The 85,459-nt window shown below is 69.2% G+C and carries 75 protein-coding genes and 1 pseudogene (2 of these 76 running past the window's edge); 43 read left to right on the top strand and 33 right to left on the bottom strand.

From position 1 onward, the window contains the following. The 5 genes from hemB to AC3WSN_RS22210 all read right to left on the bottom strand — a co-directional run. A protein-coding gene (hemB, locus tag AC3WSN_RS22230) for a porphobilinogen synthase (protein ID WP_492540910.1) crosses the window boundary here: on the bottom strand, window positions 1-205 show its 5' portion. It extends 782 nt beyond the left edge of the window; only the first 205 of its 987 coding nucleotides appear in the window; its start codon is at window positions 203-205; the stop codon falls past the left edge of the window. Further along, window positions 202-1,143: a DMT family transporter gene (locus tag AC3WSN_RS22225; protein WP_492540908.1), complete on the bottom strand. Its 942-nt coding sequence runs from the start codon at window positions 1,141-1,143 to the stop codon at window positions 202-204. Before AC3WSN_RS22225 ends, hemB begins: the two co-directional genes overlap by 4 nt. A gap of 53 nt (window positions 1,144-1,196) precedes the next feature. Continuing rightward, window positions 1,197-2,024: an AraC family transcriptional regulator gene (locus AC3WSN_RS22220; protein WP_492540906.1), complete on the bottom strand. Its 828-nt coding sequence runs from the start codon at window positions 2,022-2,024 to the stop codon at window positions 1,197-1,199. 73 nt (window positions 2,025-2,097) lie between these two features. After that, on the bottom strand, window positions 2,098-2,916 hold the full coding sequence (locus AC3WSN_RS22215; protein ID WP_492540904.1) for a beta-keto acid cleavage family enzyme: 819 nt from the start codon (window positions 2,914-2,916) through the stop codon (window positions 2,098-2,100). A 401-nt stretch (window positions 2,917-3,317) separates the two neighbouring features. Continuing rightward, window positions 3,318-5,135, bottom strand: coding sequence for a helicase-related protein (locus tag AC3WSN_RS22210; RefSeq protein ID WP_492540902.1), 1,818 nt, complete (start codon window positions 5,133-5,135; stop codon window positions 3,318-3,320). A gap of 62 nt (window positions 5,136-5,197) precedes the next feature. Here AC3WSN_RS22210 and AC3WSN_RS22205 point away from each other — a divergent pair. Further along, window positions 5,198-6,381 (top strand): IS3 family transposase gene (locus AC3WSN_RS22205; protein WP_492539415.1). Its coding sequence is split into 2 segments (ribosomal slippage): window positions 5,198-5,495 and window positions 5,495-6,381, totalling 1,185 coding nucleotides; the frame shifts between segments, so codons are not numbered across the junction. A gap of 19 nt (window positions 6,382-6,400) precedes the next feature. Here AC3WSN_RS22205 and AC3WSN_RS22200 read toward each other — a convergent pair. Further along, window positions 6,401-6,745 (bottom strand): hypothetical protein, encoded by a 345-nt coding sequence (locus AC3WSN_RS22200; protein ID WP_492540900.1) that lies wholly within the window; start codon window positions 6,743-6,745, stop codon window positions 6,401-6,403. Between the two features lie 198 nt (window positions 6,746-6,943). Continuing rightward, a complete protein-coding gene (gcvA, locus tag AC3WSN_RS22195) occupies window positions 6,944-7,831 on the bottom strand; it encodes a transcriptional regulator GcvA (RefSeq protein ID WP_492540898.1) in 888 nt (295 codons plus the stop codon). Between the two features lie 93 nt (window positions 7,832-7,924). Here gcvA and AC3WSN_RS22190 point away from each other — a divergent pair, with 93 nt between their 5' ends. After that, window positions 7,925-9,151 carry an MFS transporter gene (locus AC3WSN_RS22190; protein WP_492540896.1) on the top strand — a complete coding sequence of 409 codons (1,227 nt, stop codon included), beginning with the start codon at window positions 7,925-7,927 and terminating at the stop codon, window positions 9,149-9,151. A 109-nt stretch (window positions 9,152-9,260) separates the two neighbouring features. On the opposite strand, the gene AC3WSN_RS22185 is transcribed toward AC3WSN_RS22190, so the two are convergent. The 3 genes from AC3WSN_RS22185 to AC3WSN_RS22175 all read right to left on the bottom strand — a co-directional run bounded on the left by AC3WSN_RS22185 (window position 9,261) and on the right by AC3WSN_RS22175 (window position 13,507). Beyond that, complete coding sequence (locus AC3WSN_RS22185) at window positions 9,261-10,988, bottom strand: adenylate/guanylate cyclase domain-containing protein (RefSeq protein ID WP_492540894.1); 1,728 nt, start codon at window positions 10,986-10,988, stop codon at window positions 9,261-9,263. Window positions 10,989-11,070: 82 nt separating this feature from the next. Continuing rightward, complete coding sequence (locus tag AC3WSN_RS22180) at window positions 11,071-12,108, bottom strand: ribonuclease Z (RefSeq protein ID WP_492540892.1); 1,038 nt, start codon at window positions 12,106-12,108, stop codon at window positions 11,071-11,073. Between the two features lie 91 nt (window positions 12,109-12,199). Beyond that, window positions 12,200-13,507, bottom strand: coding sequence for a flavin monoamine oxidase family protein (locus tag AC3WSN_RS22175; RefSeq protein ID WP_492540890.1), 1,308 nt, complete (start codon window positions 13,505-13,507; stop codon window positions 12,200-12,202). 253 nt (window positions 13,508-13,760) lie between these two features. Between AC3WSN_RS22175 and AC3WSN_RS22170 the strand changes: the two genes are divergently transcribed. From AC3WSN_RS22170 to AC3WSN_RS22160, 3 genes are all read left to right on the top strand, one after another. Further along, on the top strand, window positions 13,761-14,336 hold the full coding sequence (locus tag AC3WSN_RS22170; RefSeq protein ID WP_492540888.1) for a DNA-3-methyladenine glycosylase: 576 nt from the start codon (window positions 13,761-13,763) through the stop codon (window positions 14,334-14,336). A 176-nt stretch (window positions 14,337-14,512) separates the two neighbouring features. Next, the gene (locus tag AC3WSN_RS22165; RefSeq protein ID WP_192711102.1) at window positions 14,513-15,667 is read left to right on the top strand and encodes a zinc-dependent alcohol dehydrogenase; all 1,155 of its coding nucleotides are present in this window, start codon (window positions 14,513-14,515) and stop codon (window positions 15,665-15,667) included. 10 nt (window positions 15,668-15,677) lie between these two features. Further along, the gene (locus AC3WSN_RS22160) at window positions 15,678-16,169 is read left to right on the top strand and encodes a hypothetical protein (RefSeq protein ID WP_192711101.1); all 492 of its coding nucleotides are present in this window, start codon (window positions 15,678-15,680) and stop codon (window positions 16,167-16,169) included. Here AC3WSN_RS22160 and AC3WSN_RS22155 read toward each other — a convergent pair. Then, entirely contained in the window at window positions 16,166-17,002 is an 837-nt protein-coding gene (locus tag AC3WSN_RS22155; protein WP_492540885.1) for a helix-turn-helix transcriptional regulator, read from the bottom strand. The genes AC3WSN_RS22160 and AC3WSN_RS22155 overlap by 4 nt on opposite strands. A gap of 99 nt (window positions 17,003-17,101) precedes the next feature. On the opposite strand from AC3WSN_RS22155, the gene AC3WSN_RS22150 reads away from it, so the two are divergent. The 11 genes and pseudogenes from AC3WSN_RS22150 (at window position 17,102) to AC3WSN_RS22100 (ending at window position 26,188) form a co-directional block, all read left to right on the top strand. After that, on the top strand, window positions 17,102-18,001 hold the full coding sequence (locus AC3WSN_RS22150) for an SDR family oxidoreductase (RefSeq protein WP_492540883.1): 900 nt from the start codon (window positions 17,102-17,104) through the stop codon (window positions 17,999-18,001). A 137-nt stretch (window positions 18,002-18,138) separates the two neighbouring features. Beyond that, window positions 18,139-18,260, top strand: a pseudogene (locus AC3WSN_RS22145) (IS5/IS1182 family transposase); the annotation flags it as partial. A gap of 205 nt (window positions 18,261-18,465) precedes the next feature. Next, window positions 18,466-18,735: a DUF6894 family protein gene (locus AC3WSN_RS22140; protein ID WP_492540881.1), complete on the top strand. Its 270-nt coding sequence runs from the start codon at window positions 18,466-18,468 to the stop codon at window positions 18,733-18,735. Window positions 18,736-18,853: 118 nt separating this feature from the next. After that, the gene (locus AC3WSN_RS22135) at window positions 18,854-19,105 is read left to right on the top strand and encodes a hypothetical protein (RefSeq protein WP_192711097.1); all 252 of its coding nucleotides are present in this window, start codon (window positions 18,854-18,856) and stop codon (window positions 19,103-19,105) included. A gap of 141 nt (window positions 19,106-19,246) precedes the next feature. Further along, complete coding sequence (locus AC3WSN_RS22130) at window positions 19,247-19,477, top strand: hypothetical protein (RefSeq protein WP_492540879.1); 231 nt, start codon at window positions 19,247-19,249, stop codon at window positions 19,475-19,477. Window positions 19,478-20,859: 1,382 nt separating this feature from the next. Continuing rightward, window positions 20,860-22,857 (top strand): beta strand repeat-containing protein, encoded by a 1,998-nt coding sequence (locus AC3WSN_RS22125; protein WP_492540877.1) that lies wholly within the window; start codon window positions 20,860-20,862, stop codon window positions 22,855-22,857. Between the two features lie 97 nt (window positions 22,858-22,954). Beyond that, window positions 22,955-23,278: a curli-like amyloid fiber formation chaperone CsgH gene (gene csgH, locus AC3WSN_RS22120; RefSeq protein ID WP_492540875.1), complete on the top strand. Its 324-nt coding sequence runs from the start codon at window positions 22,955-22,957 to the stop codon at window positions 23,276-23,278. Continuing rightward, window positions 23,265-23,804: a hypothetical protein gene (locus tag AC3WSN_RS22115; protein ID WP_492540873.1), complete on the top strand. Its 540-nt coding sequence runs from the start codon at window positions 23,265-23,267 to the stop codon at window positions 23,802-23,804. Before csgH ends, AC3WSN_RS22115 begins: the two co-directional genes overlap by 14 nt. Window positions 23,805-23,828: 24 nt before the next feature. Further along, a complete protein-coding gene (locus AC3WSN_RS22110) occupies window positions 23,829-24,269 on the top strand; it encodes a curli assembly protein CsgF (protein ID WP_492540871.1) in 441 nt (146 codons plus the stop codon). A gap of 135 nt (window positions 24,270-24,404) precedes the next feature. Further along, entirely contained in the window at window positions 24,405-25,253 is an 849-nt protein-coding gene (locus AC3WSN_RS22105; RefSeq protein WP_492543208.1) for a CsgG/HfaB family protein, read from the top strand. A 53-nt stretch (window positions 25,254-25,306) separates the two neighbouring features. Further along, window positions 25,307-26,188, top strand: a complete 882-nt coding sequence (locus AC3WSN_RS22100; protein WP_492540869.1) for a lytic transglycosylase domain-containing protein — start codon at window positions 25,307-25,309, stop codon at window positions 26,186-26,188. Here the strand turns inward: AC3WSN_RS22100 and AC3WSN_RS22095 are convergent. Continuing rightward, complete coding sequence (locus AC3WSN_RS22095) at window positions 26,182-26,553, bottom strand: hypothetical protein (protein WP_192711121.1); 372 nt, start codon at window positions 26,551-26,553, stop codon at window positions 26,182-26,184. The genes AC3WSN_RS22100 and AC3WSN_RS22095 overlap by 7 nt on opposite strands. Window positions 26,554-26,731: 178 nt before the next feature. Here AC3WSN_RS22095 and AC3WSN_RS22090 point away from each other — a divergent pair, with 178 nt between their 5' ends. After that, window positions 26,732-27,406 carry a hypothetical protein gene (locus AC3WSN_RS22090; RefSeq protein WP_492540867.1) on the top strand — a complete coding sequence of 225 codons (675 nt, stop codon included), beginning with the start codon at window positions 26,732-26,734 and terminating at the stop codon, window positions 27,404-27,406. Between the two features lie 463 nt (window positions 27,407-27,869). Here the strand turns inward: AC3WSN_RS22090 and AC3WSN_RS22085 are convergent, their stop codons facing one another. The 3 genes from AC3WSN_RS22085 to AC3WSN_RS22075 form a co-directional block, all read right to left on the bottom strand. After that, the gene (locus AC3WSN_RS22085) at window positions 27,870-28,409 is read right to left on the bottom strand and encodes a hypothetical protein (RefSeq protein ID WP_492540865.1); all 540 of its coding nucleotides are present in this window, start codon (window positions 28,407-28,409) and stop codon (window positions 27,870-27,872) included. A 611-nt stretch (window positions 28,410-29,020) separates the two neighbouring features. After that, window positions 29,021-30,235: an extracellular catalytic domain type 2 short-chain-length polyhydroxyalkanoate depolymerase gene (locus tag AC3WSN_RS22080; protein ID WP_492540863.1), complete on the bottom strand. Its 1,215-nt coding sequence runs from the start codon at window positions 30,233-30,235 to the stop codon at window positions 29,021-29,023. A gap of 302 nt (window positions 30,236-30,537) precedes the next feature. Continuing rightward, a complete protein-coding gene (locus tag AC3WSN_RS22075) occupies window positions 30,538-32,241 on the bottom strand; it encodes an AMP-binding protein (protein WP_492540861.1) in 1,704 nt (567 codons plus the stop codon). Window positions 32,242-32,369: 128 nt separating this feature from the next. On the opposite strand from AC3WSN_RS22075, the gene AC3WSN_RS22070 reads away from it, so the two are divergent. The 5 genes from AC3WSN_RS22070 to AC3WSN_RS22050 are packed head-to-tail and all read left to right on the top strand — an operon-like array spanning window position 32,370 to window position 38,539. Beyond that, window positions 32,370-33,545, top strand: a complete 1,176-nt coding sequence (locus AC3WSN_RS22070; protein WP_492540859.1) for an isovaleryl-CoA dehydrogenase — start codon at window positions 32,370-32,372, stop codon at window positions 33,543-33,545. 14 nt (window positions 33,546-33,559) lie between these two features. Further along, window positions 33,560-35,161 (top strand): carboxyl transferase domain-containing protein, encoded by a 1,602-nt coding sequence (locus tag AC3WSN_RS22065; RefSeq protein ID WP_492543206.1) that lies wholly within the window; start codon window positions 33,560-33,562, stop codon window positions 35,159-35,161. An 11-nt stretch (window positions 35,162-35,172) separates the two neighbouring features. Beyond that, a complete protein-coding gene (locus AC3WSN_RS22060; RefSeq protein ID WP_492540857.1) occupies window positions 35,173-37,149 on the top strand; it encodes an acetyl/propionyl/methylcrotonyl-CoA carboxylase subunit alpha in 1,977 nt (658 codons plus the stop codon). After that, complete coding sequence (locus AC3WSN_RS22055) at window positions 37,146-37,643, top strand: MaoC family dehydratase (protein WP_192711084.1); 498 nt, start codon at window positions 37,146-37,148, stop codon at window positions 37,641-37,643. The genes AC3WSN_RS22060 and AC3WSN_RS22055 overlap by 4 nt, the downstream gene beginning before the upstream one ends. Window positions 37,644-37,648: 5 nt before the next feature. After that, window positions 37,649-38,539 (top strand): HpcH/HpaI aldolase/citrate lyase family protein, encoded by an 891-nt coding sequence (locus AC3WSN_RS22050; RefSeq protein ID WP_492543204.1) that lies wholly within the window; start codon window positions 37,649-37,651, stop codon window positions 38,537-38,539. Between the two features lie 63 nt (window positions 38,540-38,602). On the opposite strand, the gene AC3WSN_RS22045 is transcribed toward AC3WSN_RS22050, so the two are convergent. The 3 genes from AC3WSN_RS22045 to AC3WSN_RS22035 are packed head-to-tail and all read right to left on the bottom strand — an operon-like array spanning window position 38,603 to window position 42,068. Then, complete coding sequence (locus tag AC3WSN_RS22045; protein WP_492540855.1) at window positions 38,603-39,817, bottom strand: dihydrolipoamide acetyltransferase family protein; 1,215 nt, start codon at window positions 39,815-39,817, stop codon at window positions 38,603-38,605. A gap of 1 nt (window position 39,818) precedes the next feature. Continuing rightward, window positions 39,819-40,832 (bottom strand): alpha-ketoacid dehydrogenase subunit beta, encoded by a 1,014-nt coding sequence (locus AC3WSN_RS22040; RefSeq protein WP_492540853.1) that lies wholly within the window; start codon window positions 40,830-40,832, stop codon window positions 39,819-39,821. A 3-nt stretch (window positions 40,833-40,835) separates the two neighbouring features. Then, window positions 40,836-42,068 carry a 3-methyl-2-oxobutanoate dehydrogenase (2-methylpropanoyl-transferring) subunit alpha gene (locus tag AC3WSN_RS22035; protein ID WP_192711081.1) on the bottom strand — a complete coding sequence of 411 codons (1,233 nt, stop codon included), beginning with the start codon at window positions 42,066-42,068 and terminating at the stop codon, window positions 40,836-40,838. 710 nt (window positions 42,069-42,778) lie between these two features. On the opposite strand from AC3WSN_RS22035, the gene AC3WSN_RS22030 reads away from it, so the two are divergent. Next, a complete protein-coding gene (locus AC3WSN_RS22030; protein ID WP_492540851.1) occupies window positions 42,779-43,561 on the top strand; it encodes a histidine kinase in 783 nt (260 codons plus the stop codon). Window positions 43,562-43,606: 45 nt separating this feature from the next. On the opposite strand, the gene AC3WSN_RS22025 is transcribed toward AC3WSN_RS22030, so the two are convergent. Continuing rightward, window positions 43,607-44,926, bottom strand: coding sequence for a polyhydroxyalkanoate depolymerase (locus tag AC3WSN_RS22025; protein ID WP_192711079.1), 1,320 nt, complete (start codon window positions 44,924-44,926; stop codon window positions 43,607-43,609). A gap of 358 nt (window positions 44,927-45,284) precedes the next feature. Between AC3WSN_RS22025 and AC3WSN_RS22020 the strand changes: the two genes are divergently transcribed. Together AC3WSN_RS22020 and AC3WSN_RS22015 are read left to right on the top strand one after the other, a co-directional pair. Next, on the top strand, window positions 45,285-45,728 hold the full coding sequence (locus tag AC3WSN_RS22020) for a phasin (protein WP_492540849.1): 444 nt from the start codon (window positions 45,285-45,287) through the stop codon (window positions 45,726-45,728). Between the two features lie 328 nt (window positions 45,729-46,056). Continuing rightward, entirely contained in the window at window positions 46,057-46,689 is a 633-nt protein-coding gene (locus AC3WSN_RS22015; protein WP_492540847.1) for a GDSL-type esterase/lipase family protein, read from the top strand. 636 nt (window positions 46,690-47,325) lie between these two features. On the opposite strand, the gene AC3WSN_RS22010 is transcribed toward AC3WSN_RS22015, so the two are convergent. Then, window positions 47,326-48,150: an SDR family oxidoreductase gene (locus tag AC3WSN_RS22010; protein ID WP_492540845.1), complete on the bottom strand. Its 825-nt coding sequence runs from the start codon at window positions 48,148-48,150 to the stop codon at window positions 47,326-47,328. Window positions 48,151-48,887: 737 nt separating this feature from the next. Then, on the bottom strand, window positions 48,888-49,682 hold the full coding sequence (locus AC3WSN_RS22005; RefSeq protein WP_492543202.1) for a DUF72 domain-containing protein: 795 nt from the start codon (window positions 49,680-49,682) through the stop codon (window positions 48,888-48,890). A 67-nt stretch (window positions 49,683-49,749) separates the two neighbouring features. Here AC3WSN_RS22005 and AC3WSN_RS22000 point away from each other — a divergent pair, with 67 nt between their 5' ends. Next, entirely contained in the window at window positions 49,750-50,112 is a 363-nt protein-coding gene (locus AC3WSN_RS22000; RefSeq protein WP_492540843.1) for a DUF4186 domain-containing protein, read from the top strand. 114 nt (window positions 50,113-50,226) lie between these two features. Here AC3WSN_RS22000 and AC3WSN_RS21995 read toward each other — a convergent pair whose 3' ends face one another. After that, a complete protein-coding gene (locus AC3WSN_RS21995) occupies window positions 50,227-52,611 on the bottom strand; it encodes a type IA DNA topoisomerase (protein ID WP_492540841.1) in 2,385 nt (794 codons plus the stop codon). A gap of 432 nt (window positions 52,612-53,043) precedes the next feature. Between AC3WSN_RS21995 and AC3WSN_RS21990 the strand changes: the two genes are divergently transcribed. Next, entirely contained in the window at window positions 53,044-53,958 is a 915-nt protein-coding gene (locus AC3WSN_RS21990) for a hypothetical protein (RefSeq protein ID WP_492540839.1), read from the top strand. 66 nt (window positions 53,959-54,024) lie between these two features. Here AC3WSN_RS21990 and recD2 read toward each other — a convergent pair whose 3' ends face one another. Further along, window positions 54,025-56,220, bottom strand: coding sequence for an SF1B family DNA helicase RecD2 (gene recD2 / locus AC3WSN_RS21985; protein WP_492540837.1), 2,196 nt, complete (start codon window positions 56,218-56,220; stop codon window positions 54,025-54,027). Window positions 56,221-56,650: 430 nt separating this feature from the next. Between recD2 and AC3WSN_RS21980 the strand changes: the two genes are divergently transcribed. Both AC3WSN_RS21980 and AC3WSN_RS21975 read left to right on the top strand, forming a co-directional pair. Then, the gene (locus AC3WSN_RS21980; protein ID WP_492540835.1) at window positions 56,651-56,881 is read left to right on the top strand and encodes a hypothetical protein; all 231 of its coding nucleotides are present in this window, start codon (window positions 56,651-56,653) and stop codon (window positions 56,879-56,881) included. A 44-nt stretch (window positions 56,882-56,925) separates the two neighbouring features. Beyond that, the gene (locus AC3WSN_RS21975; protein WP_192711070.1) at window positions 56,926-57,342 is read left to right on the top strand and encodes a DUF1236 domain-containing protein; all 417 of its coding nucleotides are present in this window, start codon (window positions 56,926-56,928) and stop codon (window positions 57,340-57,342) included. A gap of 199 nt (window positions 57,343-57,541) precedes the next feature. On the opposite strand, the gene AC3WSN_RS21970 is transcribed toward AC3WSN_RS21975, so the two are convergent. From AC3WSN_RS21970 to AC3WSN_RS21950, 5 genes are all read right to left on the bottom strand, one after another. Continuing rightward, window positions 57,542-61,012: a chemotaxis protein CheB gene (locus tag AC3WSN_RS21970; protein WP_492540833.1), complete on the bottom strand. Its 3,471-nt coding sequence runs from the start codon at window positions 61,010-61,012 to the stop codon at window positions 57,542-57,544. Then, window positions 60,993-61,553, bottom strand: a complete 561-nt coding sequence (locus tag AC3WSN_RS21965) for a PAS domain-containing protein (RefSeq protein ID WP_192711113.1) — start codon at window positions 61,551-61,553, stop codon at window positions 60,993-60,995. The genes AC3WSN_RS21970 and AC3WSN_RS21965 overlap by 20 nt, the downstream gene beginning before the upstream one ends. Window positions 61,554-61,740: 187 nt before the next feature. Continuing rightward, a complete protein-coding gene (locus tag AC3WSN_RS21960) occupies window positions 61,741-64,665 on the bottom strand; it encodes a PAS domain-containing hybrid sensor histidine kinase/response regulator (RefSeq protein WP_492540830.1) in 2,925 nt (974 codons plus the stop codon). Between the two features lie 467 nt (window positions 64,666-65,132). Then, window positions 65,133-65,492 (bottom strand): hypothetical protein, encoded by a 360-nt coding sequence (locus AC3WSN_RS21955; protein ID WP_492540828.1) that lies wholly within the window; start codon window positions 65,490-65,492, stop codon window positions 65,133-65,135. A 110-nt stretch (window positions 65,493-65,602) separates the two neighbouring features. Beyond that, complete coding sequence (locus AC3WSN_RS21950) at window positions 65,603-66,703, bottom strand: SMP-30/gluconolactonase/LRE family protein (RefSeq protein ID WP_492540826.1); 1,101 nt, start codon at window positions 66,701-66,703, stop codon at window positions 65,603-65,605. A 206-nt stretch (window positions 66,704-66,909) separates the two neighbouring features. Between AC3WSN_RS21950 and AC3WSN_RS21945 the strand changes: the two genes are divergently transcribed. From AC3WSN_RS21945 to AC3WSN_RS21900, 10 genes are all read left to right on the top strand, one after another. Continuing rightward, on the top strand, window positions 66,910-67,155 hold the full coding sequence (locus AC3WSN_RS21945) for a DUF6894 family protein (protein ID WP_192711066.1): 246 nt from the start codon (window positions 66,910-66,912) through the stop codon (window positions 67,153-67,155). 1 nt (window position 67,156) lies between these two features. Further along, window positions 67,157-68,203 (top strand): Holliday junction branch migration DNA helicase RuvB, encoded by a 1,047-nt coding sequence (gene ruvB / locus AC3WSN_RS21940; RefSeq protein WP_492540824.1) that lies wholly within the window; start codon window positions 67,157-67,159, stop codon window positions 68,201-68,203. Between the two features lie 280 nt (window positions 68,204-68,483). After that, window positions 68,484-68,747, top strand: a complete 264-nt coding sequence (locus tag AC3WSN_RS21935) for a hypothetical protein (RefSeq protein WP_492540822.1) — start codon at window positions 68,484-68,486, stop codon at window positions 68,745-68,747. A 373-nt stretch (window positions 68,748-69,120) separates the two neighbouring features. Beyond that, the gene (locus AC3WSN_RS21930) at window positions 69,121-70,143 is read left to right on the top strand and encodes a chemotaxis protein CheB (RefSeq protein WP_492540820.1); all 1,023 of its coding nucleotides are present in this window, start codon (window positions 69,121-69,123) and stop codon (window positions 70,141-70,143) included. Between the two features lie 105 nt (window positions 70,144-70,248). Further along, window positions 70,249-74,124, top strand: coding sequence for a CheR family methyltransferase (locus tag AC3WSN_RS21925; RefSeq protein WP_492540818.1), 3,876 nt, complete (start codon window positions 70,249-70,251; stop codon window positions 74,122-74,124). A 68-nt stretch (window positions 74,125-74,192) separates the two neighbouring features. Further along, window positions 74,193-74,579, top strand: coding sequence for a response regulator (locus AC3WSN_RS21920; protein WP_492543348.1), 387 nt, complete (start codon window positions 74,193-74,195; stop codon window positions 74,577-74,579). 128 nt (window positions 74,580-74,707) lie between these two features. Continuing rightward, window positions 74,708-75,157 (top strand): peptide-methionine (R)-S-oxide reductase MsrB, encoded by a 450-nt coding sequence (msrB, locus tag AC3WSN_RS21915; RefSeq protein WP_192711060.1) that lies wholly within the window; start codon window positions 74,708-74,710, stop codon window positions 75,155-75,157. Next, complete coding sequence (gene msrA, locus AC3WSN_RS21910) at window positions 75,154-75,663, top strand: peptide-methionine (S)-S-oxide reductase MsrA (RefSeq protein ID WP_238200026.1); 510 nt, start codon at window positions 75,154-75,156, stop codon at window positions 75,661-75,663. Before msrB ends, msrA begins: the two co-directional genes overlap by 4 nt. Window positions 75,664-75,846: 183 nt before the next feature. Then, entirely contained in the window at window positions 75,847-76,254 is a 408-nt protein-coding gene (locus tag AC3WSN_RS21905) for a thiol-disulfide oxidoreductase DCC family protein (RefSeq protein ID WP_192711058.1), read from the top strand. A 4-nt stretch (window positions 76,255-76,258) separates the two neighbouring features. Beyond that, window positions 76,259-76,474, top strand: a complete 216-nt coding sequence (locus tag AC3WSN_RS21900) for a hypothetical protein (protein WP_492540815.1) — start codon at window positions 76,259-76,261, stop codon at window positions 76,472-76,474. Between the two features lie 239 nt (window positions 76,475-76,713). Here AC3WSN_RS21900 and AC3WSN_RS21895 read toward each other — a convergent pair whose 3' ends face one another. From AC3WSN_RS21895 to AC3WSN_RS21885, 3 genes are read right to left on the bottom strand one after another with little or no spacing between them, the layout of a single operon-like run. Then, entirely contained in the window at window positions 76,714-77,520 is an 807-nt protein-coding gene (locus tag AC3WSN_RS21895) for a helix-turn-helix domain-containing protein (protein ID WP_492540813.1), read from the bottom strand. A 36-nt stretch (window positions 77,521-77,556) separates the two neighbouring features. Then, the gene (locus tag AC3WSN_RS21890) at window positions 77,557-78,135 is read right to left on the bottom strand and encodes a class GN sortase (protein WP_492540811.1); all 579 of its coding nucleotides are present in this window, start codon (window positions 78,133-78,135) and stop codon (window positions 77,557-77,559) included. Continuing rightward, window positions 78,132-80,327 (bottom strand): marine proteobacterial sortase target protein, encoded by a 2,196-nt coding sequence (locus tag AC3WSN_RS21885; protein ID WP_492540809.1) that lies wholly within the window; start codon window positions 80,325-80,327, stop codon window positions 78,132-78,134. The genes AC3WSN_RS21890 and AC3WSN_RS21885 overlap by 4 nt, the downstream gene beginning before the upstream one ends. A 472-nt stretch (window positions 80,328-80,799) precedes the next feature. Here AC3WSN_RS21885 and AC3WSN_RS21880 point away from each other — a divergent pair, with 472 nt between their 5' ends. Genes AC3WSN_RS21880 through AC3WSN_RS21870 form a run of 3 tightly spaced genes read left to right on the top strand, consistent with a single transcriptional unit; the run spans window position 80,800 to window position 83,429 of the window. Next, window positions 80,800-81,528 (top strand): NUDIX hydrolase, encoded by a 729-nt coding sequence (locus AC3WSN_RS21880; RefSeq protein ID WP_492540807.1) that lies wholly within the window; start codon window positions 80,800-80,802, stop codon window positions 81,526-81,528. Window positions 81,529-81,538: 10 nt separating this feature from the next. Then, window positions 81,539-82,525 carry an SPFH domain-containing protein gene (locus tag AC3WSN_RS21875; RefSeq protein ID WP_492540805.1) on the top strand — a complete coding sequence of 329 codons (987 nt, stop codon included), beginning with the start codon at window positions 81,539-81,541 and terminating at the stop codon, window positions 82,523-82,525. Between the two features lie 10 nt (window positions 82,526-82,535). Continuing rightward, complete coding sequence (locus tag AC3WSN_RS21870; RefSeq protein ID WP_492540802.1) at window positions 82,536-83,429, top strand: NAD(+)/NADH kinase; 894 nt, start codon at window positions 82,536-82,538, stop codon at window positions 83,427-83,429. 15 nt (window positions 83,430-83,444) lie between these two features. Here the strand turns inward: AC3WSN_RS21870 and AC3WSN_RS21865 are convergent, their stop codons facing one another. Together AC3WSN_RS21865 and AC3WSN_RS21860 are read right to left on the bottom strand one after the other, a co-directional pair. After that, window positions 83,445-83,846: a nuclear transport factor 2 family protein gene (locus AC3WSN_RS21865; protein WP_492540800.1), complete on the bottom strand. Its 402-nt coding sequence runs from the start codon at window positions 83,844-83,846 to the stop codon at window positions 83,445-83,447. Between the two features lie 50 nt (window positions 83,847-83,896). After that, window positions 83,897-84,619 (bottom strand): SDR family oxidoreductase, encoded by a 723-nt coding sequence (locus tag AC3WSN_RS21860; RefSeq protein WP_192711049.1) that lies wholly within the window; start codon window positions 84,617-84,619, stop codon window positions 83,897-83,899. 103 nt (window positions 84,620-84,722) lie between these two features. On the opposite strand from AC3WSN_RS21860, the gene AC3WSN_RS21855 reads away from it, so the two are divergent. Then, window positions 84,723-85,459 carry the 5' portion of a LysR family transcriptional regulator gene (locus AC3WSN_RS21855; protein ID WP_492540798.1) on the top strand. 199 nt of this gene lie beyond the right edge of the window, so 737 of the gene's 936 nt are visible here — the first part of the coding sequence; its start codon is at window positions 84,723-84,725; the stop codon falls past the right edge of the window.

Here is an 85,459-nt window from a genome sequence, read left to right as displayed (position 1 = left end):
CCGTGATCTCGCGGGCGAGGGCGTGCTCCGGTATGCGGGAGATACCGGGCATCGATGGGATCGGTGTGACATCGTCCAGCGCCTCTTCGACGAAGATCGGGGCGATGAGATCGTCGGCTGAGAGGTGGGTCTCGCGGACGAGGCGGCGCGTGATCGGCGATCGGCGGAGCCGGCGCTGTCGCCGCTGCGGGAAGCCGGCTTTCATCGCTCGGCTCCGAGAGAAACCGCCGAAGTCCCGCTGGCGGGAGCCGCCGCTGCGCGCGCGGTCGTGACGAGACCGATGCCGGCCGCGATCAGCAGGCCGCCGAGACTCTGATGCCACGACACCCGCTCGCCCTGCAGGACGAACGCGATCACGGCCGCGAAGAGGGGGCACAGGAACAGAAAACCGCTGGTGCGAACCGCTCCACCTCGCCGCAGGGCCGCGAACCACAGGCCCATCGCGCCCGTCGAGGCGGGAATCGCGAGCCACAGGAAGCAGAGCCACGCCGTCGGGCTGGCCGGCAGGGAGAACGGGTCTCCGCGGATCAGGGCGACGAGCGCGAGACCCGCCGTCCCGAACACCATCTGCCAGAAGGCCAGAACCCAGGCATCGATGGACAGGTTGAAGCGCTGCGAGGCGATGGTCGCCAGAGCCCAGCACGTCGACCCGAGCATCACCAGGACTTCACCCCGGCCGATGGCGCCGGTGAGCACCGTCTCCACGCCGATGCAGAGCACGACCCCCACGAAGGACAATGCGAGACCTGCCCAGCCCTGCCGGCGCACGGGCTCGTCGAGCAGGACGCCCGCCAGGAGCGCGACCAGCAACGGATTGCTGGCCATCAGGATGGCCGCAATCGGCGCCGTGCTAGAGGTGAGCCCGATATTGAGAAACGCCATGACGCCCGTCGTCTGCAGCAGGCCGATCAGGGCAAGGTGCAGCCACGGCATGCGCGAACTCGACCGACGGTTCGGGTGCAGGAGGCGGGGGAGCAGAACCGGCACCAGCGAGAGTGCAGCGACGAAGAAGCGGAGCGTCGCCAGCCACAGCGGCTGGACGTCACGAAGAACGGCCTTCGTGGCCACGAAGGACGATCCCTGGAGAAAGGTCGACAGCAGCACCAGGCACAGGAAGGTATTGGGCGGCTTGTCGCGCGGCATGAACGCAGACTAGGCGGAGCCACACCGGCCTGCGTCGCGGTTCCGGCCACTTGCTAGGCCGGATCGGACAAGGTCAGGCCCGCCTCGCCGGTCGGTCGGGAACGGTCTCGGTCACCGTAGCGGCTCGGCCGCGCGCCCATCATCTGCCGGAACATCGCCGCGAAGGCGCCGGGAGTCTCGTAGCCCAGATCGGCCGAGACGACGCCGACCGGCTCGCCGGCCGCCAGACGGGGCACGGCCGACAGGGCGCGCACCTGCTTCCGCCAGATCAGGAAGGTGCTCCCGAATTCGCGCCTGAACAGGCGCGCGAGCGTCCGCGACGAGGCGCCGACTTCCGCCGCCCATGCTTCCAGGTCGCGCCCGTCCCCGGGATCATCGATCAGGCTGCGGCAGATCCGGGCCAGGCGCCTGTCCTTCGGGATCGGGAGATGGAAGAGCCCGCCGGGCTCCCAGGCGATCTCGTAGGCAAGAAGGGCGACGATGCGCCTCTCGTGCTCGCTCGGCTCCCGGTCCAGCGGCATCCGGGCGACCCGGAGGATGAGTTCGCGCAGCAGGGCCGAGACCCGGACCAGGCGCGGTGCGTCCGGAAATGCGGCAGGACACGCGTCCGGGGCGACGTAGAGCGTCCGCAGGGAGACGTGGCAACGGGCAACCATCGCGTGGGCGATCCCGGCCGGCATCCAGAGGGCCCGCTGCGGTGGGAGCAGCCATAGTCCGTCCGCCGTCGTGACCTCCATGACGCCGGAGGTCGCGTAGATCAGCTGCGCGCGTCCATGGACATGCGGAGGGACGCGGGAGCTGGCTGGAAACTCCTTCGGCATCGCCGCGATACCATGCGGCGATGCTTCATAGTCCCGCGGGTCGGTGCTCTTGAGGTCCATGGTCCGGTTCTCTCCGCGCCAGGAGCCGCTGGACGAGGACCCTCCATTCCGAAGATCCCCGCGCGTCGATCATTTACAGACGGAGAATCGCGCGGGCCTCGGCCGGGCTCGCAATGTCGCGCCCGACGATCCTGGCGATGGTTACGACACGCGCGACAAGTTGTTCGTTGCTCGCCGCCAGCTCCCCGCGTGCAAAGTAGACGTTGTCCTCCAGGCCCGTCCTGACATGGCCGCCGAGAAGCAGGGTGTGCAGGTTGATCGGGAGTTGGGACCCTCCGATTGCCAAAGCGGACGACGCGCTGTCCCGCGGAATGCTCTCGGCGAAATGAAGCAGGGTCTTGCAGCTTGCCGACGCATCGCCGCGAATGCCGAGGGCGAACGCGAAAAGCGGCCGGCCTTGGATAAGACCTTCTGTAATCAGAAGATGAGCCTCCTGAATAACACCTTCGTGGTAGACTTCGATTTCGGGCTTAACGCCGAAGGCTTGCATCTCGGCTGCGAGAGCGCGAAAGGTCTCCGGAGGGTTGATGAACGGCCTTCCTCCGTGATTGACAGAGCCGCAGTTGAACGAGGCGATCTCCGGCCTGAACGGGAGGTGATTCCAGGCCTGGGCGGGGCTTGTGTCTCTCGGGAGGTTCAGGCCGGATGTGCTGAGATTGATGATGATGTCGCACCGATCGCGGATCCGTTCGACGATCTCGCCGTATGTGCTGGCCTCGTAGCACGGCGTGCCGTCCGGATTTCGGGCGTAAATATGTGCGACGGCTGCTCCCGCATTCCAGCATGCGAAGACTGAGTCGGCGATTTCCTCCGGCGTATAGGGAAGGTTGGGGTTCTTTGAGCGATCCGTTACGCCGCCATTGACGGCAGCTGTAATGATGAGCTTGTCCACGCGACCTCCAGAAGCCGATGGCGACATCATCCGTGGCGGTGAGAGCCCTGACGACGATGAGCCGCGATCACAGAAGCCGCCCTAGGATAACGGTCCTGCCTCTGTCCGACGTCACGGTGTCGGACATCTTCGGCTTCAGAACGGACAAGCCAGGGTGAAAGCTTTGCTGCGGCACAGGGGCCTTGCGCACTTGCACTCCGCATCGGACGTCTGAGCCGGATGCTCGATGAGACCACTTCGCCGCAACCGCTGCCGCGTCTCGGGACATGCGACGCGAATTCAGCTCTGCGGCTGCGCAGACTATTGGACCACCGCGCATTCGTGCGGCCGAAGACCTTGGCACTAGCCGGTCTACCGTGTGTGAACCGGGTTTCTCAGGTTCAGCGGCCGGGCTTCCGGCCTCACCGCGCCCCGCTACTCCGCCGGCTCCGGCGCTCCGCCTTGCGGGTCGCGGTCTCGCGCAGGTGCTGCTCGATGGCGTCGTTGGCCCGCCCGCGCATGTGGCGGATGGCGTCCACGTCGTCGAAAGTCTCGGGGAAGCGCCGCGACAGCCACAGATAGGCGCTGGCGAGCTTCACGGTCCGCTCTTGGTAGTCGAGCTCGCCCGCGAGGTTGCCGCGCAAAGCCGGGACCGTGAGGCCGGTGGCCCGCGCCTGGCACCAGCGCTCCAGCAGGCCCATGGCGATCTCGTCGCGCCGGTCGATCGGGCAGACCGAGAAGGCGAACTTCTCCTCGATCGGCAGCCGTGCCCGGTCGACGATCCGGGCGACGTCGAGCACCTCCTCCAGGGCCGAGGGCTGGAACGGCGAGCCGGCGTAGAAGGTCGCCCGGGCGAAGTGGGTCAGCACCTCGTGCAGGCTGTGCGTGCGCATCTCCTCGGCCACCGAGCGGATCGCCCCGAGATCCGGGCGGACGAAGAAGCGCGTGTCGGCCGCCGGCGCCGTCGGGGCGCCCGAGAGGGCGGTGCGGATCGGCTCGGCGGCGTACGGGTCGGTCGCCGCCACGTAGCCGACATCCTGGTGGCCGTAGCGGCCGGCCCTGCCAGCGATCTGCCGGATCTCGGAATGGGTCAGCGCCCGCTCGGCGGTCCCGTCCCACTTGCGCACCGCCGAGAACACGATCCGCTTCAGCGGACCGAGGTTGAGCCCCATGCCGATCGCGTCGGTGGTGACCAGCACGTTGGCCTCGCCGGAGCGGAAACGGGCGGCCTCGGCCCGGCGGACCTCCGGCGACAGGGCGCCGTAGATCGTCGCCACCCGGTGCCCCCGGGCGACAAGGATCTCGCGGTTCTCGTGCACGGCCCGGCGGGAGAAGGCCACGACCGCATCGCCGGCCTCGACCTTCTCCAGGGGCACCGGCTCCTCCAGCAGCAGGAGCGGCGACTTGCGGGTGAAGGGGATCACCTCCAGGGACTCGTTGGCCGCCTCGGCGGCGCGGCGGACATAGGACAGCGCGTCGTCGGAGCCGCAGACGATCACGGTCTTGGCGGCGACGCCGAACAGCGCGTTGGTCCAGGCCCAGCCGCGGTCGGGGTCCGACAGCATCTGGATCTCGTCGATCACCGCCACGTCGATCGGCCGCGTCAGGTCGGCGGTCTCGATGGTGCGGGCGGTGTGGGTTGGGTTGGCCTCGCCCAGCACCTCCTCGCCGGTGATCATGCCGGCGCGCAGCCCCCGCTCGCGCAGGGTCTCGTAGTTCTCCAGTGCCAGGAGCCGGAGCGGCGCGAGGTAAGCCCCGGTCTCGGCCGCGGTCAGGTGCTGGAGCGCCGCGTAGGTCTTGCCGGAATTGGTCGGCCCCATGTGGAACAGGATTGTCCGGTTGAGGCGCCGGGCGGCGGTGAACCGCTCGATATAGGCGCCGAAGCCGACCTGATCGCGCAGGCGGCGCAGGCGCGAGCCCTCGCGCGCCACCGCCTTGGCGTGCCGACGCACCGGCGTGAGCGTGTCGTTGAGGCCGCGGGCGAGCTTCGGGCCGTAGGTGAAGACCCGGGACCGGAGCGAGCGGTCCATGTGGGCGATGTAGGCGGCGGCGTCCGCCCCGACCTCGCGCAGGTCGACGAGGAGCTGCGCCCGCAGCTTGTCGACCGGCTTGTGCAGAGCACGGGTGGCCTGGAGCGCGGTCCGCGCCACGGCCTCGCGTAAGGGTTCCAGGCGATGGGCCGGGTCGTTCCGGGCGGCCATGCGGGCGAGGATCTCAGCCGCCTCCGGCTCGGGGGCCATTGATCCTCCCTCGGCTTCGCGGACACCTCTGATACGCTCATGCTGAGCGGGGAAGGTGTCGGATGGCAAAGACGAGACGAGAGTTCACGCCCGAGTTCAAACGCGAAGCGGTCGCCCTTCTGGAGAGCAGCGGCCGGCCGCAGATGCAGGTCGCGGCCGAGCTCGGGATCCAGCCCTCGATGTTGCGGCACTGGCGGGCCATGCTGAACGGGGCCTCACCCCCGCCGCGGCCGGCAGGATCGACGGGCGCCTCGCCACCAAGCCCGATCGCATCGCCGTCCGATCAGGCCGCCGAGATCGCCCGGCTGCGGCGAGAGCTCGACCGCACGCGCATGGAGCGCGACGTGCTAAAAAAAGCCATCGGCATCTTCGCGGAGATGCCCAAGTGACCTTCGCCTTCATCGAGCAGCATGCGCGGACCTGGCCGGTGCGTCTCATGTGCCGCGTGCTCGGAGTCTCACCCAGCGGCTTTTACGGTTGGCGGACACGGCCAGAGAGCGCCCGCTCGGCCTCCAACCGCCAGCTCCTGGACGACGTCCGGCGTATCCATGCCGCCCATCATCGGCGCTATGGTGCGCCGCGCGTGCATGCCGCCCTACGGGCCGAGGGCCGGTCCGTCAGCCGCGGGCGGGTGGAGCGCCTGATGCGCCAGCACGGCATCCGCGCTCTGGCGGAGCGTCGGTTCCGGCCCTGCACGACCGACAGCCGTCACGATCTCCCGATCGCCCCGAACCTCCTGAAGCAGAACTTCTCGGCCGCGCGGCCAAACAAGGTCTGGCTAGCCGACATCACCTACCTGCCAACCGGCGAGGGCTGGCTGTACCTGGCCGCCGTCCTCGATCTGGCCACGCGCAAGATCGTCGGCTGGTCGATGCGCGATCATATGCGCACCGAGCTGAGCGTGGCTGCACTGATGATGGCCGCCCAGCGGCAGCGACCGGCCGCCGGGCTCATCTGCCACTCGGATCGCGGCAGCCAGTACGCAGCCGAGGCCTACCGGAAGCAGCTCGCCGCCATGGGGGCGAGGCCGTCGATGAGCCGCACGGCTTGCTGCTACGATAACGCCCCGATGGAGAGCTTCTTCCACACGCTCAAGGTCGAACTCGTCCATCAGCGACGATGGGCAACCCGGGACGACGCCCGACGCGACCTGTTCGCTTACATCGAGGGCTACTACAATCGGCAACGCATCCATTCGGCACTCGGCTATCTCACGCCCGAGCAAGCCGAGAGGACCGCGAGCTAATCTCCCCGTGTCTGCGAAATCAGGGGAGGATCACCATGTCGAGCCGCAGGTCCAGGCGGCCGTTGTCGAGGAGCGGGATCTCGGTCCGGATCAGCCAGGTGATGCGGTGGTCCTTGGTGACCACGGCCCGGAGAGAAGGGATCGCCTTCCGGATCGCCGGAATGCCGGTCTCCGCGAAGGCCCGGGCCGCCTGCATCTCGCGGAGCGCGCGGGCGACGCGCTCGTCCTCCACCTCGGCGCCGTAATCGGGCAGCTCGAGATGGGCGAGCAGCCGGTCGAGATCGACCGCGTCCGGGGACAGGCCGAGCCGGCCTACGGATTCGATCAGGCTCTCGATCGTCGGGCGGAGACGCTTGCGCGCCATGCGGTCACCTTCGGCAGAAGCGTCTCACGCAAACCCTGACGCGGTCGGGGGCGTTCCGGATCCGATCCATGCGCGGAACCGCGCCCGGACGCCACTCCGAAACCGTCCTTGCGAGCGCAGCGAAGCAAGCCAGCAGCGCCACGGGCCCCAACGTTGCGCGACACTGGGTTGCTTCGCTGCGCTCGCAAAGACGGGATCTCACGGTTGCCGGGCCGCCTCGGCGAGCCAGCCGCAGAAGGCCCGCACCGCCGGATCCTCCGCCCGGGGCTCCGGGACGTAGGTGTAGTAGCTCCGTGCCAGCAGAGACGGGCCCGCGAAGGGCAGGGTCAGGCGGCCGGCCGCGACGTCGTCGGCGATCAGCCGCTCGGGCCCCATGGCGACCCCGAGCCCGTCGAGGGCGGCCTGCAGGGTCAGGTAGAAGTGCTCCAGCGTCACCGTGGCCTGCGGCGCCAGGTCCGGGATGCCCGCCGCGCGCAGCCAGTCCGGCCAGACCCGCGGAAGCGTTGCCGCGTGCAGCAGCGTGTGCTGCCGGAGCTGCTCGGGCCGTTCGAGCGGGAGCCGCCGCAGCAGGGCGGGGCTGCAGACCGGGATGCGCCGCTCGGACAGGAACGGCTCCGCGCGATGGCCCGGGCGCTGATCCGGACCGCCGCGAATGGCGACATCGAACGGGTCCGCGAGCTGCGCCAGGGGGACGTTCGAGGTCGTCAGCCGCACCTCGATCGACGGGTTGGCCCTCTGGAAACCGGACAGGCGCGGGATCAGCCAGCGGAGGGTGAAGGTGGCGAGCGCATTCACGTGCAGCAGGCGCGGCCGGCCGCGCTCGGCCTGGCGGGCCGTGGCCAGGGCGATGCGGTCGAGGGCGGCGCCGATCTCGGTGGCGTAGGCGCTGCCCGCCTCGGTGAGGACCACGCGCCGGTTGTGGCGCTCGAACAGCGGCAGCCCGAGCCAGCCTTCCAGCATCTGCACGTGCCGGCTGACCGCGCCGTGGGTGACCCGCAGCTCGTCGGCCGCACGCGTGAAGCTGCCGTGCCGGGCGGCCGCTTCGAAGGCCTTCAGAGCGTTCAGCGGCGGCAGGCGGCGATGCACAGGTCAGGTTTCCTCACGCGTGCGTCAGCATAAGTCGTTTGTCAGCCACGGACCAGGCGGCCATCCTGTGACGGAACCACGAAGGATGGCTGGATGTCCGTCGCGTCCGATCTGACCGCGTCTTCAGAACCCGTGTCCCTTCCGGATGCCCGGCGCACGCTGGTGGCCACCGGGGTCAACCACGCCCTGCACGACGGCTACACGGACCTGATCTACGTGCTGCTGCCGGTCTGGCAGGCGGAGTTCGGCCTCGACTACGTGGCCCTGGCGTTCCTGCGCTCGCTCTACAACGGAGCGCTGGCGGCGCTGCAGATGCCGGCGAGCCGACTCGCCCAGGCGTGGGGCGCCCGCACCGTGCTGGTGCTCGGCACATTGCTCAGCGCGGCCGGCTATGCGATCGCCGGCGCCTCGGGCGGACTCGTCGGGCTCGGGATCGGCCTCCTGCTCGGCGGCGCCGGCAGCAGCACCCAGCATCCTCTGGCTTCCGCGGTGATCGCCCGGGCCTACGGTCCCGGGGCACGGGGCCCGCTCGGCACCTACAACTTCACCGGCGACCTCGGGAAGGCGGCGGTCCCGCCCGTGGTCGGCCTCCTGCTGACCCTGACGGGCTGGCGGCACGCGCTCTGGGTGATCGCCGGGGCGGGAATCGTGGTCGCGCTGGCGGTCGGGCGGCTTCTGCCGCGTGAGCCCGAGTCACGCGGCGTGCGGGCCGCAGCGAAGCCGGCGACGCCCCGGGCTCCCGGCGGATCGAGCAGCGGCACCGGCTTCCGGCTGCTCGTCGCCATCGGCATGCTCGACAACGCCGCCCGGCCGGCCTTCCTGCTCTACCTGCCGTTCCTGCTGCAGGAGAAGGGCGCGGCGCTGACCACGGTGGGCCTCGCCCTGTCCCTGGTCTTCGTCGGCGGCGCGCTGGGCAAGGCGGTCTGCGGGCGCCTCGGGGCGCATCTCGGCGTGACCCGGACCGTGATCCTCACCGAGACCGGGACGGCGCTGGCGATCCTGGCGGTGATCGTCCTGCCGCTGGCCCCTGGGCTGATCCTGCTGCCGCTGCTCGGCGTGATGCTGAACGGCACCTCCTCGGTGCTCTACGGCACGGTGCCGGAACTGGCCCCGGGCGGCCGCGTCGAGCGGGCCTTCGCGGTGTTCTACACCTGGACGCTCGGCGGCAGCGCGCTGGCAGCGCCGCTGCTCTACGGCCGGCTCGGCGACGCGGCCGGCCCGCACTGGGCGGCGGTGGCGGCGGCCGGGACGGCGCTCGCCGTTGTGCCGCTGATGCTGGCCCTGGCGCCGCGTCTCGGGACGGAGCGGCAACGGGCTTGAGGCCCGGGATCCGCGTCTACGAGACCGCGCCTCAGACCGACAAACCCGTCAGGCCGGGCTCGCCCGCGGCGCCCCGGAACGACGGCGCGCGTTCCCTCCGGATACGGCGTCAGAGGCAGCCCAGGGTGCTGACCCGGACGGCCTCCGACCGGCCGTCCACCGCGATGTCGCGGATCGCCTCCGGCGTGACGCGCGCCGCCCGGTAGACCGCCTCCGACACCACGGCCACGCAGCCCAGGGTCTTGGTCAGGCCCTGCAGCCGGGACGCGACGTTGACGGTGTCGCCGAGCGCGGTGAAGCGGGCGTCGGTCGCGTCCCCCATCTCGCCGACGATCGCGGGGCCGGCATGCACGCCGACGCCGTAGCGCAGGATGTGCTCCAGATCCTCCGCCAGCAGCCGGTTCAAGGTCTCGACGGCGTCGGCGATGCCGTCGATCGCCCTCAGCGCGTCCCGGGCCGCCTGCTCGGGCTCGGTCTCCAGGCCGAACAAGGCCAGGAGCCCGTCGCCGAGGAACTGGTTGGTCGAGCCGCCGGCCTCCCGCACGGCGTCGCCGACCGCGCTGAGGAAGCGGTTGATGATGAACACCGTGTCGTAGGGCAGACGCTCCTCGGCGAGCCGGGTCGAGCCGCGCAGGTCGACGAACATCGCCACGATGAAGCGCTCCTCGCCGGACTGTGCCCGGTCGAGCAGGTCCGCCTGGCGCATCCGCGGCTGCGGCGGCAGCAGCGGCACCACCGCCATGTCGGTCTCCGGCCGGAACTGGCAGGCGAGGCGCACCCCCGGACCGGCCGCGATGCGCTCCAGCACCGCCCGCTCGGTGCGGCCGGGCGCCGGCGCGCCGTCGCTGCCGTCCGTCACCCGGATCCGACAGGTCGAGCACCGGCCGCGGCCGCCGCAGACGCTGGCATGGGGAATCCGGTTGCGCCGGCTCGCCTCCAGGACGCTGGTGCCGCGGGGCACCCGGACCACCCGCCCGTCGGGGTAGCTGAGCCGGATCGTCCCGCGCTTGACTTCCGCGAAGGTGCGCGCGCCCCGCGCCGCGATCACCGCGCCCAGGAGAGCCGCGTAGGTCAGGAGCATCCGATCCCGGATGCCGGCGAGCCGCGCCACCTGATCGGGCAGCCCGACATGGACGGGCTTGAGCGCCTCCGCGCGCCAGGCCGGGTCCTGCGCCAGGGCCAGGATCATCCGGCCGCTCTGCGCGAAGCCCAGCAGCGCCAGGACCGGCACCAGGACCGCCAGCGCCAGCAGCCAGGGCGCCGCGCGCGCGAAGGCGGGCTTCAGCCGGAGCCAGAAATACAGCCCCGTGCAGCCGTGGATCCAGGCGACGACCAGGACGGCGACCTGCATCAGGCCGAGCGGCGGCGACGCCACCCAGAAGGCGTAGAGTTCCTGCGCATAGCCCTTGTCGAGCCCCTCGGTGGCGAAGGAGATCCGGGTCCCGACGATGTGGCTGATCAGCAGCGGCGGGATCAGCAGGCCGGAGACGAGCTGCAGGGCCTCGGAGGGCCGCCAGCGGAAGAAGCGGGCGGCGTAGAGCGCCTGGAGCCCGAGGAGCAGGTGGACCAGGAGCGCGCCGTAGAGCAGCGTCAGCCCGAGCGGGTTGAGCCAGAGCGCGGAGGCGAGGCTGAGCCCGTCCTCCATGGCGTCCAGGGAGATGTTGCCCAGTGCGTGATTGCTCAGATGGGTGAGCACGTAGGCGAACAGGATCAGGCCGCTCGCCAGCCGCAGGCGGCGCAGGGTCAGGGGCGACCGGGACCGCGCGGTCGGCGTGGCCGGCCGGGCCTTCGCGGAATCCTCGGTGAGCTGTCGCGTCGCGATCGAGGCTGTGCGCATCGTGCTGGGAGATCCGATCGGATCGGCCGTGGGCCCGCAATTCGCCGACCCTGGTACCAGCAAGACTTCCGGCGCGTCCGATTTATTTCTCTCGGGGCCCTGTTTGCCGGCCGATATCGGCCGCCGATCCGGTCTCGCCCGCGAAGGCGGCCCGGAACTCGTCGGCGAGGGCATCCGGCCGGTCGATGTAGCGGGCCGAGTGGTGGAACGGCACCGCCCGCCGCGCGCCCGCCGCCCGGGCCAGCGTCCCGGCGCGGGCGGCGGTGAGGTGCCGGGTCCGCGTCCCGGCTGCCCGGTCGGCCTCCAGGAACACCGCCTCGATGAACAGCTCGTCCGCGCCCGCCGCCAGGGTGAGGATCCGCGCGGCGTTCTCCGGCGTGTCGGCCGTGTCGGTGACGTAGGCGACCTTCTGGCCAGGCCCGATGCGGAACACCCCCGCGCCGAGGTCGCCGAGGGGCAGGGTCCGGTCCTCGCTCACCGGCACGGGGGTCTCGGGCGGCAGACCCCGGCGGGCGGCTTGCTTCGCCGCCCCGAGCCAGGGGCCGGGCGCGAGGCCGAGCCGCTCCAGCGCCCCCTGCCAGACATTCACCCGCACCGGCTCGGTCAGCGCGAAGGCGAGCGACGGGATGCCGTGATCGAGTTCCGCCGCCTCGATCCGGAACGCCTCCTCGGCGAGCACCCGCCCGGGCCCGAGCTCCGACGGCGGCATCGGGCGCGTCGCGAACTGCTCCCGGGACCGGAACGCCGCCCCGCGCGCGAGATGGCCGTCGACGAACTCCTCGACCTGGATGCGGAAGTCCGGCGAGTGGGAGCCGAGCAGGTTCCAGGTATAGGCGTGCAGCCGGTTGGCGGCCCGGTCGATGAGGCCCTCCGGCCCCACGAGGCGTAGGGGCTGCGGACGATGCAGGCACACCCGCAGCAGGCGATCGAAGCCGGCAAAATGATCCATGTGGGCGTGCGAGACGAAGACGTCGCTCACCCGCATCAGCTCCCGGGCCGAGAGCGCCGCGACGTCCCCGAGATCGAACAGCAGGGCCCGGCGCGTATAGCGGAAATCGAGGTAGAGGCCCGGATCCGAGAACGGGTCGTTGACGAGGCGGGCTTGGACGAGGTGGCTCACGCCCGTCAACGCACCGCGCGGCGTCGCCGTTCGGCGCGGCGTTCCTCGGCCCTATTCTGGGCCAGCCGCCTGGGCCCGCCAGCCGCCCGTGTCACCGGGCCGCGTCGAGTGCCGACAGGACTTCGCTGGCGGCCCGCAGCCCGGATTCGTAGGCGCCGCGCACTGTGGTGAAGGCATCGGGGGAGGTCGCCTCGCCGGCGAAGAACAGGCGGCCCTCCACCGGCGCCGCCAGGATCGCGCGCTGGCCGGCCGCGCCAGGCCGGGCATACGCGTAGGAGCCGCGCACCGACGGGTCCCGACCCCAGCGCGTCACGGTGAGGCCGGATGCCCGCCGGCGGAACGCCGCGCCCAGCAGCCCGGCCAGCTCGTCGAGGGCGAAGGCGGCCGCTGCCGCGTCGCCGGCGCGCTCCAAGTCCCGGGCGAGGGCGCCGCCGAAATACCCCTCGATCACCGGCCGGCCGAAGGGGCGCAGGTGGTAGGCGCCCGTGCGTGCGCTGCGCGGGTTGCCGATCAGGTGCCCGTCCGCCGGCAGCGCCTCGGGCGCGGCGAGGTGCAGGAAGACCTTGTTGGCGAGCCCGAGCGGCAGATCCTGCGCGGCCGCGACCTTGTCGGGCAGCGCCGGCGCGAAGCGGAGCCCGCCCTCCGCCAGGACGTTGGTCGAGACCGTCACAATGACGGCACCGGCCTGGAGCGTGCCGCGCGGGGTCTCCAGCCGGACCGGGCCGGCCACGCCATGATCGATCCGGGTCACCGGCGTGCCGAGCGTCACCGGCAAGCCGGCGCCGTACGCCGCCACCGCGCGCCCGTAGCCGTCCGCCACCCGCCAGTCCGATCCGTGGACACGGTAGCGGGCGGAATCGTGAAGCGAGAGGTCCGCGAGTTCGGCACCACTCACGTAGCCGCTCACCGCGTCGAGGAGCGGGTTCCACGGATTGCCCGGTTCGAGGAGGGCGGCGAGGGGGCGGTCCACCGGATCCCGCGCCGCTGCCGCCTGCCGCGCCGCGAAGGCCTCGGCGGCCGCCGCGTAGGCCGTCTGGTCCTCCGGGGGGAATCCGAGATCGCGGTACTGCACGTCCCAGGGGGCGGGGGTGCGGTCGACCCGCAGGCCGAGCGCCTCGGCGATCGGCAGCCAGGGGTTGCTCTCGGCGCCGTGCAGCCAGCCGCAGCCGAGGTCGAGGGGCGCGCCGATCGCGGGGGGCACGATCGTGCGGGCCCGCCCGCCGGTACGCTCCGCCGCCTCGAGCACGCGGATCCGCAATTCCGGCCGCCGCTCGGACAGCCGGCGCGCCGCGGCGAGGCCCGCGGCGCCCGCGCCCACGATGGCGACATCCGCCGTCTCGGAAGTGCTCAGGTCTCGACGCCTCCCCGGCGCGCGATCGTGTCCAGGTGGTGGGTTCAACCCGAGGGACGCGGTGCGGGTTGCCGGATCGGGAGGCCGCTTCCTCCCGTCTCGATCATCACCTCCCCATCCCGGGGCCGCGCGGCGGGGTCCGGACCCGGAGAGGCACGCCGGAGGCGGGCAATCCAGGGCCGCCGGCGCGCCAAGGTCTTGCACGCTCTGCGTTTCCGGGTTCCGGGCGCTCCTGCGGCGCCCCGGAACGACGGGACGGGTGCGCGGGTTGCGGGATCGAGCAGCCCGACCCGGAGAGCCGATGCTGGACACGTATTTCGCCCGGAGCGCCGCCGCGGTGGCGCCCGACCTGATCGGTGCCGGGCTGTTCGTCGGGGAGACCGGCGGCATCATCGTCGAGACCGAGGCCTACGACCGCACCGACCCGGCCTCGCACAGCTTCGCCGGTCCCACGCGGCGCAATGCCAGCATGTTCGGACCGCCCGCCCACGTCTACGTCTACCGCTCCTACGGGATGCACTGGTGCCTGAACCTCGTCTGCGAGCCCGGCAGCGCGGTGCTGATCCGGGCGATCGAGCCGACCCAGGGGCTCGCCGCCATGCAGGCGCGCCGGGGCACGGCGGAGCCGCGGCTGCTCTGCGCCGGCCCCGGCCGCCTCGCCCAGGCGCTCGGCATCACCGGCGCGATGGACGGAGCGCCCCTCGCGCAGGCGCCGTTCCGCTTCGAGCCCCGCACGGGGGCGGCCGAATTGGTGAGCGACCGGCGCATCGGGATCACGCGCGCCGCCGAGACGCCCTGGCGCTTCCTCCTCGCCGGCTCCCGGTTCGTCAGCCGGCCGGCCCGGCGGGCCATATCCGGGACGCCCTTTCCACCCTGACTCCGGGACGATCCATGCTTCGGACGTCACGCCGGCGGCAGCCCGAAGCTCCGGCGGCGTATCCGCCGCCGCAGATCTGTCTTCGCGCAGCGGAGAGGCCGTGCTGGTCCTGTCGAAGCCGCGGGAACTTGGGCCCGCAGCCGAGGTTCCCCGGTCGTGGATGATGGAGCCGCTGCATGCTGGCGATGAACTACCGTGGGCCCTACCGCGTGCGCGTCGATCGCAAGCCGGTCCCCGTGTGCGAGCATGTTGAGGATGCGGTCATCCGGGTTACGCGGACCTGCATCTGCGGGTCTGATCTTCACCTGTACCATGGAATGGTGCCAGATACGCGCGTCGGCATGACGTTCGGCCACGAATTCACGGGCGTTGTTGAGGAAGTCGGCTCCGGCGTGACCAACCTCGCCGTCGGCGACCACGTGCTGGTCCCGTTCAACATCGCCTGCGGCCGCTGCCACTTCTGCAAGCAGGGGCTGTTCGGCAACTGCCACGAGGCGAACGCGCAGGCGACCGCCGTCGGCGGCATCTACGGCTACTCGCACACCGCCGGCGGCTACGATGGCGGCCAGGCCGAGTACGTCCGGGTGCCCTACGCCGATGTCGGCCCGTGCAAGATCCCCAAGACGATGGACCTCGACGACGCGGTGCTCCTCACCGACGTGGTGCCGACCGGCTATCAGGCGGCCGAGATGGGCGGGATTCAGCGCGGCGACACCGTCGTGGTCTTCGGCGCCGGACCGGTCGGCATCATGGCGGCACGCTGCGCGTGGCTGTTCGGGGCCGGCCGGGTGATCGTCATCGACCATGTCGAGTACCGGCTCGACTTCGCGCGCCGCTACTGTCCCGCCGAGGTCTACAATTTCCGCTCGATCGGGGATCCCGTGGTCTTCCTGAAGAAGACCACCGATTCCCTCGGGGCCGACGTCTGCATCGACGCGGTCGGCGGCGATGCCGCGGGGAGCGCCCTGCACACCCTGATGGGGACCAAGCTGAAGCTCGAGGGCGGCTCGGCCGTGGCGCTCCACTGGGCGATCAACTCGGTCAAGAAGGGTGGGATCGTCTCGATCGTCGGGGTCTACGGGCCGACCGGCAACCTGATCCCGATCGGCAATGTCCTGAACAAGGGCATCACCATCCGGGCCAACCAGGCCTCGGTGAAGCGCCTGCTGCCGAAGCTGATCGCCCATATCGAGGCGGGCCGCCTGAACCCCAAGGAACTGATCACCCACAAGGTGCCCCTCGAGGAGGCCGCGGATGCCTACCACCTCTTCTCGGCCAAGCTCGATGACTGCATCAAGCCGGTCCTCGTCCCCCCGACGGCACGCGCGTGAGGAGAGGGCGATGAGAAACCGTCCGATCGATCCGTCGACGGTCCCGGGCTGGGGCGTCGACGCGGATCCGCAGAACGATCCGACCTACCCGATGCGCGACATCACGCGCGACGACAGCCGGGGCATGAACTGGACGCGCCCGCCGCAGCAGCGGGCGCGCGTCGAGGTCCTCACCTCGATCGAGTACAACGCCCGGCCGGCGGTTGTCGGCACGTCGACCCCGCCGCGCGGCGTGAGCGGCGTCATCCGCCGGCAGGCGTTCCGCTACAGCGAGTCCCAGTGGGCACATTGGCTGATGCTGATGGCGGCCGACCGAGTGAACGTCGTCGAGGGTGTGGTCGACGACCTCGCGCGGGGCCGCGTGCCCAACGTCCCGGCCGAGATGGGTGCCCGGGCCGAGCTGGCCCACAACCGGTCCGGGCTAGCGGGCAAGCTCGCGCTCACCGGCGCGGCGATCGGGCTCGGGATCCTGGTCGCGCGCCTGGCCCGGGCCGAGCGCTAGAGCCGTTCCGGCCAGCGGTCCTGCAGCAGCGTGCGGATCCGGTCGCGGACGGCCTCTGCGACCGGGTTGTAGACGATCAGGCCGAGATCGGGCCGGCCGTCGACCGCGAAGGCCGAGTATTCCAGCTCGATCCAGCCCAGGACGGGGTGCCGGAGCCGCTTGACCCCGTCCCCGTGCGCGTGGACGTCGTTCTCGCGCCACAGGGCGGCGAAGTCCGGGCTGGTCCGGCAGAGTTCGCCCACCAGCGCGCCGACCTCCGACACGGCGCCGGCCCGGGCCGCGTCCGCCCGGAACGCGCCGACCACGACCCGGGCCACGCTTTCCCAATCGTGCTGCGCCGCCCGCACGCGCGGGTCGCCGAACATGCGGCGCAGGATGTTGCGCTCACCGGGCGGGACGGTGGCCCAGTCGGTCAGCACCACGGCGGCGGCCGGGTTCCAGGCGACGACGTCCCAGGTCGCGGTCTTGACCAGCGCCGGGCTGGTCTCGAGCGTGTCGAGCAGCCGCTGCAGCCGCGGCGTGATCCCCGCGGCCGGCCTGTAGCGGACCTCCGGCGGTCGGCCGAGAGCCAGCATGAAGATGTGCTCGCGTTCGGGCTCGGTCAGCATCAGCCCGGTGGCGATGCGGTTCAGCACGTCCGCCGAGGGCGCGCCGCCGCGCCCCTGCTCCAGCCACGTGTACCAGGTCGCGCTGATATTCGCGCGCTGGGCGACCTCCTCGCGGCGCAGGCCCGGCGTGCGCCGCCGCCCGGCGAAGCCGAGGGCGGCCGGATCGAGCTTGGCGCGCCGATCCCGCAGGTATGTGCCCAGACGCGTCTCGGAACCAGCCGGCATCGCGATCCTGTTAGCCATTATACCCGTATACGATCACGACTTTAACAGGATGGACCGCGCACCGACACTGGGGCTCCCCCAGGTCAACGGACGCGATCCATGCGCATCTTCCTCACCGGCGCCACCGGCTTCATCGGCTCGGCCCTGATCCCGGAGCTCCAGGCGGCCGGGCATCAGGTCGTCGGCTTCACCCGGTCCGACGCCGGGGCCCGGAGGCTCGCCGAGGCCGGGGTCGAGCCGCTCCGGGGCGACCTCACCGACCTCGACCGCCTGCGCGACGGCGCCGCCCGGGCCGACGGCGTGATCCACACCGCCTTCGACCACGACGATTTCACGAACTTCGTGGCCAATTGCGAGAAGGACCGGCGCGCCATCGCGGCGCTCGGTGAGGCCCTGAAGGGGTCGGACCGGCCCCTGGTCATCACCTCGGGGACCGGGATCGGCTGCCCCGCGCCGGGCGTGCCGGCGACCGAGGACGTCTTCAACACCGCGCACCCGAACCCCCGCATCGCCTCCGAGCTGGCGGGGGCGGCCCTGTCGGAGGCGGGGGTCAACGTCTCGGTGATGCGCCTCCCGCAGGTCCACGACACGGTCAAGCAGGGGCTCGTCACCTACCTGATCGACCTGGCCCGCCGGAGCGGCGTGTCCGCCTATCTCGGGGACGGGGCCAACCGCTGGGCGGCGGGGCCGGTCTACGACGTGGCGCGCCTCTACCGGCTGGCCCTGGAGGCGGGCGAGCCCGGCGCGCGCTACCACGCGGTCGCCGAGGAGGGGGTCCCGGCCCACGCCATCGCGGCGGTGATCGGGCGGGGTCTCGGGGTGTCGGTCGTCAGCCTGCCGCCCGAGGAGGCCGGTCATTTCGGATGGCTCGCCGCCTTCGTCGGCCTCGACATGCCGGCCATAAGCGACTGGACGCGGGCCAAGCTCGGCTGGGCGCCGACCGGGCCGGGGCTGATCTCGGATCTCGAGCGGATGGATTACGGCACGGTGCGGGTTTAGAGCGCCGGGCAAAACCGCGATGAGGGGGTTGGGCGGGTCTGGACGCCCGCGGACCCGACGACCTCCGGGCGGTGGTCGAGCCGCTTCTGCCATCCGAGGCTGAGAAGCCGAAAGCCGGTCGGCCGCGCGCCTCGGGCCGGGCGGCGCTGCGGGGCATCGAGAGCCGCCAGCATCTCCGCCGCCATCGCTGGATCGTGGAGCGCACCCTGGCTTGGCTCGCTTCTACCGACTGACCATCCGCTACGAGCGACGCACCGACCAATCCCAGGTGCCTTGCCGCTCGCGAAGATGCTTGAACCTTTCGCGCGCACGGTGCGGCATACCGGCCGCACGGCTGGAATTCTAATCCAGATGAGATCGCCGCCTGGCGATGTGTGTCATAGCCCGGAGTATTCGCGGTTTCTAAGCCAGGCATGTCCGCGATTGAGAGCCCTCAGCTCCCGCCTTCAACGGCGGAGGAGCTCGTGCCGCGTTACTACTTCAACATCTACGACGGCGTCAGCGTGCTTGACGATACGGGCACAGAACTTTCGGACTGGCGTGAAGCCCGCGTGGAAGCTGTTCGCTTGGCGGGTGAGATTTTTAGAGACAACGCCCAGACCATCGCGTTGGGGGAGGACTGGTACATCGAGGTAACGGACGAGCGGCAGCTCGTGCTGTTCCGCTTCGACTTCATCTCTCATGAGGCTCCGGTGCTCGCGAGCCAGCGCCGAACGCCGATCAAGCCGTCTTAGCTCTCGGCTCTCCTCACCGGTCGGGTTGGGAGGGGAGCGCGCGCCGAGCCATGGGGCGCATGACCAGATGTGCGCATGGGTGAATGTCGGAAGGCTTTGGGTTGGGCACGATGACCCGATGACGGACTGGAACGACCTCACACCTATTGAACAACGCCAACGCGTCGCCGAGCAGATGCGGATCTCGCGGGGCCACGATTGGATGGTCAGGAGCCATACCGTCGAGGCCCTGACACTATCCCGAGAACTTCTGGCCGTTCCGGTGTACAGCTGGCCGAACCGAGAAGCGGTAGGCGCCCACGACGAACAGCAGGCGCTTGATCTCGGCCGTCAGAATCGTGGGTGCTCGATCCCACGTCGCACGAAGTGACCCGTCCGCGAGCGGATGCGGCCCCCGATTAGGCTCCTCAGCCGAACGTAGGGTATTGGGATCACCAGCCGGTCCCTGACCCGTAGGCTCTGGTGGCTGAGAGAGACGTGTGCTCCCGCCTGCATCGCGCGGAGCGCCGTGATGGCTGACCTCACTGACAATTCGCGTTCTCGTGGCGAGTACGGCGATGCTCTCATCCGGATCACCCGGAATGCCAGTCTGGCCGGTTATGACGCAGCGCTCATCCAAAACGCCGTGCGAGCAATCAAGCGCTCGCGCGAACTGCTTGAGGCGACCAAGTATCAGGTTCGTCCGCCAGCAGATCCTGTTCGACGTTCGAACGCAGATGCTCTCAAGGAGCCAGCCCCGTAAGCCCGCAGGCGGTTAGGATCGTCACCGGCACCGTGAGGCCCCGTAGTCAGCCCGTGCTGCCGATCTGCGGGGGCAAGCCGACGATTTCGACGCGTGTTGACGGGGATCGCGAAAGCGGACCGGCCGACATCCACACCGCGCTGACGTTGCCGGGCAGATGACGAGGGGCCGCTTTCATGCATTGCCGCCCGAAAGCGGACTGTCTGAAAACCACCCATCCGAGACACTCGGGCATGATTGGCCCCAGCAGGATATGGCCGGAAGCGGTAGGTCTGCTCCCAATGAGGCTCGCCGCCATAGCGGACAGGATCCTATAGATCCAACAGGGTCAGCGGTGCTTATCCGAGCCGTGTCCAGGATCTAACAATCAGGGTTGTCCCGGTCTGGACATACGATTGGACGCCGGATCTTCGCGCCAGGAATCAAGTGAGGTCGCCAAACGCGGTCGAATCCGGAATCCCGGCCAGCGCCTGCTCGCTGAGGCCCAGGCCGAGTCGGGGAATATCGAGACCCCGATGCGCCTGCCCTTGAGCGCAGGTGCTCGTTGAACAGCGGCACGAGCCAGTCGAAATGCTTGACCCGGAACTGTCGCTGCGCCGCGACACGGGGCGCTGGCTTGCCAACACCCGTATGCGGACACTCTACCGTGTCACGATCTGCCGCGGCGGCGAGCGTGATGTTTACGAAGCAGAAATATTTCGACAGACGTTCCGAGCACCGGTTTCCCATGTCCGATCAGACGGCGCGCGGCGTTTAAGCCTGTAGCGGGGCCAAAATTCCTTTCCCGTCAGCGTAGTCGGTGGCCAGAACCGTCGGCTCAATAGCCAAGGTTGCGGGCCGGACTGGTCGCAACTCTCTGGGAGTCTATCCATCATCGCGTATAGCAGCCAATACTACACACCGACGGCATCGGTGGCGTGAGTAAATCTATTCTGGAAACCACAACTTGCTATCCCCGCAAGAATGTATCTAGACACGCTAAAATCGGCTGGACATCGTTTTAGAGATTGGTTATCAGGCGGTTAACCCAAGCCGAATTCTGGCTTGGAGTCGGCTCAGATTCGTCAATAAATGCACTTAATAGTTTTTATCAGTATCGCCGCACCTGTGCGCTTTGCAGCGCACGGGGCATGTAGTGCTGCGCGTTTTCAGTCAGAATAGCCACATTAATTACAGTCTTTAGCGCAGAGGCCTTGTGGTAAATAAACGAAATTCCCCGGCGAAAACTGCTTAGGGAAAATTTTATGACTAGACGGCTTATGGGTATCAGTTAATAAACGCCTAAGGTTCTGGCGGAGACTGATGTCCCAAAATGGAACCTGACGCGGCGCATGAAGACGACGCGTCCAGCGAATTCGGGCTGTCGAAGGGAACTACATTCCATGAAAAAGCATATTCTCGGCCTGTCGATGAGCGTGGCCGCCTGCGCGATCGCGGCTTCGGCCTACGCCGACAACAACCGCGCCTACACCAGCCAGGACGGCACCGGTGCCCGCAACACTATCACGCTGAGCCAGAACGATGACGGCGGCGTGCTGTCTGAGACCAATGGCGGCGGCAACAATACGGTCGGCAAGGACGGTACAGCGTTCCAGCAGAGCGGCGGCGGCAACAACCTGACCGTCAGCCAGACCGGCAGCTACAACAGGCTGGGCGATGCCGTGCAGGGCCTGCAGCGCGGCGACGGCAACAGTGCCAACATTCTCCAGGCTGGCAAGAGCGGCACGGTCGAGCTTCAGCAGCGCGGCAACAGCAACGGCAAGTCCGCCTCAGGTTCGGTTCTGAGCGGCAAGAACGGCGTGGCTTCGGGCAGCGACCGGATTACCCAGAACGACGCGTCCAACAACGGCACTATCGACCTGCGCCAGACGCTCTCGACCAACGGCGAGTTCAACCTGCAGCAGAGCGGCAGCTACAACACGCAGACGGTGCGGCAGGCGGGCCGCGGCAACCAGGTGGTTACCGGTCAGGACTCCAACACGAGCAACAGCTCCATCACGGTTGGTCAGATCGGCACCTCCTCCGGTAAGCCCAACCTCGTCACCGCGACGCAGTCGAACACCTCCTCCAGCACCATCGAGGCGACGCAGGTCGGCTCGGGCAACAATGCCACGCTCAATCAGAATGGCGCGAGCAACAACAGTTCGATCAAGACCGTTCAGGGCGGTACCGACAACACTGTCGTCGGCACGCAAAACATTGGCGTTTCCAGCAGCTCTCTTTCGTTCGGTCAGCTCGGCTCTGGCAACTATGCCTACGGCGCGCAATTCCTGAGCGTGAACAACGGCAAGCTCTCGGTCAACCAAGTTGGCAGCGACAACAACGCTCGTACCGGTCAGCAGTACTCTGCGGGTGATACGCTCACGCTGAATCAGCTGGGCAACAGCAACGTCGCCTCCCTCACGCAGGTTGAGGGCAACGACAACACGATGACCGTGAATCAGTTCGGATCCTCCAGCGAGGCGCTTGTCCGCCAGCATAATGGTGGCCGCAATACCGCGACTGTGACCCAGAACAGAGGCACCGGGAACTACGCAGGCCTGGAGCAGACGGGCTCCAGAAATACGGCCACGTCGACGCAGAGCGGACGCGGGAGCAACACGCTCAGCGGTCCGGGCGCGGCTTGGGACGTCTACGCTCAGACGCTCACAGGCGCTCAGGTTGCCACTCGCCCGGCTGCGCTTCAGAGCGGCGACGAGAACATTCTGACCAACACCCAGAACGGTTCGAATCTCTTCGCTTCGGTGAGCCAGCGCCATAATAACAATGAGCTGACCAATAATCAGACTGGCGCGTATGCCAATCTCACCTCGGACCAGAACGGCAACAACAACACGATCACCAACACGCAGAATGGTACCGGCACCGGCACCGCCACTGGCATCTTCGCAACCCTGACGCAGACCGGTGATTGGAACACGATCAAGGGTTCTCAGAATGGATCCAGTGACAACGCAACCGTTCAGCAGCTGACCAGCTACAACAAGGCCACTTATTCGCAGACCGGCCACAACAGCACCCTGAATGCGATCCAGCAGGGCGGTAACTCGAACACCCTGACGAGCACGCAGGGTGATATGGCGATGCTGATCTCGACCCAGACCGGCGCCAACAACACCATCACGTCCACGCAGAACGGGTCCGGCCTCATCGGCGTGTCCGCGACGCTGACCCAGACCGGCAACTGGAACACGATCACCGGCACCCAGTCTGGCAACGACAACCGCGCTACTGTGGACCAGATCGGCAACGACAACCGCGCAACCTACTCCCAGTCTGGCTCGGGCAACGTCGCGAGCCTGACCCAGATCGCCAGCAACAACACCGTGGTCAGCACCCAGTCCGGCATGAACAACACGATCACCGCCCGGCAGCGCTAAGCCTCTCGCCCGCGAAGCGGACGAGCACCACGAGGCGAGTGAGGGCCGCGCTGCACAGCGCGGCCCTCATCCGTTACTGTAGCCGTGAGGTCACATCATGCCTGTAATGTCTGCGATCGAACCCCCGGCAATTCGCTGTGAGTTGACTCGGCAAGTAACGGCCGGCACGGTCTCCCTGACAGGATTGGTCTTCACGACAGATCCGAGACCAGGTACCTACCAGCTACGCGTCGTGAAAACCGGACCATCAGGATCCTCAGTGCTCAACCAGGGGGGCGCCTTCGAGACCGTCCCACCTCAGGCGAGCGCGGTAGGACATCTGACTTTCAGCGTCGAGGTCGGGGCGAACTACAAGGCGCATCTGCGGGTGACGTCAGGCGAGATCAGCGCTGAATGCGAGGACAGTCATGATCGACTTTAGGAAGGTGGCCGCTGCTCCCCCGGTCGTCCTGATCCTGCTCGCAGCGGTCTGGGCCTCTCCGGCGGTAGCGCAAGCTGTGATGACTCCCGAAGCGCAGATGGTCAGGCCAGCCCAGGAATACGCGGTGATCGGCCGCGAAACGATACCGATCCCGCTCCTCTCGGTCGGCGGCAACCAGGCCTCGATCACCCAGTCGGGTCAGTCCAATACGCTGAACCTCGACCAGCAGGGCCGCTCCGTCGCGACGACGCAGCAGGTCGGCTCCTCCAACGCGGCGACCGTGGCGATGCGTGGCGACCAGAACGTCCTGTTCCTCGTCCAGAACGGCTCCGGTAACGCGGCCGCCGTCGCAACGAGCGGCCCCAACACCGTCGGCGTCCAGCAGAACGGGGACAACAATCGGACCGACATCACGCTCAAAGGTCAGGGTGCCGCGGTCATGAGCCAGCAGAACGGCTCCAACCTGAGCAACGCGATCACCCAGAGCGGAACCGGCAAGCCGGTGACTGTCGTCCAGAGCCGATAAGCTTGATCTGAAAAGGGATTGAGGATGCGCACCACGCTTATCGCTGCCTCGGCGCTGCTCGCACTCGCCGCCTCCGGGGCGCAGGCCGGCAACCTGATCTATCAGCCGGTCAATCCGGCCTTCGGAGGCAGCCCGCTGAACGGGTCGTGGCTGCAATCCGAAGCCACGGCGCAGAATTTCTACCAGCGCGAAGAGCAGCGTCGAAATGCGATCCAGAGCGCGCTCCAGCAGCAGACGACGCAGCAGAGCCCCGGGCAGCTCTTCGCCCAGCAACTGCAGTCCCAGCTCTACAGCTCACTCGCCAACAAGATCACCTCGGCCATCTTCGGCGAGAACGCGCAGAACAGCGGCAATTTCAGCTTCCAGGGCACGAACATCTCTTTCCAGCGCATTGGCGCGAATGTGCAGGTCACGATCAACGATGGCCAAACAGTCACGCAGGTCACCGTTCCGTCGGGGCCATGATAAAGTTTTAATCTTGATGCTCTAAGATTAGTATTAACTAACAAGAGCGGCATCAAGCAGGGGATTAGTGTCTTGATTTGCAAGTTGCTGGGTCGCGCCCTGACGGTGGCGATCCTCCTCTCCTCTTGCGCCTGCATGCCGTCGTGGGTCACCGACCCGCTGCTGCAGGCGCCCACGATCACGCCGCAATCGGCCACCGGCCTCAATCTGACGAGCCTGCCGCCGCCGCTGCGCAGCATCGACATCGCGGTCTACAACTTCCCGGACCTGACCGGACAGAACAAGCCCAACGACAACTATGCCGAATACTCGCGCGCGGTGACGCAGGGCGGCGGAGCCTTTGTGGTCGACGCCCTGCGCCGGGCGGGCAACGGCTCGTGGTTCCGCGTCGTCGAGCGCGCCGGCCTCGCCGACGTGCTACAGGAGCGCCAGCTCATCCGCGCCACCCGCACGGAGTTCTCCCCCGACAACGTCAAGCCGCTCCCGCCCGTCCGCTTCGCCGGCCTGATCGTCGAGGGCGGCATTCTTGGCTATGATGCCAACACCATCACGGGCGGCCTCGGGGCGCGCTACCTCGGGATCGGTGGCGACGTGAAGTACCGCCGTGACATCGTCACGGTCGGGATGCGGATCGTCTCCGTTCAGACCGGCGAGGTGCTCGGCAGTGTGACGGTGACCAAGACCATCTACTCGGTCGCCCTGGACAGCAGCACCTACCGCTACACCGCGCTCAACAAGCTGCTCGCTGTCGATGCCGGAATAACCCGCAACGAGCCGACGCAGATGGCGGTGCGCGAGGCCATCGAACTCGCCGTGTACTCGACGGTCATGGAGGGCGCGCGCAAGGGGTTGTGGCGCTTCCGGGATCCGAGCCTCGGCCGGCGCCTCGTCGACGAATACCTGCTCCGCGACAAGGGGGACGTCCCGGTCGAAGTCGTGGCCCAGGCGCCGGCCGAAGAGGTGGTCGTCGCGGTGAAAAACTGACCATGCACCCGCGCCTCCACTGCCTGCTGGCCGTCCTGACCGGAGGGCTAAGTGTGATCTCGCCTCTTGGGGGCGTCGCGCAGGACCTGCCGGCTCCGCGCGCCCCGGCCGGGTTCCCCGCACCGGTGGCGAATGTCGTGTCGGACACGGTTGTCAACCTCCGCGACCTTGCGGGACCGGTGGTCGTGGTCGTCAACATTGTCCCGGACCTGAGCCTCACGGTGGGCACAGTCCCCGCGTCGCCGGCGGCGCGCTTGTGGGACACGTGGCAGGTTGGAAGGGCGGTGAGCTACAATCTCCTGATCTCCGATGCCGCCTCGCGCACCGGACTGCCCTACGACTTCCTCTACCGCCTGCTTCGGCAGGAGAGTGGCCTGCGCGCGGACGCGGTCAGCCCCAAGGGCGCGCTGGGTATCGCGCAGTTCATGCCGGCGACCGCGCTGGAGCGCGGCCTGACCGATCCGTTCGACCCGAGCCAAGCTGTCATCAAGGCCGCGGAACTGCTGCGCGATCACACGGTCCGCTTCGGCAATCTCGGCCTGGCGGCGGCGGCCTACAATGCCGGTCCCGGCCGAGTCGAGCGGTGGCTGGCCGGAGCCTCCGGCATGCCGCAGGAGACGCGCGACTACGTCCAGATCATCACCGGCCGGGTGGTGGAGGATTGGGCGCCGGCTGGACGCTGGGCTTCGCTTCGGCGCGAGACAGGCGCCGGAGCCGCCGTGCCGATGCCAGCCGCATCCCCGCTCTTCGCCGCCGCTCCAGCCGCATCGCCGGCCGAGCTCTCAATCGGCCGGCGCAGGGCAAGCCTCAAGGCAAGCTCGTCCAAGACTGGCACCGAGGTCCGGCGACGCGAGGTGGTGGCGCGTTCCGAGGACGAGCTTTGCATGGCGGTCGGCGGCAGCGAGCAACGATGTCTCGTTCGGCGAACCTACTGATCGACGGCGCGTCGGCGCCGCGGCTGGGCCTGCTCCACGCGGACCGGGTCGAAGCCGACTGGTCGCAGAGCGGGGCGGCGAGCCGCCGCGCTGCCGTCGCTGCGCGGGCTCCGCGGATCGGGCTTGGCTTGCTCGAGAAGCTGCGGGCTGACGATGGGATCCGGGGGGCTCCGCATGATCGTCGGGCCGAGACGCTGACCTTCAACGAGATCAAGACAGTCCCGCAACGTCGTCGGATCGCGCACGAACGTGCAGTCGTTGATGTTGACGGACGGCCTTTCGATCGGTCGCGTCAGGAGGCTCGTCTGGCTGTAGGCGGCCGACACGGACGCGAGACCGAGTACGAATGTGAGCGGTAATCGCATGGCGCTGTCCGTTTGGCACGCGGAACGCCGCCGTCCGCACGTGCGGTCGCGCGTGACCTGGTGTTTCCAGCTCCGGACCCGGGAAACGTCCGAGTCTGCAGGGAAGTTCCTCTGGGCGGCGGCGGCCACGTGGCTCCGCTTCGTCCAGCAATGACAATTGGCGAGCGGGAGTGAGCGCGTGGATAAGGTGCAGCGGATTCGTGACTATTGGGCGGAGGCGGTGAGGACCGGTAATCGGAGCGCCACCAAGCCCGCTACCCACCGCGCGGGGCCGATCGGCCTCGCTCTCGCCGTTTCGGCGATGGGGCTCGTGTCTGCGCAGGCCGTGGAGAGCGCCGCGCCGAAAGCGGAGGCGCCCAGAGCGGAAGCTCCGCCGCCCGGCGAGACCAAGCCGACCACCTGCGACGCGGGCTGCGTGCGCAGCAGCGCTGAGCGCGCCTCGCAGGTCTGCGCTTCACGGATCGAGAACGAGGCGCCCTTTGACTTCGAATGGCTCACCCGCCCCTACGGCGGCATCTTCCAGGAGGCCGACCCGCCCGCCGCGGGCGGGATGATCGTGCGCTACAAGGGCGACTCCATCCGGTTCATGAACCCGCAGCGCGAATGGGTGCGCATCACGTACGAATGCTCGTTCAACGCCGCGACCCAGCGCGTTGAAGGAGTTGTGGTTCGCATCGGCCGATTGAACGGCCGGGGCTTGCCGCCCGCGGCCGGCAACGCGGGCCGGGTGGCGGCCAATGGCCCTCAGCAGGGAGCTCCGCCTATCCCGGCGGCGCCCCCCGTCAAGCGCAAGCCCAGACCCGGTGAGCCGAGCAGCATCGAGATCCTGCAAGTCACCCCGTCAGGGAGATGAGGATGAGGCCGCGCTGCTGTGTCTGGACTCTCCTATGCTTGGCGTCCGCCCCGGCGTCGGCGCAGGTTCCGTCCAACGTGAACGACTGCACGCTGCTGCCCGATCCGGTCGCGCTCCGGCGATGCGTCGACAGCTTCGGACCGCAGAACCAGAGGTCCCTCGTGCCCCCGCCGTCCTCGCCTCCGGCCGTAATCGACGAGGCGACCCCTTCGGAACCAGTGCGGCGCGCAGCCCCGATGCTGCGGACGCCGCAATCGTCGGGTGACTGGCTGCACGAAAACGTGCCGGCGACCAAGCCGGACCGATCGGACCCGAACGCAATTCGACTCGACGATTGACGGCTTTGCGGGCGGATCGTCCGGCCCGACGGCTCAGACCAAGCCGCGCGTCGCCGGGATAGGAGGCTGGCAGCCGAGTGACGGCCTGCAGCCGCCCCGGCGCATCGCGCGATCTCGGTGGCCTGTCAGCGCTGACGGACCGTCAGCGTTGAGGCCGTGCCGCTCTGCGCGTACACGACGGCCTGGTACTGGCCGACCTGTGTGATGGTGGCCGTATTGCCAGACCCGCTCTGAAACCCGGTGATAGTGTTGTACGAACCGAACTGATCAAGCCTGGAGAAGTTGTCCCGACCGCTTTGTTCGGATTGGATCTCGTTGTGGTACCCGCGCTGGATGGCAACGAGCGTCGATGAATCGGACTGCGTGTTGGACAGCCGATTGTTCGCACCAGACTGAGTTGTTTCCAGGATAGAGTTCGAGCCGATCTGACGCGATACCGGGTCGTTGTCCCGTCCCGACTGCGGAAGGTCGGACATGCTGCCCTTCCCGTCCGGTACATCGAAAAGGTGATTGACCGCGGCGGCCGCGCCGATCTTCAGGTTCTGGTATTTGTCAGCCGCACCACTGCCAGGCACGCCCACCGTCGAACTGTATAGATCGCCGCGTATCGTCGTGGAATATTCCCGATCGAGCTCGGCTGCGAAGCACGCGTTCCCAATCTGCATGAGACACACGGTCGCTATGGCGGAGCCGCTACTAATACGACGCCTGTAACCTTTCATTTTGCAGAAAATGACCATTGATTACTACGCCGGACCGATGCATGTGACGGTGGATGAATTTTGCTCGACGTGGATTAATAATTGAAAAATGCCTTTCCATTGTTTGCTCGCGTTTCCGATGCGCTTGATGACAACAGCGGCTGGATACGCTGGCGGCAACCGAATCCAGCGTTGCCTTCGGAACGTCGTCACCGGACAGGACGCGCATCAGCGCGTCCGGAGCCGCCTACCAGGCGTGAGTTTCCCGTCGCCACCAACACATGTGCTTAGGGTATGAAGCGGACCAAGCTGTTGCAGGGATCGCCGTTCTGTGACTCCGGACGGCCGCTCTGCGGCTTGGAGGTAACGATGGCAGATCTGTTCTGGCTCTCGGATAAGCGGTGGGTGGTGCCTGCATCGTTCTGAAGACCTGAGCATTCGGTCCCTGTTGAGCGCCAAATCCTGATCCGGTCTGTGGTGTTTGCAGAACCCTCCTCGCGCAGTGATCGTAAAAACGCGCAGCCGAACTCACGAGACTGGTTTTGCGCTGCAGGCGTTCATCCGCCACAGGTTTTTCAATCCAGGCTGGGCGCCGTCACCTCGGCGATGATGCCCTCGAGAGCCCGCATCTGTGGCGCCTGCTTCGTGAGGTAGCGCCCTTTATGCGCGGACGTGTCGAGATATCCCCACCAGTCCCAGCAGCCGTTCGGGTTCGGCTCGATCCATCCGGCGTCGGCCACGCCGTCGAGAGCTGGCAAACGGCAGACGGCTCCGGGCACCGCCTCGCTCGGCGCGATGGCCGGATAGACAATGATGGTTCTGTAGCGCTCCGCCCATTCGTTGTAGCCGGCCTGCTGCGCGAACTGCCGGGCGTCCTGCTTGCAGCCATGGAGCGCAATGTGCACGCGGCAGGAGCTGCCCACCGTACGGCATGAGGGCGGCACGTAGATGTACCCTCTCGAGGCCATATCGAGGTTACTGCGTCGGGCGCTCTTGTCCGGCCACCAGAACCAGAATGCATTGAGGTAGTCATTCGCGAGGGTCGGATGACTGGATTTTACCTGTTCGATGAGGTGCTGCTGATCGAATGCCCACACCTCGGATGCTGGGACTTGCGGCCCGCGCCGGTTCGGATCGTATGGTGCCTGCGCATCGAACAACGCGTGGAACATCTTACCCGGGTTGTCCTCCGCGCCGCATCGCCGGATGAAGCTTGCCTCCATACCGTCGTAGGCGCATGCATCCGTGCCCCCGGGTGAGATGATGCCGTGCCCGGCCCGGTCGCTCCCGTCGGCGGCGTTGCCGCGGTCGAGTTCCGGTTCCGAACCGATAAAGGCCTTAAGAAAGACTGCGTCCGCTCTCCCCGACGCCGCTGTGACGGTTTCGTCGGCAGGGCTCTGGAACACCCACGACCGGCGCAGGGATTGCGGCTTTCCGGAGGGAAGATTGTCGATCGCGCCGCTGGCGGCCAAGCGATGGGCCGTGTCGATCGTCGGAGTGAGCGCGTCGCGGCCACACATGCAGGCGTTGACCGCGCGTGACAGACTTCCACCGGCGCAGGCCCATTGCGGCCCCGCGACAGCCCCCACAGCCGTGACGGTGCCGGAATGGGCCACCGCGTATTGGACCGCCATCGCGGCGCCGGACGAGAGGCCGGAGATGCTGATTTGCTGCGGGTCCCCACCTCGCCGCAGGCCACGGCCGTCGTCGGCCATTGTGACTGTTGCCAACGAACACAGGACGGCAGTGAGGTCGACGAGATAACGGCTGCGGCGTGCGAAAAACCCCATGTCCTCGCTCCGATTGTCCGCCAGCTTCGTGTCGAGCTGTTCTACGCCTCGGTGACCGCGCAGCGCGAGGTTAGCTCATGCTCAACCTCTCGGCACCCCGCCTCCTGACCGTCCTGATCTCTGTCGTGCTGATCGGGCTCGCTGTCGCCAGCCTGTGCACGCGCCTCCCAACGATCGGACCGAAGGTCGTGAAAGTCAGAACCGGATCTTCCCTCGACGTTTGCGCAATATTTGAGTCGGGATTAGCCTCAGCAAGCTTGCGATGGCAGGTTGATGATCTCCAAAATGTCCCGGGGCAAAGGTCAGGAACTTTCAGTGCGATGTCCTGCCACCGTTTTATCTGAAATCTTGTCGATCATCGCCTCGCGCATCAGGTATTTCTGCACTTTGCCTGTGACCGTCATCGGGAACGCGTCCACAAACTCGATGTAGCGCGGGATTTTCTGGTGGGCGATCTGGCCTGCGCAGAAATCCCTCAGATCCTCGGCCGTCGCGCAGGCGCCGGGCCGAAGTCGGATCCAAGCGCAAACCTCCTCGCCATATCGGGGATCCGGCACGCCGAAAACCTGAACATCCTGGACCGCAGGATGACGATAGAGGAACTCCTCGACTTCGCGTGGATAGATGTTCTCGCCGCCGCGGATCACCATGTCCTTGATCCGACCGACAATGCGGCAGAACCCGTCCCCATCCAGGATGGCGAGGTCGCCCGTGTGCAGCCAGCCTGCCTCATCCCGCACGGCGGCGGTTTGCTCGGCCTCCGCCCAATAGCCGCGCATGACGCTGTAGCCCCGGGTGCAGAGTTCGCCCGTCACGCCGCGCGGGACGACGCGCCCGGACACGTTGACGATCTTCACCTCCAGATGCGGGTGCACGCGTCCGACCGTCGACACGCGACGCTCAAAGGGATCGTCGACAGCACTCTGAAAACTGACCGGGCTCGTCTCCGTCATTCCGTAGCAGATCGTCATCTCGGAGAGGTTCATCCGCTCGATGGCACGCTGCATCAGCGGCACCGGGCATGGCGCACCGGCCATGATGCCGGTTCGCAGGCTCGATAGGTCGAACGTGTCGAAATCCGGGTGATCGAGTTCCGCAAGGAACATGGTCGGCACCCCGTAAATGGCCGTGCAGCGCGCTTCGGCGACGGAGCGCAGCGTCGCGAGCGGGTCGAAGCCCTCGCCCGGGTAAACCATGGCCGCACCGGATGTGAGAGCCGCGAGGTTGCCCATGACCAAGCCGAAGCAGTGATAGAGCGGCACCGGGATGCAGATACGGTCGTCAGGGCCAAGGCACATCGTCCGCCCAACGAAGTAGCCGTTATTGAGGATGTTGTGGTGCGACAGCACCACGCCCTTCGGCGTGCCGGTGGTGCCGCTCGTGAACTGGATGTTCGCGGGATCGTCGCATTGCAGGCTCTCGCCCAGGGCGGCGATCGCTCCGTGCCCGGTGCCCCCGAGATCCGCCACGTCTCCGAGGGCGAGCGTGCCAGGTGTCGGCTCACGTCCGATCCGGATCACGAGCCGAAGCGCGGGCAGGCGTGCGGCGTGGAGAGCGCCCGGAGCCGCGGAGGCGAGCTCCGGAGCCAGGGCATTCACCATGCTCAGGAATTCGCTGCTCTTGAACCGCGTCGCGGTGACCAGCGCCGCGCATCCGACCTTGTTCAGGGCGAACTCAAGCTCCGTCAGCCGATAGGCCGGATTGACCGTGACGAGGATCAGCCCCGCCTTGGCGGCAGCGAACTGGGTGAGCACCCAGGCGCTATTGTTGAGCGACCAGATCCCGATGCGATCGCCCACCTTCAGCCCGAGGGCGAGAAAGCCGGCGGCCAGACGCGTAGCGTGGTCGTCGAGCTCGGCCCAACTCAGCCGCTGGCCGTCCGCGATCAGGGCAACGCGATCGGGCCACAACGCGGCGGCGCGCGTGAGCATCTGCCCGATCGTACAGCCGATCAGGGGCGTCGTGTCGGCTCCGTGCACGTAACTGAGCACACCGTCTGCAGTCATGGCCGTCGTCCCCAGCACCTCGCGCGCGCGCCGTTTCCGGTGCGTCGGCGCACGATTCTGCTTAAGGATGGTAGCCCCTTCGACGAGACTTGGGCTTATAATTCCGAACCACCCGTGGGAGGCAGCCGATGATCCGGGACGCCGCACGCGACTTCGATTTCGGTCTCGGCGAAGTCGCCGACGCGGTTCGTGAGAGCGCGCGCACCTTCGCCCAAAGAAGAATCGCGCCGCGCGCGGACGAGATCGACCGCAGCAATGCCTTCCCGCGCGACCTCTGGCCCGAGATGGGCGCCCTGGGCCTGCACGGGATAACGGTGGAGGAGGCGTTCGGCGGGCTCGGACTCGGATATCTGGAGCATTGCGTCGCCATGGAGGAGGTGTCGCGAGCCTCCGGCTCCGTCGGTCTGTCCTACGGCGCGCACGCGAACCTCTGCATCAACCAGATTCGACGCAACGGCACGGAGGCGCAGAAGCGCCGCTATCTCCCGGCCCTGATCGCGGGAACGCGAGTTGGGGCGCTTGCCATGTCCGAAACGGAAGCGGGATCGGACGTGGTGAGCATGCGCCTGCGCGCCGAGAAGCGCGGCGACCGCTTCTGCCTCAACGGCTCCAAGATGTGGATCACGAACGGGCCTGTTGCGGAAACATTCGTGGTCTACGCCAAGACTGATCCGAAGGCCGGCGCGCATGGCATCACGGCTTTCCTGGTGGAGCGAGACTTCCCCGGCTTCTCGACGGGGCCGAAGCTCGACAAGCTCGGCATGCGCGGCTCCGACACCTCGGCGCTGATCTTCGAGGATTGCGAAGTGCCGGAGGAAAACGTGCTCGGGCCGGTCGGCGGCGGCGTCGGCGTGCTGATGTCGGGCCTCGACTACGAGCGCGTCGTGCTCGCGGCCGGTCCGCTCGGAATCCTGCGGGCCTGCCTCGACGTGGTGACGCCCTATGTCCGTCAGAGGCGCCAGTTCGACCAGCCGATCGGCTCGTTCCAGCTGGTCCAGGGCAAGCTCGCCGACATCTACGTGCAGGCCAACGCGGCGCGCGCCTATGTGTACGCCGTGTCCCGGGCCTGCGATCGGGGCGAGACCACGCGCGAGGATGCAGCAGGGGCGATCCTGTTCGCGGCCGAACGGGCGACCCAGTGCGCCCTCGATGCCATCCAGCTCCTCGGCGGCAACGGCTACACCAATGATTACGCGGCCGGCCGATTGCTGCGTGACGCCAAGCTCTACGAAATCGGGGCGGGCACCAGCGAGATTCGCCGCATGCTGATTGGGCGCGAGCTGTTCGCCCGATCCCCAGGCTGAGGTGACGCGTGGCGATCCTGAGCACCAGCGCCGACCTGACCTCCGAGGCTGCCGCCGAGAACCGGGCCGCCTGGGACGATCTGCGCAGCACCCTCAGGGAGCGCCGCGCGATAGTCGCCGCGGGTGGCTCCGAGAAAGCCCGCACCCGGCATCTCGCGCGCGGCAAACTGCTGCCGCGCGATCGCGTGGTGCAGCTGCTGGATCCGGGCTCCCCCTTCCTCGAGATCGGGACGTTGGCCGCCTATGGACTCTATGACGGCGCGATCCACGGGGCCGGCCTCATCGCGGGCATCGGCCGGGTCTTCGGCCGCGAGGTCATGATCGTCTGCAACGACGCCACGATCAAGGGTGGCACCTACTATCCCCTGACAGTCAAAAAGCATCTGCGCGCCCAGGAGATCGCGGGAGAGAACCGTCTACCCTGCCTCTATCTAGTCGATTCGGGCGGCGCCAACCTGCCGCAGCAGGCAGAGGTCTTTCCCGACCGTGATCATTTCGGCCGCATCTTCTACAACCAAGCCCGGCTCTCGGCGGCCGGTATTCCGCAGATCAGCTGCGTCATGGGCTCGTGTACGGCCGGGGGCGCCTACGTGCCGGCCATGTCGGACGAGAGCGTGATTGTGCGCGGCCAGGGCACGATTTTCCTCGGAGGCCCGCCCCTGGTGCGGGCGGCGACCGGCGAGATCGTGACGGCCGAGGAACTCGGCGGCGCGGAGGTCCATACCCGGCTGTCCGGAGTCGCCGACCACGAGGCTGCCGACGACGCGCACGCGCTCGCAATCCTGCGCCGCATCGTCGGCACCCTGAACACCCGCAAGCAGCCGGACTTGGATATCCGGCCGCCCGTCGAACCCAGCCTCGATCCGGGCGACCTCGACGCGATCGTGCCGGTCGATCTGCGCAAACAATACGATGCCCGGGAACTGATCGCCCGGATCGTCGACGGGTCGGAATTTGATGAGTTCAAGCGGCTCTACGGCACGACCCTCGTCACCGGCTTCGCGCGGCTCTGGGGCATGCCGGTGGGAATACTGGCCAATAACGGCATCCTCTACTCTGAGAGCGCGCTGAAGGGCGCGCATTTCATCGAGCTGTGCTGCCAGCGGCGCATTCCTCTGCTGTTCCTGCAGAACATCGTCGGCTTCATGGTTGGGCGCGACGCCGAGGCCGGCGGGATCGCGCGCAACGGCGCCAAGCTCGTCACGGCTGTCGCCACCGCCGCCGTCCCCAAGCTGACGCTTCTCGTCGGCGGGTCCTACGGCGCCGGCAATTACGGCATGTGCGGGCGCGCCTACGCGCCCCGGTTTCTGTTCGCGTGGCCGAACGCGCGCATCTCCGTCATGGGCGCCGAGCAGGCGGCGAGCGTGCTCGCCAGCGTCCGGCGCGACAACATCGAGGCTGCGGGCGAAACCTGGACCGCCCGCGACGAGGAGGCGTTCAAACAGCCGATCCGCGCCGCGTTCGAGGCGGAAGGCTCGCCCTACTACGCCACGGCCCGGCTCTGGGATGACGGCATCATCCTGCCCGAGGAGACCCGGCGGGTGCTCGGGCTGGCTCTATCGGCCTGCCTCAACGCACCGGTCGACGAGACGCGCTTCGGCCTGTTCCGGATGTGAGGCGTCCACCGATGACCCGGCCCCTCACCTCCGTCCTCGTCGCCAATCGCGGCGAGATCGCGTGCCGGATCCTGCGCACGGCGCGGCGCCTCGGGATGCGGACGGTCGCGGTCTACTCGGAGGCCGACCGCGCGTCCCTGCACGTAACCCTGGCCGACGAAGCCTACCCGATCGGGCCGGCGCCGGCCCTGGATTCCTACCTGCGGATCGATCGGATCGTGGAGGCCGCTTCGCGGGCCGGGGCCGATTGCCTCCATCCAGGATATGGCTTCCTGTCCGAGCATCCGGACCTCGCGGAGGCCTGTGCGGAGGCCGGCATCGTCTTCGTCGGGCCGCCCGCCGCGGCGATCCGGGCCATGGGCCTGAAACATCGCGCCAAGGAACTTGTTGCGGCAGCCGGCGTGCCCATCGTCCCAGGCTATCAGGGCGAGGACCAAGACAGCGATCACCTGCGCGCCGAGGCCGACACGATCGGCTATCCCTTGCTCATCAAGGCGGTCGCCGGCGGGGGCGGGAAGGGGATCCGGCGCGTCGATGCGCCGACAGCCTTCGCCGAGGCCCTCGAGAGTGCGCGACGCGAGGCCACAAGCGCCTTCGGCAATGCGCAGGTCCTGCTCGAGCGGTACGTGCCGAACCCGCGCCATATCGAGGTTCAGGTCTTCTGCGACGCGCAGGGCGGCGCGGTCCACCTGTTCGAGCGCGACTGTTCCCTGCAGCGCCGCCATCAGAAGGTCATCGAGGAGGCGCCCGCACCGGGCATGACGGCGGCGGTGCGCGCGGCGATGGGGCAGGCCGCCCTCGATGCCGCCCGGGCGGTCGAGTATGTCGGCGCCGGAACGGTCGAATTCATCGTCGCTGGGGACCAGGCCCTCACGCCCGAGAGCTTCTGGTTCATGGAGATGAACACCCGTCTCCAAGTGGAGCATCCGGTCACCGAGGCGATTACCGGCCTCGACCTCGTCGCGTGGCAGTTCAAGGTCGCGGCCGGCGAGCCGCTTCCCGCAAGCCAGGACGATCTGCGGATCGAGGGGCACGCGATCGAGGCGAGGCTCTACGCCGAGGATCCGGCGGCGGGCTTTCTGCCCTCGACCGGCCAGCTCCACGTGCTGCGCCTGCCCGAGGCCGTGCGCGTCGATACGGGCCTGCGTGCCGGCGACGTCGTCGGCCCTCACTACGACCCGCTGATCGCCAAGCTGATCGCCCACGGCCCAACACGCGCCGAGGCCATCGCACGCCTGCATCAGGCGCTCGAGGCGACGCGCGTTGCCGGGCCGCGGACGAACCTCGCCTTCCTGCGGCGCCTGACCGCGTCCGAGGCCGTCCAGGCCGGCCGGTACGACACCTCCTTGATCGAGCGCCAGCGGGACAGGCTCGCGGAGTTCCCGTCGGACATCGACCCGGCCTGCATCGGCCTTGGGGTGCTGGCGCTGCTGGGCTTCGAGCCGCAGTCCATGGAGGGCAGGGCAGCCTCACCCTGGGATTGCGCCGACGGCTTTCAGCTCGGCGCGCCGCGCCGACAGCCCTGGCCGCTCCGGATCGACGGTCGGCGCGACGAGGTCATCCTGGTCTGGCCGGATCCCGGCGCGCGCGGCCTGCCGGAGGTCCGCTACCGGGGGAAAGCCTGTCCGACCCACGCGGCTGAAGACCGGATGATCGAGGTCGTGCCCACCGGGTGCGGGATTCTCGTCCTGCACGGAGGGCGCCAGATCAGCCTTCAGGCGCCCGATCCGGCGGAGGTCGCCTCGGCGCAGACGGCGCAGGCGGGTGACGTCACCGCACCGATGCACGGCCGGATTGTTGCCGTCCATGTGGCGCCCGGTGACCGTGTCGCGCGCGGCCAGCGCCTCGGTACCATCGAGGCGATGAAGATGGAGCACACGCTCACCGCACCGGCAGACGGTACGGTCCGCGCGGTGATGGCCGAGCCCGGCCTGCAGGTGGCGGAGGGCGCCAGCCTGTTCACCCTGACGCAGGCGGAATCCGAATGACTCCCTCCTCCCACGCGCCCCATCCGCGGGGCGGCCTCTATTACGAGGATTTCGAGGTCGGCGCGGTCCTGTCCCATCGGCTCACCCGCACGGTGACGCAGACGGACAACATCCTGTTCTCGAGCATGACACTCAACCCGCAGCCCCTCCACATCGACGCGCATTTCTGCGCGACCGAGACGGAGTGGGGTCGGCCGCTGATGAACTCGCTGTTCACGCTCGGGCTGATGATCGGCATCGCGGTCAACGACCTGACGCTGGGCACCACGATCGGCAACCTCGGCATGACCGAGGTGCGCTTCCCGGCCCCGCTCTTCGAGGGTGACACCATCCGCGTGACCACCGAGGTGGCGGCCAAACGCGTCTCGCGCTCCCGCGCCGATGCGGGGATCGTCGATCTCATCCACCGGGCCTACCGGCAGGACGAAGTTCTGGTTGCCGAGTGCCGCAGGCAGGCCTTCATGCGCCGTCGGCCCGCAACGAGCGGAGCGTGACGCCGATGCGCGCGCTGCTGTTCGTTCCGGGCGACGCGCCGCGGAAGCTCGAGACGGCGCTGAACGCCGGCGCCGACGCCCTCATCGTCGACCTGGAGGACTCGGTCGCCGCGAGCGGTAAGGCGGCGGCGCGCCGGCAGGCCGCCGCGTTCCTGGAGGAGGTCGGGAGCACCGCCGGGGGGCCGCTGGTTTTCGTGCGCGTGAACGCGCTCGGGACGGGCTGGGCGGAGGATGACCTCGCGGCTGTGATGCCGGCGCGACCTTACGGCATCGTGCTGCCCAAAGCCGTCATGAGCGCTGACATCCGCGCGCTCGATGCACATCTCCACCGGCTCGAGGCCGCCAGCGGCATCGCTGCCGGCGCGACGCGGATCCTGCCCATTGCCACCGAGACGGCCCGCGCCGTCCTCGCGCTGACAGCCCTGTCCGAGGGGCATCCGCGTCTCTGCGGGCTCACCTGGGGGGCGGAGGACCTCTCCGCCGATCTGGGGGCCGAGACCAACCGCGACGGGACCGGAGCCTGGACCGGTCCGTATCGCCTGGCGCGCGACCTCACCCTGCTCGCGGCGGCCGCCGCCGAGACAGACGCGATCGACACGGTTCATCTCGCCTATCGGGACCTCGCGGCGCTCGAACGGGAATGCCGCGAGGCGCGCCGGGACGGTTTCGTCGGGAAGTTGGCGATCCACCCGGCTCAAGTCCCGATCATCAACGCGACCTTCTCGCCCTCTGAGGCGGACCTGGCCGAAGCGCGGGCCGTGGTCGCGGCCTTCGCGGGTTCTCCGGGGACGGGGGTGATCGGGCAGGCTGGGGCCATGCTCGACCGTCCCCACCTGCGCCGCGCCGAGCGGCTGCTGGAGCGCTTCGACCGGGGCGCCCCTCGGGGCCAGGCGTGAGGCCGGGACCGCGTCCAAGCCAGATGGCCTCAGGGCAAACATCCGGCACGAGGCGGTGCCGAGCTACGCATCCACGAAGATCAGAGCCGGCGTTTCCAAGAGCGTCTTGATCCGCTGGACGAACACAGCCGCATCCCAGCCGTCGATGACGCGATGGTCGAAGCTCGACGACAGATTCATCATCTTGCGCGGGATGAACGCCGCCCCGTTCCAGACCGGCCGCATCGCGATCCTGTTGACGCCGATGATGGCGACCTCCGGATGGTTGATGATCGGGGTCGAGGCGATGCCGCCCAGGGCACCGAGCGAGGTGACGGTGATCGTCGAGCCGCCCAATTCCTGCCGCGTGGCGGAGCCCGTTCGGGCCGCCTCCGAGAGGCGGTTCAGTTCGGCGGCGCAGTCCCACAGGTCCCGCGCCTCCACGTGCCGGACGACGGGAACGACGAGACCCGCGGGGGTCTGGGTCGCGACACCGATATGCACGCTGCCGTGCTGGTGGAGGATGCCGGCTTCATCGTCGTAGAGCGCGTTCAGATGCGGCTGGTCGGCGATGGCTCTCACCAGAGCCCCCATCAGAAACGGGAGCAGCGTCAGCTTCGGTCGCTCCGCGCGCCTGTTCGCGTTGAGCGTCGACCTGAGATCCTCGAGCGCCGTGACGTCGACCTCCTCGACATAGGTGATGTGGGGAATGCGCGAGGCCGCGAGGGTCATCTTCTCCGCGATCTTGCGGCGGACACCCGTGACTTTGATCTGTTCGACCGTTGTGTTCGGACTGGGGCTTGGCGTTCCCGTCCCGCGCGCGTCACCGGTCAGATAGGCGTCGAGATCTTCGTGCGTCACGCGGCCTGAAGGCCCCGAGCCGGGCACACGACCCAGATCGATTCCGGCCTTGCGTGCGCGATGCCTGACCGCCGGCGACGCGCTCGCCTTCTCGCCCTCCCTGTGCGCGGCGGCAGGATCATGGCCGGGCGCAGGGGAGGGCGGATCCGCGTTCGGGGTGGGGAGGCCGTCGGGGACTTGGTCTGCATCGCCCGCATCCTCGACCGCCAAGCGGATCAGCGGCGCGCCGACAGCGACGATGTCGCCGGCCTCGCCCCCGAGCCATACGACGCGCCCCGTCACCGGGGAGGGAATCTCCGCGGTCGCCTTGTCGGTGGTGACGGCGGCCAGCACGGCGTCCTCATGGACGAACTGGCCCACTGTCACGAACCACTCGGCCAGTTCGGCTTCGGCAATCCCTTCGCCGACATCGGGCATGGTGATCAGGTGCTCGCCCATGTCAGGCCTCCACCGTCTCGACCAGCGCACGCGCCACGCGTCCTGGACCGGGGAAGTAGTCCCATTCCTGCGCGTGCGGATAGGGCGTGTCCCATCCGGCAACCCGGGCGACCGGCGCCTCAAGATGGTAGAAGCAGGTTTCCTGGATGAGGGCTGCCAATTCTGCGCCGAACCCCGACGTCAGCGTCGCCTCGTGGATGACCACGCAGCGACCGGTCTTGGCGACGGAGGCCACCATCGTGTCGAGATCGTATGGAACCAGGGTCCGCAGATCGATGATCTCGGCGTCGATGCCCGTCTCCGCGGCGGCCGCCTGCGCGACATGCACCATCGTCCCGTAGGCCAGCACCGTGACGTCTGTTCCCGCCCGAACGATGGACGCCTTTCCGAGCGGGAGAGCGAAGTGGCCGGCCGGAACGTCGCTGGCTGCGTGCTTCGACCACGGCGTGACGGGGCGCTCGTGATGTCCGTCGAAGGGACCGTTGTAGAGCCGCTTCGGCTCGAGGAAGATCACGGGATCCGGATCCTCGATCGCCGCGATGAGCAGCCCCTTGGCATCGTAGGGGTTTGAGGGGACGACGGTCTTGAGCCCCGAGACGTGGGTGAAGAGCGCCTCCGGGCTCTGGCTGTGGGTCTGTCCGCCGAAGATGCCGCCGCCCGTCGGCATGCGGATCACCAAGGGGCAGGTGAACTCGCCGTTCGAGCGATACCGCAGCCGCGCGGCCTCCGACACGATCTGGTCGTAGGCCGGGTACACGTAATCGGCGAATTGGATCTCGACGCAGGGCCGCAGGCCGTAGGCGGCCATGCCGACGGCCGTTCCCACGATCCCGGATTCGCTGACGGGCGCGTCGAAGCAGCGCGACGTTCCGTATTTCTGCTGAAGCCCGTAAGTGCAGCGGAAGACGCCGCCGAAATAGCCGACATCCTCGCCGAAGACGACGACGCTCTCGTCACGCGCCATCATCACGTCCATCGCGTCGCGGATGGCTTCGACCATCGACATGCGCGGCATGGCCTACACTCCGGCCTGCTGGCGTTGACGGAGCAGGTGCGGCGGCATCTCGGCGTAGACGCCCTCGAACATCTCCCGCGCCGACGGCCTCGAGCCGGAATGGAGCGTCCCGAAACTCTCCGCCTCCTTCTGCGCAGCGATCACCGACTCGAGGATCTCGGCCTCCGCCTGCTTGTGCCGCTCCTCGGACCACGCGCCGCGCCGGATCAGGTGGTTCTTCAACCGAATGACCGGATCGCCGAGGGGCCAGGCGTCGGATTCGGTCTTCGGACGGTAGGCAGAGGGGTCATCGGACGTCGAGTGAGCTCCGACGCGGTAGGTCACATACTCGATGAGCGTCGGCCCGAGATTGCTCCGGGCCCGCGCGATGGCCCATTTGGCGACCGCGTAGACGGCCAGGTAATCGTTGCCGTCGACCCGGAGCGCCGGGATGCCGAACCCCAGGCCGCGCGCCGCGAAGGTTCCGGCCCCGCCCCGGGCAATGCCCTGGAAGGTCGAGATCGCCCATTGGTTGTTGACGATGTTGAGCACAACGGGGGCCTTATAGGTCGACGCGAAGACAAGTGCGGCGTGAAAGTCCGACTCGGCTGTCGAGCCGTCCCCAATCCAGGCCGCCGCGATCTTCGTGTCCCGCCTGATCGCGGAGGCCATCGCCCACCCGACCGCCTGCACATATTGCGTGGCAAGGTTTCCCGATACCGTGAAGAACCCGTGCTCTTTTGACGAATACAGAACCGGCAACTGGCGGCCCTTCAGCGGATCACTCGCATTCGAGTAGATCTGACACGCCATGGTCACTAGCGGATAACCGCTCGCAATCAGGAGTCCGGCCTGCCGGTACGTCGGGAAGTTCATGTCTCCCGGCGCGAGGGCCTTCTGAAAGGCGCAGCTCACGGCCTCCTCGCCGAGGTGCTGCATGTAGAAGGACGTCTTGCCCTGCCTCTGGCTGAGCAGCATCCGCGCATCGAAGGTGCGCAGGGTCATCATATCCCGCAGGCCGTCCCGGAGCTCATCGTCGCTGAGCAGGCCGGCCCACGGGCCCACCGCCTCACCCTCGCGATTCAGGACGCGGATGATCGAGAAGGCCAGATCCCGGATCGCTTCCGAACCGGTATCGACGTCGGGACGCGGCACCGCCCCGGCCTTGGGGATCTTGACGCTGGAGAAATCCGGGACCCCGCCCGGCCGGACCGCTGGCTCTGGAACGTGGAGCGCTAAAGGCGTGACTTCGGCCATTGCTTGCTCGCTCTCGCGAAACACGACGTGCAGGCCGCTCTATTCTTGCACGAAGCCAGGGTAGATCACATCCACGAAATTCCGGTGTCCCTCGGAAGATGGCTGCCCGGTTTCTCTCTTAGAACACGCCCCCGGGCGGCTTGCGACTTGGGCATGAGGTAGCCCACACGCTTCTCCCGCAGCGGCTGGCGTTGGCTTACACGAAGCCCTCGACGGCATGTCGGCAGGCCGCCTCGGCGGAAACGGCCAACGCGCTGTTGCGTCGAACACGCTCCCAATCAAAAGGCTTTCAACCGCAGCCTGCAGTTAATCCCGCTCCTCGCGACGAATTTTCTTATTTCATAGCATGCGATTAAATTGCGCTCGACACCGGAGCGTAGAGGAATTTGATCTTGCCCCAGAAATTGCAGACTCGGACTGCTCTTGAACAGTATTCCTGCCTGTGCAAAAAAGCGGTGTCCGCAAGAGGCGATGCGGGAGAGCCCAGGCTGGCGTGAGCCGGTTATGGCGTCGAGGAGCGACCGCCCCCGGAAGCTCTGAGGCACAATCTCGTATCGCTGGACGATCTGGAGTGCGACGCATTCTGCGTCACTGACGAGCCGCAACCGCCAACGTAACGGTGGCATCGGCTTGCTGGCACCCGCGACAGAGGGGGGCGATCGAAATGCTTGGACGGGCATTTCCTCGCCCGTTTGTCGAGGGATCGCGGTATGTTTCCAGACGACGACGAATTCGAATTCAGCGCTCCTGACCGCGGCTGGAACTACGAGCCGTCGCGTGCCGAGCTGTTCCGAGATTTCACGTCGCCGGTCTACACGACCGACGCCGATGGTTGGCTGACCTACTACAACGATTCGGCCGCTGAGCTATGGGGCTACCGGCCTGAACTCGGCAAGACGCGCTGGTGCGGGTGCTGGCGTATCTACACGCCTGACGGGGCGCTCCTGCCGCTCGACCAGTGCCCGATGGCCGTAGCCATCAAGTCAGGGCAGCCCATCCGCGGTGTGCAGGCCGTGTTGGAGCGACCGGATGGTACACGCATCCCGTTCATGCCCTACCCGACACCGCTGCGAGATTCGTCGGGCAATCTGGTGGCCGCGTCCAACGTCCTTCTCAAGATCACGAACCTGAACGCGTCCGACCCGACCGATCTTCCAGCCGAGGAATGGGCTGCACCGGTGCTGGAGATGCGGACAGCAGGTCCCCATCTCGAAGATCTGACAGGCTCACTCCAGGCCACCTTGGCTGCCCTGGCTGATGTCGAGTTCAACTACCAGCTCGACTGCGAGCGCCTGGAGGGCTGGTCCGGTTCTGCGGACGAGAAGGATCGGGTTCTGAACCAGCTTGGGCAGAAGCGGCAGCACCAGCGCGAGGCTCTGAACAAGCGGTTTCAGCAACTCCAGCAGGACGCCGTACACGCCATGATGCGAGGGGCGCTCGACCCGAAGCGAGCGACAACACGCGTCCCGTCAGGCTGCGACACGGTCCATTGACCGCCCTTGCGCCCTGTCGGGCTTCATCAGGCAAGCCCGCTGAGTTTACGCGTGCAACGCGCGAGCCGCCTCGCTGGCCGCGCACGGACCGTGCGTGAGCAGCGCCGCCGGAACGGAGAGGTCAGGCTCAGCGGCGTCCGGAAGGAGATGGCCGCGCGAAATCGGCGGCACAATCATCGCCGGCTCGGCATGCGCTTCCATGAACGCGACGATCTTCGGCACGATCTCGGTTCGGAACCGTGATCCGTTGAAGATGCCGTAGTGACCTGCCCCCATCTGGAGATGGTAGGCTTTCTTCTCGGCTGAGAGGTTGAGCGTCAGGTCGAGTGCCGCTCGGGTCTGGCCGATGCCGGTGATGTCGTCCTTCTCGCCCTCGATCGCCATCAGCGCGCAGCGCTGGATCGCGGCGGGATCGACAGGCTTGCCCCGATGGCGCATCTCGCCCCTCGGCAGAAGGTGCTCGATGAACACGGTCTCGACCGTCTGGAGGTAGTACTCCGCTGTGAGGTCCATCACAGCGAGGTACTCGTCGTAGAACTCACGGTGTTTGTCCGCCGAGTCGCCGTCGCCCTGCACCAAGTGGTTGAACATGTCCCAGTGCGCCGTCTGGTGGCGGTCAAGGTTCATGCTGATGAAGCCGGCCAGCTGGAGAAAGCCGGGGTAGACGTCACGGCCGTGGCCCTGGTGGGTCCATGGGACCGGGTGGATGCAGTGCCGCTTGAACCAGCCAATCGGCTTCTCCTGCGGCAACTTGTTGACCGCGGTGGGTGAGCGGCGGGTATCGATCGGGCCGCCGACCAGCACGGCTGAGCGCGGCACCAGTGGGTGATCCTCGGCTTCCATGCGAGCGATAGCCGCGAGAACCGGGACTGAGGGCTGGCACACGGCCATGACGTGCAGGTCCGGCCCGAGCGCCTCGAAGATCGCCGTGCAGTAGTCGATGTAGTCGTCGAGGTCGAAGCGTCCGGCGGAGAGCGGTACCTTCTTGGCGTCAGCCCAGTCGGTGATGAACACCTGATGCGTGTCGAGGAAGGCCGCCACCGTCCCGCGGAGCAGGGTCGCGTAGTGCCCGGAGAGCGGGGCGACCAGCAGCAATTTCGGCTTCGCCGAAGGCATACCGAAGGCGATCACGCGACAGAACGGGCGCTCCCACACCACCCGTTCACATGTGGGGAGGTTGAAAGCCGGCTTGGGATAGGTGCGCGTTGCCCGCTCGAACAGCTCGCAGGAAGCTGCGACGGCCCGGCCGTTCGGGGTGTAAGCGAGGGGGCTGAACGGGTTCTCGCAAGCGGTCCGGGCCATCTCCGCCGCCATCCGCATAGGCGAGAGCATCTGGTCGTAGGCATCACGCATCAGGTACAGCATACGAGCAGTTCCTCCGGCAGCCGCACGGCCGCTCATCTCCGAGTTGCCCAACGCTCAGGCACTATGATGCGTTGCATGCACCCCGCGCGGGCGAATCGCCCGCGAAATTGGCACAAAATTGCCAGCACGGAATTGTTCTGACCATGGCTGTCTGGGGTTCGTGTCGGCAATTGAGGGGCTGTGGTGCCGGCGAGCAACAGAGTCCTGTTCAAACCCTTCGGCGCCGCCCCGCGGTGGCAGTCGATCAGCCGCGACTTCCACGTCCGCGTTGAACCGGGGTTCCTCCATAAGGTTCTCGTTGAGTGCGGCTCTCGAATTGTTTCCGCCGCTCTACAAGAAATGACCGGAGGACACGCTCGTGAACATCGCCCCGAACCTTGAGGTACCGAACGCGTTGCGCGAGCTGGCTGAGAAGGGCATCGACCAAGCGCGCCAGGCATTTGAGGGCTTCATCGAAGAAGCGCGCCGGACGGTTGCATCAACCCAGGGCGGGACGCACACGGCGGGTGCGAGCACGCAAGACATGGCGTCTTACAGCCTCCAGGCTGCTGAGCAGAATGTTCAAGCGACCCTCGACTTTGCGCAGAAGCTAACTCGGGCCAGGAGCCTACAAGAGGCCATGCAGCTACAGGCCGACTTCGCTCGCAGCCAACTTGCGGCCGTGCAGGCGCAGGCGACCGAGTTCGGCGGCACGGCTCAGAGTGCGACGAAGCAAGGCGCGGAACACGCGATGAACGCTGCACGGAGCGGTGCCGATCAGTCCCGCATGTCCATGGAGGACGGTGACGAGGTCGGCCGTTAGCCGACAAGGTCGCCCCGGGGGGCTCTGAAGCCCGTCAAGGGGCCGGCTCGTGCGACGTCGTCACGGACGAAACCTGCGACTCGTCTGGCCAAGCGCACGACGCGATGACCACCCTCCACCGAAGCCGCTACAGCCGCCTGCAGATCGAGAACATCAAAACACAGACCCGGCTCCGCCAGTGAGCCTGGCGGGTTCGGAGTCCGGGAATGCGAGGCGTTGCCCGTGTCCATGCTGAGCAGATCCATCTGCCCGCTTGGCTTGCCGACAGCGGCTTCCCTGCCTGCGCCGGGCGCCTGATCGCGGACACTCAAAACCCCGAGAGAAATCCATGCCGCACGTCGTGCTCCTCGGCGATTCCGTCTTCGACAACGCAGCTTATGTGAGCGGAGGCCCGGATGTGGTCTCGCAACTTCGAACGATCCTGCCCGTCGATTGGCAGGCGAGCCTCCTCGCTGTCGACGGTAACGTCATCGCAGACGTACCGCGCCAGCTCGCAGGTCGTCCTCGGGACGCGAGCCATCTCGTGGTCAGCGTCGGCGGTAACGATGCGCTGCGTGCCGCCGCGGTGCTGGAACAGCCAGTTCAATCCGTGGCGCATGCCCTGGCTGTCCTGGCGGACGTGCGGGATCGCTTCCTCGCCGCGTACGGCACCATGCTGGACGCGGTGCAGGCGACGGGTCAGCCGGCGGCATTCTGCACGATCTACGATCCGCGCTATCCCGACCCGCAGCGGCGGCGTCTGACTGCAGCAGCCCTCGCCCTGCTCAACGACGTCATCACGCGCCAGGTCTTTGCCCGCGGCCTGCCGCTGATCGACCTGCGCGTGCTGTGCGGCGAGGACGCTGATTTTGCCAATCCGATCGAGCCCTCCGTCCAGGGCGGGTGGAAGATCGCGAAAGCCGTCGCGGCTTTCGTGCGGTCGTGCCCCGAGCATTCGGGCAGCCCGGTCTTCGCGCGCTGAGGACAGAGCGCCCGCTGCACCGTCGGTCGCCGAATCCGCGCCATGCCCTGCGCCAGATACGGGTCGTCCTGTCACTCTCCAACGGTGACGCGGCGCTTCCCTCCTTCCAAGCACCTGCGCGTGCGCTCGGAACTCACCGAGCGGTTTGGCGGCGTGATGGCTTTTACCCGCCGCCCGGCCGAAGGCCTCAGGAGGAAAACGGCAGGACGGTTCGCGACCTCTACGCTCCGTGGCGGGATGGCTACCGGCGCAGCCTTGACCGGGTTCTAACAGGAGCCCGTCGTTACCCGCGCACAGGACATCGCGCTGCTCTGATCGGCCGGGTCAGTAAGAGCGAAGCCTGCCGGCCGTGCCAAGCACAGGAGCGGTCGAGCGGGCGGTCGGCGTTGTTCCTGCTATCCATGAGAATGGAAACTCAGGTTCGCGTGCGAGCGGCGTGGGCAGCAGCACGTACGACGAGGATGGGTCGGGAGCGGCACGTCTGCTTATCTGGCCGTCTGTCTCCGAAGCAGTCATTCCGCTTTCGACCCACTCCGGGCGCCGGCGCTGGGCTTCATCTAATCCGAAACCGGACATAACTTCGTCCCCAAGCTCAAGCTGCTACTAACGTCACTTGAATATCGCAACATGATTTGATTAGCGATCTGTAGAGTACGCGAGCGTTTTCTGCGCCTCAAGCTCAGCAAGTCTTTGAGTCAACCCGTCATGTATCGCATTGTAAGCGTCGCTCCCGGTAACAAGCCGCCACGGCGGAGGTGTTTGCCCGACAGTGTCCACGATAGCGCGGGCGGTCTTAAATCCATCACCAGGTGCCACATAAGATCTGTCGCCGACAAATGCGCGGATCTGCCCGACAGCTCCGCCAGAATATGACTGGAGAGATTTTGATATTGTTAGATTTTTTCCGAAATTCGTATTTGTACTACCAGGTTCGACAATCGTTGCCGATATCGCAAAAGCACCGATTTCCTCTCTAATTGACTCAATAAAACCTTCGATCCCCCACTTAGTTGCATGATATACGCTTGCTGCCGGAAATGAGACTTGGCCGCCCATTGAAGAGATTTGAATTATCCGACCGCCACCTTGTGTGCGCAAGTGGGGGATTGCAGCGCGTATGACTTGGATAGAGCCAACAAGATTGGTGGCAATTTGCTGATCAATCTCATCGTCGGAGAATTCTTCAGCTGCGCCGATTAGACCATAGCCAGCGTTATTTACCACAACATCGATCTTGCCTGCTTCGCGAAAGGCTTGGTTAACGACCTCGCGAACAGCTAAGGTATGAGTGACGTCGAGTTGAGTGAGCCAAAGCCGATCTCTGTGCTTAGACTTAAGCTCGTCAAAATCTGCAGATTTACGGACTGTGCCAGCAACGCGGTCGCCCCGTTCAAGCAGAAGCTCTGCGATATGTCGCCCCAGGCCGCTGCTAACACCTGTTATAAACCACGATCTCTGCACCAAAACCCACCTCCGGCATGTATGAGAAGCGTTTAGAACATCGCCGATTGATATGCTTCTTGCATATCATGCGTCTCGAATTTAGACGAGCCTGGCATTTCGTAAGTCATATGTAACTTTTGTTACAACGTTATTGCAGAAATTGATTATAGATTTCATTTGTAATAAATCTTAATGAGCGTACCCATATACAGTGCAGGTCTACTACTGACCAAGCAAACTATGACGCGGCTTTCCTAGCCTCTGCGGCGGGTCGTGAGCGGGCGCGTGGACGCCGTCCGCTTTCAGACATTTGCCGTCCGAAAGCGGACCGGCAGAAAACCACCCATCTAAGGCGCTCAAGCGGGCCCGCGTGATGACTGAGACCAGCACAAGCGCCGATTTCTTGAAGCACAATCGAACCAGACGCTTACGAAAATCTACGCTCGCGGCCACGCGACATTCCATTGAACGTCGTTGAACGTGCCCGTCCAATTCGCAGCGTAGGATGACGGCGCGGTGCCCGCCAACCGTCTTTTGCCCTTCCGCGGGCTTGCCCAGACTCTGGACGCGTTGGCGAGCGAGCCGGCGTAAGACGGCGCCCCGCCCGTCGATCCGTCGCGAGGTGCCGGCGCCCACGTGGCGCTCGGCTCGCCGTTGACCATACGGGGCGTTCCCCGTCGCATGGTCGATGGGCCATCTTTTCGCGCTCACGCAGCGTTGCCGCCGTCACGACGCTCATCCAATGATGAAAAGATCTATCCAGGCTTTGATGTGCCGCTCTCCCCGTTCGAGGCTGATTGCTCGTGAGGCTTGCTCCGTGTGGAGAGCGCAAGTGTCTCGAGAGCATTCCCAAGGGCCGCGAACTCCGCGGTGTTGTCGAAGATACACCACGCGCGACGTCCTTGGATTGTCTTCTGGTGCAGGCGCTCGGCGATCCGGGTGAGAACAGGCGGCTCATAGACCGAACGGTACATCCTTGGGGAGCCATGGAGCCGGTAATAGGCGAGATCCAGCCAACCGCCGGGCCTGCCCGCCTCCGGGACGGGCGCGGGATCGGCAGCGACCCGGGCGATCGCATGGTCGCAAAGGACTTTATCGACGTCCTGGGTAAACCAAGTCGCGTGGCGCGGTTCACAGACGATGTCGCCCGCGAAGCACCGCCTGAAGGTCGCCAGAAATCGCGCGGCGGACGCGCAGTCGAACGCCAGGCTCGGCGGAAGCTGAAGCAGCAGCGGCCCGAGCTTGGGCCCGAGGCCCGCCACCTCAACCAAGAAGCGGGCGAGGACCTCGTCCACATCGGTCAGGCGCCGCTCATGCGTGACGGCCCGCGGCACCTTCACGGCGAACCGGAACCCGGCCGGCACCGCAGCAGCCCATTTTTCGTAGGTTGCAACGCGATGCGGCCGGTAGAAGGACGTGTTGATCTCGACGGCGGAGAGGCGCTGCGCGTATCGCTCCAGATGGCTGCCGTCTTCCGGGAAGTGCGGCGCGTAGGTTTTCGGCAGGCTCCAGCCCGCGGTGCCGATCATGATAGACTCTGGTGTGCGCATCGGCTGCCGCGGAGGCTCGTGAGCCGCGCCCGTCAGATGCGCGGCGGTTGAACGGGTGTCGATACGCATGCGCGCGCTTGAAGAGGTCTTCGATCGCCTGCCGCAATCCGCATTCCGTCAGCGATTCCGGCTGGCGGCCGCCGACCGGACCTACCTGCGCGACAAGGGCCTCTCGACGGTTCTCGAGCATGCACGGGACTTCGTCAAACGGCGCCTCGCGCCCGCCGAGCCGATGAATGACGGCAAGCAGACGCCCTTTCGCGGCCATCCGGTCTTCACGGCGCAGCATGCGACGGCGACGTGCTGCCGTGGCTGTCTGGCCAAGTGGTACGCCATACCGGCAGGGCGGGCATTGACCGGTTCCGAGCAGGCTCACGTGATCGAGGCGATCGCGCGCTGGCTGCATTCCCAGAGCGTCGATGGCGCGTGACGCGACGCGTTCCCGAACTGGGCTGAGACCCGCAGCGACTCGGTGGAAGGACCGCGCGCCACCTGAAGAGCCAGGATCGGGCCCTGAGATCTTGGACGACTGCAGCCGGCAACTTCAAGCTTGACGTCGCGCTGCTGCCTGTCTCGGCTTTCCCGCCACTCTGCCCCGCCGCTTCCCACGATCAACCGGCGCTTTGCCTTTTCTCGCGCCAGGGTTGCCGGCCCCGGGTCGCTCCTGCTGCTGGGGGACGTGCGCGTCGAGGAAGCGCCGGCACGCGTCGAAATCCGTCTCTGTCTCCGGCGGACAGGGGACGCCTCGCTGCTCTGCCAGACTGCGCGCGTAGCGGAGCATCGCCGCGCTCGGGATACGCCGATCGCGAGGCTCGCCGGCGCCGTCCGTCTGAGGCACGCGTGGCCCGGCATGGGTGTCCAGGAAGGATCGGCAAATGCTGATGCTGCTCTTGCAGCCGCGGGGCAGCGTCACGCCTTTTCGCTCGGCCAAGCTGACGGCGAACGACATCATGGCCGAGGTCGGCGGCCGGTTGTCGGCCTGACCGGGCGGGATCAGGCTCGGATCGAGGCTGACCACCGGTGAGTCCGCGATCGCGGCGATCAGCTCATCGAGGCGCGCGCGGGTCCGCTGCCGGAACGCGTTCGCACGATCGACGGCCTCGGCACGCGTGGCCGCGCGACCGATCTCCGCCAACTCGGCCTCGAACATGGCGCGCCCGACCGGGTCACCGTAGGCCGGGAATACGCGCCGCACCGCCGTGATGAAGGCCAGCCCCACCTCGGTCACCGCGATGGCTGGATCCTTGCCGCTGGACAGCGTGACGTAGCGGCTCTTCAGCAGCTTGGGCAGGATCGTGTCGCGGGTCGCGGCGGTGCCGAGGCCCTTGGGTTCGTTCGGGTTGACCGGGTTCTCCAGCGCGCGCTTGACCGCCGGATCATCCACCTGGTCGATCAGCCGGCCCATCACCACCGGCAGCTCGCCGCGGCTGATCCGCCGCGGCGGTTCGGTCATCGCGGTGGCGACGCCTGCCTTCGTGGCCGATGCGCCCTCGCCATCGTCCACGGCCGGCAGGCGCGCGGACGTGGCCTCGGCGTCGCGTTTCGCCTTGCCGGGGACGGCATCGGCCTCGAGGTCAGCCTCGCTGCCGTAGATCGCGCGCCACCCCGGCGCGCGTATGACGCTGCCCGACACGGCGAAGCGCTTCGTCCCCAAAGGGGTCCCGACCTCGGCCGCGACACGCGTGCGGGCATCGATGCCGTCGGGAAGGTGGGCGGCCAGATAGGCCTTCGCGACGAGTTCCCACAGCCGGAACTGGTCGGCCGAGAGGCGGCCGCGCTCTGGAACCTTGCGCAGGGGCACGATGGCGTGGTGCTCGCCCGGGTCCTTGACGTAGTGTCCCTTGGCCCCGCGTCGGATCACGGGCGCCTCGGTCCCGGGTATGACGCTGCGCAGATCGGTCAGCACGGAAACCACGGCCGTCATGACCGCAGCGGCATCGCCCGCCTGTCCGTCCGGCAGGTATTCGGACTCGGTCCGCGGGTAGCTGAGGTAGCCCTGATCGTACAGCTCCTGGGCGAGACCGGCCGTGTGCTGCGGATCCCAGCCGAACCGCTTGGCGCAGCGCCGCGCCAAGGTGTCTTTCGAGAACAGCCGCGGCGGCGCGCGCCGCACGTCCTTGTGCTCGACGGCCAGGGGACCCGACCACGTCGCCGCGGCGGCACGGATCGTCTCGGCGATCGCCGGGTCGAAGATCCGCTCGTTGGGCGCATGCCACAGGATCAGCTCGGCGCCGGACCGCGTGCTCAGGTGCAGGGCCACCTTGAAGAAATCCTGCGGCACGAAGGAGCGGATGCGCGCCTCCAGGTCGGCCAGGATCGCGAGGGTGGGTGTCTGCACGCCGCCGAAGCGCCAGGGCTCACGGAAGGCCGGCGGGCGCAGCCGCAGCGAAATCGCCCGTGTGCCGTTCAGACCGAGGTGGTAATCCTCGTACTGCCTGCACAGCGCCTCCAGGTAGGCGGCGTAGTCGCGCTCGCCTGAACCGGGCTCCTTGGCCAGGGCCGCGAAGGCGCGGCGGATCGAGACATCGTCGAGCGCACCGAGCTTGAGCCGGTCGACGCGCCCGCGCCAGCCGAGATGCTCCAGCACCTCCCAGGCGATCATGGAGCCCTCGCGTCCCGGGTCGGTGGCGATGATTACCCGGTCGACGCCGCTCAGGGCCTGCCGGATCGACGCGATCTTCGGCGCGTGCGACTGGCCGGACCGGTTCGTGCCGTGGCTGACCGGGATCGTATCGAGCACGATCGGCAAGGCCTCGAAGCGCCAGGGCTTCCACTCGGGCCGGATGCTGCCCGGCTCCTCGGCCGACAGCAGGTGCCCCTCGGCAGCCACGCAGACGGTCGTCGGCGAGCGGAAGAAGCGCTGCAGCTGCCGCATGGCCGAGGGCTTCTCGAAGAAGAACAGCGTGCGACCGGAATTCGGAGGTGACATGTCGCTGACCGCGAAGACGCTCGCCGCCCTTGGCAGCGGGTTCGCATTTTGTTCTAGTCGGGCTCCGCGCGCAACAGGCACACGGGATGGGACAGCTGCCGCTCATGCCGAACGCGAGCCGGTGCCGCTCCAACGGCATGAGAGATCGTGACGCAAGTCTGACGCTTCCGCCGACGCGGCGGAAACTGGATCCGGGCGAGGGGGAGCGACATGCGCGGCGGCATCGCGGTCTCTGAGGGCCTCGTCTTCGGCGTCCGTGCCGACGGTACTCTCGCCCACATCTCGGAGGTCGGCTCCGGCTTGGCGTGCGGCTGTCGGTGCCCACGCTGTGGAACGCCGCTGGTGGCCCGCAGAGGTGACCGGGTCCAACACCATTTCGGGCATCACGGCGCGGCCGGGGAGCGCTCCTGTCACGGCGGCCCGGAGACAGCCTTGCACCGGTTCGCCAAGGAACTGCTCGCCTCCAAGCTGACGCTCGCCCTGCCTCCCGTGCTCCGCGATGGCGAGCGGCAGCCGCTTCACCCGGGCGGGCCCTGCCGGTTTGATTCGGCGCTCTTGGAGCACCGGCTCGGTACCATCGTGCCTGACGTGATCGTGCGCCGCGCAGACCGGGATCTGCTGGTCGAGTTTCAGGTCACGCACGCGTGCGGCCCCGATAAGATCGCCGGGATCGCGAACCTCGGGATCGCCGCGGTCGAGATCGACCTGTCAGGCTTGCTGCAGAGCGCAGGGCGCCGAGACCTTGAGGATGCCATCCTCTCCCGGTCGCCTCGTCGATGGCTGCACAACCCGAAACGTCAACGCGTTTCCGCCGCGCTCGCGGAGACGGTCGACCGCCCCCTCCGGCCGGGCCGGACCTCTGCCGCTCTGGAGCGCGCCTACGCCGCAGCGTGTCGAGAGGTGCGCGCGATGCCTGTCGCGGGTTTGGCGCCGGCCCGGATCGCGGCCGACGGCCTGTCCCACGCCATCGGGCTTGAGGTTGCCGGGTTCGGCTGCTTCAGCGTCTCGCCTCGGGATTGGCAGGCTCTGATCCTCATGTCTGCGCTCGATCGCGCGCTGGTGCGCGGCCCCGGCGCGGTGAAGGTCGAGACGGCGCTGCGGCAGGTGCGGGAGCGGGGATGGGTGCGGCGGCGCTTCAGCCGCCTTCAGCCGGCCGAGCTCGCGAGCCTGCGGACCGCATCGTCCTCGTTCGCGCTGCCGGATAGGGCGATTGCGGCCTGGGCGACGGCGCTCTCGCTGCAAGGCCTTCTGATCCCGAGCGGTCGGCGCAATGAATGGATCATCCGGCGCGAGACGCTGCACTCGGCGCGGGATGCACGCCATAATGGGGCGGCGTGCGGGCGGTGATCGGCGGGCCCCAAGGCAGCCAGGACCCTGGTCCCCCGTAAATAGAGCGTCCGCCTCTGGGAGGCTTCACCGGCTCAGCCAATCCCGCAGCTTGGTCCAGCGCGGCTTCATGGTGCCGCCGCGGACCGCCACTGCCACGGCCTTGCGCTGCCCGAGCAGCACCACGAGCCGCTTGCCGCGGGTCACGCCCGTGTAGAGGAGGTTCCGCGCCAGCATCGTCCAGTGCTGCATCGCCAGCGGGATCACCACCGCCGGATATTCCGAGCCCTGCGATTTGTGGATGGTGGTGGCGTAAGCCGGCACCAGCGTGTCGAGCTCGCCGTAGGGGTAGATTACCTCCCGGCCCTCAAAATCGACGATCACCGCGCCCTCGTCCACGTCGATCCGCGCGACCGTGCCGAGGTCGCCGTTGAACACCTCCCGGTCGTAGTCGTTCTGGCTCTCCATCACCCGGTCGCCCGGGGAGAAGCGCCAGCCGAAGCGCTCCACCGAGACCGGCGGGTTCGGGTTCAGCACGGCCTGGAGTTCTTGGTTGAGGTTGCGCGCGCCGAGCACGCCGCGCTGCATCGGGGTGAGCACCTGCACGTCGCGGACCGGATCGAGGCCGAACCGGGCCGGGATCCGCCGGGTCACCACCTCGATCAACGTCTGCACCGCCGGCTCGGGTTCGTCGATCGCGATCCAGTGGAAGTCGCTTTCGGCGCCGCGCGGGGCGGGCTCGGGCATCGTGCCCGCGTTGATCCGGTGGGCGTTGACCACGATCCGGCTCTCGGCCGCCTGCCGGAACACCTCGGTGAGCCGCGCCACCGGCACCGCGCCGGAGGCGATCACGTCGGCGAGCACCTGGCCGGGCCCGACCGAGGGCAGCTGGTCGACGTCGCCCACGAGGAGCAGGCCTGCATGCTCCGGGACCGCCTTGGTCAGCGCGTTCATCAGCGGCACGTCGACCATCGAGGTCTCGTCGATCACCAGCAGGTCGCAGGGGAGGGGGTTCTCCTCGTTGCGCGAGAAGCCGCCGTGCTTGGGATCGATCTCCAGCAGGCGGTGAAGGGTCTTGGCCTCAAGCCCCGTCTGCTCGCTCATGCGCTTGGCGGCCCGGCCGGTCGGGGCGGCGAGCAGCACCCGGACCCCCTTGGCCCGCAGGACCCGCAGAATCGTGTCGAGGGTCGAGGTCTTGCCCACCCCCGGCCCGCCGGTCACCACGGCGAGCTTGGCGCCGAGCACGAGCCGCACGGCCGCCTCCTGCGACGGCGAGAGCGTCTTGCCGGTCTTCTCCGCCACCCAGGGCAGGGCCCGGACGAGGTCGATCTCCGGCCAGGGCGGGCCGCCCGCCGCCCGGCGTCGGAGCCGCTCGGCGATGGCACGCTCGGCGGCGTGCAGGCCGGCGAGGAAGATGCAGGCCTTGTCGCCGATGATGTCCTGGACGACCTCTCCGGTTTTCAGCACGTCGAGAAGCGCCGTGCGGATCAGCGGCGCCTCCACCCCGAGGAGGTCGACCGCCAGCGCGACGAGCTCCGCCACCGGCAGGGCGCAATGGCCGGCATCGGTGGCAGTCTGCAGCGCGAAGGAGATCCCGGCCCGTAGGCGCTGGGGCGCCTCCTGGGTCAGCCCGAGCTTCATCGCGATGGCGTCGGCGGTCTTGAAGCCGATGCCGCGGATGTCCTTCGCCAGCCGGTAGGGATCCTCGGTCATGACCGCGATGGCCTCGTGGCCGTAGGTCTTGAAGATCCGCACCGCCCGCGCCGTCCCGACGCCGTGGGCGTGGAGGAACAGCATGATCTCGCGCACGGCCTTCTGCTCGGCCCAGCCGGCGACGATGCGGGCGGCGCGCTTGGGCCCGATGCCCTCGACCTCGGTGAGGCGGCCGGGCTCGGCCTCGATGATCTCGAAGGTGCCTTCCCCGAAGGCCGCCACGATGCGCTTGGCCATGGCGGGGCCGATGCCGCGCATGTGGCCGGAGGCGAGATACTTCTCGATGCCTTCGACGCCCGTGGGTGGCGTCACCTTGAGCGTGTCGGCCTTGAATTGCAGGCCGTGCTGGCGGTCCGTGTGCCAGATGCCGGTGGCGGTGATCCACTCGCCCGCCCCGATCGCCGGGGCGTGGCCGATCACCGGCACGAGGTCGCGCTTGCCGCGCGCCTGCACCTTGAGGACGCAGAAGCCGGTCTCCGGGCTGTGGAAGGTGACGCGCTCGATCGTGCCGGCCAGCGCCTCGACGGGCTGATGGCGGTCGACAGGCTGTGGCGTCGCGCGCTGGTTCATGCCCGGACCGGCTGCGTCCGAGAGGGCGCACCCAAGAGTTCATATCCAAGGGTTCTCACCCGAGAGTTGAAGATCGGGGCTCGCAGGAGGCGAGGCAACGGGGCCGCGGCCGGCTGATCGGGGAGGGCGCCGCGACCCGTCGTCACGTGCGGGAACCCTGCCGGATGTCGCGCCGATCGGGATTCCTCGCGCACGGCGTGGTCGAGCCACGCCGCGGGCGCGGGGTGACCGCACCGCCGGTGCGCTGGGCTCCGGCTCGGTTTGCCGATGCAGACGACAAATCTTACCTAGCCGGCCGGGATGTACTCGATTGTCCGCAATCAATACGTGTCTTAAACGCTGACTTCCCGGTGTTGTACGAGCAGTTTTGTATGGAACCCTTTTCCGCGCTTGCCGTTGCTGCCTTCGATTGAACTCAGGAGGCTAACCAATGCGGAACATCATTCTCTCGGGCGCCCTGTTCGCGGCTCTGTGCGGTGCGGTGAGCGCCGAGGAGACCACCGTCGTTCGCCGGGACGGGCCCGCCGTCGTCGATCACCGCGACACCACGGTCGAGCGTCGTGAGGTCACCACCGGCAGCGTCGATTGCGGCTCGAAGACCGTCCACAAGGAGGACGGCATGGGCAACTCCAAGACCGTCCACAAGGAAGGCTGCAACTGAGATCCCGCGGCTCACATCGTTCTGACGCTCACGGAGACTCACACATGACCAACAAGCTCCTCCTCGCGCTGGCGACCGCCGGCCTCTTCTCCCTGCCGATGGCTGCCCAGGCGCAGGGCACCCTGCGCGGGGCCGCCGAAGGCGCCGAGGCGGGCTCGGCGGCAGCGGGCCCGGTCGGCGGCATCGTCGGCGGCGCGGTCGGCGCGGCCACCGGTACGGTCGGCGGAATCCTGGGCGTTGACGACCGCCCGCGCTTCCGCAGCTACGTCCGCGAGCGCGGCGCGCGCTCCTACAGCTGGGGCGGCCCGGTCCGGGTCGGCACCGTGCTGCCGGAGGACAGCGTGACCTATTACGACGTGCCCAGCGAGTACCGGGTGCGTCCGGGCTACCGCTACACGATCGTGAACGACCAGCCGGTCCTGGTCGATCGCACCCACCGCATCGTCGAAGTCATCGACTGACGATCGACGGATAGGTGGCGGGCGCCGGACCTTCCGGCGCCCGCCACCCGGACGGCCTGTCCGAAAGAGGCTTCCACGTCCTTGCGAGCGCAGCGAAGCAATCCAGGGTGGCGCCGCGTTCAGAGGCGTTCCGCTGCACTGGGTTGCTTCGCTGTGCTCGCAAGGACGGGGTCGCGACCGGGGCGGCGCGACGCCTGCGTCAGCTCCGGGTGAGCGCCGCGTCCGGCAGAGTCAGGGTGATCCGGTACTCGGACGCGTCGTGGCGGCGCTCCACATTCGCCTCGAGCTGCCGCAGGGACATCTCCACCAGCAGCGAGCCGAAGCCGCGCCCGGGCCGCGGCTCGGCCACGCGGGCCATGCGCTCGCACCAGACCAGGGCGAGCCCCGTCGCATCCCGGTCCCAGGTCACCGACAGCGACCCGTCGTCGGACCCGAGCGCCCCGTACTTCACCGAGTTCGTCGCCCATTCGTGCAGGATCATCGCCAGCGACGAGACGTGCCGCCAGTGGATCGCCACGAGCGGGCCCTCGATCACGGTCGGGACATGGTCGCGGTAGGGCCGGAGCGTCGCGCCGATCAGACCCGCGAGGTCGCTCATGCCCTGGCCGTCCGAGGGATCGGCCAGGGAATGCGCCCGCCCCAGGGCCGAGATGCGGTCGCGCATGTCGGAGGCGAAGACGCCGATCTCCCGGTGTGTCCGGGCGCCCGCCGAGATCATGCCGCCGATGATCGCGAACAGGTTCTTCACCCGGTGGTTCATCTCCCGCAGCATCAGGTCGCGGGTCTCGGCCAGCGCGTATTCGGGCGAGACGTCGATGCAGACGCCGACGATCCGCTTCCGGTCGCCGCTCCGGGTCAGGCGGCCGTAGCTGCGGATGTGCCGGGGCCCGTGCTCGGCCGCGCGGATGCGCAGGCGCGCCTCGAACTCGTCCAGCCCGTGCGCTGCCTTGGCAAGTGCCGCCTCCAGGCCGGGGCGGTCCTCGGGGATCACGCAGGCGGTCAGGGCCGCGGTGGTGTGGTCGACACCCGGGGCGAGGCCGAACATCGTGCCGGCCGTGCTGTCGACCAGGACGGTCCCGGCATCCGGGCTGTATTCCCAGACGCCGATGCCCCCGGCCTTGACGGCCAGCTCCAGCCGCTCCCGCTCCGCCGCGAGCTGGCGCTCCAACGACAGGGCGTCGGTGATGTCGGTGAGCACCAGGGTGGCGCCGTCAACGCTGCCGTTCTGCAGGCGATAGGGCAGCACCCGCAGGGATAGCGTCCGGTCGCCGTCCCGGGTGGCGACGCGCCGCTGGATCACCGAGCCGCCGGCGCAGACCTCCTGCGCGTCGTGCAGGTAATCCTGTCCGGCCAGGCGGCTCGCGACGTCGGCCAGCGGCCGCCCGCGGTCCCCCGGCTGCAGGGGGAAGATCGTCGTGGCCGTCGTGGTGAAGCTGCGCACCTTCAGCTCGCGGTCCAGCACGATCACCGCGAGGTCGGTGGATTCGAAGAAGTTGCGCAGGTCGGCGTTGGCGACGGTGAGCTGCTCGACCTTCGTCTTCAGCTCGTCGTTGACCGTGGACAGCTCCTCGTTCGTCGACTGGAGCTCCTCGTTCATCGACATCATTTCTTCGTTGGAGCTCTTCAGCTCCTCGTTCGTGGTCTCCAGCTCCTCGACGGCGGACCGCAGCTTGTAGCGCGTGCGCAGCAGCTCCTCTTCCAGCGCCTCGACATGGTCGCCGCCCGCATCCATCTCGACCAGGTCGAGGTCGCTCGCCGGCTGGAAGGCGCCGATGTCGCGCAGGACGAGCAGCATCGAGCCGTCCGGCAGGGGATCGCAGATCAGCTCGACCGGCTGCATGCCGTATTCCGAGCGGATCTCCACGGTCTTGACGACGACGCGCTTACGGGCGTCCCGGGTCTGGCGCAGCAGCGGGCCGATCACGTCGCGCAGGCCGGGCCGCGCCAGGGTGATCGCGCTGGTGCCGCCGGTGCGCGTCACCGGGAAGTCGAAGTAGCGGCTCAGGCGCCCGTAGGCGGCGATGATGCCGCCATCCTCGTTCAGCACCATGCTGGGTGGGGCGTAGCGCTCGATGACGCGGCGCACCGCCACGGTCTCGTCGGCGATTGAGGGCTCGCCGCGGCGCTCCTCGCGGCCGCCGCGCCGGGCCTCGCCGCGCCGGGCGCTGCCCGGCAGGTCGATCGGGTATTGCGGCGAGCCCGGCGGCCGCTCGAACAGGCGCGCGTGCTGATCGATCGCCGGGAACAGGTGCTCGAAGCGGCTCACGCTCTCGGAGGGGCCGAGGAACAGGTATCCGCCCGGCCGCACCGCGTAGTGGAACAGCGGCACCACGGATTGCTGCAGGCGCTCGTCGAAATAGATCAGCAGATTGCGGCAGGAGAGCAGGTCGACCCGGGAGAAGGGCGGATCCTTGACCAGGCTGTGGCTGGAGAAGCGGATCAGGTCGCGGATCTCGGCCGCGATGGTGAAGCGCTCGGCATGCGGGATGACGTAGCGCTCCCGCAGGGGCGCCGGGATGTCGGCGAGCGCCGCCGCCGGATAGGTCGCCTCCCGGGCGATCTGGAGCATCCGCTCGTCGATGTCGGTGGCGAAGATCTGGACCGCCGGGGCCTGGCCGAGGCTGCGGGCGGCGTCGGCGAACAGCATGGCGATGCTGTAGGCCTCCTCGCCGCTGGAGCAGCCCGGAATCCAGACCCGGATGTCCTCGTCCGGATCGCGGCCGCGCAGCAGCGGCTCGATCGCCCGCTCCCGGAGGAGCTCGAACAGCTCGGCGTCGCGGAAGAAGCGGGTGACGTTGATCAGGAGGTCGCGGAACAGCGCCTCGCACTCGGCCTTGTCGGCGCGGACGCGGGCGAGATAGGCCCGGCCCGAATCGAGGCCGAGGACGTGCATGCGCCGCTCGACCCGGCGCACCAGGGTGGTCCGCTTGTAGCCGGCGAAGTCGTGGCCCACCGTCGTGCGGAGCACCCGGCAGAGGTCGTCGATGTGGTCGGCGACCGGGCCCGCCTCCGCGGCGTCGGTGCCGCGGCGGCGGAAGAACGCCGTGAGGCAATCCACGATCTCGCCCGGCGGCTGCACGAAATCGACGAGGCCGGTCCCGACGGCGGAGAGCGGCATGCCGTCGTAGCGCGCCGTGTCCGGCTGCTGCACCACGCAGACGCCGCCATGCTCCTTGACGGCGCGCAGGCCGGTCGTGCCGTCGGCCCCTGTGCCCGACAGGATCACGCAGGCGGCGTTGGCCTGCTGATCGACTGCGAGCGACAGGAAGAAATCGTCGATCGGCCGCCGCAGCCCCCGCGGCTGCACGAAATGCGTGAGTTCGAGGACGCCGTTCTGGATGACCAGACCCCGGCCCGGCGGGATGATGTAGACCCGGTCGCCGGCGAGCCGCTCGCCGCCCTCGCACTGGTGCACCGCCAACTCGGTGTGCCGGTCGAGGAGCTGGGCCAGCATGCTCTCGTGGTTGGGATCGAGATGCTGGACGATGACGAAGGCCATCCCGGTCGGGGCCCGGGCCCGGGCCAGCATCTCGCGCAGGGCTTCGAGCCCGCCCGCCGAGGCGCCGATGCCCACCACCGGCCCGGTGAAGGGCGGGGGCACGACCTGCCCGGGGCCGTCCAGGATCTCCGAGGCTTCCGCCCCGGGCGTGTTAAGGAAATCCTGGTGCATCGAGATCCGCGAGGGTGAGCTTCGCCTGCGCGACGGTGGCGACGGTGTTGGCGATCGTCATCAGGGACCCTTCGATGACGAGGCCACTCTCAGCAAGCGTCGGGCTCAGCCGGGTCAGGGTCCGGCTCAGTTCGGTATCGTAAGCGGAAAGCAAGTCCGGTTGCGAGCGGCTGACGTCGAATTGGGATGCGAAAAGAAAGCGCACCTCGCCCGACAACGCCTTCAACTTCGACATGTACAGAAGATTGACGAACGGTCGGCCGTCCTTGCGGAAGTTCACGATCGGCGTGCGCACCGAGTCCAGCCGGCCGTTCTCGAGGAACGCGCGGATCTTGGCCCGCGCCTCCTCGTTCGGTGCCTGGCGCTGCAGGAGGCGGCAGTTGCGCCCGACGACATCCGCGTCCGCGTAGCCGGTCAGCCGGTGGAACGGCTCGTTCACCAGCAGCAGCGGGTTGTCGTCGCCGACGGCGGCCAGGGCGAGCGCGATGTGCGTGCTCGCGAAGTAGGCCTTGAGTTCGGCCGGAATGGTCTGCGTGTCCACGGCAGGTTCCCTGTCGCCTCCGATCGGTCCGACGCGGCGCGTCCGGTCGGTCCAATTAGCGCGGTCCGTCCCCATGGCACGCGACGCCCGCCGCGTCTCCTCGGGCGACGTGCCGTCGTGAACGCCCGGGCCGCGCAAGGCAATGACCGGCGCGGCGTCGATGTCGCCCCGGGCCCTGGACGGCGGCTCAGGCCTCGCCCGCGATGATGCCGCGGATGCGGGTGGCCAAGGCCTCCAGGGCGAAGGGCTTGGTCATCACCTGCATGCCCGGCCCGAGATGGCCGTGGTTGAGCGCGGCGTTCTCGGCGTAGCCGGTGATGAACAGAACCTTCAGGTCCGGGCGGTGCTGGCGGCCGGCATCGGCCATCTGGCGGCCGTTCATGCCGCCGGGCAGGCCGACATCGGTGATCAGCATGTCGATGCGCACGTCCGACTGGAGCACCTTCAGGCCCGAGGACCCGTCCGCCGCCTCGATCGCCGCGTAACCGAGATCCTCCAGCACCTCGGTGACCAGCATCCGCACGGTGGGCTCGTCGTCCACCACCAGGACCGTCTCGCCCTGCTCGGCGCGGGGCGCGTGGGCGAGGTCAGGCAGCAGCCCGTCGCCCTCCGCCTCGCCGAGATGGCGGGGCAGGTACAGGCAGACCATCGTGCCCTGGCCGACCTCCGAGTAGATCCGGACGTGCCCGCCCGATTGCTTGGCGAAGCCGTAGATCATCGACAGGCCGAGGCCGGTGCCCTCGCCGATCGGCTTCGTCGTGAAGAACGGGTCGAACGCCTTGGTGATCACGTCGGGGGTCATGCCGGTGCCGTTGTCCGAGACGCACAGCGTCACGTACTGCCCGGGCTCCAGATCGCGCTCCTGCGCGGAGCGGTGATCGAGCCAGCGATTGGCCGTCTCGATGACGATGCGGCCGCCCGCCGGCATCGCGTCCCGGGCGTTGAGGCAGAGATTGAGCAGGGCGTTCTCGAGCTGGCTCGGATCGACGAGCGTCGGCCACAGGCCGCCGGCGCCCACCGACTCGATCGTCACCGCCGGGCCGACGGTGCGGCGCACGAGGTCCATCATCCCCTCGATCAGGCGGTTCACGTCGGTGGGCTTCGGGTCGAGGGTCTGGCGGCGCGAGAAGGCCAGCAGGCGGTGGGTCAGGGCGGCGGCGCGCTTGGCCGCGCCCTGCGCCGCGCCGATATAGCGGTCGAGGTCGCCGACCCGGCCCTGCAGCATCCGGGTCTGCATCAGCTCCAGCGAGCCCACCACCCCGGCCAGCATGTTGTTGAAGTCGTGGGCGAGCCCGCCGGTCAGCTGCCCGACTGCCTCCATCTTCTGCGATTGCCGCAGGGCCTCCTCGGCGCGCATCAGCTCGTGCGTCCGCTCGGCGACCCGCTGCTCCAGGGTCTCGTTGAGGCTGCGCAGGGCCGCGGTGACGCGGTCCCGCTCCGCCGCGACGGCCCGGCGCTCGTCGACGTCGATGAGGACGCCCGGGAAGCTGAGCGGCGTCCCGTCCCGCCCGTGGTCGACGCGGCCGTTCGCCTCCAGCCAGTAGTAGCGCCCGTCGGCCCGGCGGACGCGGTACTGGTGCGCGTAGGCCCCGCCCCGGGCGATCGCGGCCTCGATCGCCTCGGCCAGTCCCGCCCGGTCGTCCGGATGGACGGTCGCCACCACTTGGGCGAGGCTCAGGCCGTCGCGTCCGAGGGCGGGATCGAGGCCGAAGCTCTGCGCGAAGGCCTCGTCCACGGTGAAGCGGTCGCTCGGCAGGTCCCACAACCAGGTGCCGATGATCGCGCCCGCCGCCAGCGCGAGCTGGACGCGCTCGACATTGGTCCGGGCGACCGCCTCGCTGGTGCGCAGGGCGTCCTCCGCCTGCCGGCGCGCGGTGATGTTCCGGAACAGCACCGAGACCTGCCGCCGGCTCGGCGGCTCGATGCGGACCGCCGAGACCTCGATGGTACGCTCCACCAGCGCGAAGTAGCGCTCGAAGCGGATCGGGGTGCCGGTGCGGAGCACGCCGCCGTAGAGGTCGAGCCAGGCCTCCGCGTCGTCGGCCGGGACGAGATCGCGCAGCGTCCGCCCGACGATGTCGGCGATGCCGGTGTGGCGCTCGTAGCCCGGATTGGCCTCGACATGGACGTAGTCGCTCAGCGGGCCGTGCGGGCCGTCGAGGAAGGTGATGACGCAGAAGCCGTCGTCGATGGCCTCGAACAGCGACCGGTAGCGCTCCTCGCTGGCGCGCAGGGCCTCGCGGGCCTGCCACTGCTCGGTGACGTCGCGCGCCACCCCGGAGAACCGAACCGGCCGTCCCTCCGCGTCGCGCTCGATCTCGCCGCGGCGAGCGATCCAGCGGATCGCCCCCGTATCCGGGCGGCGGATGCGGTACGTGACGTCGCCGAGGACCCGCCCGTCCCGCCGGCTCTCCGCCGTCGAGACGAGGCTCTGGTCGTCCGGAATGACCAGTGCCTCGACCATCTCGGCCGGGTAGGTCGCGCGCTCCGGCAACCCGTAGAGACGGCAGAAATGCGGTGTCGGGTGCAGGATCTGGTCGTCGATATCGACCGAGAACAGGCCGATCCCGCCTGCCTCCTGCGCCCGCAGCAGGCGCGCCTCGGCGGCGCCGAGCGCCTGCCCGGTGGCGCGCAGGTCCGTGCGGTCCCGCAGGATCTTCACGTAGCCGATGTGAGACCCGGCTTCGTCGCGCAGCGGCATGACCTCGCCGGCGGCCCAGAGCCGCGACCCGTCGGCGCGCAGGTGCCAGCCCTCGTCCTCGGCCCGGCCGTGGTCCAGCGCGGCGCGCATCGCGCGCTCCGGGCGGCCCGCGGCCCGGTCTTCGGGGGGGAAGATTTGGGCGATGGACTGGCCGCGCATCGCGTCCGCCGTCCAGCCGAGGATGTGTTCCGCGCCGGAATTCCAGTCGGTGACCCGTCCGTCCCGGTTCGTGGCGATGATGGCGAACTGGGTCGTGCTGTCGAGGATCGCCCGCTGCTGCCGCGCGCGCGAAGCGGGCCCGTCCTGGTCCGCCGCGGAGGCGGCCGCCCGCGCCCGTGTGCGGAGCCCGGCGGCCTCCTCCTCCAGGGCGCGGGCGCGCCGCAGGAGATCGTCGATCCCGGCCTCGCCCATGGTCAGATCCCGCGCCGCGCTGTGGGATCCGCCGGCCGCCACCCGGACACGCGCGCGCCGGCGCCTCTGCGCGGGGCGCGGCCGGTCTCGGTCGGGGCAGCGATGGCGGCGGGCACGGGCGGGCGGGTCCGTCTTGCGGGAGGAGCTTGTCGTGCGGAGAGCGGGCGTCGCTTGGGCGCCTTCTGCCGGAAACCGGCCCGCAGCGCCACAGCGGGTGAAGCTCAACGCGCGGCCATCCCGGCCGGCTCCGGGAGCGCCCTGTCCGCGCGGATCCGGCATCATCGAAGCCCGGATCCGGGCCTTCTCCGGCACGGGCTTGGGGCGACATGCTCTCGACGATCCGTCTCCTTGCGGATGTTCTACGACCGGTCAATGGCTCCATCATTCCGGGGCCGCGCAGCGGAGCCCGGACTGACGGGGCTGAAGCGGCTGCGCTGCATCTTCCGCGATCCGTCCCCGGCGCGGTCCTAGCGCGGCGTGGCGAGGCGGCAGGCCGCGCCGCTCGCTCGGGGCCAGCCGTAGTAGATCGTCTCTGCCTGCGCGGTCGCACCGGCGGCAACCACCGGGACCGCGGTGGTCGGCGTGTCGAGGACCGCCCCGCCGGCCCCCGTGAACGTGCACGCGACGGTCGCCTGCGTCACCGGATCCGGCCCCGTGTTCCGCACCGTGAACAGGGCGCGCTGCGGCTCGTGCGAGTCCGGCGGCGTGTGAAGCCGGGTCTCCTGGACGGCGAGGGCGCCGTCGGCCCGCACCGGCGAGGCGGCCCCGAGGCCGGCGCCGGCAGCCAGGAGGGCGGGAAACAACCGTGCGTACCGCAAGCCTTGCATGATCCGTCCCATCCTCCGTCGCGCGCCGGGCCGCGGCACCGATGCCGCCCTCGATCAACGCCGGACCGCCCGTCCGGGTCTCCGGCCGGAAGGCCTGCCCCGGCCGCCGCTCAGTTGCGCAGCGGCTTGGCGTCGATCTGCATCCGGTAGATCGTCGTCGGAAACTTCACGGCCGAGGCCTCGCCGCCATTCATCGTCGGGGTGCGGTTCATCTGCGCCGCCGGGATCCACAGGCCGCCCTGTTCGTCGATCCACATCGCGTCGACCCAGACCAGCCGCGGATCCTGCACCAGGGTGCTCATCGTCCCGTCCGGAGCGATCTTGAGGATGCGCAGGCCGTCCGTGTCGCTCGCGTAGATCGTGCCAGCCGCGTCGATCGCGGTGCCGCCCGTCGCCACGGTGGCCGCGTGGAGCTTCACGTGCGTGGCCCGCTCGGCGTCGCTCAGGGCGGCGTCGTCGAGGTAGCGGGTCTCGATGCTGTAGAGCGGGCCGGTGCAGGCCTGGTAGTAGAAAGTCTTGCCGTCCGGGGAGACCTCCAGCTGGTCGGCGTGGATGAACAGCAGCTTGCCCTTGTCGTCCCGGAGCACCCGGCCCTGGCCGGTGAGCGGGCGCTGCGCGATGGTCGACCAATGGCCGTCGAGGACCCGGCGCAGGGTCCCGGTCTCGAGGTCGAGCACGATCAGCCCGGGCTGGCCGGCATCCGTCAGGTAGACGCTGCGGCCGTTGAAGCGGAAATCGTCGATGAAGCTCTTGTCGGTGGTGGCCGCCTGGAGCGGATAGACCTTGCGCACGGCGTTCCGGGCGAGGTCGATCTGCACGAGCTTGGGGCCGCCCGGCAGCGGCGCCGCGCCCATGCCGGGCGCACCCTTGTCGACCACCCAGAGATCGCCGTCCGGGCCGATCCGGATGGCGTTGACCGCCACGAACGCCTTGGCCGGGTCGTCGCCCTGCTTCCAGGCGTTCCAGCCCGCGTCGGGGAACGGCACGGCCTTGCCGTCCCGCCACTCGCCGAGTTCGATCCCCGTGTCCGGACTCTGGCGCTGGAACGGCGAGAACAGCCGGCCGTCCTGGGATCGGGTGATGCCGTTGAAGACCAAATTGTCCGACTGGATCATCGGCTTGAGCGCATCGGACCCGGCCGGGGCCTCCGCGGCGCGGCCGGGCGCCGCCAGGCCGGCGGCCAGCAGGAGGGCGAGGATCGAGGCGCGCATCATGGGGTTCCGGGGCCTGCGAGAAACGGTCTGGGCGGTAAGACTGCCGGGCGGACCCTGTTCCGTGCCGCCCCGATCGGCCGCACCCGATCAGCGCCGCGTCCGGCAGGGACTGCGACCGTTCGCCGGGGCTGGATCCTGCGGAAATGAGAACATATAGTGAACGTATAGGAACGCCGCGCGTGGCGGACGAGGAGGAGCGAGGGATGGCTCGGTACCGGTTCCACTGCACCAACGGTCTCGAATGCGTGTTCGACGCGCGCGGCACGGAGGTGCGCGCCGCCTCGCGCCTGATCACCCGCGCCCGGAAGGTCGCGGCCGACGTGCGGCAATCCCTGGCGAACCGGACCGACTGGTCCGAGTGGCGGGTGAGCGTGCACGACCTGTCGGGCCGGCGCGTCCTCGTGCAGCCGTTCGAGCCGGCGGCGGACCGGATCAAGGTGGCGGCCTGAGATGGCCGCGCCGATCAGGACGGTCCGGGAGGGACCGCCGGTCCCGCCGCGGCCGTCCGCGACAGCCGGAGAGCCGGATCAGACGATCCGTCCGCTGAGCCTGTCCGAGTTCATCGGCCAGCGGGCGGCGCGGGCGAACATGCAGATCTTCATCGAGGCGGCGAGGAAGACGGGCCAAGCGCTCGACCACGTGCTGTTCGTCGGCCCGCCGGGCCTGGGCAAGACCACGCTGGCCCAGATCGTGGCGCGCGAGCTCGGGGTGAACTTCCGCTCGACGTCGGGTCCGGTGATCGCCAAGGCCGGGGATCTGGCCGCGCAGCTGACCAACCTCGACGAGCGCGACGTGCTGTTCATCGACGAGATCCACCGGCTCAACCCGGCAGTCGAGGAGATCCTCTACCCGGCCATGGAGGATTACCAGCTCGACCTGATCATCGGCGAGGGCCCGGCGGCGCGCTCGGTCAAGATCGAGCTGCCCAAGTTCACGCTGGTCGGCGCCACGACGCGGGCGGGCCTGCTGACCACGCCGCTGCGCGACCGGTTCGGGATCCCGATCCGGCTGGAGTTCTACGAGATCGACGAGCTGGAGCAGATCGTGGCGCGCGGCGCGCGGGTGCTGGGCCTAGGGATGTCGGCGGAGGGCGCCAACGAGATCGCCCGGCGGGCGCGGGGCACGCCGCGGATCGCGGGTCGGCTGCTGCGGCGGGTGCGGGACTTCGCGGTGGTGGCGGAGGCCGAGACGGTGACGCGGGCGATCGCCGACCGGGCGTTGCAGCTGCTCGACGTGGACGGGGCGGGTCTCGACGTGATGGACCGCAAGTACCTGAGCCTGATCGCGCGCTCGTTCGGGGGCGGACCTGTGGGCATCGAGACGATCGGGGCGGCGTTGTCGGAGCCGCGCGACGCGATCGAAGACATCATCGAGCCCTACCTGATCCAGCGCGGCTTCGTGCAGCGCACCCCCCGCGGCCGCATCCTCACCAAGCACGCCTACCGCCATCTCGGCCTCGCCGTGCCGCAGGACGAGACCCCCGCGGCGGCGGCCTAGGACCGTTCCCGACCACGTTGAGACGGTCGACGCCGAAACGGTGGTCGTGGGGTGGGTTTGGATCATCCGATCCTCGCCCTCATCCTGAGCTGCGGCGTGAGCCGCCGCGAAGGAGCCCTCCAGCTATCCGTGCGATCCCTGGAGCCCTCCTTCGAGGCCCGCTGACGCGCGCACCTCGGGATGAGGGGAGGGATGGGACATGGCGCGGTCGGCTCCAGCGCCGGAGCCGACCGCGCCAGGGCAGGGCCCGGCTGGATCCCGGCGGAGCCGGCGACGGTTGATGCTGCGCCGTCGGGAAACGCGGGCGCACCGCATGCTCAGTCTGGACCAGGAGCGGGCGCACCTCGCCAAGGCCGAGCAGGACATCGCCGCGGGCCAGATGCGGATCACCGCGCAGGAACTGCAGATCCAGAGGATGCGCCTGCGCGGCCACGATACCCGCCGCGCCGAGGAACTCCTGGATCGCCTGCGCCAGACGCTCGTGCAGTGGCACGCGCATCGCGCGGAGATCCTGCGGGCAATCCGCAGGCTGGAAGGCTCCTAGAGCGCGCGGTCTGTCGGGACGCAGGAGCCGGTTTAGACCTCCCGGCTGAGGCGACGCATGCTCCCCCTCGGGCGTCGATGGCACACCCGGATTGTCGTGGCTGAGCGGGACAGTCTTCTCCCTGGTCGCACGGAGGCTCTCACGGAGGCTGTCTTGCCGGACCCGATCTCCGTCCCCGGCCGCGTACAACCGGTGGTTGGTTGAGAGCGCCCGGGAGGCGATCCGGCGGTCGCGCGCTTCTGAAACAGACCGTGCCGATGATCCTCAATCCAGGGCCGCGGGGAATGCGGCCGGCCAAGATCCAGGCCCTTTGATCCGCCTGGAGATCCAAGCCGCCCGCCGCAGTGTTCCCCCTGGGCGTGGAGAGCCTAGCATGACCAATCGCGACATCATCGTCATCGGCGGCTCGTCCGGTGCGACCCTGCCGCTCAAGACGATCCTGGGCACGCTGCCGAAGGACCTGCCGGCGGCGGTGTTCGTCGTGGTCCACATCCCGGCCCGGAGCCTCGGCCTGCTCGCGACCGTGACGGCCGCGGCGGCCCACATGCCGGTCCATCGGGCGGCGGACGGCATGGCGGTCACCCCCGGCAACATCTATCTCGGCGTGCCGGATTACCACCTCATCCTGGCAGACGGGCGGATCCGGCTCGGGCGCGGACCCCGCGAGAACATGGCGCGGCCGTCCATCGACCCGCTGTTCCGCTCGGCCGCCGTGTCGTACGGCCCCCGGGTGATCGGCGTGCTCCTGAGCGGCCTCCTCAACGACGGGACCGCCGGCCTGGACGCGATCAAGCGCTGCGGCGGCCTCGCCCTCGTGCAGGATCCGGCCGACGCCATCGCCGACGAGATGCCGCGCAGCGCGCTCTCGACCCTGGACGTCGATCTCACCCTGTCGGCGACCCGCATCGGCGACGTGCTCGCCGATCTCGTTCGCGATCCCGCCGGCCCGCCGCGGCCGGTGCCGCCGGAGCTGCGGCTGGAGGTAGACATCGCGGCGGGCGCCCGGGTCGGCAGCGACGTGATCGGCAGGATTGCCACGCCGGCTGCCTTCTCGTGCCCGCAATGCGGCGGCGTCCTCTCGACGATGAAGGACGGCAAGCCGCTCCGCTTCCGCTGCCAGGTCGGTCACGCCTTCACGGCCGAGCTCGTCGCCAAGGAGCAGGAGAACTCGGTCGACGAGGCCCTGCGGGTGGCTTTGCGCATCATCGAGGAGCGGGCCGAGCTCGTCCGGCGCATGGCCGCCGACGGCCGCGAGGCCGGGCGGCGGGCGCTGGCCGAGATGTACGACGAGCGCGCGGCCGAGTACCGCGCCTATGCCGAGACGATCCGAAAAGCCGTGCTGCACACGCTTCCCTCGCCCGAGCCCTCGGGTAATGAGGGAGCACAGGAGGAGTGATGCGTACGCCGGCTGCAATGTCCGCGACAGGAGCGGGGTCTTGGCCCCCATTCTGGCGGGTAACGACCGTCCGCACGCGTCCATGAGCCCCGGATCAGCGCCGCGATGGTGACAGCCTCTCCCGATGCGGCCACCCCCGACGACCGGCCCGCCGTCGTCGCGGTCTGTGCCTCGGCCGCGAGCCCGCAGCCGCTGCTGCAACTCCTGCGCGCGCTGACGCCGCACTCCGACATGGCGCTGGTCATCGTGCTGCAGCACCGGGAGGCGCTGGACACGGAGCCGTTCATGCACGCCCTGCGCGAAGCCGGCCACGTGCCGAGCCCGATCGCGCCCGACGTCCCGCTCGAGCCGGGGAAAACCTACCTGCCCGATCCGGACGTGATCGTGAGCCTGGAGAACGGCCGGTTCCGGATCCAGGCCGTCGAGGAGCAGCCCGGCGCGCGCGGAACCATCGACAGCTTCCTGGTGGCGCTGGCCGGCGACGAGGACGGCCACAGCATCGCGGTCATCCTGGCCGGCACCGGCGCGGACGGCACGCTCGGCCTCAAGGCCGTGAAGGCGGCGGGCGGACTGGCGCTCGCGGAGGAGACCGAGGAATCCCGGTCCAGCGAGCTCGCGCGCAGCAATCATCCCGCCGCCCTGGCCGACGCGGTTCTGCCCATCGATCAACTCGCGGAGCGAATCAAGGACGGGGTCCGCCAGATCGAGCCCGCCGCCGGGCGTGCCCGGCCCGACGACGCGGAGGTCTCGGCGGCGCTGGCGAGCATCGCGGGGGTCCTGCGCAAGCGGACCGGACACGATTTCCACGGCTACAAGCCCGGCACCTTCCTGCGCCGCGTCCAGCGGCGGGTGCAGGTCGTCCAGGTGACCTCGATCGGGGCCTATCTCGACTTGCTGCGCGAACGGCCCGACGAGGCTCAGGAGCTGTTCAACGATCTGCTGATCGGCGTCACGCAGTTCTTCCGCGATCCGCACGAGTTCGACCTGCTCGCCCGCGAGGTCGTCCCGAAGCTGTTCGCCGGCAAGGCCCAGAACGACCGACTCCGGGTCTGGGTGATCGGCTGCTCCACCGGCGAGGAGGCCTATTCCCTCGGTATCCTGCTGCGCGAGCACATGGCCACCCTCGATGACGCGCCGCAGGTGCAGATCTTCGCCACGGACCTCGACGGCCGGGCGCTCGCGGCGGCGCGGGCCGCGCGCTACGCGGCCACGATCGCGGACGACATGTCGCCGGAGCGGCTGGCGCGGTGGTTCGTCAAGGAAGGCAACACCTACTGCGTGGTCAAGGAGCTGCGGGAGATGTGCATCTTCTCGCAGCACAGCATCATCAAGGACGCCCCGTTCTCGCGCGTCGACATCGTCTCCTGCCGCAACCTGCTGATCTACCTCGACGCCGAGCTGCAGAACCACGTGATCCCGCTGTTCCACTTCGCGCTGCGGCCGGACGGCGTGCTGTTCCTGGGCAATTCCGAGAACGTCTCCCGCCACACGCACCTGTTCGCGCCGCTCGAGAACCGCTCACGGGTGTTCCGCCGGCTCGAAGCGCCCAACCGGCTGCTGCCCAACTTCCCGTTCACGGTGGCGTCGCTACCCGCCGAGAAGCTGCCCGCGCGCAACGCCCCGCCCCGCGCGATCGAGCCGTCCCTGGCGCAGCGGGCCGAACGCTTCGCGGAGCGCTACGCGCCGGCCTACGTGATCCTCGACGAACGCTACAACGTCCTGCATTTCTCCGCCCGGACGGGCCGCTACCTCGATCCGGTCGGCGGGGCGGCGACGCTGAACCTCCTGCAGCTGATCCATCCCGACCTGCGCTTCGACGTGCGCGAGGCACTGTCGCGGGCCGCCGAGGCGGAGGAGACCGTCGAGCTCGAGGACCGGCGGATCGGGCTCAACGGCCACAGCCTCGTCGTCGACCTCGTGGTCGAGCCGGTCAAGCACGCGTCCGGACCGGTGCGGAGCTACTTCGTCCTGTTCAAGGACGGGCACGCGGCGCCGGGACCGGAGCAGATCGCCGCCACCACCGCCTCCGACCAGCAGGCCTATATCCAGCAGCTCGAAGCCGAGCTGCGCGAGACCCGGGAGCGGCTCCAGGCGACCGCCGAGGAGGCCGAGACCACCAGCGAGGAGCTGAAGGCCTCCAACGAGGAATACCAATCCCTCAATGAGGAGCTGCAAGCCGCCAACGAGGAGCTGCAGACCTCCAAGGAGGAGTTGCAGTCGCTCAACGAGGAATTGACCACCGTCAATGGCGAACTCAGCCTGCGGGTGCAGGAACTCGGGCGCAGCAACAGCGACCTGAAGAACTTCCTCGAGAGCACGCAGATCGCGACGATCTTCCTCGACAACGAGCTGCGGGTGACGAACTACACCCCGGCGGTCACCGAGATCTTCCACCTCGTCGAGACCGATGTCGGCCGCCCGATCGGCCACATCAAGTCGCGCCTCGCCTACGACGACCTCCAGACCGATGCCCGGCGGGTGCTGCGGACCCTGGCGGCGGCCGAGCGGGAGATCGAGAGCGTGGTGACGGGCGCGCACTACATGGTGCGGGTCCTGCCGTACCGGAGCATCGACAACTTCATCGCCGGCGTGGTCATCACCTTCGTCGACATCACGGCGCGCAAGCGTACCGAGACCGACCTGCGCGAGAGCCAGGAACGCTTCCGCCTCGTCGTCGAGAATGCCCGGGACCACGCCATCTTCACCCTCGATCCCGAGAACCGGATCACCGACTGGTATCCGAGCGCCGAAGCGGTGTTCGGCTGGACGGCCGACGAGGCCATCGGGCAGAGCGGCAGCGTCCTGTACACGCCGGCGGACCGGCGGCACGGGGAGGACGTGAAGGAGTTGGAGGAGGCGCGCCGGGAAGGCTCGGCGCCCAATGTCCGCTGGCACCTGCGCAAGGACGGCGCGCGCGTGTTCATCGAGGGCACGACCCGAGCCCTGCATCACGCGGACGGGTCGCTCCGCGGCTTCCTGAAGATCGGCCAGGACACCACGAACCGGCGGGAGACCCGCGAGGCCCTGCGCGCCAGCGAGACGCGCCAGCTGGCGCTGATCGAGGGCATCCCGCAGCTCGTCTGGCGTTCGGCCGATAACGGGCAATGGACCTGGGGCAGCCCGCAATGGCTGTCCTTCACCGGCCAGTCGCAGGAGGAGAGCGTCGGCCTGGGCTGGCTCGACGCCGTCCACCCGGATGATCGCGACGCCGCCCTGGGAGCCTGGGAGCAGGCCGCGGTCGATGGCGTCCTCGCCGTCGAGTACCGTATTCGCCGCGCCGCCGACGGGGCTTGGCTGTGGCACCATACCCGCTCGCTGCCGGTGCGGGACGCCGAGGGCCGCACCGTGGAATGGCTCGGCACCTCGACCGACATCGATGCCATCCGCCAGCTCCAGGCCCGGCAGGAGGTCCTGGTCAACGAGCTGCAGCACCGGGCCCGCAACCTGCTCGGCGTCGTCTCGGCCGTCGCCGACCGGACGGTGAAGCAGGGCGGGTCGGTGGAGGCATTCGAGGAGCGGCTGCAGGCGCTCAGCCGGGCGCAGGGCCTGCTCAGCCAGGGCGGCAACGACACCGTCGATGTCGGCGCCCTGGTGCGGGCCGAGCTGGCCGCCTACACCGACGAGGCCTCACCCGCCGTCGCGATCGAGGGGCCGGAGGTCCGGCTCAAGGCGCGGCAGGTGCAGAACTTCGCCCTCGCCCTGCACGAGCTCACCACAAATGCGGTGAAGTACGGCGCCCTGAAGGACGGCTCCGGACGCCTGTCGATCACGTGGGACCTCGCGCACGATGAGAGCACGGGCCGCCGGCTTGCGCTGCGCTGGATCGAGAGCGGGGTCGCTATCCCCCAGGGCGCGGCGCCCCGGCGCGGCTACGGCACGGAGCTGATTCAGGAGGCGCTCGCCTACGCGCTGCAGGCCGAGGTCGAATACGTCCTCAAGCCGGGCGGCGTGCGCTGCCGGATCGAGATGCCGGTTTCCTGACCAAGGTGAACCCGCGGTCACGCTGTCCGGTTGAATCCCGTGTGTCCCGATCGGTCCCCGGAGAGCCCATGTCCTGCGCTGATGCTCCCCTGACCGGTCGCCGCGTCCTGGTCGTCGAGGACGAGTACCTGATCGCCAGCGAGGTGAAGCGCTGGCTGCTGGCGGCCGGGTCCGAGGTGCTGGGCCCGGTGCCGAGCGTGGACAGGGCGCTGGACCTGATCGAGGAGCGCCGCCCCGACGTGGCGGTGCTCGACGTCAATCTCGGCGCAGGCGATGACGTCTACCCGGTCGCCGACCGATTGGGAGCGCTGGGAGTGCCGTACCTGTTCGCCACGGGCGACGTGCGCTTGGCCGACACCTCGATCTACCGGGACCGGCCGCGGCTGGAGAAGCCGTTCCTGGCGCGGGAGCTGGTGCGCGCCCTGAGCGCGATCCTCGCCGAGAGCCGCGCCTGAGCGGGCCGCGCCGGGAGCGGTGAGGCGGCACACCCGCGCGGTCGGAGCCGGGCCGGGCTGCGGCGCGGTCGCGCGCTCGACAACCCGGCACGCACTCACCATCTTGGCGGCAACAAAGGACGTCCGCCATGACAACCTATCGCAAGTCGCCCGAGGCGATCGCGGCGCTGACGCCGGAGCAGTACCGGGTCACCCAGCAGAACGGCACCGAGCGGCCCGGCACGGGCCCGCTCCTCGGCAACAAGGAGCCCGGCATCTACGTCGACATCGTCTCCGGCGAGCCGCTGTTCGCCAGCGCCGCCAAATACGAATCCGGCTGCGGCTGGCCGAGCTTCACCCGGCCGATCGACCCCGCGCACGTGACCGAGCTCCGCGACGTGTCGCACGGCATGGTCCGCACCGAGGTCCGGTCCACGCACGGGGACAGCCATCTCGGCCACGTGTTCAACGACGGCCCACGCGACCGCGGCGGCCTGCGCTACTGCATCAACTCGGCGGCGCTCCGCTTCGTGCACCGGGACGACATGGAAGCGCAGGGCTACGGCGCCTACCTGCCTCAGGTGGAGACGGTATCATGAGCATCGAACGCGCAGTTCTCGCCGGCGGCTGCTTCTGGGGCATGCAGGATCTGATCCGCAAGCTGCCGGGCGTGGTCTCGACCCGGGTCGGCTACACGGGCGGGGACGTTCCGCACGCGACCTACCGCAACCACGGCACGCATGCGGAGGGGATCGAGATCACGTTCGATCCCGCGACGATCAGCTTCCGCCGCCTGCTGGAATTCTTCTTCCAGATCCACGACCCGACCACGCCGAACCGCCAGGGCAACGACCGCGGCCTGAGCTACCGCTCCGCGATCTTCTACGTGACGCCCGAGCAGAAGCGGGTCGCCGAGGACACGATCGCGGATGTCGACGCGTCGGGCCTCTGGCCGGGCAAGGTCGTGACCGAGGTCGCGCCGGCCGGCGATTTCTGGGAGGCGGAGCCCGAGCACCAGGATTACCTGGAGCGGATTCCGAACGGCTACACCTGCCACTTCGTCCGGCCGGGCTGGCGGCTGCCGCAGCGCTCCGACGCGGCCTGAGGAGCCGGCGCACCTTGGGGGCGCCGTCATCCCGGGGCGCCGCAGGCGAGCCCGGGATGCAGAACCACTGTCGGAGCAAATCATCGGCACCTCGGCGGGTCTGGATCCCGGGCTCCGCTGCGCGGCCCCGGGATGACGGTGGCGCCGGCGGCCGGGGATGGGGAGGGGGCTTCGAGACTGGCCATGAGCGACGACGCGCCCGGACAGACCCTCAGCATCTACTACGATGGCGGCTGCCCGCTCTGCCGGGCCGAGATCGACCAGTACCGCCGCTGCGCCGGCGCGGAGCGGCTCGCCTTCGTCGATGTCGGCCGCGGCGTGCCGGAACCGGCGCTCGGGCCGGATCTCCCGCGCGACGCCGCCCTGCGGCGCTTCCACGTCCGCACCGCGGAGGGCCAGCTGGTCTCCGGCGCGGCGGCCTTCGCGCGCCTCTGGCAGACCCTGCCGGGCTGGCGCTGGCTCGGACGGCTGATCGACTGGCGCGTTCTGGGCGTCCGGCCCGTGCTGCCGGTCGCCGAGGCCGCCTACCGCCTGTCCCTGACCGTGCGGCCCCGGCTGGCGCGGCTGGTCGCCCGGCGATCCGGGGCGTGACCCGGTGGCGACGCGCTGCGTCCACTATGTCGGCTTCCGGGACGACCGCTACTGGAACGCGGTCCGGATCTTCGGCGGCCCGCGGGTGATCCATCGCCGCTGGGACTTCTACGCGACCCGCGACGTCGGTCCCGACGACATCGTGGTCTTCGCCGAGGGCGACGACACGCAGCCGATCGCCGCGCGCAACGCCACCGACCTCGACGAGCGCTGGCTGTAGCGCCCAGGTGGCGGGGAAGGCCGTCGATCCCGTCATTCCGGGTCCGCGCAGCGGAGCCCGGAATCCAGAGCCGCCGCGGCCCCGAGATCCTGCACCGACAGCGGTTCTGGTTTCCGGGCTCGCCTGCGGCGCCCCGGAATGACGGCCCGGCGTACCGCTTGTCGAGCTCCCGCGTGAGGATGGATCCTCTCAAGCGCGCCGCCCTAAGCCCGTGTAGGCGAGAAGGCCCCGCCGTGATCCTAGAGCGCGCCCGGGAAGAACGTCGCGTAGCCGTCCTCGTGGACCCGGCGGAGATAGTCCCGGTACCGGGCGTGGCCCGGCGCCTCCGGCCCGATGCGCCCGTAGCCGAATTCCGTGCCCGCCTGCTCGGGAAGCAGCGCCAGCGGCGCGGAGGCCGGCGTGAGCTGGGTTCCGCGGCCCGCGACCAGCGTCGTCAGGATCCCGTACATCTCGCCCTGGATGTTCGGGCGGCACAGCACCGCGAGCCGGTGCTGCCCGTGCCAGTTGGTCACCAGATAGATCATGCCCGACTGGCTCGGCACGGCGACGCTGCCGGATTGCGCGAACGGGGCGTCGATCCGCTCGGCCTCGCGGAACACCAGGCGAGCGCTGTCGGCGTCCCAGGCGATCTCGGTCCGGTAGGCGAAGATCGCGCCCGCATCGCCGAAGGAGGGCCGCAGGGTGAGGTAGCGCCCCTCGATCCAGGCCACGCTCTCCCACGAGTAGGAGCCCAGGGCGTCGGGCGCGTGGCGCGCCGCCTCCGGTGCCGGCCGGCCCGTCTCCTGGCGCAGGGACTGGCCCAGAGCCTCCTCGAGCCGGATCGTGGTCGCCAGGGTGAAGGGGCGGCGGCCGGCCAGCGCCTTCTCCAGCGTCGAGAGGCTGATCCGGGCCTCCTCGGCCAGGGTCTGCCGGGAGATGCGGCGGCGGGCCAGGGCCTCCCGCACGGTCTGGGCAATGGCGCGGCTCTGCGCCTCCGACAGCTCGATCTCGCTCACGGGCAGGCTCGCAGGGGCTCGACCCGCACAGATCCGCACGGAACCGCACATTTGCGCAAGCGTCGCCGTGTCGATCCCTGTGGCTCGTCAGGGCGTTTCCGCCTCCGCCTCGACGATCAGCCGCAAGGGCCCGGAGCGCAGGGCTGCGAGCGGCCAGCAGGTGACCAGGGCGAGATGCCGGCCGGGGGCCTGCGGGTCGAGCCCCGACGCGTCCCACGGCGCCACCCGCGCGCCGGTGACGCGGAAGCGGACGGCCCGGCCGTCGCGGCGCGTGACCGTGACGGGGTCGCCCGGCGCGAGATCCCCCAGCACCGCGAACTGCGTGTCGCGGTGCGCGGCGAAGACCGCCGTGCCGGGCTCGCCCGCCTCCGGCGTGCCGTCGAGCTGCCCGGGGCCGAAGGCCAGGGCCTGCCCGCTGCCGCCGCGCAGAACCACGAAGCTGCGGCCGGCGAGGGTGAGCCGGGCGACCGGCTCCGTATCGGCTCCGGGCCAGGGCTTCGTCGGGCGCCCCTCGGCCAGGGTGCGGGCGAAGGCACGCTCCAGCAGCGCCTGCGCCAGGACGGCCTTGGCGGGGATCCAGGCGGCCTGCGCGGCGAGGCCCAGGCCAACAAGGGTGAGGAGGGCCGCGAGGGCCCGCCCCAGTCCGGTTCCGGGACGGCCGCTCATCGCGCGTCCCCGATGCGACGGCCGCCGGACCGGCGCAGGCCGGTGCTCAGCAGCACGCCCAGGAGGGCGAGCAGCAGGCCGAGGCCGAGCTGCGCCAGGATCCCGGCCCCCGTCTGGGGCAGGGCGATGCCGTCCCCGGCGGCGTTGATCGGCACGATGCGGGGCCCGGTCCCGCGGCTCGGGGCCGGTGCGACGCCGGGCTGATCCGATCCGAACACCGTGGCGAAGTCCCAGCCCGCCGGCAGGTTCAGCGGCAGATCGGCGGCCACGAGCGGCGTGCCCGGGGTACGGCGCGGGGTGGCGTCGACCGCCACGAGGCTGGTCAGGCGCGTCGTCAGCCCGTGCTCCAGGGCAAGAGCGAGGATCGCGGCATCGGCCGCGTCGGTGCCGAGGCGATTGGTGATGCGCGCCGTTTCGGTCTCGCCGATCCGGGAGCGCGCCCACACCTTCGAGATGCCGGCGCCCGGCGCGGCCCCGGAAAGGGCCAGCGTGCGGCTCCAGCGCCGGCCGCCGACCCGGCCCGAGACGGTCACGGACCCCGGGTCGGAACTTCCGATCTCGGGGAGCCGGGCGGCGAAGACCAGCGGCTCGCCGCGATAGAGATCGGGCAGCGCGCCCGGCGTCACCTCGGCGCCGGGACTCGAGACGGTCGCGGTGAGGTCGGTCACGGCCGGGGATTCGAGCTTGGCGTAGAGCTCACGGGTGCGCGCGTCGACCTGGGCGAGATCGCGGATCTCCGTGAAGCTGCCGCGGCCGATGGCGGCGGCATGGCGCATCAGGTGGCCGTTGGGCGCCGAGCCGATGCCGACCATGAACAGGCGCGAGCGCCCGAGATTCGCGTGGATCGCCGCGAAGATCCGCTCCTCGTCGCCGACCGCGCCGTCGGTGAGGAACACGACCTGGCGCACGCGCCCGTCCTCCGGATGGGGATCGGCCAGGGCCGCCTTCAGGGGCGCCAGCATCTCGGTGCCGCCGCGCGCCTCCAGGGCGGCGACGAAGCGCTCGGCCCCCGACAAGGCCTCCGGGGTCGCCGGGACGGGCTCGGGATGCAGCGCGTCCCAGGTGTCGTCGAAGCGGATGACGTTGAACCGGTCCCGCGGCGTCAGGCCGGCGAGGCCCGCGAGCAGCCCGGCCTTGGCCTGCCGCATCGAGGCGCCGGCCATCGAGCCGGAATTGTCGATGACGAAGGTGACGTCGCGGGCCGGCCGGGCGGCGGCCTCGGCCTCGACCGTCGGCGGGGTCAGGGTGGCGAGCAGGTAGGTCCGGCCGGCGACGGTCTCGCGGAACAGGCCGAGGCCCGGCATCCGGCTCGGGACAGGCTCCCAGGTCAGTTCGAGGTCGCGGTCGGCCGGCACCGCGCCGTCGGCCAGGGTGACGGTGCGGGCCTCCGGGCCGGCCTCGGTCACGCGGATCGCGTGGGTCGCGCTGTGGACGGTGCCGATGGCGAAGCCCGCCTGGAGCCGCACCGTGACGGCGACCGGATTGACCGGAAGGGACGCGGCCGGGTCGAGCACGGGCGGGCTGATCCGGGCGCGATCCGGAACGGGATCGCGCGCCGCCTCGGCCGAACCGTCGAGGGCGACCGTACCCAAGGCCGACGGCGCCGGATTGTAGCGCGGCGCCACCACCAGCGGCAGGCGCAGCATCCGCGTCTCGCCGGAGACGGGGATCGTCTGCTGATAGGTGATCTGGACCAGCACCGTCTCGCCGGGGCCGATATTGGCGACCGTGTTGGTGAAGACGTTCGGCCTCTCCTGCTCGGTGAGGGCCGCCGACTGCCCGGCCGCCTTCGCGGCCTCGTAGGCGCGCTTGGCCGCCGCCCGCTCGCGGATATCGGCGACGATCACGCGGGTGCCCACGACGAGCTTCATCCCGTCGATGGCCGCGTCCTCCGGCAGGGGGAACACGTAGGTGCCCTCGACCCAGTCGGCCGTGGTGTTGCGGAAGGCCTGGGTGACGGTGGCGCGGGCGGTCGGGCCGCTGACGTCGACGCCGATATCGGTCGCCAGTCGGACGGCCTCCACCGGCGCGGTGCCGGCCGGCCCGCGCAGCATCAGGCCGCCCCGTGCCGGTCTCGGCATCGCGTGGGCCGAGGCGAGCATGACGAGGAGCGCCAGCAGACCGAGGAAGAGCGGCGACAGCGCGGCGGCGCGCGGCTGCCCGAGGGCGGATCGTGGAACGGAGAACGGCATCGGAGTCCCTCCTGCGCCGGCGGATCGGGGCCGGCTCAGCGCCGAAGTTCCCGCGCCGAGCGACGCGCCGCCACGGGAAGCTTCGCCCTTTTCCGGGCCTGAACCGGACGCGCCGGACAGGCCGCGGCGGATCGGTGCGGAGGCGGTGCGGTCCCGTGCGCCCTGCGGCGCGTCCTGACGGATCCGCCACGGCCACGAACTTCGGCCAACGAGGCTTGGCTCAGGCTCCAAGAGACAAATCCGGCACTCCGGGACTGCGGAGCAGGGCCCGGAATCCGGATCCGCAACGCGTGCTCGGCCTGTCACGGTTGGCGGTTCGGGATTGCCCGCCTCTGGCGTGCCCCTCCGGGTCCGGGCCCGCCTGCGGCGCCCCGGACTGACGGCATGCGCATCCACGAAGACCCACGATGCGCCTTGACTTATGCGCAACTTGCGTCTTAGTTATGCTCAAGTTGAGCAGAAAGGCCCTGCGGTGACCGAATCCGAGTTCCTGGCCGGCTACGATCCGGCGGATTACGAGCGGCCGGCCCTGGCGGTGGACCTCGTGCTGATGGGCATCCGGGCCGGCCGTCTGGCGGCGCTCCTGATGCGGAGGACCCAACACCCGCAGGCCGGGCTTTGGGCGCTGCCCGGCGGCTTCGTGGGCATCGACGAGACCCTCGACGAAGCGGCAGGGCGCGTCCTGCGCGACAAGGCCGGGATCGCCCGGGCGCGGCTGGAGCAGCTCTACACGTTCGGCGCCGTCGACCGCGATCCGCGCATGCGCATCGTCTCGGTCGCCTACCTGGCGCTCCTGCCCGCGGCGGCCTGCACCGAGGCCCTGGCCGGCGGCGGCCTGACGGCGGCCGTGCTCGGGGTGCCCTGGGCGGGCGAGGCCGGCGGCCCGGTCTCGGCCGTGTCGGAGGGCGGCGCGCCGCTCACCCTCGCCTTCGACCATGCCGACATCCTGGCGCAGGCGGTGAAGCGGCTGCGCGGCAAGCTCGACTACACGGACGTCGCCTTCGCGCTGCTGCCCGAGCAGTTCACGCTGCGGCAGCTCCAGGACGTCCACGAGGCCGTGCTCGGCGCGCCCCTCAATACCTCCGCCTTCCGCCGCCGCATGCGCGACCGGGGCTGGGTCGCGCCGACCGGCGCCCGCGAGGCCGGCACGGCGTTCCGCCCGGCCGAACTCTTCCGCTTCGACAGGTCACGTCAGTCTTGAGGAGACCCCCATGGCCACGATCCGCAACATCGGTGTGATCGCCCAGCTCCGGAGCGAGGCGAGCAGCCACATCATCCGCTTCCAGAACGGCCGCGTCCGCCAAAGCGGGCGGGGGCTGGTGTTCTGGTTCCGGCCGGAGACCGCGAGCATCAGCGAGGTGCCGGTGGACGACCGCGAGATGACCCTGTTCGTCCGCGGCCGCAGCCGGGACTTCCAGACCGTCGTGGTGCAGGGGACGATCGGCTGGCACGTGGTCGATCCCGAGCTGCTGGCGAGCCGGGTCGACTTCTCGATCAATCTCGCGACCGGGCGCCTGCAGGGCGAGCCGCTGGAGCGGATCGAGGCGCGCCTCGGCGGCATCGCGGGTCAGGCGGCCTTGCAGTATCTCGGGGCGAGCCCGATCGGCGCGCTCCTCGACGCGGGGCCGGAGCCCCTGCGGGCCGCCCTCGAGGCGGTTCTCGCCGCCGCCCCGGCTCTGGCCGAGATCGGCCTCGCGGCCGTGTCGGTGCGGCTGACCAACCTGGCGCCGACCAGCGAGCTCGAGCGGGCCCTGCAGACGCCGACCTTCGAGGCCCTGCAGCAGAAGGCCGACGCGGCGACCTTCGCCCGGCGCGCCCTGGCGGTGGAGAAGGAGCGCGCCATCGCGGAGAACGAACTCGCGACGAAGACCGAGCTGGCGCGGCGCGAGACGGTGCTGATCGCCCAGGAGGCGGAGAACGCCCGCGACCGCGCCGCCGGCCTCGCGGAGGCGCGCGGCCTGGAGGCGGCCGCGGAGGCGGAGCGCATCCGGCTGGTCGAGGGCGCCCGGGCCGAGGCCGAGCAGCGCCGCGCGGCGGTCTACCGGGATATGCCGCCGGCCGTGCTGCTCGGGCTGGCCGCGCGCGAGCTCGCCGGCAAGCTGGAGACCATCGAGCACGTCAACGTCACCCCCGACCTGCTCGCGGCGCTCCTGGGCGAGGTCCGCGGCGCGCTTCCCGCGCCGGTCGCGGCGCGCTGAGGAGGGCGCCATGCCGGCCACGACACCCCGCGTGGTCTTCGTGATCCGCGACACCGATTACGAGCTGCTCCTGGCCCGGCACGCGACGAGCGGCCAGGTCCGGTTCTTCCTGGAGAGCCGCGGGCAGTCGATCGCCGAGGTCGAGGCCCGCCACGCGCAGTTCCAGGCGGTGCTGGCCGAGGCCCGCGGCAGCGTACCCCTGGACTGGCGGCAGGCGCTGGTGCGGCGCCCCGATCTCGACCGCTTCCTGTTCGCCCCCGAGGACATCGTGGTGGCGGTGGGGCAGGACGGGCTCGTGGCCAACGTTGCCAAGTACCTGGACGGCCAGCCGGTCGTCGGCGTCAATGCGGCGCCCGACCTCTACGACGGCGTCCTCGCCCGGGCCCGGGTGGGGAGCCTGCGCGCCCTCCTGCCCGCCAGCGCCGCCGGCACGGTGCCGCTCCAGCGGCGCACCATGGTGCAGGCTCAGTTCGACGATGGCGTGCGGCTGCTCGCCCTGAACGAGATCTTCGTCGGCCACCGCAGCCATCAATCCGCCCGCTACCAGATCGACGACGGCGCGCGGGCGGAGGACCAGGCGTCGAGCGGGCTGATCGTGGCGTCGGGCACCGGCCTGACCGGGTGGGCGCGCTCGATCAGCGAGGCGACGCATCTCACCCTGGAGGTGGGCGTCGAGGAGGCGGCCTTCGGCTACTGGGTGCGCGAGCCGTTCCCGAGCGTCGCTACCGGCACGGCGATGCGCGCGGGCCGGTTTGCCGGCGCACCGCTCACCGTGACGTCGCGCATGAACGAGGGCGGCGTGGTGTTCGCGGACGGGATCGAGCAGGACTTCATCGCCTTCGATTGGGGCCGGCGCGTCGCGGTCACGCCCGCGTCGCGGACCCTCAATCTCGTGGTCGCCTGAGCCGCCGCGGTCCCGTCACGGGCCGGGCGGGTTGAGCAGCACCCAGAGGCGCGCGATCCGGCCGCCGACGACCTCGGCCACATCCGCTCCGGTGACCGCGACCGGTCCGCCGTCCGGACCGGCTTGCCACTGCAGCGAACCCAGCCCGTGGTGCCCAACGGCCGGGCCGACGGGCGTGAACCGGAATGTCGGCCCGAACTGATCCAGCAGCCTGCCGGCCAGAGCGGCGATGGCGGCTTGGCCCCGCACGATGTCGGCGGGCTCGTACAGGACCGGCTCGTCCACGAAGAGCTCCGCCAGCGCCGCCGCCCGCTTGCTGGCGTCGCGCTCGTTGAAGACGCGCTCCAGATTGGCGCGCAGCAACCGGTCGTAATCCGGCTCCGCCTCGGGCCGGACGGTGTCGCTGGTCTCGGGCATCGGGTCATCTCCATCCGCAGGCGGGCGCTCGGATCCACGCGGTTCGTTCGTCAGACGAGGCGGGCGCCGCCGTCAACGTGCAGGGTCTCGCCGTTCATGAAGCCGTTGCTCATGAGGAAGACGATTGCCGCGCCCGCCTCCTCGGCCGTGCCGAGCCGGCGCTGCGGCAGTTTCTCGGTGAGCGCGGCCACATAGGCCTCGCGGTGGGCGCCGAGCGTGCGGGCGAGGAGCGGCGTGTCGGTGGTGCCGGGCGAGAGGGTGTTGACCCGTACCGGGGCCAGTTCCAGGGCGAGGCCGCGGGCCAGGGCCTCCATGGCGGCCGAGGCCGCCGCCAGCACCGCGGTGCCCTGGGCGCTCGGGCGATCCGCCAGGGCGCCGGAGATGAGGGTGACGGAGCCGTCCCGGGCCAGCCGGCCTCCGAGGGCCCGCAGGGCGTGCACCGCCGCCCAGACCCGCTCGTCGAAGGCGCGCTTCAGGTAATCGACGTCGGCCTCCAGCACCTTCCCGGCCACGAAGGTGCCGGCGAGGAGCACGAGGTGGTCGACCTGCGGGATGTCGGCGAGCGCCGCCGCGATGGTCTCGGGCCGGGTCACGTCCGCGGCGCGCCAGCCGGCGAAGCCGTGCTCGGCGGCGACGCGCTCGGCGCCCGCGGCGTTGAAGCCGACCACGACCACCCTGGCGCCGGAGGCTTGGGCCTGCCGGGCGGCGGCGAGGCCGATGCCCGAGGTGCCGCCGAAGATGACGACGGTGCGGTCCTGAAGGGTGCTGCTCATGACGCTGGTCCCGTGCGGCGCCCCGGCGGCGCCTGTGGACCACAGAATGGGACCGGCCTGCGCGCTAGATAATCGGGCTCGTTCTCGGTTCAGTCGTGCCGTCATGGAACAGATTGGCCTCGACCGCCTCACCGGCCTCATCGCATTCGCGCGCTCGGCGTCGCTCGGGAGCTACACGGCCGCCGCCCGCGCCCTCGGCATCTCGCCCTCGGCGGTGAGCAAGAGCGTGCAGCGGCTGGAGGCGCGCCTCGGCCTCAGCCTGTTCACGCGCACCACGCGCTCGCTCACCCTGACGCCGGAAGGCCGCGACCTGCACGAGCGGGCGCTGCGGCTCCTGCGCGAGGCTGAGGCGATCGAGCAGGCCGCCGTTGCGGCGCGCTCCGAGCCGGCCGGCACCCTGAAGGTCACGGCCCCGTTGCCGATCGGCGTGCACCTGCTCGCCCCGGCCCTGCCGCGGTTCCGCGCGCGCCACCCGAAGCTCTCGGTCGACCTGCGCCTGGGCGACCGCTTCGCCGACCTGATCGAGGAGGGTATCGACGTCGCCATCCGGGTGGGCGATCTCGCCGATTCGCGCCTCGTCTCCCGCCGTCTTGCGCCGCACCGGCTCTGCGCCTTCGCGTCGCCGGACTACCTGGCCCGTCGCGGCACCCCGGCGCATCCCGAAGAGCTGGCCGGCCATGCGTGCGTGAACTTCCGTTTCCAGAGCACGGGCCAGACGCTGCGCTGGCCGTTCCGGATCGGCGCGAAGGTCGTGGATGTCTCGCCCGACGCCGGCCTCGTCACGGATTCCAGCGATGCGGTGGCGGCGATCCTGGTCGCCGGCGGCGGCATCGGCATCTC

Source organism: Methylobacterium sp. FW102-HT35C08, from assembly GCF_058790235.1.
The sequence above is the reverse complement of the archived record's forward strand: the minus strand, read 5'-3'. Positions and strand labels throughout refer to the sequence as shown.

Bases quoted from the DNA above. Each gene is read 5' to 3' on its own strand.
- AC3WSN_RS22225 (WP_492540908.1), bottom strand. From the start codon at position 1,143: ATGCCGCGCGACAAGCCGCCCAATACCTTCCTGTGCCTGGTGCTGCTG.
- AC3WSN_RS22220 (WP_492540906.1), bottom strand. From the start codon at position 2,024: ATGGACCTCAAGAGCACCGACCCGCGGGACTATGAAGCATCGCCGCAT.
- AC3WSN_RS22210 (WP_492540902.1), bottom strand. From the start codon at position 5,135: ATGGCCCCCGAGCCGGAGGCGGCTGAGATCCTCGCCCGCATGGCCGCC.
- AC3WSN_RS22200 (WP_492540900.1), bottom strand. From the start codon at position 6,745: ATGGCGCGCAAGCGTCTCCGCCCGACGATCGAGAGCCTGATCGAATCC.
- AC3WSN_RS22190 (WP_492540896.1), top strand. From the start codon at position 7,925: ATGTCCGTCGCGTCCGATCTGACCGCGTCTTCAGAACCCGTGTCCCTT.
- AC3WSN_RS22185 (WP_492540894.1), bottom strand. From the start codon at position 10,988: ATGCGCACAGCCTCGATCGCGACGCGACAGCTCACCGAGGATTCCGCG.
- AC3WSN_RS22170 (WP_492540888.1), top strand. From the start codon at position 13,761: ATGCTGGACACGTATTTCGCCCGGAGCGCCGCCGCGGTGGCGCCCGAC.
- AC3WSN_RS22165 (WP_192711102.1), top strand. From the start codon at position 14,513: ATGCTGGCGATGAACTACCGTGGGCCCTACCGCGTGCGCGTCGATCGC.
- AC3WSN_RS22160 (WP_192711101.1), top strand. From the start codon at position 15,678: ATGAGAAACCGTCCGATCGATCCGTCGACGGTCCCGGGCTGGGGCGTC.
- AC3WSN_RS22155 (WP_492540885.1), bottom strand. From the start codon at position 17,002: ATGCCGGCTGGTTCCGAGACGCGTCTGGGCACATACCTGCGGGATCGG.
- AC3WSN_RS22150 (WP_492540883.1), top strand. From the start codon at position 17,102: ATGCGCATCTTCCTCACCGGCGCCACCGGCTTCATCGGCTCGGCCCTG.
- AC3WSN_RS22135 (WP_192711097.1), top strand. From the start codon at position 18,854: ATGACGGACTGGAACGACCTCACACCTATTGAACAACGCCAACGCGTC.
- AC3WSN_RS22130 (WP_492540879.1), top strand. From the start codon at position 19,247: ATGGCTGACCTCACTGACAATTCGCGTTCTCGTGGCGAGTACGGCGAT.
- AC3WSN_RS22125 (WP_492540877.1), top strand. From the start codon at position 20,860: ATGAAAAAGCATATTCTCGGCCTGTCGATGAGCGTGGCCGCCTGCGCG.
- csgH (WP_492540875.1), top strand. From the start codon at position 22,955: ATGCCTGTAATGTCTGCGATCGAACCCCCGGCAATTCGCTGTGAGTTG.
- AC3WSN_RS22115 (WP_492540873.1), top strand. From the start codon at position 23,265: ATGATCGACTTTAGGAAGGTGGCCGCTGCTCCCCCGGTCGTCCTGATC.
- AC3WSN_RS22110 (WP_492540871.1), top strand. From the start codon at position 23,829: ATGCGCACCACGCTTATCGCTGCCTCGGCGCTGCTCGCACTCGCCGCC.
- AC3WSN_RS22105 (WP_492543208.1), top strand. From the start codon at position 24,405: ATGCCGTCGTGGGTCACCGACCCGCTGCTGCAGGCGCCCACGATCACG.
- AC3WSN_RS22095 (WP_192711121.1), bottom strand. From the start codon at position 26,553: ATGCGATTACCGCTCACATTCGTACTCGGTCTCGCGTCCGTGTCGGCC.
- AC3WSN_RS22085 (WP_492540865.1), bottom strand. From the start codon at position 28,409: ATGCAGATTGGGAACGCGTGCTTCGCAGCCGAGCTCGATCGGGAATAT.
- AC3WSN_RS22080 (WP_492540863.1), bottom strand. From the start codon at position 30,235: ATGGGGTTTTTCGCACGCCGCAGCCGTTATCTCGTCGACCTCACTGCC.
- AC3WSN_RS22075 (WP_492540861.1), bottom strand. From the start codon at position 32,241: ATGACTGCAGACGGTGTGCTCAGTTACGTGCACGGAGCCGACACGACG.
- AC3WSN_RS22070 (WP_492540859.1), top strand. From the start codon at position 32,370: ATGATCCGGGACGCCGCACGCGACTTCGATTTCGGTCTCGGCGAAGTC.
- AC3WSN_RS22060 (WP_492540857.1), top strand. From the start codon at position 35,173: ATGACCCGGCCCCTCACCTCCGTCCTCGTCGCCAATCGCGGCGAGATC.
- AC3WSN_RS22055 (WP_192711084.1), top strand. From the start codon at position 37,146: ATGACTCCCTCCTCCCACGCGCCCCATCCGCGGGGCGGCCTCTATTAC.
- AC3WSN_RS22050 (WP_492543204.1), top strand. From the start codon at position 37,649: ATGCGCGCGCTGCTGTTCGTTCCGGGCGACGCGCCGCGGAAGCTCGAG.
- AC3WSN_RS22045 (WP_492540855.1), bottom strand. From the start codon at position 39,817: ATGGGCGAGCACCTGATCACCATGCCCGATGTCGGCGAAGGGATTGCC.
- AC3WSN_RS22040 (WP_492540853.1), bottom strand. From the start codon at position 40,832: ATGCCGCGCATGTCGATGGTCGAAGCCATCCGCGACGCGATGGACGTG.
- AC3WSN_RS22035 (WP_192711081.1), bottom strand. From the start codon at position 42,068: ATGGCCGAAGTCACGCCTTTAGCGCTCCACGTTCCAGAGCCAGCGGTC.
- AC3WSN_RS22030 (WP_492540851.1), top strand. From the start codon at position 42,779: ATGTTTCCAGACGACGACGAATTCGAATTCAGCGCTCCTGACCGCGGC.
- AC3WSN_RS22025 (WP_192711079.1), bottom strand. From the start codon at position 44,926: ATGCTGTACCTGATGCGTGATGCCTACGACCAGATGCTCTCGCCTATG.
- AC3WSN_RS22015 (WP_492540847.1), top strand. From the start codon at position 46,057: ATGCCGCACGTCGTGCTCCTCGGCGATTCCGTCTTCGACAACGCAGCT.
- AC3WSN_RS22005 (WP_492543202.1), bottom strand. From the start codon at position 49,682: ATGCGCACACCAGAGTCTATCATGATCGGCACCGCGGGCTGGAGCCTG.
- AC3WSN_RS22000 (WP_492540843.1), top strand. From the start codon at position 49,750: ATGCGCGCGCTTGAAGAGGTCTTCGATCGCCTGCCGCAATCCGCATTC.
- AC3WSN_RS21995 (WP_492540841.1), bottom strand. From the start codon at position 52,611: ATGTCACCTCCGAATTCCGGTCGCACGCTGTTCTTCTTCGAGAAGCCC.
- recD2 (WP_492540837.1), bottom strand. From the start codon at position 56,220: ATGAACCAGCGCGCGACGCCACAGCCTGTCGACCGCCATCAGCCCGTC.
- AC3WSN_RS21980 (WP_492540835.1), top strand. From the start codon at position 56,651: ATGCGGAACATCATTCTCTCGGGCGCCCTGTTCGCGGCTCTGTGCGGT.
- AC3WSN_RS21975 (WP_192711070.1), top strand. From the start codon at position 56,926: ATGACCAACAAGCTCCTCCTCGCGCTGGCGACCGCCGGCCTCTTCTCC.
- AC3WSN_RS21970 (WP_492540833.1), bottom strand. From the start codon at position 61,012: ATGCACCAGGATTTCCTTAACACGCCCGGGGCGGAAGCCTCGGAGATC.
- AC3WSN_RS21960 (WP_492540830.1), bottom strand. From the start codon at position 64,665: ATGGGCGAGGCCGGGATCGACGATCTCCTGCGGCGCGCCCGCGCCCTG.
- AC3WSN_RS21955 (WP_492540828.1), bottom strand. From the start codon at position 65,492: ATGCAAGGCTTGCGGTACGCACGGTTGTTTCCCGCCCTCCTGGCTGCC.
- AC3WSN_RS21950 (WP_492540826.1), bottom strand. From the start codon at position 66,703: ATGCGCGCCTCGATCCTCGCCCTCCTGCTGGCCGCCGGCCTGGCGGCG.
- AC3WSN_RS21945 (WP_192711066.1), top strand. From the start codon at position 66,910: ATGGCTCGGTACCGGTTCCACTGCACCAACGGTCTCGAATGCGTGTTC.
- ruvB (WP_492540824.1), top strand. From the start codon at position 67,157: ATGGCCGCGCCGATCAGGACGGTCCGGGAGGGACCGCCGGTCCCGCCG.
- AC3WSN_RS21935 (WP_492540822.1), top strand. From the start codon at position 68,484: ATGCTGCGCCGTCGGGAAACGCGGGCGCACCGCATGCTCAGTCTGGAC.
- AC3WSN_RS21930 (WP_492540820.1), top strand. From the start codon at position 69,121: ATGACCAATCGCGACATCATCGTCATCGGCGGCTCGTCCGGTGCGACC.
- AC3WSN_RS21925 (WP_492540818.1), top strand. From the start codon at position 70,249: ATGGTGACAGCCTCTCCCGATGCGGCCACCCCCGACGACCGGCCCGCC.
- AC3WSN_RS21920 (WP_492543348.1), top strand. From the start codon at position 74,193: ATGTCCTGCGCTGATGCTCCCCTGACCGGTCGCCGCGTCCTGGTCGTC.
- msrB (WP_192711060.1), top strand. From the start codon at position 74,708: ATGACAACCTATCGCAAGTCGCCCGAGGCGATCGCGGCGCTGACGCCG.
- msrA (WP_238200026.1), top strand. From the start codon at position 75,154: ATGAGCATCGAACGCGCAGTTCTCGCCGGCGGCTGCTTCTGGGGCATG.
- AC3WSN_RS21905 (WP_192711058.1), top strand. From the start codon at position 75,847: ATGAGCGACGACGCGCCCGGACAGACCCTCAGCATCTACTACGATGGC.
- AC3WSN_RS21895 (WP_492540813.1), bottom strand. From the start codon at position 77,520: ATGTGCGGTTCCGTGCGGATCTGTGCGGGTCGAGCCCCTGCGAGCCTG.
- AC3WSN_RS21890 (WP_492540811.1), bottom strand. From the start codon at position 78,135: ATGAGCGGCCGTCCCGGAACCGGACTGGGGCGGGCCCTCGCGGCCCTC.
- AC3WSN_RS21885 (WP_492540809.1), bottom strand. From the start codon at position 80,327: ATGCCGTTCTCCGTTCCACGATCCGCCCTCGGGCAGCCGCGCGCCGCC.
- AC3WSN_RS21875 (WP_492540805.1), top strand. From the start codon at position 81,539: ATGGCCACGATCCGCAACATCGGTGTGATCGCCCAGCTCCGGAGCGAG.
- AC3WSN_RS21870 (WP_492540802.1), top strand. From the start codon at position 82,536: ATGCCGGCCACGACACCCCGCGTGGTCTTCGTGATCCGCGACACCGAT.
- AC3WSN_RS21865 (WP_492540800.1), bottom strand. From the start codon at position 83,846: ATGCCCGAGACCAGCGACACCGTCCGGCCCGAGGCGGAGCCGGATTAC.
- AC3WSN_RS21860 (WP_192711049.1), bottom strand. From the start codon at position 84,619: ATGAGCAGCACCCTTCAGGACCGCACCGTCGTCATCTTCGGCGGCACC.